The sequence below is a fragment of the Woeseia sp. D3-10 genome (genome assembly GCF_055809415.1).
The window spans coordinates 2130951-2246293 of sequence record NZ_JBVVTW010000007.1; the positions used below are offsets into that span (position 1 = coordinate 2130951).

Genomic DNA, 115343 nt, shown 5'->3' on the forward strand with positions numbered 1-115343 from the left:
AATCAGCGATCGCCTGCGCGGTGCCGGCGAGCATTTGTTGCTGGCCATCGCGCAGCGCTGTTTCCGTTTCGCGGATAAACTGCACGCCGGCCCACGGTAGTACCAGGGTCAGCAAACTGATGAGTAGCAACTGGCGCCGTAGGTTCATCGCAGGTTTTGCCGCCGGTTATTGACTGCCGAGCCAGCGGTAGCCCATGCCGTAGGCTGTTTCGATCGCATCAAAGCCGGGGTCTACAGCAATGAATTTCCGCCGGATACGTTTGATGTGCGAGGTAATCGTGTTGTCATCGAGTACGGCCTGCGCAGCATCCATCAGTTGTTGGCGATTCTTGACGTGCCCCGGGAAACGCGCCAACGCATGCACCATCCAGAACTCAGTCAGTGTCAGACCGACCGGCTCATCGCGCCAGCGCACCGTCATGCGGTCAAGATCAAGTTCGAGGTCGCCGCGCCGCAACAGCGATTGTCCGGAATCCGGCCGTTGCATGGCATCCAGTCTGCGAAACAGCGCGGCAATGCGGGCCATCAGGTGCGGCAGGCTGATGTCTTTTGTGAGGTAGTCGTCGGCGCCGAGCCGAAGCCCGGAAACGGCATCGAATTCACTGTCCCGAGCGGTCAGAAATATGATCGGCAGGTCATCCGACATCTGGCGCAGGCGGCGGCATAACTCGAAGCCGCCTTCGACATCGTCCTGCAGGTTGATATCGATCACGACGAGATCCGGCAAGCGTGCCTCGAAAGCCTGTAAGGCGGGCAGCCGCGCCGCGAATAAATCAACGGTGTATCCCTCGCGCCTGAATCCGGCAGCGTAGTTCTCGCGGATCGCTGCTTCGTCTTCGACGATGGCAATTCTCTTTGACATTCCGTTCTTTCCTGCTGGCTCGCAACGCAAGCGTCGTCACGTAGATACAGAACAGAATAACGTTGTTCGGCGCAAGCGCCTAGTGGCGGTATTGCGGACACCGGTGTGCAGTGAGCGGCATGCTCCGCGTGCGGTGTTGCGCAGTCTAAGCGACACAATTCGCCACATTCTGTCGTTGCATTGCCACGAGTGGGTCATGGCGGCGGCCGGTTGCGCGGTTGAAATGTGTGCAACAACACAAGGAAACCGCGTCATGACTTCCGCACCGAACCTAACTCACAATAACTTTGCCCGGCCAGACTGGCTCCCGATGGTTACCGCGCATCTCCTCCCAACCAGTCTCGGTGGCGTTTGCGTACGCCGCATGATCACGACCTTTATGCTGCTGATGGCACTGTTGCCGCCGTTCGGAGCTGCAGTTGCGGATGAGATCGCGGAACAGCAGAGCGGCAGTTTGTTGTTGCGTATGCAGTCCGGCTACACCACGGCAACGCGACTCAACACGGACGTCCGGATGCAGATAAGTGGAACGGTGGCGCGCGTTCGGGTGACCCAGGTGTTCCGCAATGACGGCAGCGAGTGGGTTGAGGGCGTCTATGTATTCCCGCTGCCGCAAGAAGCTGCAGTCGATAGTCTGCGCATGCGCGCCGGAGACAGAGTCATCGAAGGTGAAATTCGCGAGAAAGAAGCGGCGAAGAAAGAGTACGAAGCGGCCCGCAAGGCTGGAAAACGAGCCAGCCTCGTCGGCCAGCAACGCAGTAACCTGTTCACAACCTCGCTTGCGAACATAGGACCGGGTGAGACGATATCGATCGAGGTCGGCTATCTTGAGACGGTCAAGCTGGACGAGGGCACGTTCAGTCTGCGTTTTCCGATGACATTGACGCCGCGTTACATTCCGGGCCGGCCCGTCGCCGACCGTCAGGGCAATGGCTGGTCGGCGGATACGGACAGTGTGCCGGACGCATCTCTTGTTACTCCGCCCATGGTGAGTCACTCGGATGATCACAAGATTAACCTGCACGTTGAAATTGATGCGGGCATGCCACTCGATCTCATCACGAGTCGTTATCACCCAATTGATGTAAGCAACAGCAACGACCGCTACGTCGTTACCTTCAGCAGTGACAACGAAGTGACTGATCACGATCTGGAATTGTTGTGGCGGCCGGTCAGGACCGCAGTTCCCGAAGCGCTGCTGTTTGCAGAGGCCGTTGGCGACCAGCAGCACTTGCTGCTCATGCTGATGCCGCCTGGAATTCCTGTGCCGGACAACGAATTTCAGGCTCGCGATCTCACGCTGGTTGTTGATACCTCGGGGTCCATGCACGGCACATCAATAGAGCAGGCGCGGCAGTCAGTTTTGCTGGCAATCGATGGTCTGCGCCAGGGCGATTATTTCAACGTCATTCAGTTCAATTCCATCACCGATCCGCTTTTTCCGCGCAGTGTCCCGGCAACCCCGGAGAACTTGCGAACGGCAGTCTCCTGGGTACGCCAGCTGAAGGCAGACGGCGGCACAGAGATGCGGCCAGCGCTGTTGCAGGCATTGGCTGGTCGTAGCGATCACGGGCTGCGCCAGGTTGTGTTCGTGACCGATGGCGCGGTGGGCAACGAAGTCGAGTTGTTCAATCTCATTGATGCGCGGCTCGGCGATACGCGTCTGTTTACCGTGGGTATCGGCTCTGCTCCCAATGGCTGGTTCATGCAGAAAGCAGCAGAAGCCGGCCGCGGCAGTTTTGTTTACATCAGTGCTCTGCACGAAGTGCAGGAGAAGATGGGTCGCCTGTTGCGGCGCCTGCGTGAACCGATGCTGACCGACATCGAGCTGCAATGGCCGGATGGTGTACAGGCAGAGATGTACCCGAGCCGGGTCGCTGACCTCTACGGTGGTGAGCCCGTCGTCGTCAAAGCGAGGCTCGGGTTTTCGCCGCGTGCTGGCGACCAGTTGCTGATCCGCGGCAATGCCGCCGGCGCCGGCTGGTCTGCGTCTGTGCCACTGGCGAAGTCACAGGACAACGCGGGCGTTGCCGCGCTCTGGGCACGTGCGCGTATCGCGGAACTGGCCGGCCAGGAACGGCACCGGCCGGACGATGACAGCATTCGCAGTGGCATCGTCGACACCGCACTGGCCTATGGCCTGGTCAGCAAGTACACGAGTTTGGTCGCCGTCGACAAGACGCCGGTCCGGCCGCAGAGTGCCGGCCTCGAGCAGGAACAGGTGCCGAACCTGATGCCTTACGGTCAGAGCCAGCGGGCGATATTTGGCTTTCCTGCAACAGGCACGATGGCGCCGCTGCTGCGAACGGCCGGCGCATTGTGCCTGCTGCTCGCAACCCTCTTGTTCATGTTGCGAGTTTGTTCCGTTACAGGGCCGGTGAGTGCGACGCCTGTTGCCGCGGACTAGGTCGGGCTGGCTCGTGGCTTGCCTGTTCGGTCTGGGCTTCTGGCAAATCGGCTACGGCGCCTGGATACCCGCTAAAGCCTGGCTGGCGCAGGGTCTGATGCAGCACGCCTGGACGCGGGCGGCGGCCGGCGACTCTGCCGCCCGTCCCTGGCCGTGGGCAGATACCGCGCCGATTGCGCGGTTGTCGGCGCAGCACGGCAACATTGAGCTGATTGTGCTGGCCGGCGGTTCGGGGCGGACACTCGCATTTGCGCCGGGTCATCTCAGTGCGAGTGTTCTGCCCGGCGATACCGGCAACAGCATTATTGCCGGCCACAGAGACACGCACTTTCAGTTTCTGCAAACGGTCAGCTACGGCGACGAATTGCAGGTTGAGCGCAGCGACGGACAGCAGTTGCGCTTCAGTGTTGTTGCCATAGACGTGGTCGATGCTCGGGTGGGCAGCGTCGTGCTCGACACCGATGAGCCCATGCTGACTTTGATTACCTGTTATCCGTTTACAAACAACGATGTCGGTGGTCCGTTGCGTTACGTCGTTACCGCGGCGTTGTTGCCGGCAGAAACTCAACTGACTTCAACAGAGCGGCAACACTGATGGCATCGGTTATCAGGCCTTGCCGAACTTCGGCGATGGCATCAGCGAGTGATAAACGTCGGACGGCAATATTCTCCGTTTGTTCGAATTCGGTCTCGCCCTGTTCGAGTTCTCGCGCGATGAACACGAAGGCCACTTCATCGGTCACAGAATTGCTGGTATGCAGCTTCATGTACTCGCGCCAGTCGGCCGCGGTCAGGCCGGTTTCCTCGCGAAGTTCGCGTTGTGCCGCAAGCAGGGGTGATTCGTCCAACGGGCCGCCGCCCATCGGTAATTCCCAGGAGTATTCGCCGAGCGTGTAGCGGTCCTGGCCGACCAGCCAGGTATCGCCGTTGTTTGCGAGAGGCAATATCGCAATTGCACGGTTCTTGAACTGCACATGACCGTATTCATTGCGACCTCCGCCAGGATTGATGACCTGATCCTCGCGCACGGTAATCCACGGGTTGTCGAAGACGATCCTGCTACTAAGTCGTTTCCAGTTCATTACGCTGCCGCTTCCGTTTCAGCGAGTCGCTTGAAGCGCTCCAGGTCGGCGCACGTGCGGCGACGTATTGATCCTGCCATAAACAATGCCATCAGTTTCATCGTGCCGCGAAAGCGGTATCTCGACCAGACCGTCCAACGGGTTGTTTGCGCATCGATCATCTCGAAACGGTTGACCACCGTCGTCACTCCGTGTCGGGAAGCGTAGGTGCCAGCGAACAAATCCGGCGGGCGTCGCTCGGCTATTGTTTCTGTCAGGACTACCTGTCGGCCGTTCTCATCGTAAGTGAGTGTCGACACCGCGCCAGGTTGACCCGGCTCGCCTGACTCATGCACCAATGCGATCAGGTTGGGTTGCCACTTACTTATGCAGTTCGGATCGTCGAAAATGGACCACACCCGATCCCGCGGGGCGTTGATGACTAATTCCGCTTTTTGTTTCATGGAACGCTCTCGCGGCGAATCGGTCTGTGCATCATAACCCAGCGATTCGTTGGTCTGGTTTGCAGCTGGACGTACGCTGGTACATAGTTGAACTGCTAAAGCCGCCTTGCGCGGCTCGCCCACCGCCGGATCGTGAATGAAACCAGCTCAAGCCCGCCTTACCCAGGGGCCGGTCGGCCAACACTTGGTCGATATGACGGTACCTGTCATTTACGGCATCACTATGATGATGCTGCAAAGCTTTGCCGATGCCTGGTTCATCGGTCAAATCGGTGACCGCGAACTAGCCGCGCTAAGCTTCGGTTTTCCCGTGCTCATGGTCGTGACCAGCGTGGCGATCGGTCTGGGTGCGGGCACCTCGTCAGTAGTTGCTCGTGCAATCGGTGCGCACGACCATGAGCGCGCCAAGCGGCTGGCAACCGACAGCCTGTTGCTGTCCTTCGGTGTTACGGCCGTAATCTGTGCGATCGGTATCTCGACCATCGATCCGCTGTTTACCCTGCTTGGCGCCCCTGCGGACATGCTGCCGCTCATTGGCAGTTACATGCGGATTCTTTACGTAGGCGTGCCGTTCGTCGTTGTAGGCATGGTGGGCATGAGCAGCATGCGCGCAACGGGCGACACCCGCCTGCCCAGCAAGCTCATGGTGATTGCGGCCGTGCTTAATGTTGTGCTGGACCCGATATTGATATTTGGTCTGGGCCCGATTCCGCGCATGGAGCTGGATGGCGCGGCGATGGCGGGATTGCTCGCACGGGCGATCATCTTTATTGGCACGGTGTTCTTCATGCACCAGCGCCTCGATATGCTGACCTTCCGCCTGCCGAAGTTTCCGCAGCTCAAGAGTTCCTGGAAAGACATCCTGCACGTTGGTGTTCCGGCAGCCGCGACAAATGCCATTATTCCCATCGCGCTCGGTGTGATCACCGCCATGCTCGCCAAGTACGGCACTGACGCGGTTGCGGGCTTTGGTGTTGCTACCCGGATCGAATCTCTGACTCTCGTCGTTTACTACGCCATGTCCGCCGTAATTGGCCCGTTTGTCGGGCAGAACATGTCGGTGGGTGAATCGAAACGCATACTGACCGCACTGCGGCTGTGTACGGTTTTCTGCCTGGCGTCGGGACTGGGCATCGCGGTTTTACTGGCGGCCGGCAGCAACGTGATTCCTGCATTGTTCAGCGACAGCAACGAGGTGACGGATGTCGCGACCTTGTTCATGTGGATCGTGCCGATCAGTTACGGCGCTTACGGCATGGTCATGGTGATGAATGCCTCGTTCAATGGAATGGGCAAGCCCATGCCTGCGGTTGCAGTCAGTGTTGCGCGTATGGTCGTAATATACGTGCCGTTGGCATTTATCGGTGACCGCTACTTCGGCATTGCTGGCATATTCGCCGCGTACGCCGCAGCGAATATTGTGATGGGGGCGGTTTCGTATATTTGGGCACGCCGATCCGTGCAGGAGCAATGTGACAAGAATGTCCATCGAGCACCGCCGGTGGTATCGCCGGCAGAGGCTGTGGTAGCTCGCTACGCGACAGCGTCTGATCCGACCCGCCGTTCATAGTAGTAATGCATGCCGATGCCTCGGCTCGCCATGAACAAAGTGAACGCGAGCCACAGGCCGTGATTGCCCAGCGGCTGCAGCAGATACCAACTCGGCAAAAAGACCATTAAAGCCGACGCCAGCATGATGTCGCGCATTTCGCGGGCACGCGTCGCGCCGACGAAAACACCGTCATACAGAAACGACCAGACCGACACGATTGGCGACAGCACCATCCACGGCAGGTAGCGTATGGCGGTTTCCCGTACCTCGGGCAGATCGGTCAGAACACGAATAAACAACGGGCCGGCGAGTAGATAAAGTGCGCTGAACGCCATCGCGGTACCGAGCGACCAGCGCAAGGTCAGCGCAACAGACTGTCGCAGCGCCCGCTTGTTTTTTTCGCCGATAGCTTTTCCGGTCAGTGCTTCAGCCGCATGCGCCAATCCGTCCAGCGCGAACGACAGCAACATCTGCAGGTTCATCAGTATCGCGTTAGCGGCAAGTACCAGGGTTCCCAGTCGCGCGCCCTGCGCTGTGATGAACACGAGCGTTGAGACCAGTGCGATCGTGCGTACAAACAAATGCGCATTGATAGCAAAGAATGCGGTGTAAGCGGCTGCCGTAGTGAGCCGTGCGATGTCCCAGGAACCACCGTGGCGCGCCAGTTCTTTGGCGGCATAGGTAAGGCCGACGGCCAGCCCGGAAAACTCCGCGATCACGGAGGCGAGCGCCACGCCGTCCACCGTCATACCCAGCACGACGACGAACAGCAGATCGAGCAGGATATTCACAGCGTTGGTGACGAGCACGATAACCAGCGGGATTCGCGCATTCTGCAGGCCAATGAACCAGCCGATGAGCGCGTAACTCGCCAATGTGGCCGGGGCGCTCCAGATTCGAATGCCTATATAAGTGCTGGCAAACGGCGCGATGGCCGTGTCCGGTGCGAGCAGTTGTAACGCAAAATATTTGATTGGTTGTTGCAACAGCAGCAACGCCGCGGCGATGAGCAATGCAACGACCAGCGCCTGCCCAAGCGAGTTGCGAACGGCGGCACTGTCGTTAGCGCCGAATGCCTGCGCGGTAATCCCGGTCGTGCCCATGCGCAGGAAGTTGACACCGGTATACAGGAAACTGAATACGGCGCCGCCAATGGCGACGGCGCCAAGGTAGGCGGCATTGTCGAGATGGCCGGTAACGCCTGTGTCGACCATGCCGAGGAGTGGCACGGAGACATTGGAGATGATCAGCGGCGCCGCAATCCGCCACACATCACGGTTTTGCGGCAGCCGCTCCTGTGCTGACAACGGAATGTACTAGCGGGTGTAGCTGGTCAAAACGCGTTGACGCCCGTGAGTTCCTTGCCGACCACGAGTTGATGCACTGATTCGGTGCCTTCGTAAGTAATGACACTTTCGAGGTTCAGCATATGCCGGACCGGACAGAACTCGGCGCTGATGCCGGCGCCGCCCAGCATGTCGCGGGCGTCGCGTGCAATATCGAGTGCTGCACGGCAATTGTTCCATTTGGCCAGTGATACCTGTGTCGGGTTCAGTTCACCCCGATCCTTGATGCGACCAAGTTGCAGTGACAGCAGCTGCGCGGTCGTAATGCGCCGCGACATGTCAGCGAGGCGATGCTGGATCAGCTGATTGTGCGACAGGGGTTTGTCGAACAATACGCGGTCCTGCGTGTACTTGAGCACTTCATCCAGGCAGGCCTGTGCTGCGCCGATGACGCCCCAGGTGATGCCGTAACGCGCCTGAGTCAGGCAGCTCAATGGGCCTTTGAGCCCGACGACACCCGGCAATACGCTCGAATTGGGAACGCGAACGTTGTCGAAGAACAGTGCGCCGGTTACTGAAGCGCGCAGCGAAAATTTGTTCTCGATTTCCTGGGCCGTAAACCCGGGCATGTCCTTTTCGACAATAAAGCCGCGCACGCCTTCGTCGGTCATTGCCCAGACGACAGCCGCATCAGCAACCGTTGCATTGGTGATCCACATTTTGGCGCCGTTCAACAGCCAGTCATCACCATCGCGCTTGGCATGCGTTTTCATGTTGGATGGATCGGAACCGCCGTGCGGTTCGGTCAGACCGAAACAGCCAATGGCCTCGCCGCGCGCCATCGCGGGCAGCCAGCGCTGTTTTTGTTCTTCGGAACCGTAGGCGTCGATCGGGTACATAACGAGACTGCTTTGCACCGACACAAAGCTGCGCAGACCGCTGTCACCCCGTTCCAGCTCCTGGCAAATCAAGCCGTAACTGACGCTGTTCAGTCCCGCGCAGTCGTAGCCTTCGATGGAGCTGCCTAACAGGCCCAGTTCAGCGACCGCAGGGACGAATTCTTTGGGGAAGTAGTGGTGTTCGAACGCATCGCGAATAACCGGCAGTACTTTGTCATCGACAAAGCGTGCTACTGAGTCCTGCACCATTTGCTCTTCTTCTGAGAGTTGCGAGCGAATGTCGAACAGATCGAGAGGGTTCAGCGATTTCCTGTTGCTTCCGGATGATTTCAAAGGCGCGGTACTGGCCACGGTGGCTCCTGATTGGTCTTCTCTGGTGAGCGGGCAATTCTACCCGAATATACCGGTACAGCCAGCGGGATAGCCGGAATCGCCTACAAGGGAATGCCCAGTCGGCGGTACAGACTGGCGAGAGCCCAGAGTGGCGCGATCATGACGAGTTGTATGTCGCGAGACACCGCCCGCAGGCCGCCATGGCCATAATGACCCAGACAGAGACCGGCCACGCCGGTCAGGGTCATCAGCGCCGCGAACGGCCGCTGCCAGTTGTCGGTCGTGCCCAGCCATAGCTGGAACGCCATGACGGCAGCAATGATCGGCAACATGCCGATGGCCAGTGGCACTGAAATAATGAAGTAGTAAACCAGCGAGGCCATCAGGAACACGCTGCCCCAGTTGAGGAGTGGGGAGATCGCGTACAGCGCTTCTGGCACTGGCAGCGCAGACAGCATCGCGACCAGGCCGAGTACGAGCAGCCCGGCGGCCAGCCGGTGGGCGGGTCGGAAGCGGATGTCGCGCTGGTTGCGGGCGTAGCGCTCCAGCCATTGATCGGTATCAGACATGGGTTCAGGTCGTCCGTTGCGGTCGAACATTCTACACCTAAGTCTCTGATTCGCAACGAGCCAAAGGGTTCAGTCGTGGTTCAGCATCAAGGCCGGTACAATGCGATTCTGGCGAGGCATGGCGGGTTTACCGCCGAGCGCTGTTCGCACGGGCACAAAGAGGATTTTTTATGAACTACAAGGAATTTCGAACCGTTTTTCTGGGCGCTGCTGCGTGTACGGTACTGATCGGTTGCCAGACGCTTGATCCCTACACGCAGGAATCAAAGACCAGTCGGGCGACGACGGGTGCCGTCATTGGTGCTGTCGCGGGTGCGGTTGTGGGCCTGGTGTCCGGTGACGATGCTGTTGAGCGTCGCCAGCGAGCGCTGATCGGCGCGGGTGTTGGCGCACTGGCCGGTGGTGCAATTGGCAACTACCAGGATCGACAGGAAGCGAAGTTGAGAGCGGAACTGCAAGGCAGTGGAGTCAGCGTTACCCGCATGGGTGACAACATCACACTCAATATGCCAGGCAATGTTACGTTTGCGACAGACAGTGCGGATCTCAGTCCGGCATTCTTTAACGTTCTGACTTCCGTATCAAAAGTCATGACCGAATTTGATCGCACCGTGGTCGAAGTAGCGGGCCATACGGATAGTACGGGCAGCGATTCTTACAATCAGGGCTTGTCCGAACGGCGTGCCAACTCGGTATCGCGCTACCTGCAAACGCAGGGCATCAACAGCCAGCGTTTGATTACCGTCGGTATGGGTGAAAGCCGACCGGTTGCTGACAACTCCAGCGAATCTGGTCGGCAGAGCAATCGTCGCGTAGAAATAACGATGGTGCCGATTACGGGCTAAACGCACCAGCGACAGGCCGGGTACGGCGGACGATCAAGGTCCGCCGTACTATAAGAAAAAGAACAATGAAGCGGGAATTCAGAAAACAGGATTCGGGGTTGTGGGTCGAGGGCATCGGCACTGTGTGTCGATTGTTGCCTGACGACAAAGACGGTGATCATCATCAGCGTTTGATTCTGGACATGCGCAACGGCACAACGCTGCTGCTGGTGCACAACATCGACATTGCCGAAAGGGTGCCGCTCGGTGTTGGCGACAGAATACGGTTTCGCGGCGTCTATGAGTGGAACGATCTTGGCGGCCTGGTGCATTGGACGCACACCGATCCTCACCAGATCGAAAAAGGCGGCTACATTCGGTATCGCACCCGCGACTATTGCTAGATATTTCTCTCCTGCACCTTGCGAGAGAGCCCCACATTCCCGGTCGTTCAGAATTGTTAGGGTTGCGTATACGGCCCTTACCATTCCTATTCTGGTCGCTCGAGTGCTCGTAGCGCGCCAACTAGTTCATGCATGCGGGTGCACGGGTTTTCATCACCGCGTAGTTCAGCTTGGCTGAGTGCTCGGGTCGCGTTGTTTATCGCTATTTCGAGGTTGCCGACAGTATCTTGATAGATTGTTTTTGAGCTCTTGGAATAGCTGGGGATATGTTCCCTGAGTTTTCGTACAGCCATCTCTCCGCAACTCGCTGTACCCGTGCGCTCAATGGGTGCCTCGGAATACTGGAAGTGCAAAATCAACCAGTACTCGAAGCTTGGGACAGAAGTAATAGCGCAAAAAATCGCGTCATCCCGATTTCTTCGCCGCAATCTCTTTGACCTAATTCTGTCGATTGCGCTCTGATAACTTGGGTGTTCATCTCGATCAAGTACGCAATAAACTGCATCAAAATCGGGGTCTTCACTAAATTTGTCGAGAGCTCGTTGTACTACTGTTTCCGGCGCGGACCCGCCAGATCCGTCTATTACAACGTTCGCCGGATTGAGGCCTATGTCGTTTGCAAGGTCGCGTATATAGGTTGGCTCTGTTTTGGCACCCTCGCAAACGATCAGAACGCGAGGATAGGGTGCTCGATTGGCGCTCTTCCGCCGAAAACTATCCGTTCTCCTTTTTCGAGATAGTCTATTGTGCTTCATTTTAAACTAGCTATCGCTTTCGAATGCTGGAATCGCGCCATAACGACCTTTTAGGTAGTTTCGTTCTCTGTCCTCGCCCTTGCGGGGATGAAAGTCCGTGAATGAGCGCAAGCAAGACCCTTGGAGACGGTCTTTGGTTACGAACCAGACCTGATCCCGTCTGAGCAAAGATTTATTCCCCATGATCGGCGTACTATGGCTAGTAAAGATCAGTTGTGCGAAGTTCCTATTGATGCTTGGGTCGTGGAAGAGGCCGATAACAAACTGCGCGAGCAGCGGGTGCATGCTGGCATCGAGTTCGTCAATAACTAGAATCAGCCCTCTATCCAAGGTATCTAGCAGCGGACCCGCCCATGCAAATAGATTTCGAGTCCCAGCAGACTCCCATTCTATTGGGAAGTTGACAGTCAATTCAGTGCCATGCACTGAATGAGAGAAATATGTATCGCTTTGATCGGCATCAGTATCGTCCAGTTCGCCATCTGCAGGCTCAGAACGAATCGATGCGGGAGGCGATTCTAAAGAATCTTTCGGAGAGGTTACTTGGATTCCGTCGACTGTGACGGACGCTGATTTTAGAAACGTTAGTACCCTTTCTTTCTTGGCTGGATCGTCTCGACATAGTCGAGCTGTATAGCCTTCGTGCAAATTTGCGTTTCCATAGAAAGCTCGTAACGTAACTGCGAACCAGCGCCAAACAACTTGGAGTTGCTTATTGTTGAGCGAGGCTGCAGTTGTAAGAAATAGCGCGTTGTCCCTGGTGCTAGATTGAATCGATTGCTTCTGGCCGCGAAAGTGCGTTCCGAACTTCCACGAATACCGTTCAATATCTTTATTATAATTTCTCTCAAACCAAGTCTGGGATCGCCCCTCCGGTGCGGCGTATAGCCATTCTTCGTAAACTCTCTTGCGGTCTGCCGTAAAACCGTATTGGTAACGGACATTGTCCGCTATGAAAATTGCCTCGAACTCTGACGTCTCATCTGGTGATTCTTTATCCAAATAGAAGGGTATTAGAGGTATGTCGTCGTCGGGATTTGTTCCCAATGCAGAGTTGATGACAAATTCGCTCATGAACCGAATCGCCATTACGAAGTTCGTTTTTCCTGACCCGTTCGGACCAAACATTGCGGCGGACCTTAGGAGGGCAGGTGAGCCTTTTGCATCAGGCTCAAAAACGTTGGTATCTTCCAGCTCCTTTGCGCTGCTCGCCACCAGGGAAAGAACCGCATTCTCTCTAATAGATAGAAAATTCTTGACGCGAAACTCAATTAACATGTCATTCTTGCCAGTTATATTGCTCTGATACGCATTTTAATCGTAATTTCCGCAGAAATACTGCAATAATTCGCAATTATTAACTTTTAGTGAATTTTAGTGTCGTGCGAGAATTCGATCTGGCCGTTCAATCTTGAGAATTGCGCATAATCCAATATGCATTTGGGCTGAAGTGGCGAATCGCTGAACTGCTATATAGCTGCGCTCTCCAATTTTACGACGATACTATTTCTCCCAATAGCAGTTGAACCGCGCAAAATTCGTCATAAAAAAACCCCGGACAGTGCCGGGGTTTCTGGCAATCAACAGGCGGTGCGATCAGGCATCCATTGCCGTGCGCAGCTTCTTGATGGCGTTGTTTTCTATTTGACGAATCCGCTCGGCGGACACGCTGTACTTGTCGGCGAGCTGGTGGAGCGTCTGCTTCTTGTCCGCAAGCCAGCGAGACTCAAGGATGTCGCGACTGCGGTCGTCAAGCTCATCCAGTGCGTCGGTCATGCGACTCGTCGCATCGTCGTGGAAATCGGATTTCTCAACCTGCACGGCTGGATCAGCATCCGGGCTTGGCAAGTACGAGGCGGGCGTGAACATGTGCTCGTCGTCCGCGTCAGGTGCCGGATCGAACAGGGTGTCGCGCGCGCTAAGGCGGCGTTCCATCTCGGTGACCTCGCGCTCGCTCACACCGAGGTCCTGAGCGACAGCTGCTGTTTCGTCAGCCGTCAGCCACGCCAGACTTTTCTTCGCCTTGCGCAGATTGAAAAACAGTTTTCGTTGCGCCTTGGTGGTGGCAACTTTAACGATGCGCCAGTTGCGCAGCACGAACTCGTGAATCTCCGCGCGTATCCAGTGAACTGCAAACGAAACAAGGCGAACCCCGAATTCAGGGTCGAAGCGTTTTACCGCTTTCATGAGCCCAACGTTGCCTTCCTGAATAAGGTCGTTCAGCGGCAGGCCGTAACCGGTATAGCCCTTGGCGATGTGCACCACAAAACGCAGGTGCGCCATGACCAGTTCGCGGGCCGCCTGTAGGTCTTCTTCATCGCGGAATCGACGTGAGAGTGCCTGCTCGTCTTCTTTGCTGAGCACAGGGATTCCGCCGACGGCCTGAATATAGGCATCGAGACTGCCGACCGGGCCGGCCAGAATCTGGTTCGAATCGCGAGTTGCAATTGCCGTTGTCATGGGTAGCTTCACCCTCCTGTTGACGAGGTGCTGATATTAGCACTCTGGGGATTAGAGTGCTAAGAGCTTCGTGAGTTCCGTCACAGAATCGAAAAAATAATTAATAAATTCCGAGGCTTAGGTGGATGGGCGCTGCCCGGACCTGGGTGTCAGTGTGAACTGCTTGCGTGCCATAGCGGCGGCGGCTTGCCCGGTTTGGGCCGCGTCACGGCAACTGACGGCCAGTGAGCGACCTGCCCGCAACTAGCGCGGTTCTATACGTCGCATGTGGCGCGCTGCCGCCAGCCATGAGCCAATCAGACCCAGCAGAACGCCGGTGCCGACGATGGCCATGCTTTCCTGAAATCCCAACGACAAGACTTCGAAACGCCCGTCATAGAGACCGGCGAGACGGGCGACCGGGGCACGCAGTGCGTAGATCCCGTAACCGATCAACGCGAGTGCCAGGGTGCCGCCGAGGAGGCCGTACCAGAAACCCGAGTACAGAAAGGGACGGCGCACGAAGCCGTTGGTGGCGCCGATCAGCTTCGTGACTTCAATTTCGGCGCGTCGGTTCTCGATATCCAGGCGTATGGTGTTGCCGATAATGATGACGATCGCTGCGCCGAGCAGCAATCCGCCTATACCAATAGCGCGCTGTACGATATCCAGAATAGCGAGGAAGCGGCGTACCCAGTCGGAATCGACCTGTACAACATCAGTGAGCGGCAAGTTGGCCAGTTCTTCGTGCAGCAGGACCACCGACGCCTGCGTATTGCTGGGCGCCGGTCTGATGATCAAAGTATGTGGTAGCGGATTGTGCGGCAGATAATCGAGCGCTGACCCAAATCCCGAAGCGATCTTGAATTCGTCGAGCGCGTCGTCCGCCGTTTTCAAAGTCACCGCACCGACGTCGGCACGCTGCGCAATGAGTTTCTCCATTTGCTCTGCATCGGCAATCGATGTTCCGACTTTCAGGTAGACGGAGAAATCCAGCGCATTATCCCAGCCGTCACTTAATGAACGAGCGTTCTTGATAACGAGGTGCATAGACGCTGGTAACGCGAGTGTGATGGCGATAACCAGCACGGTCAGGAAACTCGCGAACGGCTGCCGCGCCAGCCGTCCCAATGAGCCAACCATCGTGCTGGCGTGACGGAGCAGCCAAACAGTCACTGGCCCGGCAGGCTTTGGCGCTGCCTGATCTTTGGCTCTTACCCGAGCCACGGTTCTGCCGCCATAGTGTCAGTGTCGGGTAGCGCGCCGATGTCGTCATCATCCAGCGTCTGGCGAACACCGTTTTCCAGTGCAATCCGCCGGCAGCCGAGCTGGTCGATAAGCGCGAGGTCGTGGCTGGCAATCAGTAGTGTGACGCCAACTTCGTTGAAGCGCCGGAATATCCGCATGACTTCGAGCGAGAGTTCGGGGTCGAGGTTGCCTGTTGGTTCGTCGGCAATCAGCAGCTTGGGTCGGGTGACGATTGCACGCGCGATGCCAACGCGTTGTTGTTCACCGGACGACAGCGTCTCGGGATGCTGACGTTCCTTGTGCAGCAATCCGACCTGATCCAGAGCTGCCCGTACTTTTCGCCCGGCTTCGCGATGCCCAATACCGGCAATAACCAGCGGCAACGCAACATTGTCAAAAACGGGCCGGTCATAAAGCAGTTTGTGATCCTGAAATACCATGCCGATCTGACGACGGTACGCGGGTATGCGGCGCCGCGACACGCGACTGGTGTTCTGGCCATCGACGATCACCTGGCCACTGGTGGGGCGTTCGATCAGTGCAATCAAGCGCAGAAGCGTGCTTTTGCCAGCGCCGGAGTGGCCAGTAACAAATACCATCTCACCGCGTTCAATCGACAGCGTAAGGCCGCGCAATGCTTCCTGACCGCTGCGAAAACGTTTGACGACGTTCTCGATTTGTATCACTCGCTCGCACTCCCGCTGCCTTGCAGTAACGCGTCGGCATAGTCTGCGGCAACGAAGGGTTGCATGTCTTCAGCGGACTCACCAATGCCGATGAAACGTACCGGTATGGACAGCTTGTCAGCAATAGCCAGCAGTATGCCGCCTTTGGCACTGCCGTCGAGTTTGGTGACTGTAATCCCGGTCAGGCCCAGTGCCGCATGGAATTTTTCGGCTTGTGCGAGTGCGTTTTGCCCGAGGCCGGCATCCAGTACGAGCATGATCTCGTGTGGCGCGGCGGGACACTGGCGTTGCAGTACGCGCTTGATCTTGCTGAGCTCGTCCATCAGGCCTTGCTGATTCTGCAGGCGACCTGCGGTGTCAGCCAGCAGAACATCGATCTTCCTTGAGCGGGCAGATTCGTAGGCATCAAATATGACAGCGGCCGGATCGGCGCCGGCTTGTTGTGCGACGACAGGAACCTTATTGCGCTCGCCCCATACCTGGAGCTGTTCAACTGCCGCTGCGCGAAACGTATCGCCCGCCGCAAGCATCACCGAATGGCCGCTGTCCAGGAGGCGACGCGCGAGCTTGCCGATTGTTGTGGTCTTGCCGGCGCCATTGACGCCAACCATCAGGATGACGAAAGGTCCGTCCTGACTGTCGATTTTCAGTGCTTGCTCAACGGGTGTCAGCATATCCAGCAAGGATTGGCGCAATGCCGACATCAAGACATCGATGTCCTTGAGCTCTTTCCGGGCGAGTTGCTTGTGCAGGCCAGCGACGACCCGCGATGCTGTATCGACACCCGCATCGGCCATGACGAGGCGGGTTTCCAGTTCATCAATGACGTCCTCATCGATCTTGCCGCCGGGGACAAGGTTCGCGAGATCATAGGTCAGCCAGCTGTCGCCACGATTTAGTCGCGCACGCAAACGCGCGACGAAACCTGTCTTGCCGGGTTGTTTGGATTTGTCCTTTTTACCGAACACCTGCACCATTTCCGTCTTAGCGAATGAATTTCCGGTTGCGCATCGCCGGCATTACCACCAGCACACGAAGAACAGGCGGGGAGACCATGGCGAAATCGCCACGAGGCGGACGCAAAAGCAGCGCGCAGCAACCCGGGCGGCTGCGTATTGTAGCGGGAAAGTGGCGCCGCCGTCTGTTGCCTGTGGTTGCTGTTGCCGGGCTGCGCCCGACACCTGAACGAGTGCGTGAAACATTGTTCAACTGGTTGGCCCCACGTATCGACGGCGCCCGCTGCCTCGATCTGTGCGCAGGCAGTGGTGCGCTGGGTTTCGAGGCGTTGTCGCGCGGCGCAGCGCTCACGGTTATGGTCGAACGCGCAAAACTTGCCGTTCGTGGTTTGCGTTCGTCGGCTGAACTGCTGGGCGCGAAACCTGGCACAGACCTCCGGATCATTGAGTCGGATGCCCTGCAGTTTCTCAGCAAGTCACCGGCAGAACCGTTTGATCTGGTCTTTCTGGACCCGCCGTTTCAGGACGATTTATTGCCGGAATTGTGTAGACTTCTGCAGCAACGGGCCTGGCTCGCGCGTGATGCGCTGGTGTACGTCGAGCATGATCGCGAAGCACCGCCGGAGTCGTTGCCATCGGACTGGGCAATCAAGAAGCAAAGAAACGCTGGGAACGTGACTTATCTGTTGTTGTCACCCGATCCCGATAAATCCGGGTCAGCACGGCCCTGAACCAACCGCCTTGGAGAACCTCATGTCTGTCAGTGCAATGTATCCGGGAACGTTCGACCCCATCACTCTGGGTCATGAGGATTTGGTCCGCCGCGCGTGTCGTTTGTTTGACCGTGTGGTGGTGGCGGTTGCAGCCAACCCTGGAAAAGAGCCGATGTTCTCGCTGGAAGAACGCGTGACGCTGGCCAAAGAGGCCTTGTCCGAGTTTGCTAATGTCGAAGTGACCGGCTACGAAGGTCTCACGGTGAATTTTGCCCGCGATCATGATCTCGCGGTCATTGTGCGTGGTCTGCGCGCTATCTCGGATTTCGAGTACGAGTTTCAATTGGCCAATATGAACCGGCACCTTACCGACGAAGTGGAAACCGCGTTCCTGACCCCAACCGAGAAATACACCTACATCTCATCCAGTCTCGTGCGGGAAATTGCCAAACTGGGTGGCGATATATCGGAGTTTGTCCCGCCGAACGTCCGCACGGCCATATTGGAGCGTTGCGGGCCGCAAGCTTAAGGCTGCTGGCGATAATTCAACCACGCCGGAGGCAGTCATGAGTTCAGTCAGGTAGCCGGTGATCGTCACGGGCTCCTGCCCGCACCACTATTTCTGGCAGTGCGTGCAATAGTACGTAGCGCGCTGGCCGAGTACCGCTGAGCGCAAAGGCTGTTTGCATCGGCGACACGGCCGCCCCTCACGGTCATAAACCGCCAGTTGTTGTTTGAAGTACCCTGGCTGGCCATCGCCGCCGCTGAAATCACGCAACGTTGTGCCACCCGCTGTCACTGCGCGCGTCAGGACTTCCTTGATTGCCGCCGCGAGATCTTGCATGCGTGCTTTGGAAACCTTTTGCGCCTGCCGGAACGGGTGAATGCCGGACTCGAACAGCGCTTCGCTGGCGTAGATGTTGCCGACCCCTACCACTATCGCCGCATTCATTATGAACGGCTTTACAGCAATGCGCCGGCCGCGCGCACGCTGCCATAAGTAGTTGCCACTAAACTCATCTTCCAGTGGTTCGGGACCCAGTTTCGCCAGCAGGGGATGAATGCTCTCGCCCTCGCTCCAGAGGAGCGAGCCGAACCGGCGCGGGTCGCGAAAACGCAGCGCTTTGTTATTGTTCATCACCATATCGACATGGTCGTGTTTACTGGCTGGCTCGTCGGGCTCGATGATTCGCAAACTGCCTGACATACCGAGGTGCAGTAACAAAGTTCCATTCTGAGTGCGAAACAACAGGTATTTCGCCCGCCGAGCGAGGCTTTCAATGGTGAGTCCGCAGAGCGTTGTTTCCAGTCCATCCGGAATAGGCCAGCGCAAGCGGCGGTCGCGAACGATGAGTTTGCGTACGCTTTGCCCTTCAATGAAAGGCGCAATGCCGCGGCGGCTGGTTTCAACTTCCGGTAACTCTGGCATGCAATGCTCTGTTTCTGTGCTGATGCGCGCTGTTAGACGCTGTTCGGGGAAGAAGGCAGGCGTCGTGGTCGGAAATCCCCTAAACCGGCTTATCCGCGCCTCAAATTCTGTTGACCGCATCCTTGGAGGGTCGCGGCCCATTCGTTATAGTGATCGCTTGTCTGTTCGAGCAGGATTATTGCATGGAATACCTATACGGCGTCCTTGATCTGAGTGTCTGGGGTTACGTTATCGCGATGTTGGTCATGATTCAGATCACGATGATGTCAGTGACTTTGTATCTGCATCGCGATCAGGCGCATCGTTCCCTCGAACTGCATCCGGTATTACGGCACTTTTTCCGGTTCTGGATCTGGTGCACGTCGGGCATGTTGACGCGCGAGTGGGTGGCGGTTCACCGCAAGCACCATGCGTTTTGTGAGAAAGACGGCGACCCGCACAGTCCGCAGGTATTCGGGCTGAAGAAGGTACTGCTGGAGGGTGCTGAGCTTTATCGGATAGAGAAAGACAACCCGGAAACGCTGGAAAAGTTCGGTCGCGGTACCCCGGACGACTGGCTGGAGCGCAATGTCTATCTACGTTTTCCCTTCGGCGGCATCATCCTGCTGATCATCGCCGATCTCGTGCTGTTCGGTGTTCCCGGCATTACGATGATCGCTATCCAGCTCGCCTCGATGCCGTTGTTTGCCGCTGGCATCATCAATGGCCTGGGTCACCACACCGGGTACAGAAATTTCGAATGCGATGACGCGGCAACCAACCTCGTGCCGTGGGGTTTATTCATTGGCGGTGAAGAACTGCACAATAATCATCATGCTTTTCCTACATCAGCCAAGTTTTCCATGCGTCGCTGGGAGTTTGATATTGGCTGGATGTACATCACTCTATTGCGCAGCGTTGGCCTTGCCAAAGTGCGCAAGGTTGCACCACGCCCACTGATCGAAGATCAGCCGGTCGCGCACGCTGATATCGAGAACCTGCGCGCCATCATCGTCAATCGCATGCATGTACTGCGTGACTACAGCCGGCAAGTAACGTTGCCCGTGTTGAAGCGCGAACGTGCGATCGTTGCCGGCAACCGTGCGCTGAAGCGCGCCCGGACTTTGCTGGTTCGTCAGCCGTCATTGCTGGACGAAAGCGCACGCGAGCGCCTGAGTCATTTGTTGTCGGATCATGCGACCTTGCGGACAGTGCATGAATTTCGCGAACGCCTGACGGCGTTGTGGAACGGCGCGAACGTCAATAACGAAAAACTGCTTAGCCAGCTACGTGACTGGTGTGCCGAGGCTGAGGCCAGTGGCATCAAGGCACTCGAAGAATTTGCCGAACGACTGCGTTGCTACCGTCTGCAGCCCGTGAACGCGATGGCTTGAGAATTTGTTGTCGAAACGGTGATCCGGGTAGTGGCATGGTGCCGTTACCGGCGGTTCGTTCTGCTGGCAAATTGAAGACAAAAAAATACCGGCTGCATGGCCGGTATTTTTTTGCGGCGTAGCCCGTCAGAAGATCGGTTTACTTGATCTTCGCTTCTTTATAGATGACGTGCTTACGTGCCTTGGGATCGTACTTGCGGGTCTCCATCTTTTCCGGATGCAGTCGCTTGTTCTTGGTCGTGGTGTAGAAGTGACCGGTACCGGCACTCGACACTAATCTGATTTTATCGCGCATGAAATTATCCTCTGCGGCTAGATGCGCTGGCCGGCGGCGCGCAGGTCAGCCAGAACCTTTTCGATTCCGTGCTTGTCGATAAGACGCAGCCCTTTATGCGATACGCGCAGCCGCACGTAACGTTTTTCGGTCGCCAGCCAGAAGCGCTTGTGCTGCAAATTCGGCAGAAAGCGGCGGCGAGTTCTGTTGTTAGCGTGAGAAACGTTGTTGCCGGTCTGCGGCCGCTTCCCTGTTACCTGGCATACCCTGGACATGACTAAGTCTCTGATTCTGTAAAAAATGCCCGCGAGCAGCGGGCAGTGAGCGCGTCTTTATACCAGCGTCGTGGGCGCCAATCAAGCGTGGCCGGCTGATTCCGAAGCTTTGGCCCGCCTGAAAGGAGCCGGCGCCAGTCGTTAAACCCAGCCTTAGACCAGCCCGCGGCTGGCCAGCGACGTGCATTGACCGTCGCCGACCACGAAATGGTCCAGCAGCCGGATATCGACCAGCTCCAGCGCGCTTTTAAGGCGGCGGGTAATGCGCTCGTCGGCCTGGCTCGGTTCGGCGACGCCCGAGGGGTGATTATGCGCCAGTATGACGGCAGCGGCATTGACGGCAAGGGCTTGCTTGACCACTTCCCGCGGGTAAACGCTGGTGCCGTCGATCGTGCCGCGAAACAGGGCCTCGAAGGCGAGAACCCGGTGCCGGTTATCGAGGAACAGGCAACAAAACAGCTCGTGCGGCAAATCGCGAAGCTTCGCGCTCAAGTAGCGCTCCGTGTCCGCCGGGCTGCGGATGGCAAGACCAACCGGCAGTGATTGCTCGAAATACCGGCGAGCCAGGTCCGGCAAGGCACGAAGCGTGGCGAGACGCGCCCGGCCAACGCCGGCCTGTTCACATAAAATTTGATCACTGGCGGCAAGTACGGCGCGAAGGCTGCCGTGCCGATCGATAAGCTGTTCCGCGAGCGCGGCGGCGGTTGCTGCACTGCTGCCTGAGCGCAGTACGGTAGCCAGCAGTTCACTGTCCGATCGTGTGGCCGGCCCGCGCCGGGTTGACCTGGCAGGCGCTGGCGAATCGGTCACGAGGGAGACCTGTTTCATGGACGCTCCTTGTCCGGGCATGTGCAGTGTTTACCAGGTGCCCAGTGTCGCGATCCCGGCTACCCGCCGACAAGCGCAAAAACCGGGCTGGTCGTGCCGTTTTACTGGCCACGGACCTACCGGGCGAGCTAAGCTCGCGACACCAAACGAAGTGACATGATCATGAAAACACGGAATATTTTGCTTGGCGTTACCGGTGGAATCGCGGCCTACAAGGCTCCTGAACTGGTGCGGCGCTTGCGCGAACGGGGTGCCGAGGTGCAGGTCGTGATGACGCAATCGGCGACTGAATTTGTAACCGAGACGGCGTTGCAGGCAGTTTCCGGGCGACCGGTGCGAAACAACTTGTGGGATCGGGATGCCGAAGCCGCCATGGGGCATATCGAGCTCGCGCGCTGGGCCGACACGATTCTGGTGGCGCCCGCGACGGCCGAGTTCCTGTCACGGCTCGCGACCGGTTCCGGCGCTGATCTCCTTAGTACTATCTGCCTCGCCAGTGAAGCACCTGTTACGGTTGCGCCGGCAATGAACCGGGTCATGTGGGCAAACGCCGCCGTGCAAGCCAATTGCGAAGCACTGGCAGGTCGTGGGGTCCGTTTCATCGGGCCGGACAGTGGCGATCAGGCTTGTGGTGAACACGGCCCTGGTCGCATGAGCGAACCCGAGGCGATTGCCAGTGAAGTTCTCGAGGGCGTCGCTGCGCAAGCGACAGCAGCGCCGGTCGCGGCTGTGTCCCGTCCACAACTACTGGCTGGAAAGAAAGTGATGATCACGGCGGGCCCCACCCGTGAAGCGATCGACCCGGTCAGGTACATCACGAACCGCAGCTCCGGCAAAATGGGCTATGCGCTGGCGCAGGCAGCACTCGACGCGGGCGCGGAAGTTACCTTGATTAGTGGTCCTGTGAATATTGCTCCACCGGCATCGGCAATGGTTGTTGCCGTGGAGTCCGCGCAGCAGTTGTTTGCTGCGACGCATGAACACATTGACGACATCGACATCTTTATTGCGGCGGCCGCCGTTTCTGACTATCGGCCGGACAAGACTTCGGCACATAAGATCAAGAAGTCGCAGGCCGAGATGAGCCTGGAGCTTATCCGTGCGCCAGATACGCTCGCCTCCGTAGCGAGACTGGAAAATGCGCCGTTCACCGTTGGTTTCGCGGCCGAAACTGACCGGGTACGCGACTACGCGCGTGGCAAGTTGCAGAATAAGAAACTCGACATGATCGTAGCCAACAAAGTCGGCGCCGATTGCGGTTTCGATTACGATGACAATACGGTCGATGTCTACTGGCGGGACGGTGAAAAGGCCTACCCCAAGGCGTTGAAGACCGAACTTGCGCATGAGCTGATCGCATTGATTGCTGAGCGATACGATGCGCGTTACAGCATCGAAACTCAGACAGAATTACCGGCCATTTCCGTACCCGACTGAAGGACCCGTTTTGCGCTCTATTGAATTGAAGATCCTCGACGCCCGAGTGGGCGATACGATTCCCTTGCCGCATTACGCGACTGACGGTTCCGCCGGCCTCGACATGCGAGCTGTTATTGACGACGCCCTGACCGTCGAGCCGGGTCAAACCGTGTTGGTTCCGACCGGTCTTGCGATTTACATCAAAGATCCGGGTCTTGCTGCCGTGCTGTTGCCGCGCTCTGGTCTCGGCCATAAGCACGGTCTCGTGCTGGGCAATCTAACCGGGTTAATTGATTCGGATTACCAGGGGCAGGTGTTCATTTCCTGCTGGAATCGCAGCAACGCGGCGTACGAAATTCAGCCGGGCGAACGCATCGCGCAGATGGTTTTCGTGCCCGTAGCACAAGTCAGTTTCGAGGTGGTTGAAGAGTTCGCCGGCAGTGAACGCGGCGAGGGCGGATTTGGTCACTCAGGCACTGGCTGAGCCAGCGCTCAGAAATCAGTTAAGACCTTTCAGTGCCTTGAAGCGATCAATGTCGCTGTCGAAGCGAGCCACAATCGTTTGCTCATCTTCGCGGAACCGTTGCAGGTTGGCTTCGTGGCGTTCGATGGTCTTGCGGGTTTCATTCAGGTCGGCCGCAAGGTCCGGGTCTATCATCGGCGCGTCAGCGTTGACGCTGTACGGTTGAAAGTCGGCCGCTTCTTCTTCCAGTGAGGTCATCCTGCGCTGGAGATTGCGCAGATAGAGTTCAGTTACCCGTGCCTGCGCCTGAAAAAGCTCCACGCGTCGGTCCCGGTGCATTTCGATTTCGTCTATCGACAGGTAAGTGGCCAGCAGGGCCTGGTCGGCGCGACGTTGCAGCTCCCGCTGCATGCGTGCTTCTTCCTGGCGTTGCTCTTCGGCGATTTCTTCGGGCGTTTTCTTGCCCTGCAGTACGCCAACCGTAACGCCGGCGTCATTCAGTACCTGCTTCTCAACTTCGGCGTACTCGGGTGGCACGCTATCGCCATAATGCACAACGCCCTCTTTATCGACCCAGCGATACAGCTTCTGAGGCGTATCGGCCAAGGCGGCGCCACCGGCGAGGGCAAGCAGCAAAAATGTTAGTAAGAAGAGTCGCATAGCGCGAATATCACATAAAATCCGTTGACGAAAGAGGGACTGGTTCGCGTTCTTGGAGCTTAAGTTGTCCGGTTTGGCCTGTAAAGCAACGTTCGCAATCGCTCAGCGCCGATCAGGTCTTGATGCCGTAACGTCGGCGGTAGTCCACGACTGAGTCCAGGTTCTCTCCGTACTCAGTGGATTCTTCGAGGAGCTCAATCACGTCTTCCAGGCTGACAATACTGGCGACCGGTATATTTAACGTCTGTTCAAGTTCCTGCACGGCCGAACGGGAATCACGACCGACTTCCTGACGGTCAAGCGAGATCAGCAGACCGGCAACTTCCGCGCCAGCACCGCTGATGATTCGTTCCGCTTCGCGTACCGCGGTACCGGCGGTGATCACGTCATCAACGATCAACACCTTTCCCGACAGGGGAGCGCCGACGATGCTGCCACCCTCACCATGCCCTTTTTCTTCCTTACGATTGAAGGAGTACGGAACGTCAATATCGTGGTGTTCAGCGAGCGCGGCGGCCGCGAGTGCTGCCAGCGGGATGCCTTTATAGGCCGGGCCAAACAGCATGTCGAACTCAATTTTGGATTCGACAATCGCACTGGCGTAGTAACGACCCAATTTTGCCGCGGCATAGCCGTTGCTAAACAGGCCGACATTAAAGAAGTAGGGACTTTTTCGTCCCGACTTCAAGGTGAATTCGCCGAACCGCAATACACCGAGTTCCAGTGCCAATTCCAGAAATTCGCTTTTGTAAGCTCGCATGATCTTGGTCTGACTTCCAGCTTCTGTATGATGGCATCCCTGATTGCTGCTTAGGGTTAGTCATCGAGAACGGGGCCCCAGAGTATGCCACAGCTACAGTGTTCGCTGTACGAATCGTCTTGTCGATTGCTATAGATAAACTCACGCCCGTCCGGAAAGGAAAATAGTGTTTCGTGTAATTAGTTTGAACGCCAATGGTATTCGCGCCGCCGCTCGCAAAGGCTTCTTTCAGTGGATGCAGGTACAGGATGCGGATGTCGTCTGCATTCAGGAAACCAAAGCGCAACTTCATCAGCTTACTGATGATTGTTTTTCCCCCGCGGGCTATCACTGCTATTACGAAGACGCAGTCAAAAAGGGCTATAGCGGGGTTGCCATCTACACGCGTCACGAACCGAAAAAAGTTATTCGCGGCCTGGGCATCAGTGAGTTCGACGATGAAGGCCGCTACCTTGAGGTCCAGCTCGATGGCCTGTCCGTAGTTTCGTTGTACCTGCCGTCCGGTTCATCCGGCGACATACGCCAGGACGTGAAATTCCGCTTCCTGGATCACTTCCTGCCACATCTGCAAAAAATGAAACGGCGCCGAAGTGAAGTCATCGTGTGCGGCGACTGGAACATTGCGCACAAGAAGATCGACATCAAAAACTGGCGTGGCAATCAGAAGAATTCCGGCTTCTTGCCCGAAGAGCGCGAGTGGATGGATCACTTGTTTGGCAAACACGACTTTGTGGATACGTTTCGGGTCGTTAACGAAGAAGCCGATCAGTACACCTGGTGGTCAAATCGCGGTCGTGCATGGGATAACAATGTTGGTTGGCGCATTGATTATCAGGTCGCAACACCGGGTTTGCGCGACAAGGTAATTGCCACCGACATCTTCAAGGACATCCGCTTCTCGGATCACGCGCCGTTGACGGTTGACTACGACCTGTGACCGGGTGAATCAGCGACGTCCGCGTCGTCGTTGACGCTGTCGAGCATTTTACGCACCCATGGCAACAGCAAGTAGGCGGGCAAACCGAACAGGAAGCTGAGCAGGAAAAAATTGGCGTAGCCGAGCGACTCCGCGCCGAAACCACCCGCCCAGCCGGCAACCGAGCGAGCGAGGACGAACATGGAGGACAACACCGCGTACTCGGTTGCGGCATTTCGTTTGTTGACGATCGACATCAGGAACGCGAGAAAAGCCCCGGTGCCGAGACCCTGAGTAAACGATTCCACAGCGCTGGCGCTGTACATCATGATCTGGTGATTAAGTGGTTGATTGGTTTCGACGCCCGGCAATGGAAAGACTGAGGCGATATAGGCATAGCCCAGATTCGAAACGATTTGGGTCAGACCGAGTATCCACAGCCCTTTGAATACACCGACCCGGTCGGTAAACCAGCCACCGACCAGCCCACCGGCGATCGACAGGACGAGCCCAATCTGTATCGAAACGATGCCGATCTGCCGGGCACTGAATCCAGCATCCACCCAGAAAGGCTTGATCATAAAGCCGATGGTTTGATCGGCAAGCTTGAAGGTCAGAATGAATACGAGGACCGGGAAAAAGTATCGACGAGCCGACATCTCCACGAATGCACCGAATACCGGACCGTCGACCAGTTCGCTGCGGTCGATTCGTACGCCTCGCCGACGGTTATAAACACCGGCCAGGAGTGCGAGGCATATCATGCAGAGCGCGATCGCCGGGACCGCTTTTGCTAGCGCGGTCGCGCCCATAAGGCGCAGCGGCGTGCCGAGTGCGAAGACGATCAATCCCGAGAGCAGCAGCAAAGCAGGTAACAACACGGACGGCTGTTTAAACAATGTGGCCAGTTCATTGTTTGCGGTCACCGCGGATTTCTTTGCCGCTGGCGGTTCCGGCGGTGCCAGACGGCAGGAAACGCCAGCGACGATCAGAATGATCGCGGCCAGAAAATAGACGCCGCTCCAGCCGATCAGCGGCTGTACCCAAAGCAACCCGCCTGCGGTCAGCATACCAACCCGGTACAGGCCGATGCGTAAGCCGTTAGCGAGGCCGAATTCGCGCTTGTTCAGGAATTCGACGGTGTAGCCATCGATGGCAATGTCATTGGTGGCCGACAACAAGGTGAACAAGGCAATGGCGAACCACATCCAGCCGCCGAATTCCGAATAGATTGCCAGCGTGAACATGATTGCTGCCATGCAAAGATCGACGAGCAGCATCCAGGTGCGGTGATGCCGGTAGTGATCCACGGCGGGCGCCCAAAGGAATTTCAGGGTCCACGTCAGACCCAGGAGGCTTAGAAAACCGATATCAGACAGATCGATGCCCTGCATCCGAAAATGCACGGGCAAGACTTCATAGAAGATGCCGAGCGGGAAACCCTCCGCGAAATACAGAACGCCGACCCAGAACATGCGTGACTTCAGTATGGATCGTTCGTTCATGCCGGGGCCAACGCTTCACAATAGTCGAGGATGCGTGAAACCTACGCTATCCTTGCCGCGGCGGCCAGTGGCTGACGATGCCTGCGGGTGGACTGCCGCAGATTGAACGGGACTCTCGCGGACAAGGATGACAATGGCGCAGGAACTGGCAGTAACGGTCGGGCGATTCGATGAGCTTGATGATCCGGGATGCCGGGAGTTTAGTATTGGTGAGGGCGACTGGCCGTTCCGCGGGTTCGTCGTACGCAAGGCCGATGCCGTGCATGCCTATCAGAATTACTGCGCGCACGCCGGTCATCCGCTGAACTTCAAACCCGACAACTTCCTGACCAAGGACCAGTCGTTGATCATCTGTTCATCGCATGGCGCGTTGTTCGATATTGATTCGGGCGTTTGCGTTGCAGGACCGTGTCCCGGCAAAGCGCTGCGCCGAGTCCGCGCCGAAGTGATTGATGGTGAGGTTGTCGTTTACGGACCGGACTCAGCCTGACAGGACTCGCTGATTACTCCGAGTTTTCCAGGATTTCCAAGGGATCTTGCCAGCCGAGTGGCGAATCGCCCGGTTCGCTATCGAGGAAATCCTCCGGGGTCATATCGACGGAACCCGACCAGTCTTCGGGAGCGCGGACCTGTTCGATCAGCAAAGCTGGCCATGCCTCCATATCAACTTCATCGATCGTGCCGTCGAAGTACTGCAACTCGACGGTGGAATCCTGTTCATCTACAGCAACCACTTCAAACAACGTCCCGTTGCTGCGGCGATACCAGTGCCCGATAACGGGGAATACGACGGCCATGGTGTTCATCTCCTGCGTTCGAATCAGATCCTCAGAGTTTCAGCGGCTCCCTTACTCTTAGGTATAGTTGATTCGCACCGCTTAGCAAGCTGCGGTGCAGAAGATGACGGCGGTCAGGTTTGCAGGGCTGTCGTCATTCTTGAGTTTGCGAACTAAATTCGTCGCAACTTCCAGTCAACGATGGCATGGCCTCGCTGCAGTCCTCGTCGTTCGAACTTCGTCGTAGGCCTTTCCAACGGACGATCGCCGCTGTGCCCCCGCCTCTCGACGATTGCAAATTGATGCGCATGGGCAATTTGCTCGTCGATATGTTCGGCGTAACCGGCCCAGTCAGTGGCGATGTGCAGGCTGCCCGCAAGCTCGAGTTTTGTTGCGCACAACGCCAGAAAGTCCGGGTTGACGATGCGTCGCTTGTGATGCCGTTTTTTCGGCCAGGGGTCCGCAAAGTAGAGGTTGATTCGGGCCAGCGATGCGTCAGCTATCTGATTCGCGAGGACTTCAAGTGCGTCGTGTGCAATCAGCCGCAAATTGGAAATCTCGGCAGCTTCAATGTGCAGCAGGCAATGACCAACACCGGGCTCGTGAACTTCAACACCGAGGTAATTGCGGTCAGGGTCGCCAGCGGCCTGCTCAACCAGGGTTTCGCCGTTACCGAATCCGATCTCGAGAACCGTCGGTGCGCTGCGCCCGTAGCAGGACCCGAAATCCAGATATTCATCTGCATAGTCGATACCGAATTGCGGCCAAAGTTCGCGCATGGCGCGGTTCTGTGCGCCGGTCATACGGCCAGTGCGGCGAACAAAACTGCGCACTGTGCGCTGGCGTTGCTTATCGTTCCCGGTGTCTGCCGGCATCAGTTGTTTCCAGGATGTCGTATGGCGGTGTAGTGCTCACACCGATAGAAAAAGTACCGACGCAGACTATGCTCTGCAACCGTACGGTTGAAAACTCGGCATAGTCTGTTTCCGCATGACTCAGGAGCGGGGGCGGCCTTGAACAAAGGCTGCAACGGCACCTGCGAGCAGTGCAGCTCCCAGCCATGGCAGTGTTTCCAGTGCCAGTAATACGGTGCCACAAAGGGCCGCCGTGCCGCCGATCAGCAAGACGAAACGCTGTCGTGCCTGGCTCGCGAGTTGTTTGTCGATCCGGGTAAGGTCATCGGACCTCACTGTCATGCTCAAGCTACCGGTTGCCGCCTGATCAGCCAGGTACTTGACCACGCCCGGCAACTCGCGAAGCGCTTCTCGCAGCTGCGGCAGGTTCTGCCGAATACTGTCGATAACGGCGCGACCGCCGACCTGCTCGTCCATCCAGCGCTTGAGTACCGGATGCGCGGTTTTCCAAAGGTCGAGTTGCGGATACAGCTCGCGGCCCAGTCCTTCAATATTGAACAGGGTCTTCTGCAACAAAATAAGTTGCGGTTGAATTTCCATGTCGAAACGGCGCGCTGTTTCAAACAAGCGAATCAATACTTGCGCAAAGGAGATTTCCGCGAGCGGCTTGTTAAAGATCGGTTCGCACACCGTGCGTACGGCGGATTCCAGTTCGTCCACACGGGTATTGGCGGGTACCCAGCCGGAATCAACGTGCAGCTTCGCAATCTTCAAATAGTCGCGATCAAAAAATGCCAGAAAATTCTCGGCGAGATAATGCTGATCGGTCGGGCTTAGTGTGCCGACGATGCCAAAGTCGATCGCTGCGTACTTTGGATTGGCCGGATCGTCAATCTGCACAAAAATATTGCCGGGATGCATGTCCGCATGGAAAAAATTGTGACGGAACACCTGGGTGAAGAATATCTCCACGCCGTTCTCCGCCAGCTTTTGAATGTCCGTGCCGGACTCACGCAAGGTTTTCATGTCGCTGATGGGTACGCCGTAGATACGTTCCTGCACCAGCACCTGTGTCCGACAGTAGTCCCAGTACACTCCGGGTACGTACAGCAGGTCTGAATGCTCGAAGTTGCGTTTCAGCTGAGCCGCATTGGCCGCTTCACGCATCAGGTCGAGTTCATCGATGATGGTTTTCTCGTATTCGGCCACAATTTCCAGCGGTCGCAAGCGCTTGCTGCCGGGCCAGTAACGATCCGCAAGACCCGCAATCAGGAACAGCACTTCAAGATCGCGATCAATCAGCGCCCGCACGCCGGGACGCAACACTTTAACAACGACTTCGCTGCCATCGTGCAGGGCAGCACTGTGTACCTGAGCTATCGACGCTGCAGCCAGCGGCGTGTCGTCAAAACGCGCGAACACAGACTGCACGGATTCACCGTAAACCTCATCGAGGATGCGTACCGCTTCCTCCGAGGCAAAAGGCGGCACCTGATCTTGCAACTTGGCGAGTTCGTCGGCGATGTCCGGCGGCAGCAGGTCGCGTCGTGTTGACACGGCCTGACCGAATTTCACAAATATCGGACCCAGCTCTTCGAGAGCGAGGCGGAGCCTCTGCCCCAGCGGTCCATCAGCATCCTTGCTGCGCGGGAACAGGTAAAAGAGGTAGCGCAACGGTCGCAGGAAGTGGGTCGTCTTGATGATTTCGTCCAGACCATGACGAACCAAGACGCGTTGTATGCTCAGCATCCGGAGCAGGGTACGCCGACGAAAAATCATTCAGTCGTTATCCCTGGCCGCTTCAAGTCGCGACATGCGTGCCGCGGCCCGTTCGACATCGTCGCGCAGTACCTGAACGGCGTCCCGAAACTCATCAGCCTCAAGTCGACTCGGCACGCTGCGACTTTCTTCCTGCAGGTACTCGCCAATGTTGGCGCGCAGCGTGGAGCGCGCTGCGTGGCCCCAGCGACCGACATTGCGCACGACATCGCCGATGCCGTGCGCGGCCGTATCGCCGACAACGCCGGAAAGTTGTTCTTCAAGATCGGGGCGTGCGTACCGTAGCAGCTCACGAAAGTCATTGGCGACCAACGCGTCGCCGGTCAGTTCGATGCGGCCGTCGCGTATGAGTGCCTCGCCGTCGTCACCCGCCAGTCTGGCGAGCGACAGCAGGGAGCCGGTAATGACGACGTCCGGATCAATATCATCGAGGGTATTGAGGTCCAGGCGGTCGCGATTTGCCGTCAAGCCGACAGCTAACGCCGTGTCCCGTACGCGAACGGCAATCGTCTTGGAATCCAGTCGGGCGCAGAGTTGTTGCGCGGGCGTGACCTGTGCGATCTGCCTGTTCAGCATTGAGATGACGGGGTTAAACAGCGCGAAAAGCGGGTCCATCAGAGGCGCACGCCGGTGTGCAAGGCGACGATGCCGCCTGCCATGTTGGTGTACTTGCAGCGTTCGAAACCGCTGTCCTGCAGCATGCCAAGCAGCGTTTCCTGGTCCGGGTGCATGCGGATGGATTCGGCGAGGTACTGGTAGCTTGCGTCGTCCCCGGCGATCAGCTTGCCGAGCATTGGCAGCACCTTGAAGGAATACGCGTCATAAGCCGGTTGTAGCACGTCGGCCGGCTTTGAGAATTCGAGGATCAGCAATTTGCCGCCGGGCTTCAGTACCCGGAACATGGAAGCGATAGCGCGTTCCTTGCGACTGACATTGCGCAGGCCGAAGGCAATTGTGATGCGGTCGAAGGTGTTGTCCGCAAACGGCAGCTGTTCGGCATCCACCTGGGCAATGGATAAGTTGCCGGCCACGCCGGCGTCAACCAGTCGTCGCCGACCTTCGCGCAGCATGCTGGCATTGATATCGGCCAGCACGACCTGGCCGGACGAACCGACCTGCCGTGAAAAGGCCAACGCCAGGTCCCCGGTGCCACCGGCCAGGTCCAGTACCTTCTGACCGCGCCGCACAGCAGCTTCGGTAATGGTCTGTCGTTTCCACAGGCGGTGCAGCCCGCCCGACATCAGGTCGTTCATGACGTCGTAGCGGCTGGCTACCGAATCAAATACGCCGCGAACACGCCGCGCCTTGTCGGCCAGCGGGACGGTTTGGTAACCGAAATGTGTGTTGTCGTCGCTCATGGGTCCGGGCTGTCTGGCGGGGTGCGGCGAGCATAACCCGCAGCCGTCAGGCGGTCGAGGTAGTCGGCCCATCGCTTGTCCTGCTCGCGACCCAGTTCGTGCAGGTAACGCCACGAAAACAATCCCGAATCGTGGCCATCGTCGAATATCAGGCGCACTGCGTAGCGGCCGACCGGTTCGACTTTCAGGACCTGCACGTCTTCTTTACCAGTTTGCAGTACTTCCTGACCGGGGCCATGGCCTTTCACTTCGGCCGATGGCGAGGAAACCCGCAGGTATTCAAATGGCAGGTCGAATTGCTGGTCGTCGTCGAATCGGACCGTCAGGCAACGCGATCCTGTGCGCAGTCGAATCTCGGTCGGGGTGGGATCCATGCTGGTTGCCTTCTACTCAGAGTATGTAGCGACTCAGATCCTCGTCTTGCGACAGTTCACCAAGGTGGGCGTCCACGTACGCGGCGTCGACCAGCACTTCGGTGCCGCTCTTGTCCGAGGCTTCGAATGAAACCTGCTCAAGCAGCCGTTCCATTACGGTGTGCAAACGCCGTGCGCCGATGTTCTCAGTGGATTCATTGACGTGAAACGCAACCTCCGCCAGCCGGCGGACACCGTCCTCGGTGAAATCAAGTTTCACGTCCTCCGTGGCGATCAGTGCCTTGTACTGCGATGTGAGCGAGGCGTCCGGCTCGGTCAGGATGCGGATAAAGTCTTCGGTCTTCAGTGGCTTCAGTTCAACCCGGATCGGGAAGCGGCCCTGCAACTCCGGAATGAGGTCGGATGGCTTCGAGACATGGAAGGCGCCGGAGGCAATGAACAGGATGTGATCAGTGCGTACCATGCCGTACTTGGTGTTGATGGTTGAGCCTTCGACCAACGGCAGCAGATCCCGCTGCACGCCCTCGCGTGACACATCTGCGCCCATCGTCTCCGAACGGCGCGCGACTTTGTCGATTTCGTCAAGAAACACGATGCCATGCTGCTCGACGGCTTCGACCGCCTGCAGCTTCATCTCTTCCTCGTCGAGCATCTTCGCTGCCTCTTCGTCGGTCAGCAGTTTCATCGCTTCGCGGACTTTCAGCTTGCGGGTCTTGCGCTTGTTGTTCGACAGATTCTGGAACATGCCTTGCAGCTGGCTGGTCATTTCTTCCATGCCAGGTGGGGCCATGATCTCGACGCCTACCGGCGTCACTTGAATATCAATTTCGACTTCTTTGTCGTCGAGCTTGCCCTCGCGCAGCATCTTGCGAAATTTCTGGCGTGTTTCGCTGTTGTCTTTGCGGGGGCTGGTCTCTTCACTGTCTGCGGCGTGCGGGCTGCCGGGCAACAAGGCATCGAGCAGGCGTTCTTCGGCGGAATCCTCGGCGCGGTGGCGGACTTTTTCCATCGCCGATTCGCGCGTTAGTTTAACGGAGATATCGACCAGATCACGGATGATGCTGTCCACTTCCCGGCCAACATAGCCCACTTCCGTGAACTTGGTGGCCTCGACCTTGATGAACGGGGCCCTGGCCAGTTTGGCGAGGCGCCGCGAAATTTCGGTCTTGCCGATGCCGGTTGCACCGATCATCAGGATGTTTTTGGGCGTGATCTCGCTGCGCAGGGGTTCGTCGACCTGCACGCGGCGCCAGCGATTGCGCAGTGCAATCGCGACCGCGCGCTTGGCTTCATCCTGGCCAATGATGTGCTTGTCCAGTTCCTGGACGATCTCTCTTGGGGTCATTTGTGACATGTTATTTCTTGCCGCCAACAGTGGATGGCAGTTCCTCGATGACGATATTTCGGTTGGTGTAGACGCAAATGTTGCCGGCGATGATCAGGGCTTTCTCAACGATTTCGCGGGCACTCATCTCGGTGTTCTCGGCCAGCGCCATGGCAGCGGCCTGGGCAAATGAGCCGCCGGAGCCTATCGCCATCAGGTCATTTTCCGGCTCGATCACGTCACCATTGCCGGAGATGATGAACGATGCCTCCTGATCAGCGACACACAGCAATGCCTCAAGGCGTCGCAAACGGCGATCCGTTCGCCACTCTTTCGCCAGTTCGATGGCCGCGCGGGTCAGGTTGCCGTATTGCTCGAGTTTGGATTCGAACAGCTCGAAGAGCGTGAAGGCATCGGCGGTGCCGCCGGCAAAGCCCGCGATGACGCGCCCGCCGGCAAGGCGTCGAACCTTGCGTGCATTACCTTTCATGATCGTGTTGCCGAGACTGACCTGGCCGTCGCCGGCGATGGCCACGCTGTCGCCACGTCGTACGGAAACGATAGTGGTGCCGCGAAATTGTTCCATGCTACTGGGTTCCTGACTGTTTGCCGGGATCAAAGGGCCGCACAGTATAGACCGCCCGGGCGTCCGGGTGTCCGGCGTTGCCTGCGTGCTTACTTTTTGGTTTTGATCCGGGCCCTTGGATGGGTTTGATCGTATATCTGGGCCAGGTGCTGGAAATCAAGATGGGTGTAGACCTGAGTGGTACTGATATTGGCGTGACCCAATAGTTCCTGTACACCGCGCAGGTCGTGACTGGATTCCAGCAGGTGGGTGGCGAACGAGTGCCGCAGCAAGTGCGGATAGACCCGTGCGTCGATGCCTTGCTTGCGGGCCCAGTGCGCGACGCGCTGCTGCACGGCGCGATGACTCAGCCGGCGGCCTTGCTGGCTTACAAACAGGGCTTTTTGGGAGTCGTCCGCCAGTGCCGGGCGTGCTTTGCGCCAGGCCTCGATCGCCGTCCGGGCTTTGCCACCGACCGGCACAATTCGTTCCTTGCTGCCTTTGCCGGTTACGCGGACTGTGCCGTCGGCGAGGTCGACATCGTGCAGGTCGAGCGAGACCAGTTCTGCCAGTCGCAGGCCTGAAGAATAGAACAGCTCCAGTATGGCCCGGTCGCGTGCCACCAACGGCCCTTCGCCCTCTATCTCCATAAGCCGAGACATGCGGTCGGCGTCGAGATTGCCGGGCAGTCGCTTCTTCGATTTTGGCGCGCTGACGCCGATGACCGGGTTTCGCGACACCAGCTTCTCGCGCAGCAGGTAGCGAAAATAGCTGCGTACGGCGGACAGGCGCCGCTGAATGCTGCGGGACGAGAGGCCCTTGCGGTAACAGCGCGCGCTGAAATTACGGATATGTTCGTCGTCGAGTTGTTCCCAGCGCAGGATGTCCTGTTCGCTACACCAGTTGGCCAGTGTCTCCAGGTCGCGCTGGTAGTTCTTGCAGGTCAGCGGGGAAAGGCGCCGCTCCATAGCAAGATGACGGATAAATTCGTCGATGTGGCAGCGTTGGTCGTCACGCAAAGCGTGCTCCCGTTACAGGGTGACTCAATAGCGGCGCAGTGCTGCCGCCAGCAGATCGCCGAGGCGGGCCAGAAAATCAATGCTCATGCCCGGGTGGAAACGGTCGGCGTCGGCACTGCCGATGGCGAGGAAGCCGGAACTGGATTTCTTGCCCAGCGGCACGAGCGCAACCGAGCCCACTTCGTCGGCTTCGCCAGGGAACAGGAAGTCGCGCTGTGCATCGCGAATCTGGCCACAACGTGGCAAGTCGCTATCAAGAAAAGTCGAGAACGCCTTCATCGGCACATCGTCGCGCTCGATAGGGCGGAAGAAGCGGCTGATGTCGGCTTTCTCGAACAGGTCCGGGTCTGTGAACAGAACCAGCACCGAGTGATCGGCACCGAACGAGGTGCGCAGCGCGGTCTCGACCACCGCAAGGGTCTCTTTAAGACTGTCCGCGGCCAGCAACGTGAGCGCCATTTCGTGAATCTTGGCGGCCAGAATATCGTTGGCGCGCGCAACCTCCACCAGCTCTTTCAACTTCCGTTCAAGTTTCAGGTCTTTCTGGCGCAATACTGATACCTGCCGTTCTACGAGTGACACAGTGCCGCCGGTCACGTGCGGGAGTCTGAGCATGCCGAGCAGAGTGTTATGCCGTTCGAAAAAATCCGGGTGCGCTTCAAGATAATCGTACACCGACTGTTCCGACGCTGCGTCATCAACAAATTCCTGTTTCGTCTGGGTGCTCATCTGGCGCGTTTCCCCTGCTACTTTCTTAATGCCGATGTATACGGCGTCGGTCTCATGTCGCCGAGAGCTTAGCATGATCGGTGACCCGTTCTATTCGCTTCGCATTCACTGCAACAACTCGCAATAGTCTGTCAATGGACTTTTAATTGCGGCGCGGGTAGTTTACATAAACCTGCTAATAACAACTAAACCTGACTCGGGGACTGGCAATGCGGCACATCATGGTCATGAACGCCAAAGGCGGTTGCGGCAAGAGCACCTTGGCAACGAACATAGCGGCTTATTTCGCGAACGAGGGCCTCGCAGTTGCGTTGGCCGATTTTGATCCACAACGCTCCGGTCTGGACTGGATAGAACGTCGTCCGGAAAGCCGGCCGTCGATAGCCGGCGTTGCGGGTTACGAGGACGGGCTCAGGAAGTTGCCGCGCACGGCGGACTTGCTGGTCATCGACGCGCCAGCACGAACACACGACAAAGAACTCAACGATCTCGTTAAGCACGCCGAAACCATCGTCGTGCCGGTACTGCCGTCAACGATTGATATGCAGGCCACTGACCGCTTTATTACCGAGCTGAAAGGGGTCAGCAAGATCGAGAAAAAAGGTGCGAAAATCGGCGTAGTGGCAAACAGAGTGCGTGAAAATACGCTTATCTTCGAAGAACTCGACGAGCATCTGACGACTGCCCGGGTGCCGTACATCACGGCGCTGCGCGAGGCTCAGAATTATGTTCGCGCCTATACACGCGGGCTTGGAATTCACGAGTTGCCGGAATACCTGGCGTGGCCGGACTGGGAACAGTGGGACCCGCTGGTCAAGTGGCTCAAGAGCGTACGCAGCCAGCCCTGAGCCAGAGTAAGCTTCGCCGGTCAGTGGCCGGCGCGTAAACTGGCGCGGATGCCTTCTGTGGCATCCGGGTAATGCGGGCAGATGCGCAGGACGTCGTACATGCGCCGCAAGTCCAGGCGTCGTGACTCCCGCAGGAACGACAGGCGTCGTTCATTCCAGGTTTCGTTGGCCTCAGCCATCGAGACGGATTCGGGTATGTCGAGTCCGGCCAGCGTCGCCACCGTGCTGGCAAACCAGGTGCTGCTGCGATGGTCCCCGTCACCGACGTTGTACACGCCGACGGGCCGCGCAGGGTCGGTAGCCGCCAGTGCGCAATTCACCAGGTCGTCGACGTGAATGCGATTGCCTGGCCCCGCATCTTCTTCCCGCAATAACGGTTCAGCGTGCTGCAGCCGTTCAAGGCCGAGCCGGCCGGGGCCGTAAATCCCAGGTACCCGCAGGACGACCAGTTCCGAACCGTGTTTGTCGCACCAGTTCTGCAGCTCTGCTTCCGCGGCAACCCGGCGCTGCGCGCGCTCGGTCTTGGGCGCGACCGGGTCGGACTCGCTCACTCTATCGCCGCCGACATCGCCGTACACGCCGCTCGTGCTGAAATAAACCAATCGGCGGGGGCTGTTCGACAGCGCGTTCAGAAAATGTTGCAGGCGCGGGTCTCGCTCGTGCTGGGGTGATGGTGGCACCGTGTAGATGACACAGTCCACCTCGGGCAACGGCGCGATGGGCTGATCGAGGTCGGCGCAAATCATGCTGTGCAGCGGCTCGGCGTCCTGCTGGCGCCGGAGGCCAATGGCGCTGACAGTTGGCAAGGTGCTGAGTATGCGGTGGCCGCTGTAGCCAGCGCCGGCGATCAGGTATTGCCACTTGTCCATGCGGCGTCAGTCTTTGGTCGCGTCAGGACCGAGCCACGGAATCGCCGTGTTGCTCAGCGGTGTAACGAGGCCGAGGCCAGCGCGGTAGGCCTCTGCTGCGGCTGTACCTTCGCCCAGCTGGTTTAATAATCGTCCGTACTCCTGGTAGGCCTCCGGGCTCGGCCGCACAGCCAGCGTGGTTTCCAAGTAACTGCGTGCTTTGCCCCACAATTCGTTGCGCAGGCACAGCCGCGCGGCCGCCAACAGCAGGTCAGGGTCCTCGCCGTGCGTTTTGAGCCAGAGTTCCGCGCGCTTGAGCTGACGGGTTGGGTCGCTGGCCTGTGCCATCCCATAGAGGCGAACCAGCGGTCCGCGCCATTCGCGCTTCAAAGCGGCGGCGATCTCTTTTTCGACCTGATCATGCTCCCCACAGCGACTGAGCGCGGCGAAATACGCTTCCTGCAACTGCTCGTTCTTGCGGAACGCACGCGGTATGTCGTTCCACACACTCACAACCGAGTTCGCGTCGGCCGCGGCCCGCAAGGCCTCTACATGTACGCGCACGGTCCACGTCGCCAGCAGTTTCTCATCGAGCCGACCGTGTTTTTTCAGCCGCGGCAGGAGCGCCGCCAGTTGCTTCCAGTCTTCCAGTCGGAAATACAGTTTGCCCATCAGTACCAGGGCATGACTGTGGTTGGGTGAGTTCTCTTCGAGCTGACGCAAAGTGGCGAGCGCCTGCTCGTACTGTTGGCGATCGAGTTGCAGTTCGGCCTGGGTCAGCAATACGGCATTGGTCGCATTGGGTAATTTCTCGTATGCCTCTTTCAGCCAGCCGTCGCGTCGCTCGTCGTTGCCGCGCAAGTGAGCCGCACGTGCCGCTTGCAAGTAGTTGAGCAATGGCGCATCGCTGCCCGGTGCCGAGCGGGCCAGCAGTTTTTCACCACGGGCAAAATTGCCCTCCGCCATTTCGATAACGCCGCGCGTCAGGCGTTGCCCGGCGCGGCCACTGCGGTAACGACCGGCGGCTTCGCCCAGGCGGCGCGGGGCGCGCCACAACTTGCCGAGGAACCACAATGAGAAAATCAACAACGCGATGGCTCCGACCAGTGCCGGTACGGACATCTCGACGAGGTAGCCGCGGAAATGAATGACGATATAGCCGGGGTCTTGCAGCAAAAAGCTGGCGCCGATCGCGGCTAACACGATCGAAACGACAACGAGCAGGCCAAACTTCATTGGTCAGTTCCGGGGCTGTCCGCGGCAGGCGAACGTCGATCGCGGGACTGCATGGAAATGAACTGCCGCAGCAAGGCGAGCGACCCGGAGATGTCCGGCGGATTTGGCCGAAAGGCCGTCCTGCGCAATTCTTTGATCGTATCGAGCGCGCTCCTGACCGGCAGGCTGCCTACATCGTAGTATTCCGTGATCCAGCTACTGGCGTCATCCAGACTCTGCTGGAACAGGGTTTGCTCGCCGCGCAACAATGCGAGGCGCGCGGCCTGTAACTGCAAGGTCAGGTTGCTGCGCAGAAAATACGCGGCGTCCGGTGGCAGCAACGGTGTTGCCGGCTGATCGCTGCGACGTACCGAAATAACGCTGCTCAGGGAGCTCTTGAGTGATGCCCACGCACGTGCGACGCCGGTCAGTGACGGGTCGATGCCCGGACCGTCAAATTCCGGTTGCACAATGTCCGTTTTGAGCGTCAGTGAATCAATCGCGCCTGCCAGACTGGACAGCATCAAAGCAGCACCCTCGGTATCGGCAGTGCCCAGCGCGTCAAGTTGCCGGAGTTCGTCGGCGAGTTCGCGTCGAACGTCGGTAAGGCCCGGGTTGGCGAGCGAGACCAGCCGTTCATCGGCCAGTTGCAGTGCGATCTGCGCGAGAGAAACATTGCCGGCCAGTTGTAGCTGGGCATTGGCGATTTGCAGGTAATACTCGGCCTCAGACATCAGCCAGGTATCGCGCAATCCGCTGGATATGCCTTGCAGTGCAGCCATGGACGATTCGAGGTTGGCCAGTCGCCCGGGCACGGCTTCCAGCGGGCGCAGCCGTTCATTTAATGTGCGTTGCAGGGCGCTGACTTCGTCGTTGCCAGCGCCAAGTGATGACCGCAGTGCCGCGAGCGCTTGTTCGCTTTCACGGAGATTGCTGTTGCTGTCCTGAAGTTCGCGTTCCAGCCGTTCGAGGGTGGCTTGATTGCGGGTCGCCAATGCATCCGGCTCTGGTTCAGTCATGAACTGCCAGGCAACACCCGCCAGTGCGGCGAGGGCAAACAGCAGTGCCAGCACTGCGAGCAGCAGACTGCCACGGGAGCGCTTTCTGACCGGCGCATCTGCGTCTTCAATGCCCGCATCGCTGTCAGCAGCGGCCAGAGTTTCCGGTCCTGTCGCCGCTGTCTCGCCAGCTGCTTCCACTACGGCGGTCTCGTTTGCCGGAACTTGCTGTTCGTCGTCTTTTGGGTCGTTACTCATTCATTTTTTCCGCTTGCTGCTGCCAGTCGGCGATCATCGCGGCCACCATGTCCTCAGCACGAGGACTGGCAGCCAACAGCGTCCTTAGTCCGGGAAGCCGTTCTTCTGCCGCCATTATCACACGATCGCTGGGCGTCACCAGTCGGGCGCTGCTGCCAGTGCCGATGCAGTCGCTTGGCAACAAGTCCAGCAGGTTATCGAGCGAGGCGACACTCATTGCTAGCAGGTAGTGTATGCCACCCTGACGGCAGGCGTTTGTCAGCATTGCCTGCTCCTGCGGGTTGGGGTGGTGCCGGCGGCGTTCATAAACGCAAACGTAGTTAACTGTCGCACCGCGGTCTCGCAGCGTTTGACCGAGCAGGCCGCGGCCGCCGTCGCCGCGCACTATCAGTATGCGCTGACCCCTGACGGCCTGCAGGGGGGCTTCGGCCAGCAGGGCTTCACTGTCAAAACCGTTTGCGGGCAGGATATCGGCGCGCCTCCCGGCGGTCTCGATGGCGTCGGCGGTGGCCTTGCCTATTGCGCCGAGGCGAGCCTGGTCTGGTGCCAGATACAGCCCGTGGTCAACGGCGTTCCGACTGACGAATATGAGGATGTCGGGCGTTTCCAGGCCTGCCATTTCTGAGTCGATGGCCTCGCGGGGCCGGGCGACGATGTCGATGACCGGGATATTGATGGATCGCCCGCCCGCATTCTCGATGCAGGCAATGAGCTCTTCTGACTGATGTCGGGGTCGCGTTTGCAGGACACCGGCACCGGCCAGTGCAGTTTCGTTCACGTTCAGCTGCCGGCCAGCAGGCTGGCCGCACCGTTTGCCAGAAGTACGTCAGCCAGTGCCGTTCCAAGCTCAGCTGCGTCGGCAGCGCGGCCGGAACTCTGCTGCCGCAGCATTTCGCTGCCATCGGCGCGGGCAACCAGTGCTTGCAGCGTGAGCTCGTCTCCGTTAAGTACCGCGTAGCTGGCGACCGGTGAGTGGCAGCTGGCTTCGAGGCGGTGTGCAACGGCCCGTTCAGCCCGGGTGGTGACGGCGGTATCGGGGTCCTCCAGTTGTGCCAGCAGTGTGCGCAGGTCGTCGCGATCAGTGAGGCACTCGATGCCGATGACGCCCTGGCCGGCGGCGGGCAACATGGTAGTCGCGGGTAGAACCTCGCTGATTCGATCAGCGAGCTCCAGTCGTTCGAGACCGGCTGCCGCCAGCACGATCGCGTCGTATTCGCCGGCGTCGAGTTTGCCGATTCGCGTTTGTACGTTGCCGCGCAGCGGTTTGACGGTTACGTCCGGCCGCACTGCCAGAATCTGTGCCTGTCGCCGGAGGCTGGAGCTGCCGACGACCGCGCCTTTGGGCAGCGTTTCGAGAGTTACCGGCTTGCGGCCGAGCAACGCGTCGGCGGGATTGCCGCGCGGCAGGATGGCGGCAATGCAAAAACCCGCCGGCATGACGGCGGGCACGTCTTTCATCGAATGCACCGCGATATCGGCCCGACCTTCCTGCATCGCGACTTCAAGTTCCTTGATAAACAGGCCCTTGCCACCGATCTTCTGCAAACTGCGATCAAGCACCTCGTCGCCGCGCGTGGACAGAGGAACGAGCTCCACCTTGGCAGCTGGTACGGCCCGGCGAATTTCAGCGGCGACATACTCAGCTTGCCAAAGTGCAAGAAGACTCTTGCGGGTTGCGATACGGATGTGCAAAACGAATTAACTCCCTTTGAGACGTCGGCGTACCTCGGCCAGATGACGCCGACTGACCAGCAGAGGTTCCGCGCCATCATTTGTATTGCCGCGTAAGCGGATCTGCGCCTGGCCGTCGGAGACTTTCTCGAGGGCTTCAATGTGTGCCAAGGATACCAGCGCGCTGCGATGAATCCGGACAAAGTGGTCACCGAATTCGCGTTCCAGCAATTTTAGCGAATCGTCGATCAGGTTGTCGCCATTGCTGTGCCGTACCCGCACGTACTTCTGGTCCGCCAGAAAACAGACAATGCTCTCAATCGGGATCAGTTTAAGTTCGTTGCGGACTCGCGCGCACACATGCTGACGCGGCTCCGCGACCGCATCGTTCTGTTGCAACTCCTGCAGTGACTGCCGGTTGATTCTTGCTGCGTGCGCAAGTGCCTTGTACAACCGTTCACGGCGAACGGGCTTCAGTACATAGCCGACGGCGTGCGCATCAAACGCCTGGACTGCGTACTCATCGTAGGCGGTCGTGAAAATCACGGCGGGCGGCGACTTGCTGCTGGAAAGATGCTGCGCGGTCTCGATACCGTTGATGCCAGGCATGCGGATATCGAGCAATACCACGTCCGGCGTCAACGATTGCGATAGCGTCAATGCTTCGTGTCCGTTGGCGGCTTCGCCGACGACTTTGAGATCATCACGCTCTTCAACCAGCATGCGCAACCGTTGCCGCGCCAAAGGTTCGTCGTCGACGATCAGGATATTCATGCATCCTGCTCTTCATGCGGGAACATTAAACGTACCGCGTAGTGCCCGGGAGTTTCCTCGACATCGACCCGCGCGCGACCACCGTAGGCCAACTCGAAGCGCTGGCGTATGTTGCTCAGCGCCATCTGGTGCCCGCTTGAGCGGTTCTGACGATTTGTGCGCGGGTTGCGAATTTCGATTTCCAGCTGACCGTCCAGCCGCCGACCGCTGACAGTGACTTCTCCGCCGTCGGCAAGTTGTTCGATGCCGTGGTAGATCGCGTTCTCTAGCAACGGCTGCAATGTCAGGCTGGGAATAAGTGCGCGCATCGGCAAGCTGGCAATATCCCAGCGAACAGTCAGGCGCTCGCCAAGGCGCAATTGCTCTATGCGCTGATATATACGCGCAACCTCGAACTCGTTCTTCAGTGCAACGCGGTTACTGGTGCTGCCAAGGTTGGCACGCAGCAGATCGGACAAGTCCTCAACCGCCTGTTCGGCTGATTCAGGTGCTGTGCGCACGAGCGAGGAAATGGTGTTCATCGTATTGAAAAGGAAATGCGGCCGGATCAGCGCTTGCAACGCACTGATACGCGCCTGCGCCTCCAGCACGATGCTGCGCCGCCATTCGCTGGAGACATACAGGTAGCGCATGGCCAGCGCGATCACGATGGCGCTGATCGCGAAGTTTCGAAACAGGAAGCCACCATGAGTGTCATCAATGATGACGGCTTCGCCAAAGCGAAGCGTGACTTGCCAGGCGATTTCGGCAAGCAGCAGACACAACCCGACCAGCAGGAAGAAGGCGATAATGAAGCCGTGGGTTTTGCCGGAGCGTTCAACCCAGAGTCGCGCGCGGCACAGTACAGCGCTGCTTAACAAGGCGAGCCACAGCACGTACAGCGACAGTTTCGCGAGTTCAGTAAGGAACGTACCGGTTTCGTTCTGCGATGCCAGTGTCAGAACGATGGCGACCAGTTCCGCGACCAGCAGCACCACGAGCAGTGTACTTGCGGCACAAAAATCCGGCAGGTAGGCCTGCGCGTCCTCGCGTGCGGCTTCGGCTGCAGAGGCCACATTGGTCTCCATCAGTAAAGAAGCGCGCATTGTAGCGCGCCTGTCGTCAGGGGGTTCGTGCCGGGTGCCGCTCTTTGTTGCAGGTTGCTCAGGGCGAGCAGTATTCCTCGACCTTGCTCTGTACGTTTTCGCGTGCTGCCGCGGTTTCCTGTTCGGTCAGGTAGATGCGTTCGCCGTTCTCGTCTTCGCGGTACAGACGACGAGATTGCACGAAGCTTTGCAGGCGTTCTTTGTAGGTTGTGCATTGTTGGGCACGTTCTTCGGCGATGCGGCGCAGTTCTGCCGGCGACGGCTTGTCGTCGGCGGTGCCTGCCGCTTCAGCTTGTTCGCGAGCTTCGCCACGCGCTTCGATCCGGGCTTGCGCCAGGGCGGCGATGCGCGCCGGGTCGGTTGGGCGAGACTGGATATTCAGACGCTCGACGGTGGCATTTTCGGCGGGACGATCACCGTAATGCACGTTGCCTGTTGCGTCCGTCCATTTGTAGATTTCGCCCGCAGCCACGCCTGACGCAAACAGCACGCCGAGCAGGGATACGGAGAACATACGAAGAAAGTCTGCAGACATGGTCTAGTTCCGGGTGTGTAAGTAGGCTACCGCCACCAGTGAGAAGTTAAGCTATTGACTGGGAACGTATTACAGCACGGAGCACTTCACAATGCCGTGACCCGGATCACAGGCCCCGTTGTGAACTATCTGGTAATGAGTGGGCAAATACCTGGCGCAGAGCCGTGACCGGGCGCGGGGTCGGCCAGCGGTATCCGGGCTTGAGGTACTGGGTACACGGGACCGTCGCCCAAAAAAAAAGCGGATCCAAAAGGATCCGCTCAATCTTAACCGGCTGCCCGTGGGGCGAGGCCGATTACATGGCGGGGGAAGCCACACCATGAACATATGGTCATGGGTGACCGTTTGCAACCCCGATTTGTCAGTCCGCGCGGGTGAACTCGGGATAGGCCTCCAGGCCGCATTCGCTGATGTCCACGCCCTCGTATTCGTGCTGTTCGTCCACTCGCAGGCCAACGGCCAGGCGGATCAGGAACCAGACCAGCAGACTCATCAGGAATACCCAGGCGAAAATGGACACAATGCCAAGTAATTGCGGACCCAGCCCGGCGTCGTCGTTATAGATGGGTACCGCGAGCAGACCCCAGATGCCGACCACTCCGTGCACCGAAATTGCACCGACCGGGTCATCGAGACGCAGCTTGTCGAGACCGACGATGGAGACTACAACCAATAGTCCACCCACGGCCCCTATAAGGGTGCTGCCCATAGCGGTTGGCATCAATGGTTCAGCGGTGATTGCGACCAGCCCGGCCAGCGCACCGTTCAGGGCCATCGTCAGGTCAGCTTTGCCGAACCATAGCCTGGCCAGCAGCAAGGCAGCGACCAGACCACCGGCGGCCGCCATGTTGGTATTGACGAAGATGCGGGCGACCGCATTCGCTTCACCGACATCGCTCAGCTTGAGCTCGGAGCCACCGTTGAAGCCAAACCAGCCCATCCACAGAATCAGCATACCGAGAGTCGCCAAAGGCAGGTTACAGCCGGGGATAGCCTTGATCTCACCGTTCTTACCGAACTTGCCTTTGCGTGCGCCCAGCAGAATGACGCCGGCGAGCGCGGCGGCGGCACCGCACATGTGCACGACACCGGAACCGGCAAAGTCCTGGAACCCGGCGGTTTGCAGAAAACCACCGCCCCATTTCCAGAAACCCTGGACCGGGTAGATGAAGCCTGTCAGCACGACGGTGAAGGCGAAAAACGACCACAGTTTCATACGTTCAGCGACAGCGCCTGAAACGATGGACATCGCTGTAGCCACAAACACGACCTGAAAGAAAAAATCCGACAGGTTCGAGTAGTAGGTGTCGCCATTGCTGGCAATCACGTCAGCGGCACTGTTGTCGGCTGTACCGAGCAGGCCCGTGCCGAGCGTGAGGAGGCTGCCAAACATGCCGCCCGCAAAATCGTCGCCGGGGTACATGATCGAGTAACCACACAGCATGTACATGATGCAGGCGATGGAGTAGAGACCAATGTTCTTGGTGAGAATCTCGGCCGTGTTTTTTGCCCGCACGAGGCCGGCTTCGAGCATGGTAAAGCCCGCTGCCATCCACATGACGAGGGCACCCATCACGAGAAAATAAAAAGTATCGAGGGCGTAGCTCAGTTCGGTGACCTGGCCCGCGAGTTGCGTTACGTCTGTCACGTTTGCACTCCTTGGTATTAGTGGTGGGCTTAAACAGCCTCGTTGCCGGTTTCGCCGGTGCGGATGCGTATGGCCTGGGTCAGCTCGCTGACAAAAATCTTGCCGTCACCGATCTTGCCGGTGCGAGCAGCGTTCGCGATTGCTTCCGTGATCTGTTCGACCAGCTCGTCGGCAACGGCGAGCTCGATACGTGCCTTGGGAAGGAAATCGACAACGTACTCGGCGCCGCGATAAAGCTCCGTGTGACCCCGCTGCCGGCCGAAGCCTTTGACTTCGGTCACCGTTATGCCCTGCACGCCGATTTCCGCGACTGCTTCGCGGACGTCGTCGAGCTTGAACGGCTTGATGATCGCCGTAATCATTTTCATTGTTGTCCCTCGCTCAGATAGCTATGGAAGGCGGCCAATGGCCGCCGCCGTTCAGTTGATTTGAAAGGTCTTGCTGATACCGAAGATCAGTGCTTCGTCGGTATCGCTTGTGACAGGGTCGTCGGCGACGATCAGGGCAACGCTGAGGTCAAGCTCAGCCACGCCGAAGCCATAGCCCAGTTCGAGATAGTCGCCGTCAAAATCTTTGTTGAATCCGGCGTACTTGCCATACAGGCCGTTTTTCTCGAGCGTCAGCGCGTAGTAGCCGTAGTCTTGCGTTGGCCCGTCAAAGTTTTCGTACTCACCGATGGCGTACTCGGCCGAGAAAATTCCGTAGCCAAAGCGCAGGTTCACTTCCTGATAGGTGTCGTCGAAGTCGCCCGTGTAGTAATAGCCGGTGAAGCCGACGCCAAACGAGAAGTCTTCGTATTCGCCGTCCCAGCCAAAGTAGCCGTCGATCTCCATGCCGTCGCCGACATCTGCGCCCCAGGTGCCGGCGTAGAAGCCGCCTTCCGTATAGTCGAGGCCGGCCGACGCTGACGAGCTGTGCTGCATCAGTCCGCGGTAGTAGTAGTCGCTGACCCAGCCGGCATTGGCGCTGAGTTCGGCCTGAGCGGTACTTGCCAGCAAGAGAAGTGCTGTCAGCAGGCCTGTGCGGATAGTTCTGTTCATGAAATCTTTCCTTAGTTTGTAAGTGGCGGTGATCGCGTACACCTGCTTGGATAGCAGTAATCGTGCCAAACAAAAAAGGCAGTAAAAACAATTAGATATGAATGCCACAAGCTGGCTTGCGCACTGTATTGGTGCGCTCTCGGATGGCCTGCGAGTCAAAGCGGAGCAGCGAAAGCAGTCGTTAACTATCAATTTGCGACTGGCGTTGCAGCCGTGTCTGCGGTATCAATCGCGCATGACAAGAGAATCCATAGACAGTCTGGCGCGGCGACTTGCCGCTTCGCTTCCGCAGGGTCTGCGCAGCATGCGCGATGACATGGAAGAGAATTTTCGTAGTGTGCTGAAGAGCTCCCTGCAGCGAATGGACCTGGTGACCCGGGAAGAATTCGAGGTGCAGGAAGCCGTGCTCGCCCGTACCCGCGAAAAACTGGAAACGCTGGAAGCGCGCCTTACCGCCTACGAGCAATCAGCCGCTGCACCACCGTCGCCGCGCAAGAAGGCCAAAAAGAAGGTCAGCAAAAAAGCTGGCAGCAAAAAAGCCGCGGAGTGAGTGAAACGCGGTAAGCCAGGGAGTGGCGATCGTGGATGGGCGACAATTTGAATCTGAGCGCGGCGACGCCGACAGCAAAGCCTGTTGCTGATGGGCCTGGCGCTCCTCAATAGTCGCGCTCAACTCGGAGTTGATGCCCCGCGAGTCACGATCGAAGTGTTCTTGTCCGGTGGACTGCCAACGTTCGCCATTGTCGGCATGCCGGAGACCGCGGTTCGCGAAAGCAAAGACCGGGTGCGCGGTGCCATTCTCAGTTCCGGCTATAACTTTCCGCAAGAACGCATCATCGTCAGCCTCGGTCCCGCCGACATGCGCAAAACGGGCGGGCGATTCGACCTGGCCATTGCACTCGGTATTCTCGTGGCGAGCAATCAACTGGACGATGAGCTCATGACCAGCCATGAATTCTTCGGTGAACTGGCGTTGAACGGCGAGTTGCGCGGCGTTCCCGGTGTATTGCCGGCAGCGTTGCGTGCAGCCGATGCCGGACACCGAATAGTGGTGCCCGTTGGCAATGCGGCTGAAGCCGCATTCGCTTCGTCCGAGGTGCTGGGAGCGGCGTCATTGCTGGAAGTGACGGCGCACCTCTCCGGCTCGCGGCCTCTAACGCCTGCGCCACGACGCCCGGCGCAACCGCAGGAGCCGGACGCGCTCGACCTCAAAGACGTGCGCGGTCAGACGCACGCCAAACGGGCGCTTGAAATTGCTGCAGCAGGTGGCCACAACCTGCTATTCGTCGGACCTCCCGGCACGGGCAAAAGCATGTTGGCGAAACGTCTGCCGGGCCTGTTGCCGCCGATGTCAGATGACCAGGCGCTGGCGACTGCGGCGGTGGAGTCGATTCTTGGTGTTGATACCGATGTGCAGCGCTGGTGCCGACGGCCGTTTCGCGCGCCGCACCATACCGCGTCGGCAGCGGCATTGGTCGGCGGTGGCGGCGACCCGCGTCCCGGGGAAGTGTCACGCGCACACAATGGCGTGTTATTCCTCGACGAGCTGCCCGAGTTTCATCGCAACGTGCTTGAAGTGCTGCGCGAGCCACTGGAGTCCGGACACATCACGATCTCCCGCGCTGGCACGCAGGCAGACTTCCCGGCCAACTTCCAGCTGGTCGCAGCCATGAACCCCTGCCCGTGCGGCTACCTCGGTGATCCGCGCGGCAATTGCAATTGCAGTGCGGATCGCGTCCAGAACTACCGCTCGCGAATTTCGGGTCCGTTGCTGGATCGCATCGATATACAAATGAAAGTGCAGCGGCCGCCGGCGTCGTGCATGCGGGCAGACAGTCCGGTGGGTGAATCGACCGCCACGGTGGCGGCTCGCGTCTTCGCAGCCCGTGCAAGGCAGCTGAAACGTTCAGGTGTGTGCAACGCGAATCTCGACGGCGAACGATTGGCGGCAGCCTGCAAACTCACCGACGGTGCCAGCGCGCTGCTCGAGCGCGCGATGGATCAATACGGCTTGTCGCCGCGAGGACATCAGCGCATGCAGAGAGTGGCGCTGACCATCGCTGACCTTGCCGGTGACGATAGCGTGGGCGTGAATGCGATCGCTGAAGCACTCAGCCTGCGCGGCTTGCAGGCCCGGTCAGTCCCGGCTTAGCGCCACGACTCACGCTGCGAATGTCGTTCGCAGTGTTCAGGCTCAGAAACGCCATCTGCGAGTGAAGCTCACGCTGGCGGAACACGATGCTTGCTGTTGAGTTCACCCTGTCTACAGCGTTTCGGCAAAACAACGTGACCTCGCGGAGGTACAGCCGAAGCCGCTGTCAGAAACGACTGCGCCCGCTGGAGTACAATGCCCCACTTTTGCGCTGTCGTGACGCCACAACCCACGACGTCGTGACATCACCGATGTAGGAAGACAGTAACGTGGACAATCTGCGGAATGAATTTAAACAATTTCTGATGGCCTGGTTCGAGGTTCACGTGCCCAGCGTCGCGCAGATTGCGTTCGACCTTTTCGTCGTGCTATGGATCAGCGTCTTCGCTTTAGTTCTGCATTTCTTCCTGCACGGCTTCGTGCACCGCGTGCTGGTCCGGTTTGTTGGCAAACAGGAAGAGACGTGGCAGCGGGAGCTGTTGGCGAACAATCTGTTTCGGCGAATTTCCTTCGGCTTTCAGGGTGCGGTGGTCCAGATTCAGGCCGGCCTGTGGCTGGAAGAATCGTCGTTTCTGTTCCGACTGATTGATACCTTGAGCGTGCAGTGGATATTGCTGTTCGCATTGCTCGCCTTTTTCTCGTTCCTCGATGCTTTGCGCACGGTGATGTACCGTCACGGCGGACCCACGAACTTCCCGATCCGCGGTTTGCTGCAAACCGTAAAATTGATCGCCACTATCCTGATTGGTTTGCTGGCGATCTCGGCATTGATGGGCAAATCACCTTTGATACTGCTGAGTGGCCTGGGTGCTCTGTCCGCGGTCCTGCTGCTGGTATTCAAAGACCCGATACTGGGTCTCGTGGCCGGCATTCAGCTTTCGGCCAACGAGATGCTGTCGGTCGGCGACTGGCTGGAGATGCCGAAATACGGCGCGGACGGCGATGTAGTCGATATCGCTCTGACGACGGTCAAGGTGCGGAACTGGGACAAGACGATCACCACCATTCCTACCTACGCGCTGATTTCCGATTCATTCAAGAACTGGCGAGGTATGTCGGAGGCCGGTGGGCGGCGCATCAAGCGGAGTGTTCTCGTCGAGACCAGTAGCATCGGTTTTCTGAACGAGGACCTGATGCAGCGACTCAGAAAAGCGGACTTGCTTAGTACCTATTTGCAGCAAAAGCTCGAAGCGATTGAGCAAGCTAACGTTGCCAGACAGACGGACATGTCGGTACGTATTAACGGTCGCCGGCTGACGAATGTCGGTACTTTCAGGGGGTACCTGGTTTCCTACTTGAAGGCGCACCCGCGGATTCGACAGGACATGACGTTGCTGGTTCGGCAACTCAACCCGTCCAGCGACGGGTTGCCTATCGAGGTCTACGCCTTCACCAGCACGATCGACTGGAATGAGTACGAAGACATCCAGTCGGATATCTTCGACCACATTTTTGCCGTATTACCAGAATTTGACTTGCGCGCGCACGAGTCCCCCACGGGGCACGACGTACGCGCGCTGGCGACAACCTGGCTTGCCGCAAACCAGGGCGGCAAGCCGGATTAAACGTGTCCGGCTTTACCGCGTTTAGCGCCAGCGCTAGCTGTACTTAATTTGCCAGAGGACCGCCTGCTCCGTTTGCGGGGATGGCCAGCGGCGCGCATTCGCGCGGCGTTCCGCCGGTTGCCGCCACCACCATTCGTGCGTGTCCTGCACCGTGGTTGCCGGTGAGCGGTAACGCAGTCCGGCTGCCAGCGCTGTCGCTGTATCGACGTGCACGGAATTTTCCCGGGAGCCAAACATCAGGGGATTGAATTCAGCATCAGCCAGCATCTTGCGGGTCGGCCAGTGCAGCATTGTCGGCGCTGCCGAGAAGGCGCGCATTGCGTGCATCAGCATTTCGTTGTCCATGAATGACGCGGGTCCGGCGCAATTGAAAATACCGCCCGTGCGATTCTCAGCCAACGTAACGACAAACTCGGCAAGATCTCGCGCGTCGATCCATTGCACTTCATGGTCGGGATCTGGCGGGCAGACCACATCACCACCACGGTAGAGGCGTTCGACCCAGTAGGTAAAGCGATCGGTGGTGTCGCCCGGACCAACGATGTAAGGAGGTCTGACACAGGCGGCTCTGGCGCCGAATTCGCGGCGCACGATTCGGTCACACTCCGCTTTCAGCGGGCCGTAAGTTGAGCCGTCAGGGGCTTTCGCGGTCTGCCATAAAGGACTGTCTGGCATGAAGACGGTTCCTTTGGTTTCGTCGTAGACGGCGCGCGTTGAAATGTAGAGATAAAGATCAGTGCGGTCTTTCAGCAGGCGCACGGAATCCGCAACGTGTTGCGGCACATAACCGGAGTTGTCGACGACGACATCCCAGCGACGTGAACCTTCCAGTGGTTTGAGACCGGCATCGATCGTGACATCGCGATTACCGACAATTTCCTCAACGCGCTCGCCGAACAAGCCGCTGTTGTTGCCGCGATTGAACATCGTGACATTGTGCCCGCGTGCCAGTGCACGTTCGATCTGGTGCGGACCAATGAAACCGGTACCGCCAAGAAACAAAATGTTGAGTGGTTGAGACGGATTGGCAACGTTCTTGCTGCCGCTGGATTGCGCGCCGGCTTTTGTTGCTGCCAACAGCGCCACACCTGCACCTATGAATTCCCGACGATTCGTCATGCCTGCCTCCCGCAAATAAGGATGCTCAACATAGGACAGCTTTGGCGACAATACAATTCGCCTGTACCGACGGCAGGCTCGCTCGACGGCGGGAGCTGCGGTGTGCCCGGATGATAGCCCGGCGATGCGTCCAGGAGCGGGTAGCTGCGTCCGGCACTCGTTGCGGAGGAGCGACAGTGTTCGAGCGAGCATGATGCTGCGGGGAGCACTGCGGCGTCAGCCAGCAATGATAAATGCCCGATGCAGCGGCTGGTTGTCGGAAATGCGGGAGTGGTCGGCCGCTAACTAGCCGTTCTTGCTTTTCCATGCTGAGAATACGGCCGAGGCGATCTGGATATCCTGTACTGCCACGCCGGTCAGATCCGCAATGCTGATCTGTTGATCGTTCTGCCGGCGCAAGTTCGGTTCGTTGATGACATCGCCCAATTCGCGCAACGACTCCGTCGTGATGCGTCCGTCGCGAAAGGCGGTCTGAATTTCGCCGTGATCTGTGCACTGTGCGACTGAATCGACAACCACGATATCGGCATTCGCGACCAGCGCAGTTGCCAGCTCCTGTTTACCCGGAGTATCGGCACCAACCGCGGTGATGTGTGTGCCGGGCGTCACCCAGTCGGCCGCAATGAGCGGTTCCTGCGCAGGCGTGGTGGTGACGATCAGATTCGATGCCCGCACGAGCGCTTCCACCGAATTGCTTATCTCAACGTCGAAACCATCGTGGATGACTGTTGCCGCCAGTGCTTCGGCGCGTTCCCTGTTTCTGTTCCAGATCGTGACACGGCGGCATTGAGTGACGTTCTTAAGCAGCCGCAATTGCAGTTCGGCCTGAACGCCAGCGCCAACGATGCCGATGCCCGTTACTTCGGAGGGTGCCAGGTATTTCGCGGCAATCATGCCGCCCATCGCCGTGCGCATATTCGTCAGGTGGCCTTCGTCCTGCAGAAAAGCCTCGACCATGCCGTCCTTTGCGCACAGGACCAGCATGAGTCCGTCACTGCTCGGCAAGCCGAGCGCGGTGTTACCGTAAAAGCCGGTTGCCACCTTGATGACGAAAAACTCGCCGCCCTGAATGTGCCCGTACTTGATATGGCATTCGCCATCCGGCACGGCCAGGTAGCCAACCGGCGGCACGTCAGCCCGCCCCAGACTGTAATCGACGTAGCCTTGTTCTATGGCCGCGACCGCAGCGTCGATATCCAGATGTGTTTTGATGGCCGCTAGGTCGAGCGTAATCATGACGGTTCACCGCGATCGAGGTGTTGTTCCATGACCGCAATGCCGGTCTCGATGTCACGCCGACCGAAGCCGATACGGAAGTGATTGGCCGGTGTGCTGGTCAGCGCTGATTCGTAAATGCTGCCGGGTAACAACAGCAGACTGCTGTCTTCGATGAGCCGGCGAGTGAATTCTTCCACGCCATCGCCGCCGGTGTACTGCGGAAACCCCATGCACGATGCGTCCGGCTGCCGCCAGACGAAGAGATCCTGATGGCGTGCGAAAAACGCATTCAGGTGCACGAGGTTCGCGTCGATGATTGAACAGTTGCGAGCAAGAATGCGCTCTCGGTTGCGCAGCGCTATCTTTGTCAGCGCTTCGCTGGGCCCGGAGTTGGAAATCGACAAGTAGTGCTTCATGCGTTCCAGCTTCGACAGCAATTCCCGGTCCTGGCAGGCGATCCAGCCGATGCGTAATCCCGGCAGACCGTAGGCCTTCGACATGACGTTGAGGGACAGGCCGCGTTCGTAGACATCGGCCGCGGCGGGCAGGAACTCCGTGCCGCTCGGTCCCAGGCCATTGAATATTTCATCGCTCAGCAAATACATGCCGTGTTTGCGGCAGAGCTCGATCAATGCCGCATACCGATCCGGTGACAGGTTTGCGCCTGTCGGGTTGTGCGGAAAGTTGATGGTCATCAGGCGAGTGTTGGGGCGAATAGCACTGGCGACGCGGTCAATGTCCAACGACCAGTGATCGTCCGGGTCCAGCGGAATCCCGGTTGCCGAGCAGAAACTGACCGGCAGGGTTTCGTGCGACTGGTAATTCGGCGTTACGACGATGGCGTGACTATCTTTGTCCAGCAATACGGAATTGGCCGCGAAGATGCCTTCACTGGCCCCGGCAAAACAGAGGATGTCCGCGGCCGTGCGCTCCTGGTAAGTGCCGGCGATGAGTTCGCGCAGGCCGGGATCACCCCAGGTTTCGGTGTAGCCCAGCCAGAGCTGGTCAAACGCTTCGCGTTCCGCCGGGTTCGCCATCGCCAGCAGTTCGGTCAGTGACATGCTCTCGGCATCCGAGGCCGTCATGTGAATACGCGCTTTGAACTCCCAGCGGGAGAAGTGGGTTTCCAGCCTGAAATCGGGCAGGCCGGTCACTGGGGTTCGCCGGCAAGCAACGTTGCCAGCGCCACTGTGATCTCAGGGAACCTGCGAGAGCATGTAGTCGACGGCGTCATGGATTTCCTGGTCGGAAAGGTCCAGACGACCACCCTTTGGCGGCATGTAGCCGGCACTGCCCTGATAACCGTTGACGGCATGGTCGTGCAGGGTTTCGGTACCCTGTGCGGCCCGCGGAGCCCAGTTGGCCGCATCAGCCAGCGTGGGTGCCCCACCGATACCGCTGCCATGGCAGGCGATGCAGGCGGCGTTATAGACCTGCGGGCCCGACAGTGTGGTCGCTACCGGGTCAGCCTGAGTCGCTTCAGCTACCTGAGGTTCGTCGGCGGGAATGGCCTCACCGGGCATGTACACCTGCCCGAACGGCTGCAGGCGCTCTGAAACTGCCTGCTGATACTCAACGGCCGACGACGTGTAGATTCCCTGGGTCATATCGGACATCTTTTTCGACAGCACGAAAATAGCCAGTGCAAAAAGGGCTAAGCCGCCTAAAACTACGGAATAAATGTCGTAAAACTTCTGGTCGCGGTCCAAGGTACTGCTCCGGGATGAGATTTTTCGCCGCGCATTCCGCGCGCCAACTTCAGGGGTGCGGGATTATATATCAACTGTCGGCGAACAGTCGCCACTTGCGGCTATTCTGTCGCTGATTGACCAGAATTCTCGGCGATATCGAACTCGAAAGTGTGCCAGACATCGTCTGTGGCAAAGGTCAGGGTACGCACCGCGGTGCCGTTCGCAATATTGACCTGGTTAACCTGGCCCTCGAACGCGTCGCGCAGAATGTCGTCGCGAATGCGGATTTTCGCTGGCAGCGGTCCATTGCGCTCCTGGTAGACCATCAGGTAATCACCCGCGACTTCGGCACCGACCAGCCGCAGCCCGATCACCGCATCACCGCTCATAATCTGAAACCGCTCTTCGACATAAAGCGCAACACGGGCTCTCGATTCGAGCTGGCTTAGCGACAACTGCGGGTCGTCGAGCACCGCCGCGACACCAATCTCGGCATCGTGCAGGTGCAGGCGGTGGACGATTTCAAGCATGCCGGTGGTCGCATTGAAGTCGATCGTTGACAGACTGCCCGGCGCCCGGTGTGCTGCGGCTGGCAACAACGCCAGCAGCAGCACAATGAGCACTGCACATTGCTGCAGCGGTCGCAGCATCACTCGACCCGCTCTGGCGTCAGCGGCAGCTTGCGCGCCGAACCGTCATCGCCGCCTTTGGCCTTGCGCAACGTTTGCAACATGTCGGCCATCAGGTCCCGCGTATCGTCTTCGGATTTGTAGAGCTGGATGCGTGATTTTTCCATGCGCCGCGGGTAGTGATTATTCGCGAAATCGGCATCCGCCGTTTCGTGCCGCGGGTCGAGAGCAATAGACGCCATTGGCTGTTCCCGGATCAGCAGCTTGGTTAGTGACTTGTAGTTACGACGCCAAATTTCGGCGGGCAGCATGATGAAGTCTTCGCTGCCGTCCGCGTTCGTTATCTGCAGCGGCAATGGGCTGACCAGACCGCCGATATTCTCGAAATCTATGAAGTAAATGTACTCATTGTCGGTAATGGCACGTTGCAGCGCCGTCCGCTCCCAGTCTTCCAGGCCGTCCAGCAGATCCTGATAGGCATTGCGATCCGCATTGCTGGCAGTGAACTTGTCGTGATCGTTGTAGAAATCGGCAAGTTCCGGGTGACGATCGAGGTAGGTCTCGCGGCCTTCATCCCGATTCCGTGCCTGCGACAACGTTTCCGGGTACTTGCCCGCGTAATCCTCACGATCCTGCGGGAACTCGATGTCCGGGTCACCCGTAGATACGCGGTACTCGCGCACATCGTTAATGGCGATATCGACGTGATCGGTCGAGTAGAACCAGCCGCGCCAGAACCAGTCGAGGTCGATGCCGGAAGCGTCTTCCATCGTGCGGAAAAAATCGGCGGGCGTCGGGCGTTTGAATTTCCAGCGCTGCGAGTATTCCTTGAACGCGAAGTCGAACAGTTTGCGGCCCATGACGGTTTCACGCAGCACGATCAACGCGGCCGTTGGTTTGGAGTAGGCATTCGGCCCGAGCTGCAACACGGAATCCGAATTGGTCATGATTGGCACCTGATCTTCGCTGACCATGTAGTCGGTGATGATGTCGAGCACGCTCTGGTGCGGACGGTATGCGGGATAGTCCTCCTCCCACTCCAGTGCTGCGATGTAATCCAGAAAACTGTTGATGCCCTCGTCCATCCAGGTCCACTGGCGCTCGTCGGAATTGACCGTCATCGGGAAGTAGATGTGGCCAATTTCGTGAATGATGACGCCAATCAGCCCGTACTTGACGCGCCGCGACCAGGTTCTGTCTGGCGCATCGGCTACGGTTTCGCCCTCTACCGCATCGAGCGGATCCGGCCGATAACCGTTGAAGGTGATCATCGGGTATTCCATGCCGCCGCTTTTCCAGGTGTTGACGGACTGCGCGGTCGGGTACGGGTAGGCAAACGAAAAGCGTGTATAGACTTCCATCGTGTGCACGACGGCGTGGGTTGAGTACTTCGACCAGATTGGCTCGGCCTCATTGGGGTAGAACGACATGGCCAGTACTTCCGGGTGCGTGTCGTCGTTCTGGCGGTGAATCATCGCGTCCCAGATGAACTTGCGGGAACTGGCCCAGGCAAAGTCGCGCACGTTCTCGGCTTTGAATACCCAGGTCTTGGTTCCGCTGGCTTTATCCCGCTCATTTTCGAGCGCTTCTTCGGGCGTCACGATGAAGACGGGCTGGTCCGCACTGCGCGCCTCGCGCAAGCGGCTGCGTTGCGCCGAGGTCAATACGTCACCGGGGTTTTGCAGTTCACCGGTCGAGGAAACAATGTGATCGGACGGTACCGTGATCTCGACTTCGTAATCGCCGAACTCCAGTGTGAACTCGCCGCTGCCGAGAAATGCCTTGTGTTGCCAGCCGGCGTAATCGGTGTATGCCGCGAGTCGCGGGAACCATTGAGCGAGGAAATATATATAGGTGTCGTTTTCAGGAAACTGTTCGTAGCCGCCGCGACCACCCAGACGGGCTTCGTTGATGATATTGAATGACCAGGCAACGGAGAATTCGGTGCGCTGACCCGGCCTCAAAACCTGCGGCAGATCTATACGCATCATCGTGTCGACCACGGTGTACGGCAGGTCGCGGCCGCGGCCATCAGCTACTTTCTCAATCTCGAAGCCGTGTTCCACATCTTTATGGATCTGGTGAGCAGCAATCGTGGCGTAGGTGAGAACATCCGGCGTTTCGCGATCTTTCCAGGTCATTCGGCCCGCCGCGTCTGCTGCCGTTTCCGACATGCGGTTCAGCGAGCCGTCGGCGAAACGGTTCTGGTCCAGCTGCAACCAGATGTAACGCAGTGGATTCGGCGAATTGTTGGTGTAAGACACGGTCTGCGAGCCACTGATGCGGCGTTGCGATTCATCGAGCTGCACTTTGATCTTGTGGTCGGCGCGTTGCTGCCAGTACTGCGGCCCGGGTGCGCCAGATGCGGTGCGGTAAACATTGGCGGTCGGCAGGTCGGTATCGAGCTGCCGAAACGCGTCGTAGAAGTCGCCTTTGGTCTGCCTTATGGGGTCGGCGGTTGCATTGGTGACAAGCAAGGCTGTAATCAGTAGCGAAACGATTCTCATACAAAGTCTCACAGTTATTTTTTGCTGATGGGCAATGTATCAAATCCTTGCCGCGCAGACAGACCCCGGAATACACGTATTTGCTCCTGCCGCGGAAAAAATAGCGGTTTCTGCGGATACCAACGGCGCAACACGACGGCAATTGCAATGCCAGAGGGGCAGTGCGAAAGTTGGGTCTTTCGTAAGCCTTCGGGGGAAGCACCATGCTGAGACCATCAGCTGCACTAATTCTGTTAACGATTGTTCTGGCCGCGTGCAGCGGCCAATCTGACGATACGGCGGCACCTGCAGCAGCGGCCGATAGCAAAGCACCTGCGGACCTCGTGTTGCTGAATGGCAAGATAGCCACCGTCGATCCGGCGTTAGGCAATGTGGAAGCACTGGCGGTCAACGGTTATCAGATCACCGCGGTCGGCAGTACTGAGGAAATGTCGGCCTACGTCGGTCCGGAGACCCGTGTTGTTGAACTCGGCGGACGTTTTGTCATGCCAGGGTTCATCGAAGGGCACGGGCATTACATGGGTCTCGGTCGTGCCAAGCAGATACTGGATCTGTCGCGCGTGAAGAACTGGGACGAAGTGGTCAACATGGTTGCCGTCGCGGTCGACAAAGCGAAACCCGGCGAATGGGTATTCGGTCGTGGCTGGCATCAGGATAAATGGGATTCGGTGCCCGCCGATGCTGTTGATGGCGTGCCGTTGAACACAAGTTTAAATGCGGTATCTGCTGACAATCCCGTGCTGCTGGGTCATGCAAGTGGTCACGCGGCGTTTGCTAACGATGCGGCACTTGCGGCCGGCGGCGTTGGCGCTGATACGCCGGACCCGGCAGGCGGCACTATTGTCCGCGACAAAGACGGCAAGGCAACAGGTTTGCTGCGGGAAACCGCTCAACGGCTGATCAATGATGCCGTCAATGTCTATAACAACCGTCTTACGCCGGAAGAGTCCGAACGTATTGACCGTGAACGCGTGATGCTGGCCGGTGACGAAGCGCTGCGGCATGGTGTTACCTCATTCCACGATGCCGGCGCATCGTTTGAAACGATCGACTTTTTCAAGGAGCTGGAAGAAGAGGGTGCACTGCCTGTCCGCTTGTACGTCATGGTGCGCAGCGAGACGAATGAAGAAATGGACGAGCTGCTGCCGTTCTACAAAATGGTAGCGGAGGGCAATGACTTCCTGACGGTGCGTTCGATCAAGCGGCAGATCGATGGCGCGCTGGGTGCACACGGCGCATGGTTGCTTGAACCGTACGTCGATTTGCCCGACACCGCGGGTCTGGTACTGGAACCGGTCGCCGATATCGAAGGCACGGCGCGAGTGGCTGTAAAACACGGTTTCCAGGTTAATACACATGCCATTGGTGATCGCGCGAACCGCGAAACACTGGATATTTACGAACGTGTCTGGGACGAGATGGGTGTTGACGGCAAGCCGCTGCGCTGGCGTATCGAACATGCCCAGCACATCGATCCCGCCGACGTGCCGCGTTTCGCTGAAATGGGTGTCATTGCCGCGATGCAGGGTATACACGGTGCATCTGATGGCCCGTGGATTCCAAGTCGTCTCGGCGAGCCGCGTAGCGGCCTGACGTCCTACCCGTGGCGCACGCTCATTGAGTCGGGCGCTATCATCGGCAACGGTACTGACGTACCTGTCGAACCGATCGATGCGATTGCTTCGTACTACGCCACGGTTTCCCGGATGACGGTCAAGGGCGAACGCTTTCATCCTGAACACGTCATGACCCGGGAAGAAGCACTGAAGAGTTACACGCTGAACAATGCGATCGCTGCGTTTGAAGAGGACGTCAAAGGCTCTTTGACGCCCGGCAAATACGCCGACATTGTTGTGCTTTCGAACGACCTGTTGACGGTAGAGGAAGACAAGATTCCGTCAACGCAGATTATCATGACCTTCGTAGGTGGCGAGCTCAAGTACAACTCGGAAGACTGAGCCGAGTTTCGAAAGTCCTGACGGCGATCATCAGCAAGGTGATCGTCGTCAGGCGACTCCGGCGCTGTCGCAGAACGCCAGCGGGCGTTGCATCATGCCGCCACAACCTCTTTCTATGTCTTCCTGACAGTCGAGAAACCGGATCAGCCGGTGGCCTGAGCAGCGATCTCGGCCTGGCTTGCTGCAACCCTGACCTCAATACCGTTGGTATCCAGCCGGTCTGTGAAATTCAGAATGTGTTCAAGCGTTGACGTGTTGATAGTTAACCCGCGCGGCGCAAGCAACACCCCGTTGCTGGTTAGCAAGTCGTTGACCAGAACCATGCCATCTGCCAGCGATTGCGGAGCGACCGAGATGACCGTCATTTCTTCTTCGTCAACCACCCGTTCTGCCTTACCGCAGGCCGCTACCACGTCAGCGCCCAGCACGTCACTGCGTGCTGTGATCGTTGACAGTGTTTCCTGATCACTCAGATCGCGGGACTCGCAGCTTTCGATAAGGATGGCAGCGCGTACAACCCGGGATTCAACCGCATCGTCGGCTCTGGCGTCGCGCGACAGAGTCTTCAGCACCCGGATGGCGGGCTCGAGCCGCGGAATCTTGCCGACAATGCCAACGATCGATTCGATGCTGCGACTGACGCTGCTGGCTTCGTGCTCGTCGAGCGTGCGCCCGAAGTACAGTTTCTGGCGAAGCTCTTCGGACAGCGAGACTAAACCAAGCTGGGAGAATATCGCGGCAAATTCTGCGGGCCAGACTGCGTTCACGCCAATGCGCCGGGCGATATCGCGAACACGACGGCGAATACGCATTGCGCGACCCATCGCCTCCGGGTTGTCGAGCGCCATGACTTCGATCAGGGCATGTACGGACCCCAGCAACGTGCGTTGCAGTAGTTCTTTTTCGGCGGTCAACAGCCGGTGTTGATCGATAGCGGCTGCGATCGTCGGCTGCAGCATGTTTGGCGGACACGGTTTGGTCAGGAAGCGGAACAGCTGACCTTCGTTTACTGCACGGACAGCGGCCTCCATATCGGAGAACCCGGTGAGCAATATGCGTACCGTATCCGGCCGCAGATCGTGCGCTTTGGCGAGGAATGCCGCGCCGTCCATTCCAGGCATGCGCATGTCGGAAACGACGACAGCAATGTCGGGGTGTTCCTCAAGAACCTTGAGGCCCTCGGCGCCGGAGGTGGCCGTCAGTATCTTGCCGGCTTTCCGTAGATTGATCTTCATTCCCTCAAGAATGTTGATCTCGTCGTCTACACAGAGAATTGTCGGTTTGGTACTCATGGTTGCTCCAATTTCAAACTGATCCTGACTGAATATTTCCGCAGCGGTGGCTGCGGTTCGAAATTTCCGTTCATTGCTCACTCTCCGGCGTACGCAGTGGGATGCTGATAATGAACGTTGTGCCGATACCGGCTTCGCTGTTCACGACTATGCTACCGCCGTGCTTTTCGGTAATTATCGAATGTGCGATCGCCAGACCCTGGCCTGTGCCTTTACCTACTTCCTTGGTGGTGAAGAACGGGTCGAATATGCGTTCGCGGACAGCCGCCGGCATGCCGGTACCGTTGTCGATAATTCTTACCTCGATGCTGCCTTCGTTCAGACAGGTCACGATGCGAATTTGGCCGATCTCGCGATTCAGCGTCTGATTAGCCTTCTCGATAGCGTGCGCAGCATTCACGACGATATTCACGAACACCTGATTCAGCTCGCCCGGGAAGCACAGGGTCGGTGGAAGCTCGGCAAACTCGGTACTTATCTCGGCGGCCGCCACGTACATGCTGCGGCTAACGGTGAGCGTATTCGCGAGCAACGCATTAACGTCGTTGTAGGACGCCTGTTTGTCGTTCGGGTAGGCGAACTCTTTCATCGAACGGACAATTTCGGCGACGCTGTTTACACCATCCAGCGTGCGTTTGAATGAGCCGCCAACAGCTTCATCGAGATATTCCAGATCCGATTCTTCTTCCAGTTCCCTGATGACGTCGTCTACGCTCATGCCAGCGTCATTGGCGACTTTGCGCAGCTGCTCGGTCAGGCCGAGCGTCAGCGCCCGCAGGTCTTCGTACGCTGTCGACAAGAAGTACACGTTGTCACCGATGTACTGCATTGGAGTATTAATCTCGTGTGCAATGCCGGCCGCAAGGCGGCCAACCGCCTCGAGTTTGTGGGTCAGGCGCAGATCGCTTTCCAGCTTCTTGATTTCACGCTCTGCCTGGCGTCGTTCAGTAACGTCCTGATAGCAGGACAGCACATAGCGCAGATTGCCGTGTGAATCGTTCACCCGGCTGCCCGTGAAGTGGGCGATGATTGGCGTGCCGTCGTATTTGAGCATTTCGACGTTGCCGGCCCACTCGCGTTCACCCGATGTTTTCCAGGCAAGAAAATCACGCTTGCGCCGGTCCGGGTCGACAAACAGCGCTCGCAAGTCGGTGGACTTGAGTTGTTCGACGGAGGTAAAGCCGAGCACTTCACACATCCGTGAGTTCACGCTGAGGATGCGGCCGGTCCCGGCCGTCTTCATGACGCCGATCGGAACCTGTTCATACAACTCTTCATAATCAGCGCGCGCGGAAATCAGCGCATCCTGCTGTTTGCTTTGGCTCCGCACTTTGCGTTGCAGGCTCAGGTGCAATCGAAACATGTCCCGCCGGGTAATGGCTGCACTGCAGCCGAGAAAGGCAATGCCAATCAGTAACGCGCCCGACAGTGCGGAAATAACTGCCGAAAAAGCGGTATGCAGGTACAGCGAAACCAGCAACGACGTCAACGCCGAAACGACCGCGGCTTGCGGCCATACTGCAGCTTGGGCGCGGCTCGTGGTTGCGCTGAGCATGACCTGCATTAGCAGGATCAGCGTCGTCGCGAAATGTAACGCGGCGCTGAACGGTGAGATATTGGTGTAGGCGCCGGCGTGCTCGACGCCGCCAACCAGCGAATACAGATTGATTGCCGAATACTGGAGAAGTTGCATCGGGATATAGACGGAAAGTGCCGCGTGCACGACGCTGGTCGTACGCCGTTTGGCCAACAGCGCTGCCGTACCCAGGTAGATGAGGCAAATTGCTTCCAGTGATGCGTTAGTCTTAAGGCTGACGAGCAGCGCTCGGTTCTCAACGCCAATTTGAACCAGCAGCAGCGCCGCGGCTATCAGGATGCTGAGCCAGCAAATAGCCGTCAACGCCATCCAGCGCTTGCCCCAGGACAAGGCGACGCCGCCCGCAATCAGAATAAGGCAGCTCGTGACGATGATGCCGTTGGTGTCTGGCGGTGGCCGGACACCGGCGAACCATGCGGCAATGAGGATCATGGGACCAAGCAGGAACAACACGTTTTGCCTTGGCGTTTCTGCCAGCCTTGCATTGAGCATGCGGGTGGCGTCGCTCATCATGAGGCACCTCCCAACACACTGAGTGGCGGTGCAACCGATGCCGCTGCCAGGTACTCCTCGGCGTCAATCGCGGTCATGGGTTTCGCAAACAAATAACCCTGGCAGTAAACCGGGTCCAGCGGCAGTAGCAGGTCGTGCTGCTCCTGCGTCTCCACGCCTTCGATGATGGATTCCATCTCGAGGAAGTGAATCAGGCTCAGGATATTGCGCACCATGCCGTAGTCTTTTGAATCCCAGGTAATGGCTTGCGTGAATGAGCGATCAATCTTGACGGCGCTGAAGGGCAGCTGGCGTAAATAGCTGAGCGACGAAAAGCCGGTGCCGAAGTCATCCATCATGATGCCAAAGCCAGCATCACGGAGCTGGATCAGCATGTCCCGCGCCTGCGAGATGTTATTGATCAACATTGATTCTGTGATTTCGAGTCGGAACATCGATGGCGACAGCCCGGCCTCGGCGACCAGCGTCGACAGGTCGCGTGCCAATGGGGCATGCAACAGATCGAGTGTCGACAGGTTGACGCTCAGATAGCAGTCGAGGTTACGCAGGTTGTCCCAGTCTTTCGCTTGCCGTATCGCTTCGCGCAAGGCCCACTGGGTCAATTCGGTAATCAGTCCTGTTGATTCGCTCAGCGCAATGAACTTGCCTGGCGGCAACAGGCCTTCAACCGGGTGTTGCCAGCGCACAAGGCACTCAAAGCCTTTGGGCTTGCCACTGTGTGTGTGCACTATCGGTTGATAGTGCAAACGAAACTCGTTGTTTTCCAACGCGGACTTGAAGTCGGATTCGAGCTGAATCAACGTCACCCGGTCGTCACGCGTGTCGCTGGCGAAGACCGACCAGCGCATGTTGTCTGCCTCTGCATCACTCAGCGCGGAGATGGCGTCGTCCATCAGGTTGGCCGCGTAGCCGTAACCATCTTCGGCGGTCGCAATGCCGAGACGCGGCACGATATTGATTTTACCGCGTTCGTGTTCGTACACACCGGCTATGCCGTCGCTGGTGAGTTCGGCTGCAAGCCGAATGGCATCGGCGGAATCACTGCCGGGCATCAGTATCGCCAGTTGGTAATCGTTAACGCGAGCAATGTAGTTGGAGTCCTGCAAGCTGGCCGCAAGTCGCTCCGCAACCTGCGGGAAGATGGTCGGGATTACGCTGTGTCCCAGTGAACGCTCGGCTTTTTCGACGTCTTTCAAGCCCACTACGGCAATGCTCAGAGGGCCTTCTTCGGGTTCCAGGCGAAGCTTCTCGAGTTCAGTTCCGAGGTGTTCGACAAAGGCCTGTCGATTGGGCAGGCCGGTGACGATATCTGACACCGATAGTTGGTGTACCCGGTCCTGTATCTGCTCGCGATTTGCGAGCAGCGTCGAGAATTGCTCATTGAGCGCGACAAAGCGCTTGGTCATTACGTTGAGATCGGCGGTAAGTCCGCGCGGCTTGATGGCCTGCCGATACAGTACCAGCGCAATGGCGTAACTCAGGACAGCAACAATGACGTACAGAGACCAGCGCAGGTCACCCAGTTCCGTAGCCACTGTGCTGTCGTAGCCGAGTTTCCAGGTACCGCCCGGTACCGGGAACGACAAGGAACTCTGGCGTTCCTGGCTACGCATGTCAGCGCGGTAAATGCGGCCGCCGTCGTGTCTTGTTCCTTGCCACGTGAGTTCGAGCGATCGCGCGGTAATGGACGAGTCCGGCAGTTCCGCCAGCAGTTGGTCGGCCGGAATAGCGACACCGGCCCAGCCATCGGGTCGCGGACTGGTCAGCAAAACCAGGTCGCGGCCAGTCGAGGTTGTGAGCGGCGCCAGGACGGTGGGGGCTTGCACGTCGGCGAGTTGTTGTTGCAGGGCGGGGTCGGCATGCAGACGTTCGGAGCTGGAATGCAGTTCGCCGTCAAAATACCAGCTGACAAATTCGCTATCGGCGGGCGACGGAGCGTCGACTGATGAACGTTCAACGCGCTCCAGCCGGTAAGTGATGTCGAGCAGCTTCGCTTGTACGTCCGACGCGATGGCCATCGCATCGGCTTGTGCCTGACGTTGCAGTGTTGCATTCCGCAGCTGATCACCTGCCTGCAACGCGGCAATTCCAGTGATCAATACCAGCAAACCGCCGGCCAGCGGAAGCAGCCATGTCGTTCGACTATTCATCGTGCGTCATTCCCCAGCGGGACCCTGAGTACGACGGTCAGTTCGTTCCGGACCCGGCTGTCCAGCCGCAGATGATCAAACGTACCCATGAGCGTGTAACGGCCGAAAGGCACGCTTAAGCCGACGTACGCCTGGCGAACGTCCACAACACCGCCGACAGAAACGCCGAATTCGCCCAGAGTTGCCGGACTGCCGGTTTCGCCGACATAGACACCGCCGAACCAGCTGCGCTCCGCTGCGACTCTGAAGCGTAAGCCGAACTGGCGTGTGTCGAGGCCGGAGCCGACCGAAGAGATTGCATTGAATGCAAGACTGCTGCCTGTTGGCCGCGCATAACTGAGGCTGGCGCTTACGACATGGCCGATCGTGTCGTCGACGTTTATGTACGTGTCGCTTAAATCCGCAGACCAGGTCTTGTCGATGAGCCAGGTGCCGCCCACCACCAGTTTGCGGGTGGTGAAGTTGCGGCCGTCGATCTGACCAGGCCCCGCAAAGACGCTGCCACTGATCACGGCGGAATCACCGAGTCGCCGGTTCAGGCTGCCTTCCAGCAGAGTCCACCAGGAATCGCCGATGCGGCTGTGTGAGATACCGGCCAATGAGCCTTTCAAGCCAAAGCTGTCGAGTGTGCGACTGGCCGCAAAGCGGCTGCCGTCACTCGAGCCTTCTGCGGCGCTGGCCGATAGCCACAGGTCGTCGGTTTGCGCTAAAGCGGGCAGTAGCGAGAATGCGATGAGAGCAAGGCTGCGCATAGTCATGTCCGTCGCAACGGTCGCAAACGAAACACGGTCAGTTCCATGTCGTTGCCGTCGGCATAAAAAGCTTCATGACTAAGCCGCAGTGCGTACTCGTTGCGGCCGATGGTTACGTTTCGGGTATGTTGCTTGCGCGCGCCTATTTGCCACCAGCCCGCTGGCAGAGGCAACAGGTCTGCACGCCACTGGCTGCGGCCGACAGGCAACAGTTTTTTTACCGCTTCACTGATGTAGAGAATACGGCCGCCGCCATCCAGTACGCCGGTCAGGTCGCCCAGGCCGTCCACAGCGATGCGGGCGTAATCGTTCTCCTGCAGGTCTTCCATGGTGATGCGCTGGAATTCATAGCCATCGGACACTCCGGGGTGGACCCGGAAATTGACCAGCTTGTAGCCGGATGCAGCCGGAAATACCTGGTGCGGCAACTCCGAAGACAGGCCCGATTTGATGAGCCGGATTGCCGGGTGATCGTGGGGAAACGGCAGTACCGTTGAATAGTGGCAACCAACAATAACTTCGGGCGGTTCTTCCAGTTCTTCAGCAAGGCGTGGGCTGACAGCGATGACCTGGAACGACGTACGGTCGATGATCATCTCCAGACCGTCGGTCTGGGTTAGAAAGCTGCGCGCCATGGATTCGGCACGGTGACTGCTGTCGCTGACGAAACGCAGACGCTCGAACAAGCGGCCGACCAGCGTGATGACCACGGCCGACGTAGTGACGACGCCCAGCATCGCAAATGAAAACACAATCATGAACTGCAACTGAGCGCTGCCGCCGGCCGTTACTCCATAGCCGACAAATTCGTGGGAGGTCAGTCCCGGCAATGCGTTCCAGAAGGGCGGAAAGCCGAGTTGATCCAGCTGCAAACGAAGATCAATGCTTTCTCGCAAAGCAGCGAGCCACGCTACCAGAATGGCATAGAAGGTAATTGCGTATTGTGCGCCGAGTCGCGCAACCAGGCCGATTGCAAGAACCGGCAAGGCAAAGAAAAGCGCAAAGCCCGGCGAAGCAAGAGCGCCCAGCTGTGACCAGATAACTGCCAGGCCGGTGATCGCTGCGACGTTGATCGATGAATGCAAAAATATCAGGCCGTTGCGTGAGTCGACATGGTCGAGCAGACGCGACAGGGTCTGATGACCGGCCGCAACGCCAAACGTGGTCCACAAGACCGTTGGCAGGTCGACTTTGAGGATGCCAATAGACCAGGATGCCAGGTAGGCAGCAGCCAGTATGATCAGGATCATGGGCCAGCAGGCGTCGAACAGCAGCCGGCGCTCGGTCATGTCCACGGCCGGTGTTGCCGATGTTCCGGTGGATATTCTCATGGCGCTTTGACTACGTACTGGCCGAACAAAATTTCGTCATTGCCATTGTCGGACAGCACATTGTTCATGTGCCGGGGTGTGCTTGGAATAAGCACGGAGTCCGGCATCAGCAGATCGAGGATACGAATGCCGGCCTGACCATTGCGCAACGCATGGTTGCCATCAATCGTGGGTGTGTCGCCAATCGCGATCAGGCCGTCGATGGTCTGGCTCGACAAGGTGTTGTTCCGCAATGCTGCTGTCACGGGAAGTCGGCCAACCGTCACGATGCCGTAACCATTACCGTAGATTTCGTTGCTATCAACCTGCAGGCCGTTCGCATCGACGATCAACATGCCGACTGCGGCGTTTCGGCCGACTTCATTCTTGTAGACCATGGAACTCGCCATTGCCGCCAGGTGCATGCCAATGCCGCTGCTGTCGACGATACGGTTTTCGGCGATGTTGGCCCGGGAGCTCAGTAAAGTGAGTCCGCTCATGCTGAATCCGGACAGACGATTGCCGCGCAGATCGATGACTGCGTTGGCGGCGGTAACGCCGTTGCGGCCGCCACGAAACTGATTGTCGTGCACGATAATCGTGCTCGCGGATTCGTTGGGCTCAATGCCGAACACGACCCAGAGGCCGCTGCCGCTGTTGTTGGTGAACGTGCTGCTACTAATGCTGACGCTGCCAGTGCTGCCTTCTATGCGTACGCCGTCGGTATTGTCGATGAAGAGACTGTTAGCGATGTTCAGGCGTTCCGCATTGAATGCACTGAGGCCGGTAGCGGCGTTGGTGACCGTAATGTCGCGGATCGAGACGTTGGCTGCGCTGATGCTGATGCCATTGGTACCGGCTGCATCGATAACGAGGTTGGCCAGTTCAATATTCTCACTGACAAGATGCAACAGAACGGACGCATTGTCCTTGTCGTTGATATTGACGATGCGGGTCGGCTCGTCGAGAGCTCCTGAAATGCGTAAGCCATGAGCTACGGCAATCGGTGGCAAACTGAGCTGGAGATCAACCTGCGGTACTCGCAACTCGATAGCGACATGGTGTTGGGCACGCATTGCCATGAACAAGGCGTCGCGCAGTGTGCCCGGACCGCGATCAGCACCGTTGTCGACAACAATGGTTGCGGGCACGACGCCGAACTGGCTCTCGGTCTCACTCGTCTCCAGAAACCGGCCGAGGCCGGCCAACAGGCCGAGCACGCCCAGTATCATTAGCGGCAACCAGGTTGTCTGTTTGCGAGTCATGCACGCTCTTCGCGAACGGCGACAATCAGCTTGTGCCATGACTGCTTGGGTAAGCGTGCGGCCAGCGCCAGATCCAGTGGCAGCGACAGCGCGGTGGCAACGCCGATGGTTGCTACCGCGAGCGGTCTTGGCATTGAGCGCAGGTACGGCAACGCCCACGTCTTGAACGGCATCGGGTCTACCCCGGCGACCGTATCGATGCGAAAGCCGTTGCGCTCGAGTACTGATTGGTAGGCGCTGAAGGGTCTCGCACGAAATATCGGACTGTTGCAGCGTACGTCGTCATCGGACGGTGCCGCTTCAAGCAAAACGAAGCGGCCGCCGGGACGTATCTGATCGGCGATGTTTCTGAACGCCAGATCGAAGCGCTCGTCGTCCATGATGTGCTGCAGCACGGTGACGCTGACGGCGGCGTCAAACTGCTTCCCGGACTTGAACTCGGAAACGTCGGCCGTGCACAAGTCGGCGTTGAGCGCGTTCGCTTTCAGGCGACGGGATGTTTCCGACACCATGGTTGGGCTGAGGTCGATAGCACTGACCCGATTGCCCTGACGGCTTAACATTTCTGTCCAGCGACCGACACCACAACCTATCTCAAGAACATCGGCATCATTGATATCTTGCAACCATGGGCGCAGTGCGCGTCGCTGGCAGATCTCGATAGATCGGTTGTAGAAACGCGGCATGCCGTAGGAGCAAACCGCGGCCAGGCCATCTTCATGTCGTGCAAATCTGACGGCGCGTTTTTCCCAGTAGCTAGCCAGCGTGTCTGCGGCTTCAAACATCTCGATACTCCGTACTTGTGGCTCGTTCTACATCGAACAGTAGGCTGCAGCAGGCTGTCAGCCAGGAATCAATTAACCCTTGCGTCGTCGATTGCGGCATCAGTTTCGTGCTGCGCTCAGCGTTCGCAACTCTCGCGACTGCGTACGGAACAACTCTTCGGGTGTGGTGTCATCAATCGGGTCGTCATCGACAGCCGTCGTCCGACATTCGATAATTGCGGCGATCTTCCTGACATCAGGAACAGCAAAACCTTCGGCGGCCAGTAACGGTAAGGCAGATTCAATCCAGATAAGCGACCGTGTGCGGGATGGCATGTGGCCACCGGCTGCCGATACGGTTTCCAGGCGCCGGGAAAAGCGGCGCTCTATTTCGCAAATCAGGTTACGGGCCGTGTCGTCTATCGGCAGGATTTTCTGCGGTTGTTGCCACGAAATATCCGTGCCGGGCACCGTGACCGTTTCGCTTATGGTGTGTGCCTTGAGTTCAGGATCGCGGGCCATAACAGAGCCTGAGAACGGAATGATGTACGGGTAGAGCCCGACTTCGCAGCCTTGCATGATCCAGTGATAAGCGCGGGTTACTGTGATGTGAATGTCGGCCACGCTGCATCGCGGTGAACTCATAATGAGGTCGAGAAATGGTGTCAGTCCGAGGCGCACGGCTTCCGCCAGATTGGTATCAATGTGCTTGAATATTTGCGCCTTGTTGAACTCGGCGAGGACATTCTGCGAGAAGCTCTCGACGCCGAAGCCCAGAACGCGGAAACCGGCGAGTTTCATGATCGCGAGACGCTCCGGCGTCATGGCATCGATGCGGTTCGTACTGATGAACTTCAGGTGTTCCGGAAAACGACCGCTGGCTTTGCCGGCGATGATGCCTTCGCACAATGGAATGATGCGTTTGTCGTTGGTGAAGACGAAAATGTCGTCCTGCCAGATGATGGTGCGTACGCCAGGTTGAGCGGCAACCACCCGGTCGATCATGGTCAGGCAATCGTCGGCACTCAGGCGGGTGACTTTTGCGACTTTGTCCTGTACTTCATGCAGAAAATTGGTGGAAGAGCAGAATGTGCACGCCATCGGACAGTAGTTGAGAGTGGCAATCCGCACAGAGCGAATTTCGGCCAAACGAGCTTCCCTGGCTGCTTTCTCGGTGAGCGAGTTGATGGAATAGGCCTGCTCAAGCCTTACCCAGTATTCCTCGAAAGGCATGTCTTCGTACGGCGTCCGCATGACCGCATCGCGAAATTCATCGTAGTCAAGGGCATAGCCGTGCAGCTTGTGAACGTTGCCGTCCTGCAATGGAACGGCAGTTGACTCGACGCCGAACAGCGCCAACCCTTTTTGCATGCGTTCCGCGAGTTCGAGCAGTGGCTTCTCGCCTTCGCCGAGTACAACCAGGTCCAGTTGCGCGAGCTGGCTGACGAGACCCGGGGCAAATGTAGCTTCCATGCCGCCGCCAATGAGCAATGCATCAGGCAGCATGGCGCGCGCGATGCTGCAAAGGCTCAGGTCGTACTTCAGCGTCATGCCGGTTGTGGACGAACCGATAATGTCCCAGTCGCGACTGGCCAGCAGTTTGCGAAATTCGGCAGCCGGCGCGCGTTTGCAATTGTTCGGATCGAACACCGTGGCGGCATGACCGTGATCATTCAGGTAGCCGCACAGGCGCCAGACACCCAATGGCGGAGCAAGGAACGTGTACTCGCCGCAATGCGGATCGTACGGACCGATCAACAGAATGTTGATCGGGCGATCTATCGGTGGGCGGGCATCTATGCGCGCCCCCGCTGTTTCGTTCTTCATTCCTGGCTCCAATCCTGGTTTGGCGGTGTTGCTGCCCGGTTTCAGCGACGTCCTGCCGCCGGTGTGTGCCGATACCTGCCGCTGTGCTTGCGGCGCAATCGGGCACCCGGGCGGTTTACGTTAGGTACCGGGTCCTACGCACGCGGAGTAAACGTCGAGTTGCTCGGCGACTGACAGCAAGGACCGCATGTCTATTCGCAGTGCGTCGAACGGTTGCGTTGTTTCGATCCACATGAAGCGGCGTGAAGCATCGAAGCCGCCACCGAGTTCTATGAGGTCCATCCAGGCGGCTCCGGTTTCTACGTCAGCGCCACCCAGCATGGTGGTGATGGTCAGATGGCCAAATGCCGAAACGTCTATCAATGTAAACGGGTCCGCGACGACAAAGCCGGCTCGCGTCGGTGTGTTGTAGACCGTATCCGAGTCGTTAACGGTCAGGCTGACGCCGCTGGCTGCGCCGGCCGTTATGACCATGCGCGAGGCATTGCCAAGATTGGCATCGATAACATTGTCTGGGTTGGTGACGCCGCACAGTACGCATAGCAGTCCACCCGTGTCGCGGTCGACAGTCGCTTGCGGCGACAGGATGGGCTCGTAGCTTTCGCCGACACCGCAAACAACCTGCGTATTGGCGTCGCAAGCGTTGCCTACACCATCCGCGTCAGTATCAGCCTGCCCCGGATTGCTGGTGAGCGGGCAATTGTCCGAACCATCGGCAACGCCATCGTTGTCGTCGTCGCTGTCACAGATATCGCCGCTGCCGTCCGCGTCGTTGTCGTCCTGCCCCGGGTTGGCAATGAACGGGCAGTTGTCCGCGCCGTCGTCGACGGTGTCGTTGTCATCGTCGCTGTCGCAGAGATTGCCCTGACCGTCGAGATCAGAATCCAACTGCAAGGGGTTGACCACCAACGGGCAGTTATCGACGAGATCGACGATCAGGTCATTGTCATCATCGAGATCGCAAGCGTCACCGATGCCGTCACTGTCGGTGTCTTCCTGACCGGCGTTGGCAACCAGCGTGCAGTTGTCGAGGCTGTCTTCGACGCCGTCCAGATCGGTGTCGGTGTTCAAATCGCAGGCGTCGCCCTCACCATCGCCGTCGGCGTCGTCCTGACCGGGGTTGGGGATCAATGGGCAGTTGTCGATGTCGTCATCAACGCCGTCGATGTCGGTGTCCAGGTTCGGGTCGCAGGCATCACCGATGCCATCGCCGTCGGTATCTTCCTGACCGGGATTGGCAATCAGCGGGCAATTGTCGATGAAATCAATGGTCGAGTCGCCGTCATCGTCGTCATCGCAGAGGTCGCCTTCACCGTCGCTGTCGAGGTCGAGCTGGGTAAGGTTGACGATGAGTGGGCAGTTATCAGCGCCATTCAGAAGGCTGTCGCCGTCAATGTCATCGTCGCAGGCGTCGCCGATCAGGTCGCCATCGGTATCTTCCTGGTCGGCGTTGCTGGTCAGCGGGCAGTTATCAACGATGTCGAGATCAAGATCGCCATCGTCATCGTCGTCACACAAATTGCCTTCACCGTCGCCGTCCAGATCGAGCTGCAGCAGGTTGACGACCAGCGGGCAGTTATCAATCAGGTCAGGAACAGTGTCGCCATCATCGTCCAGATCGCAGGCGTCGCCGATTTCGTCATTGTCGGTGTCGGCTTGCGCAGGGTTGCTGATGAGCGGGCAGTTGTCGGTGTCGTCGTCGGCACCATCGCCATCCGTGTCCGTGTTGGCGTCGCAAGCATCGCCGATGCCATCGCCATCCGTGTCCAGCTGTGACGGGTTAGCGTCGACCGGGCAATTGTCGGTGCCGTCAGCGACGGTGTCGTTGTCGTCATCGTTGTCGCAAAGATCGCCCGTGCCGTCAGAGTCATTGTCTTCCTGGCCGGGGTTGGCTACCGCCGGGCAGTTGTCGCTCGTGTCCGCAACGCCGTCCAGGTCACCGTCGAAGTCATTGTCACAAACATCGCCGATGCCGTCGCCATCGCTGTCGGCTTGATCGGCGTTGACCATGATCGGGCAATTATCGAGGCCGTTGGCGGTGCCATCACCGTCCACGTCGTTGTCACAGGCGTCACCTTCGCCGTCGGAATCAAAATCGGTTTGACTGGCATTGGAGTTGAGCGGGCAATTGTCGATGCCGTTGATAATCGTGTCGCCGTCTACATCGGTGTCACAGGTATCGCCAACTCCGTCCGAGTCCAGATCCTCCTGACCGGCGTTGGCGGCCAGCGGGCAGTTGTCGCTGCCGTCGTCGACACCATCGGCGTCAGTATCCGTATTGCTGTCGCAGGCATCGCCAATACCGTCAAGGTCGGTGTCGAGCTGAGTCAGATTGGCAATGAACGGACAGTTGTCGATAACGTCGAGTACGCCGTCACCGTCGTCGTCGAGGTCACAGGCGTCGCCGACGCCGTCCCCGTCGAGGTCAGTCTGACCGCCGTTGCTGATGATCGGGCAGTTATCGCCGAGGTTCGCAACGCCGTCGCCGTCTATATCGAGATCGCACAGGTCGCCAATGTTGTCGAGGTCGAGGTCGAGCTGCAGCGGATCGGCAATCAGCGGGCAAACGTCGATGGAGTTGGCTATGCCATCGCCGTCGCCGTCAGAGTCGCAAGCGTCACCCTGACCGTCGCCGTCTGCATCAGCCTGATCGGCGTTCGCTACAGCGGGGCAGTTGTCGACGTCGTCGTCGATGCCATCGCTGTCGGAATCGGTATTGGCATCGCAGGCATCGCCCAGTCCGTCGGCGTCGGCATCAGCCTGATCGCTGTTGGCGACGATCGGACAGTTGTCGACAGCATCGTCGACGTTATCGCCGTCATCATCGCTGTCACAGGCATTACCGTCGCCGTCATTGTCGGTATCGGTTTGCGCCGCATTGCTGATCATTGGGCAATTGTCGAGCGCGTCGTCAACGCCGTCGCCGTCAGAGTCCATGTTCGGATCGCACGCGTCGCCGATGCCGTCATTGTCGCCATCGAGTTGATCGGGGTTCGCATCGACCGGGCAGTTGTCCGCGTCATCGACCAGTCCGTCGTTGTCGTCGTCTTCGTCACAAGCATTGCCCGGGCCATCACCGTCCGCGTCTGCCTGATCAGGGTTGGGATGTGCCGGGCAGTTGTCGAGAACGTCTACGATGCCGTCGAGGTCGGAGTCCGAATCGCCGTCACACATGTCGCCCACACCGTCGTCATCGCTGTCAGCCTGACTCGGGTTGTTCACGAACGGGCAGTTGTCGCCGTCGTCAGCCCACATGTCACCGTCGCGGTCCGAGTCACAGGCATCGCCGGTGCCGTCGCCATCGGCATCGGCCTGATCGGCATTCGAGTTGACCGGGCAGTTGTCTGCGCCGTTCAGCTCGCCATCGCCGTCTATGTCCGTGTCGCAGGCATCGCCAACCATGTCGGCATCAAGATCAGACTGGTTGTTGTTCGGGATTGCGGGGCAGTTGTCGCTGCCATCGTCAACGCCGTCGTTGTCGCTGTCAGTGTTGGCGTCGCAGGCGTCGCCGACCCCGTCGTTGTCCGTGTCGGTTTGTGATTGGTTAGAGACTACGGGGCAATTGTCGGCCGTATCGTCGATACCGTCGGCATCGTCGTCGGTGTCGCAGGCATCGCCCTGGCCGTCCGCATCAAGGTCGGTTTGGTTGGCGTTGCTCATGACGGGGCAGTTGTCAGTGGCGTCGTCGACACCGTCGCCATCGTCGTCATTGTCACAGGCATCGCCGGTGCCATCCGCGTCCAGGTCTTCCTGGCCGGGATTGACGTTGATCGGGCAAATATCGGCCGAGTTGGCTACGCCGTCATCGTCGATGTCGGAGTCGCAGGCATCGCCCTGGCCGTCGGCGTCGAGATCTTGTTGGTCACTGTTGCTGGTGGCGGGACAGTTGTCCGTGACATCTGCAATGCCGTCGGCATCGGTGTCGAGCACAGCAGGCACGACCGGTTGTTCCGCTGTGGGCGATGAGCCGCCGCCGCAGGCAGCTAAAAACAGGCTGATACCGAGGACAGCCAGAAGCTGACTGGCGGACTTTGCAGGTGAATAAGACATCATCGCTCCAACGGGTTCTTCAGTACGTGTAGCGGCGGTGCCACACGCGCAATTGCTTGTGTTCAGACCCTACAGTGAATGGTCGGAAGCGAACTCTAACGGGGTCTCATTTTTCCAAAAAGCAATACATGTGAAAAAACGCACAAATAAGGGTTACGAATCGGCTATTTGGGAAGTTTCGGCGACCGTCGGCAGCTGCAAAATTTCGGTTTACCATAATGGCAGTGATGACGCGCGGTCAGAAATTACTGTTTAAAAAACAGTGCGTTATGCTCGGTCCTGGCGTTTTACTAGCGGCCGCCAGACCGACCGTTCCGGCTAATTCAGGGGCGATACGGCGCGCCGCGGAACAGCCGCCAAAATGAGTCCTGCTTGGCAGTTACGAGTGTGACGCCGGTCACAAGTCGCGACAGTGGTCACTCAGAATCGAGGGCAGCAGGGTTGCCAGCCGTACCGGATCAGGTTACAGGCGAGGTAGGAACTTGTTCAGCCCGTACCCGGGTTACGGCCGAGTACCGGCTTTGCGTCGTAGTGATCGGAATAAACGCGAAACCCAAACAGGCGAAGGGTGATCCAGTTGAGGTAGCCGATGAAGGTCGGCAGAACCAGCACGACGCTGTAGAGAAAGAACATTGGTATGAACAACAGGCCTCGGGCCATGGTATTGGCAGGCGAGACCAGCACATAAGCGACCAGGGCCACGACTGTGTACTTGAAGTAGCAGGCGGCAAAGAACGCCGGGTGATTGAGCGCGTTGTCGGCAATCAGGTTTAGCGCCAGCAACTCGTCGATGCCGTTGATGGCGCTGTAACTCAGTAGCACAATACTCGACAGCTTCAGCGGCCAGAGCAACATGCCGAGGATTCCGAAATAGATGCCGAACTGGTAGAAACCAACGGCCGAACGTTCCATGGCTCTGGCGATATTGCTGCCCTGCTCAGCAAATATTTTCAGCAAGCTGAACGACCAGCCGACGCGTTGCGAAAACCAGCCGTGCCAGGTGCGTTTGCCATCGGTCTCCAGGACCAGTTGCGGATCGTAAACAATGTCCTTGCCGGCGCCGAGTATGCTCAACGCGTTCTCCAGATCTTCACCGTACACCGACAGTGTATGGTGCTTCATGATCTCGTCGAGAACGGCCCGGTCGTAGACCGCAGCACCGGAGGTAACGGTTTGTGGAGAAAGGCTCGAGCGGCCGAGATCAAATGACAATACGTACTCGATACTCTGCAACTCGGCCAGGTTGCCATCCGGTCGCACAACCACTTTCGGACACATCGCGGCTGCACCGCTTTGCTGGAACGCGTGAATTCTTTCACTCAGGTTATCGGGCAGCGACACGTCCGGGTCGATGATGACGATCGTCCCCACTTCCGCGGGAATTTGCCGGAGCAGCTGCTTCAATGCGCCGGGCTTCTTTACGTTCCGTTCGAGTGCGAGATAGCGCCAGCCGGAAGCGCGCAAGCGGGAGACCGTGCTGTCGGTGGATGCATCGTCAACGATCCAGACGTTGGCGCGATACGCCTGCAGTGATTCCAGAAACGCGTCGAGCTGGTGCTCCATGTTGTGCACGGATACCAGTATGGCGTAGGGGCGCGGTTTGCCTGACGGTGCCGGGGATAGTTGTTGGCGGCGGTTCGTCTGGTGCCTGAGCCACAACCGCGCCGCTATGTCGAAGCCGTCGAGCAGGACGATGGCGCTGACGAGGAGGTAGGCCGGCACGGACAGCCCGGCGTTAACGACCAGCCACACAACGGTCGAGATCCCGGCAATGCCAAGGATGGCCATAAACCAGAAAGACGGCCTGAAAGCGGGTTCTGCCATATTGGGTCTACGCACGGGATAGCCGCTCGCAGCCGACGCCTTGCCGTGTTCGGCTGGCAGACAACCGCGTCATGCAGTCAATTTTTCGCGCGGCCAGTATTCGTCCTGAGACACTCATTGCCGGTTCCATTTCCCTAGAACAGTTCGCCCGGATAACGCATGCGTGTGGCCATCGCGAGCGAGCGGCACAGGAGTACAACCTCCAATGCAGCGCCATCACAGTACACAGCGTGTCAGCCAAACTCCCGCTCGGGATGGATATTCTGTGATCCAGCTAACACTAATCAGTGCGGTGACCGGAGATGGTGTAGGACCTGTTGTTGCCTGACGACTGTTGTCGGCGTGAGATCATGTTGCAGGAAACGGCGGAGGTCGATGCTACACGCGGTCGCCGGAATGCACTTCCCAGGGGCCCGCAAGCATCGCGGCATTCTGCGGTGAGACCTGACCTGCAGGCAGGCAAGTAATGAAGCCACCGCGTTGTTCAAGTTCGGGGTGGTTGTCACAATCCGTTACCCACGAACCACAGCCGAACCCGAAAAACCGCCGCCCTGCCGCTTGTGCGCGTGCGGACAAACTGGCCATGCATGCGGCGTAGGTACGACTATCGCCGTTCAGCCACTGCAAGCGATCCGTGCCGGGCGTTTGTTCGACGATAGCCAGAGTTTCTCCTCCGACTCGCAGGACTTCGACGGGGCTCGTGCGTTCAAGAAACTGGCTGCGCCAATCGTCCGTGCGCTGGTAGTAGTAGCCCGCGGCCCGGCTATGCAGGTTGTGCCGTGCGTGCAGTTCGCCGGCGTCGACATTCGCTGGTGTGACGTCCAGGTAGCGCGGTTGACGGTTGCTGGTCGTGGCTGAAAGCAGGTACGTCGTTGGAATCATCCATGCGCCGGCGCGTCGCATGCCTTTGCCGCTGGCGTTGTCGTCAGTGACATAGCCGAGCAGCAGCTCACAGCCTTGTGCGCCGACGTGCGCCGCCGACTCTTGCATGACTTGCGTGAAGTAGCCGTGGCCGCGCGCCTCCGGCAGGGTCCACGCGCCGGTTATCACGCCAACGTTGACTATCCGGCCGTCGCTATCCCGCAGCTGTCGGTAGACGACACCCGCGCCAGAGACTGGTTGACCATCTTTCATAAGAACGCCGTTGTCCGGCGTCTTGGCAGCGAACGGGCGGGACATGTACCAGTCATAGAGCACAGGAGTCCAACTGCCATTGAAGCTGCGATTCAGCAGGTCTACGTAGTCAGTAACGCAATAGCCTTCAGGGTTCCAGTTCATGCTCAGCATGATCTGTGTACCCGTTCACTGATCTCGCCCATGGATGTCCACCACAGCGTATCGCCGTAGCGCTGCCGTAAGGTTGTGAACAACAGGTCGAGGTAGTTGCAGTAAAGGTCATCAAGGCCGTCAGCCATCGTATGACCGCCGCCTGTCTTGAATATGTGTGCCTTGATCGACAGCAGGCCGCCGTTGTCGATGATGTCGAACGCGCGTTGCGGCGTGGACGTCGCCTGAAAGTTAGCGCTGAAATGCAGCAGCCGGTTGTGCGCGAGTTCCTGCGGAAAGAGTAGTGAGACCCCGCGCAGGCCACTCATGGCTGTTTGTGCATCGGGTGCAATCGGCGTTACAAGATCGCGTCCCGAACTCACGTAGCGAAACGATTCATCGCCCAGGGCCTGGACCAGGGGTTGCGGCAAATTCCACGCGGGTGGCTGGAAGCCGCCGGAATGATTGAGTCCGGCATTCTTAAAGATGTCGAGGCCTTGCCGTAGCAAGCCTGCACATTCCAGTTGATCCTGCTCCTGAAACTCGACCGCGAAGCGTGAGCCGTGGTGCAAATGGTGCAGGCCGTGCATCGCAATCTCGGTGCGTGGCAGAGCATTCAGGTAGTTGACGAATGCCGCATGCCGGTCGACCCGCATCTTTCCCTCCGGATGCAAGGTCGGCCAGATGATGCGTTCGCGCACGATCGGAATACGGGTGAGAAGGGATGGCCGCCGCACCAGCCCACGCGGTCGCCAGTCGGGTGTGACGAACAGCGTAACCTTGAGTTGCGGGTGTCGATGCAGCATCGTCTCCACCCGCCCCAGCGCACCGTCACCAAGATCGCCACCGGTTTCGTAGTCGTCTTGCGATGTCGCCGGGTGCACGTCGTCGATGCTGAAACAGACAGCGGCGGTCTTGCCGGGCGGCAGCCAGTCAGGCGGTGAGAAATGCGGGTTCATGCAAATCAGAATACCCATGTCGCCCTGACAGGCCAAAGAATTCAGCGCGTTACTGGGAGGCGCGTCACTCTCACGTGGCGCGGGCAGCGCGGTAATTCGCTTGCTTTCGATCAGGCAAAGCGCCGCTACATGTATTAGAATCCCGGCTCGATTTGCTCCGGCGAGTACTGTCTCTTCAGGCTCGCCCGCCGAGCAACACCGTCCCAAGGCGCCCGTAGCTCAGCTGGATAGAGTACTGCCCTCCGAAGGCAGGGGTCACAAGTTCGAATCTTGTCGGGCGCGCCATTTTTTGCATATTCGGTTGGTCAACCGGATGCGCCCGTCTTGACGCAGCACTATTCGAACTTGTGTCGCCCAACGGGCGACGGGTTCGACAGATCGGCGCAGTCAATCCTCTCGGGCGCGCCATTTTCACCGCCATCGCGTTGTCACGCTCTCGATGCAGCACCAGTCGCACTTAGGCCGCAGCAAGAGGCTGTGTCGCGTCGTCAATGCGGCATGACATTCTTCAGGCGCGATTTGTAGTGAACGTCGAACCTGCTTCATGCTTTTCAGCTTGGCGATATGAGCTACGTTTATTGCTGCAGCAACTTTGCACACGATACGAGTTCGCCAGACGAGTCGACGGCAGTCTTCAAGGTGACTTCATCTACATCATGCAATGCTTTGTTGTTGTGTGCGATTGCGTGCGTCGAAATGCGCAAACGGACGCGCATTCATTCCATACTGCCCGAAAAATTTTTGCGCGCATCTCGCGGCCGCAATTTTCCCGTCGAGCGCACAATTCAAAATAAGAGGCGCGGTCTTGTCTTGGCAATCTGCAGGCAGTTTTTTGTGCCGCCTCAATCCGCAGTCATATTTGCACAATGCTTAATCGCAAAAGACCCTAAAAAAAAACGGAAAAAAATCAATCATGGTCGATAAACACCAAAGTCCGCACACAGCGTGGCTGAATGATGACAAATTGGTTTCGCCAAAAACTGCTGCATCGTCGCCGGAAATTTTTCTGTAAGTGGTTTCAAGTTGCAGCAACGTGATACAACTACCACTAGAAACATAATAGTTTTCGTCAGACTTGTGACATATAGTAAAAAAAAGTGGGGGGATACGATGGAGTACAAACCAAGAGTGGGGAACGCTTACGGGCGTTGCGCGTTGTCTGTTGCCATAGCGATGTCACTGGCATACGGCGCGAGCCCGGCGGCCGCACAGGAAAATGAAGAAGAGCCCATAGAGGAAGTTGTTGTTACCGGTTCGCGAATTCAGCGTGCCGCCTATGACAACCTCCAGCCCGGAGTGGCGGTCGACTCGGAATTTCTCGATGAACGCGGCTTCGGAAACGTAGCGGACGCAATTAATGAAGTGCCAGCCTTTGGTTTGCCCCTCAGTAATTCGGGTCGTCAGGACTCTCAGTCCATCGGACAAAATTTCGCGAATGCCTTCGGCCTTGGCACGCAGCGCACGCTGACGTTGGTCAACGGTCGCCGGGTTGTTTCTCAGGCAACGCCGGGACTGGGTGGAGTCGCTGCTCCCGGGTCAGGGCTGCAGGTCGATCTGAATATGATTCCTACGATCATGATCGATCGGGTGGAAACCATTTTCGTCGGCGGTGCCCCCATTTACGGCACTGACGCCATCGCCGGTGCAGTCAACCTTATATATAAGAATGATTTCGAAGGGATCTCGTTCGACGTACAGACGCAGCAGGACCAGCGCAATACTGCCGGAAGTACGCGATTCCGGGGCTTGTGGGGTGCGAATAGCTCCGACGGCAAGGGCAACGTAATGCTGGGGCTGGAGTTCGCACGTACCGAGGCCACGCTGGTTACGGACAACGACCTTGCCAGCCGGGGCACGGCCCACTGTGAAAACGCCGCAGGCGGTCTGTCAGCCGTAGGTCTTCCTTTGCTGGTGCCGGACGACGGCATTCCGGACACCGTCATTTGCGATGATGCTTTTGGTGTCTGGCAGGTGCCAACGTCGGGCATGCCATTGGCAAGCCTGGGACTCGTCTGGCCGAACGGTGATAATTCGCTTCGGGATGCGCAAGGCAATCCGCTCATGTTCGGTGCCGACGGCAGTTTGATCACCTGGGAGCAAGCCAACCTGGGTACGCCGCGTGGCGCCTTCTTCAGTGTGGGTTCTGATGCGATCAACAACCCGCTGTTCGTCGGACTGAGTGAAACAAACAACCTGATCGCCCCGCTGGATCGCTACATTATTAATGCGACCGGTCATCGGGAGGTTTTGGACGGCGTCAATCTGTACGCGGAAGCACTTTTCGCGCGTACTGAATCCGCCAATGAAAGTCCCGACGCGAGCTTTGGTACGGTCGTGTTTGGTCCGGGCATAGGCGGTGTGGCACAGCTCAATATCGCCGAGAACCCGTACATCACAACCGCATTCCGTGATGTGCTCGTGCAAAACGGCGTGTACGACCCGGGCCTGGCAGACGATCAGTACGTCGGGATCAGCCGGTCCAACATGGATATCGGCTCCGATTCGCCGGATTTTCGTGAGCAGAATGTCTACCGCTTCGTGGTCGGACTCGACGGTACGTTCCCGCTCTTTGACCGCGAGTGGACTTGGGATACGTCTTTGAACTTTGGCGAGACCAATGCAACCGTTCGCCAAACGGATATCAACGGCAGGCGCCTTGCTCTGGCGATCGATTCGGTTCGCGATCCGGGAACCGGCAACATTGTTTGCCGTTCGCAACTCGAGCCGCCGCCGCAGCAATTCCCGCCCACGTTCCTGGAGCCACCGTCGACGGACATTACCAATTGCGTTCCGTTCAACCCGATCGGCATACAAGAACTTACCGACGAGCAGCGCGCTTACCTGCAGCAGCAGGACTACCAGTCGACCACCATCACGCAGGAAACCTTCGAGTTCAACGTGGCCGGTGATCTGGTCGACTTGCCGGCCGGCCCAATGGCGTTCGCTGGTGGTTACATTCGTCGCCAGGAAGACTCTGCGTTTCGGGCTGACCGGGCCAGTACTGTTGGCTTCGATCCGCTCACGCCGGTCCAGTCAGTGGCGGGTGGTTACACCACTGATGAGTTCTACACCGAGACATTGATACCTTTGGTTGAGCAGGGCAGTCGTTTTGACATACCGCTCATTGCCTCGCTGCAACTGGAAGCGGCCATTCGCTGGGTGGACAACTCGCTGGCGGGCAAGGACACGACATGGACAGTGGGTGCGCGGCTGCGACCAGACCTTCCCGGTCTGGAAGACTCGCTGACCATCCGCGGTAACGTCACGACGTCAATTCGTGCGCCTTCGGTGCAGGAACTGTTCCTGCCGCGATCGGAATTCAATGCGTTCGCGGACGATCCTTGCGATGACGAGTTCAGCACGGGCGGGCCGAATCCGGCCGTCAGGCAGGCCAACTGTGCGGCAGAAGTTGCGGCGCGGCAGGCGAACGGAGAGCTCGATCCGACCTTCCAGCTTGAAGGCTTTGTATCGCTCGCGGCCAATCGTGCTTTCCCGCAGTTCACTGGCGGTAATCAGAACCTCAAGAGCGAGGAAGCGGAGAGCTGGACCGCCGGTATCGTATTCTCACCGGATTTCGTGCCTGGCCTGACGGTATCGGCCGACTGGACCGATATTACGATCAATAACGAGATTGCTCGGCTGTCGGCAACGCAGATCATGAACGCTTGCTATGACAGCGTGGGCTTTCCCGCTTTGAACGAATGTACGCTGTTCGAGCGCGACTTTGACTTCCAGGTTGTCGCTCCGCAAACCGGTTTCCTCAACGCTGCATCACGCAACTTTGCCGGGTTGATCGCGAACTTTAACTACGATCTGAGCGATACGTGGGTCGCGGACAAGGTGCCTGGTGACATCGAAGTATTCGGCAGCATGTTCCATGTCGCCAAACACGAGCGAAACGTGACCGGCAGCAGTACGGAGATCCTGGCAGGCGAGCGCGGCTTCGAAGAGTGGCGTTCTCAGTTCAACATGCGCTGGACCAAGGATCGTCTCGGCGCGTTATGGCAGGCTCGCTTCATCGGCGCTTTCAAGGCAGATGCACAGGCGCCAGCGGAGCGATTCTCGCCCGGCCAGAACGGTGCCGACTCGAGCTGGATTCACAATGCGACGTTGACCTACCGGATCAACGAAGCCATTGGGGTCCGCTTGGTCGTCGACAATGTTTTCGACAATCGCGACAGCGCGGAACGTAGGGCTCAGACCCTGGGTGGTACGTCGACGCTTCCGTTCAGTCCTCTGGACGTGATCGGACGGCGTTTTGCTTTGAGCATTAACGGCGAGTTCTAGGCTGTTGATTTAACCGGGCATCCGCGGCGGTGATTATTTGCCGCCGCGGAAACCGATTCATGAGCAGAGTATTGCAATGCATCAACAGATAGCACGTATCGGACTCTGGTTTGCCGGGAGCCTTCTGGCTCTTGCTGTAGTGGCCGGCTGCTCGGGCGGCGCCGGAAACCCGGCAGAGCCGGACACGGAAGGCTCGCCGTTGCGAGCCCGACTGGTCACCACGGAGCAGTACCAGAATTCTCTGGCGTATATATTCGGGCCGAGCGTTGATGTTCGGGTTCAATTCGCACCGCCGCAACGCACGGAAGGTCTGGTTGCCAATGGCGCGGCCAACGCCGGCCTTAGCGAAACACAGGTCGAACAGTTCCAGCGCGCCGCCTCGGGCGTGGCGGAGCAAGTGGTGGACACTGATCACCGGGAGTATCTGTTGCCTTGCCAGCCGGCAGATGCGAAGAGCGCGGATAATGCCTGCGCATCGGCATTCCTTTCAAAGGTCGGGCGCCTGCTCTACCGGCGTGCCCTGAATGACGAAGAATTAGAGCGCTACGTGGACGTTGCCGGAACCGCGGCGGATCGTCTGGAGGATTTCTACGAAGGCGCCGCCATGGCGCTGGAAGGCATGTTGATCAATGCCGAGGTGCTCTTCGTCGTGGAGCGTGCTGAACCGGACCCCCAGAATCCGGAAAAAATGCGTCTCGACGCTCACTCTTTTGCATCACGGCTGAGCTACTTCCTCTGGAACGCCAGCCCGGATGACGAGTTGTTGACGATGGCCGAGACCGGTCAGCTCGACACTTACGAAGGTCGCACACAGGCCGTGGACCGGCTTCTGGCCAGTTCGCGCCTGGAAGACGGAATGCGGGCCTTTTTCGCCGACATGCTGCAGTTCCAGGGCGGCTCGCTGTCCAAGGACCCGACTATCTATCCGCAGTTTACGTCGGTGACGGCGGCGGCGGCGCGCGAGCAGACCTTGCGGACCATGGTTGATTTCCTGATCGAGCGTGAAAACGACTACCGCGATCTGTTCACGAGTCGCACTACCTTTATCACGCCGGCGCTTGCGCCGCTCTACGATGTCGCGGCTCCCCCCGGCTGGACCTCTTACACGTTTCCGGAGGACAGCCCGCGGGTAGGACTGTTATCGCAAATCAGCTTCCTCGCGCAGCACTCGCATCCCGGGCGAAGTTCGCCGACGTTGCGCGGTATCGGTTTGCGCGAGGTGTTCTTTTGCCAGGAAGTACCCGCACCGCCGCCCGGCGTGAATTTTGCGGAGGTGATTAATCCCGCGAAAGGTTATCCGACGCAGCGGGACCGGGTTGCAGTCCATGTTGAGAATCCATCCTGCGCCGGATGTCACAAGATTATGGACCCACCCGGGCTCGCCCTCGAAAACTTTGACGGCTCGGGTCGCTTCCGGCTGACGGAAAACGACGTGGAGATCGACCCCAGTGGCCAGCTCGACGGCATTGAGTTTCAGGATGTCAGCGGCCTCTACCAGGCGGTTCGTAACAACGAGGCTTTACCGACCTGCTTCGCGAATCGCCTGTACAGCTACGGCTCCGGCGGTCCGATGGAGAATCGCAGTCTGTTGGACTTCCTGGTCGAGGAATTCTCGGAAGATGGTTATCGTGTCCCCGAATTGTTGCGGACTATTGCGACCAGCAATTCCTTTTCCCGCGTGCATTTGACCAAGGAAAAAGAGAGCACGGTTGCGCAGGAAAGTCTGAGGCAGCAGCATGGTGCTCTGCCCCAGCTTGCACTAAATTGAAGAGGGCGCGGGCACCAAGCGCAAAGGCGCCGAAGACCCGCTGGCAGTTGCATGAGTTTTTGTGGGGCGAGTTTTGCCTGCGCAGGTTTTTTAGACGTTCCCGGCGCTCGTGCCGCACGGTTAATCCGTTGTTCGCAGCGGCTGGAATCAACGTACCGGAATATTAGGGAGGACGGCTGTGAAGAAACACACGAGACGTCGAGTATTAAAAGGCTTACTGAACGGCTCGGCGGTAACCGTCGCGCTGCCATTCCTGGACGTGTTCCTGAACGGCAACGGCACGGCTCTGGCCTCGAATCGGCCCATGCCGGTGCGGTTTGGTACCTGGGGCTACGGCCTCGGAATTAACCCGAGTGTGTTTGTGCCCAAGAAGCTCGGTCCGGGCTACGATTTGCCGCCGGAAATTGCGTCCTGGGAAAAGGTCAGTCAGCACATCAACCTGATCAGCAATACCCGGGCGTTCACGGATACAAACTCCAACCTCTGTCATTACACGGGCTGGGTTATCTCGAGAACAGGCACGTCGCCGAAGAATACGAGCGACATTCCCGGAGAGACCATCGATGTCACCGTGGCGAATGAAATTGGCGGCACGACCCGCTTTCGCTCACTGACGGCGACCGCTGGCGGCGACCTCGACAGTACCTACAGCTACCAGAACGCCACCACGCCCAATCCGCCGGAGTGGTCTCCGCTGAATTTCTATACGCGGCTTTTTGGGCCGGCATTCAACGACCCCAATGCAGAGACGTTCACGCCGGACCCGCGGGTGATGGTTCGAAAGAGCGTGCTGTCCGGTGTGATGGAAGACTCGAGCAAGCTTGCGAAGACACTCGGTGCAGAAGACCGGGCTCGTCTGGATCAGTACTTTACCGGTCTGCGCCAGTTGGAGCGCCAGTTCGCGCAACGCCTGGTCAAGCCCGAGCCGATCGCGAGCTGCAAACCGCCGGGTCAGGCTCCCGATGATGCACCGATGGATAAAGAAGCAGAGTCTGTTGCCCTAAGGCACCGCTTGATGACCGATCTTATGGTCATGGCGGTCGCATGCGACCAGACGCGCGTCTTCAATATGGCGTACGCACTGGCTGCCTCACCCATCATCAAACCGGGCTATCCGAAACCGCACCACACCACGACGCACGAGGAGCCTGTGGATCCGGCGCTGGGTTACCAGCCAACCCATTCCTGGTTCTTGCGGCGAGCCATGGAGGCCTGGGCGGAATACGTGGAAGCGTTCGCGAGCATCAGGGAAGGCGATGGCACGCTGTTGGACAATGTGCTCATCTACGGCACCACCGATCACGGCTATGCCAGAACGCATACGCTGGACAACATGCCGGTATTCACGGCCGGCCGTGCAGGCGGCCAGCTGAAAACGGGTCTGCATATTGATCTCAATGATACGGCGGGTACCCGGGTCGGTTACACGGCGCTGCGCGCCATGGGCATCGATAAGCCGAGCTGGGGCACGCTGGGCAATGAAGCGTCTGACGTGGTCAGCGAGATACTGGTCTAGGTTAAGCCGCCGTACCTGCGCGGCTCCTGGCGGGCTTTCCCTGTGCATGGGGAAGTCTACAGATTACTTTGGGTAGAGAGTGTCATCGACTATGAGGCGAGGGATTGATCGGATAGATCTGGTGCGTGTGCTGGGTGTCTTCACAACCGTGCTGTGCATGAACGTGTCGGTTGCCGCAGCGGAGGACCTGGCTTCTCTGTTGTACTGGCAGTCGCAGGACGGGGCCGTGTGGGAAGACCACTTCGACGAGCCCATGCCGCCAGGCTTTCAGGTCGTCTCTACGGAGCTCGACGGTCCGGTATTTGCCGATTCCGAGGGCCGGACATTCTACAAATGGCCTCAGCGGGATTTGCGCAACGGCGGCACCGGTGACCGGAAGGACGGTGGTCTGTCCAACTGCAGCGATACGGTTCTGCGGGAATCCGCCGGGCTGATGAGCCCCTATCCGCCGGGTCTGATTCTGCCCGAGCTGGACCGCCGCCCAAGTTGTACGGAGGCCTGGCCGCCGGTACTCGCCACCGAGGGTGCTGAGCCTGTCGGCAAGTGGGCCCTCCTTACACGGGACGACGGCACGCAGCAGTGGACTCACGATGGCTATCCGCTCTACCGATCCGCGCTGGATCGGCAGAAAGGTGATGTACTCGGCGGGCTCAAACTGGATATCGGGGGTGACGCGCCGGTGGTGAGGATGCCTGTAGGGCCCCGGCCCGCGATTCCTCCCGGGTTTCAGGTGCTGCAAACCACGACCGGGCACTTACTGATCAACAATAACGGCGACTCCCTCTACGTATGGGAGGGTGATGAGCCCAATAAATCGAATTGCTTCGACGAATGCGCGGAAACCTGGATAGCCGTGCAGGCGCCGGCGACGGCTTCGCCGCTGGGCGGCTGGTCTGTCATTGAGCGTTCACCGGGAAAGAACCAGTGGACCTACCGCGGTCAGCCGATCTATACCTACGCGCCTGATCCCCATGATCGCAGCCTTCGTGGCAGCGACGTCGAAGGCTGGAGCAACGTCTACACGCAGCGCGCTCTGCCGCCACCGGCGACATTCACCGTGCAGGATTCGCGCATCGGCCAGGTTTTGGCGGACCAGAATGGCAAGACTATCTATACCTACAGCTGTTCGGACGATGCCATGGATCAGCTTGCCTGTGACCACCCGGATAGCCCCCAGGTGTATCGCATGGCCCTTTGTGGCGCAGGCGATCCGGAGCGCTGTCTGCAAACCTTTCAATATGTCACCGCTTCAGAAGGTGCACAGAGTGCGAGCCATCTGTGGAGTGTCATGCATATAGATCCCATGACAGGTCGCCGTGCCGCACCGGAGCAGGCGGAAGCGCTTGCTGTCTGGGCCTATCGCGGTCGTCCGGTCTACACTTTCAGTGAGGACGAGTCGCCGGGAGACGCCAATGCCGATTCTTGGGGCGAGTTCAATGGTCGTCGCAACGGATTCAAGGCATTCTGGCTACGGGATGATTTTCGCGACAACATGTTTAGTCGATGACGGAGTCGGGCAAGTTGCCTGAACCGAGAGGTGAAGTATGCAAAACAGAGCACTAGCATCTGCTGTTGAGAGGCAGCAACCGCCACTTTTCTTTGCCTTGGCTGGAGCCTTGCTGGCGTTCTCCGGACTGACGGGGACAGCGATTGGCGCAGAGTCACCCCCGGACGGCCGGGTCGGCTACGTATTGACGGATCGTCACTGGGAGCTGTTCGAAACCGAGGACGGAGCCGCCGAGTGCCCTCAGGGTTTCAACCTGGGGCCGCGCGAGCAGTACAGTGCGGAGTTCCCTGATTCGGACGGTGTCAAACGCACGGTGGCTGAAACCCGGTTGCTGCGTGAAGGCCGGCAATGGCACCCGACCATTGTCGAGACAGACCCGTTTCCGTTCCTCGCGGCACAGGGCAACAAGGTCGACGGCCTCAACCTCGACGGTGTTGTCGGTGACGACGATTTCCAGTCCGTGGATGGCCAGACTACCGGCATTGATAACCAGCTTTACCGGGTCATCGGCTGTATTGCGCATTACCGGGCAGGCGGCATTATCCGGCATTTCGAGAACAAGTTCGCGCAGCAGTACAACGACAATCGCTGGATCGTCGAGCTGACCCATGTAGATGATCTGGCCAATGACAATGAAGTGACCGTCAGTATCTACCGCGGCATCGATGATCTGCTTACTGACGCCAGCGGTGAAGCCTTCATTGCCGGTGCAACGCAACGGATCGATACCCGTTGGGGCAAGCAATACATGGCGCAGACTACAGGCCAGATCGCCGACGGGGTGTTAACGACGGAGCCTATCGATACTGTCAAGATTCCGTGGTCCAGTACCTTTGATACCAGCGGCTATCAGATGTTTCGCGGTCTGCGGCTGAAGCTCGACCTGAGCGCCGAGGGCGCTGAAGGTATGCTCGCTGGCTACACGGATGTTGAAAAGTTCAACCATCAGTTGAACACCACCTGGTCCACGCACCATCAAAGTTATGGCCAGCTGTCGTCCTTGTCGCAATACCACGCGCTCCGGCACTTTGCCGATGGCTACCCTGACCCGGAAACCGGTGCTAACACCGCCATATCGTCTGCCGTAAAGGTCAAGATGACGCGGGTTATCATTTTGCATGAGGACGACGCGTACAAGAACGTTGCCGCTCGCGCAGAAACGGCCAATTGAAACACCATCGACACGACGCGATGACCAATACTCTGACTCGCCGCCGCCTTAGCAAACGCGGTGTCGGAGGTTGCGGTACCTGCGACTTGCTGGGTGGTGTGCAGGCAAACGCCATGGGTCGTTGCAACTCCTGGAGCACGAGCGGCGACTGATGTTTGAGAGCCGATGAGGTCCGCCGTGAAACTGTCCTGCTCCTTTGTGCTCCTGTTCTCCCTGAACGCATTCGGCGCTGAGGCTGCCCTGATCGAACGGGGCAGGTACATAGCCACCGCGGCCAATTGCCAAACCTGTCATACGCGAGCAGGCGACGACGCTTTCGCGGGCGGTTTGGCGTTTACGACAGACTTCGGGACGATCTACTCGACGAACATTACGCCCGACGCCGAGACGGGCATTGGCGGCTGGTCGGAGGACGACTTCGAGCAAGCCTTGCGACAAGGTGTGCGCCCCAACGGGGAGCATCTCTATCCAGCCTTTCCCTACACCGCATTCACTGGCATGAGCGATGACGATGTCGCGGCACTGTACGCCTATTTGATGACTGTCCCGCCGGTGAATGCAACGCCGCCGGACAACGAACTGCGGTTTCCCTATAGCCAGCGCTGGGCGCTGGCGCCGTGGAAGTGGCGGTATTTCGACGAGGGCCGCTTTGAACCGGACGAGTCAGAATCGGCAGAGTGGAATCGTGGCGCCTATTTGGTGGAAGCCGTTGCTCATTGTGGCGCGTGCCACTCGCCCCGCGGCGCGCTGGGGGCAGAAGACAAGGATCTCGCGTACAGCGGCGGTATCTACAAGGACCGCGTCAGCGCGCGGGATGACCGACTGATCGGCTGGTCAGCCCCGAACCTGACGGCGGCAGCGACAGGCTTGCAACACTGGACAGAAGATGAGCTGAGTGACTATTTACTATTCGGCTACAGCGAGCGCGCCGGCGTGTTCGGTCCGATGAACAAGGTCATCATGAACAGCACGCGGCACCTGACGGAAGCGGACACGCGTGCGATGGCGGTATTTCTGCTGGGTCTTCCCGCCGTCGAACGCGGCGACACACCCAGCGCCAGCGAGGAAACCCTGCGTGTCGGCGAGCTGCAATACGATATCAACTGCGGCACCTGTCACCTTCCAAACGGGCCTCGGCTCGCGAGACACCGGCCCGCCGCTGATGGGCAGTCCGGTGACACTGGCGGCGGAACCGGAAGCGCTTATTAACATTACCCTCCACGGTGCCGAGTACCCCGAGACCCCGCCATCCAAAGTGTGGGAGGAGAAGCGCCATTGGGACAGAATGGAGGCCTTTGGTCAGAAGCTGAGCGACAAGAACGCGGCGGCGCTGCTGACTTACATCCGCAGCGCCTGGGGCAATGCGGCCAGCGAGGTAACGCCAGAGCAGGTCGCGGCACAACGCTAGTCGCGGCGTCCGGTCGGGCAGCGAATTTCTGACCGGCTTTGGAATAAACTTTTACGATGTCTGTGATCCAGCCGATCGGCGCCTAACCCCGGTGCCGAAGGACTGAGGTGACATCAGACACAATAGGGAGAGGCAATGATGAATAGTCTCACTAGCGGTATTTTGACTTTGGTGGTTTCGCTGCTTGCCGTGCAGGTCGTCCTTGGCGAAGAGGGCGTCGAATCGCCCGACGTTATCGCGCACCCGGGTGCGGTTGCACTTTCAGAGACGAAGCCGGGTGAATGGTCTTACAAGGCGTTTCCAAGCCTCAGGCCGCTGTACGTTAATGAGAACGACAGCGACGGAAAATCCTCGTGCGATGACAGCTGCGCCTCGGCCTGGCCACCGCTCAGGGCCGATGAAGAAGGTGCCGAGGTTGGCGACTGGAAAGTGATCGTGCGCGATAACGGTGAACTGCAGTGGGCCTACAAAGGGCAACCGGTGCACCAGCGATTCCACGATTCGGTTACCAACCCCCGGGGCGATGGCCTCGATGGCTTCCACCTTCTCAAGCCTTGATCCCTGATCGAACCGGGATCAATGGCGCGAGGTCTTCCTCACGTCAGCTTGCCACTCCGTGGCGACTGCCTGAATAATATTGCCCGCGGACACCGTCCCTGACTCTCTCAACCTATTGGAACCTGTTATGCAATTACCCAAGGTCTTTTCCGCCCTCTCTGTCATCGCGTTGCTGGCTTCGGCGCCTGCAAGTGCCCAGTCCGACGATTCAGCGCGTCTCGCGTATGAAAAGGAACTGGCGGCCGAGCGCCCCATCGAAGGGATAGGCAGCATCTGGCTGGAGGAGCTGACCTGGCTGGAAGTGCGCGATGCGCTTGCGGCAGGCATGACCACCATCATTATTCCGACCGGCGGTATCGAGCAAAACGGACCTTACCTTGCACTTGGCAAGCACAACTATGTCCTCGAGGAATCCTGCGAGGCTATAGCACGCAAGCTCGGCGACGCCCTCTGCGCGCCAATCCTGAAACTCGTGCCCGAGGGTGATATCGACGAGCCCTCCGGACATATGCTCTACCCCGGTACGATCAGCATGCGGCAGGAGACCTACCAGGCAATCCTTACGGATATCGCAGAGAGTCTGGAAACCCACGGCTTCATGGACATCGTCTTCATTGGTGATAGCGGCGGTAATCAGAACGGGATGGAAGCCGTTGCCAAAGAGATGAATGCGCAATGGAAAGAAGCCCGCGCGCATTTCGTGCCCGAGTATTACAAGTCCTACTTCGATGGCTTCGATCTGCTTAAAGATGAATTCGGCGTCGAGCAGACCACAAACGAGGGCATCCACGATGACATCGTCATAACTTCACTGATGCTTACTGGCGATCCCGAAACGGTGCGCTATCGCCAGCGCCTTGCTGCCGGTAAGGCATCAATCAATGGTGTCTCAATCGCGGACCTTCCGGCCATCCGGAGCATAGGCAATGCAGTGCTCAAGTACCGCGCTGAAGAAACCGCGGTTGCCATCAAGCTCGCGAGGGCAAGAAAATGATGGGCGTTAATCGAATATTAGTTCGACAGGTTGGCTAGGAGCGAGAGAGGTATCCGACTTATTCTCCCGGTCGTCAGGACCTGCGGCAGGCGCGCGTCCACCGGTACGGCGCTCCAGTTTCGCTCCGACGGACGGATGGCGTAGCTGGCGTGGCTACTACGCGCTTGGGTAATTCATAGCCTGTACAAATCTGACACTTTTCTTGGGGCGCGCCCCAAAGGGTAATGCTGATGCGACCGGAATCAATCCTCTCAGCTGCCACCTTTATTGAGTTGAAAAAAGTGCCTTAGCGGCATTGCGCTGCAGTTGTGACTGCCGTCACAGGCGTGGCCGAAAGTTCGGGTAGCATATTCGTTCTTGCCGGCCTTACGTCCTGTCGAGGGTGTAGCTCACATGCGATTAATCAAGTCTGTGGTGCCCGCTTTTCTGTTCAGTGTCCTGCTATGTCAAACGTCGTTGGGCTTCGCGCAATCGACCCAGCGCCAGGAAATCGATGCGGCCTTTCGGGAGGCCAAGTCGGCGCTCGATAAGTGGCGTGGCGGCCCGGCTATCGAGCACATTTTTGCCACGCACCTGAGCATACTCGAGGCCGACCCCAGCTACGCGCCGTCTTACGTAGAACTTGCGCGCATCGTTTTGAAGACCTCTGCGAAAGGGGCTTATGGACCGCACCATGAGTTCACGCAGGATGGCATGGCGGTTGTGCGCCAGAACCTCGACGAGGCTCTCACTCTGGATCCGAAACTTGCCGACGCCTGGGTGCTGTACGGCTATGCGGCGGCCAATGACGGGCAGCCCAATCTTGCTCTTGCGATGTTCGACAAGGCCGAAGAGCTTGGCACAGACAGTTTTTGGTTGCCTTTGAATCGTGCGCAGACGCTGGAAATTCTGCGACAACCCATGAAGGCACTGCAGATTTACTCGGATATACATCCGCGACTTGAACCCGGTACCAACGAATACCAGTCAGCGGCAGCCGGCTACCGGCGTACAGTCCCTGACGACATTGCCAGGTTCGAATTTCAACAATCGCTGACTGTTGCGGACCCGGATGTTGCCAGTCATTTCTACGGCCATGCAAAAGACCTGCTGGGCAAAGGCGCTTACGTTGCTGCTCAGGAGGCAGCGTTGCAGGCAGTCAGCACACGGGCCTACCGGCAGACCCTCGGACTGCTGGCGTTGACGATGTATTGCAATGCGACGATCGCGTTGCAGGAGGATCGCCCGAACGATGCAACCGTGGCGTTACTCACCGCGTCGTATACCGGCGTTCCCCTTTCCGAGCTGATGCTGGCGGCCATGTCGATACCGGGCGGTGATATCGCTGTGCCGCTGATCATCAGTTCGGCACAAGGCCCCGAGGATTTCGAAATCGACGGCGATTCCTGGCTGACCTTCGCTCTGAATACCGGCAATAACACCGCCGCTCTGCAGATGGTCGAGGCTGGCATTGGCACGCAAGTCTCGGCCGCCGCGGTCAATTTCCCGCTGCATCGGGCCGTAAGCTATGGAATGCATGATGTAGTTGCCGCCTTGATTAAGCGTGGCGCCGACGTCAACGCTGTCGATCGGGACGGCGCAAAGCCGCTGAACCTCGCGATCTTGCAGAACGACCAGCGCAGCATCAAGATGCTGCGCGATGCGGGTGGCTCTGCGAATCCGGAGACCTGGACGGCGCTCGTTGAACAGGTTGGTGGGGGAGATCCCGCTGCCATCGACAGCGCAGTAGCCTTCCTGCAATTGAAAGAACCTGGCAACGTGCCTGTGCGCCTGGCGCTTGAGCAAGCGCTGATTATAAATCCACTGCCCGTCATCAATGCGGCGAACAAGATCGGCCTGCACGACAGCTTATGCGCGCATTCCGCCGAACCGAATGCCGATGCGGCTGGCAATTCGCTGCAGCGCCGTTTTGCGGCGGTGGATTCGCTGCGTAAAAACACAGGACATTCCAGTGTGGATTACGCACCCGTCTATATGTGCTACGTCAAACTGCTTGAGGCGCAGACCAGCGAGCCCCCGTTGCGGGTGCCGAGCCGGATTCAGCCGGTTGATTTCAATACCTGGGTAGCGCACTTGCAGCAAATGCTGGACAAGGTGGGTAGCGCTGACCGGGTTCCGGGCGCAGCAAGGCAGATCGCCAGTCTCTTGTTACGAACGCAACCGAAGCACTACCAGAGTCGTTTGCTGTCGGCCCGGGTGGACTGGATGATCTTCAGTCGCAGGCAAATGACAGCGAACGAAGTGCAGTGGGCGATGTTGGCCGCGCAGCTCGACAGCTTGCTGGGTGACCACCCGCACGACGAAGCAGCGCTGCAGCTCTACCGTTCAGTGCTGACCAGGCAAGACCGACCGATGCTGGCTGCATTGCTGCACTAGTCACATTGCATGCGGCGTTAGCATTTGCACAGAGGGTTTGACGAATCGAGCCGGGCACTTCTGAGGACGCGCATTCTGGGTGACTAATGCTGCGCTGACAATTGCGACCGCGTATCCACGGTCCTTGTCCATGCTTACCACGAAACGACAGAAGCCAGGGCGGAAGGAGAACTGGCTGTTCTTCTCCTTCCTTTGTTCCTGGTTCCTGAGTTGAACAATGACTTAACCGGCTTTGCCTGCAGTACCGCCCGGTAGGCCTCCAGGCTGGCCATCAGCGGGTTGCCGGCGAGCGGGTATTCCCGCTGAATATTTTTGGCGCAGCCGGTAAGGCGGTTCACGTAACTCGCGCAGTTATCCCTGACAAACGGGTTTCTCAGGTCGGTCTTCAGCAAGGAGGGGTCGGTTTTCCTGCAGACGTCGCCAGGCTTCAGGCTGGCGAGTCCACCGGTACTCTCGAGACCGGCCAGAAGAAGTAGTGAGCTGTTGTTGGCGATGCGCATGTAGTCACGGTATCTCTCGATTTCTACCGGTTGAGACTGATTTGGTTCCCGCATTCTCCGGCCCAGCTGTTAATCTTCATGTGTCCGGCGTAGGCGCTTTTCGGGGCGTCCGGCATCGCGGTGCACTGTTTAAACCCGTATCGGCGTCGATCTTCGGCGTCGTAGGTGTCGAAGGCCCAGTTCGTATGTGCCCGGATATTGGCGATCTCGTCCCAGTTGAAACGAAAGGGGGCAACCGGGAGCTGCGGCGCGCCCGCCGGCCCGGTGCTGCGCAAAGAAGGTATTGCAGCAACCGCTCCGGAAGTTGCCTTGGCGATCGCTGTTGATCTTCAGCCTGTGCGTCTGACGTGCAAGCTTGCACGTTCGATCTCAATGGACTGCAAAGACTGCAGCAGAACATGGGTCCGCGAAAATTCGACGACGCATAAAAAATGTTGCGTAAACCGAGACGACCGTGATAATAATTCCACAATACGATTGAATGACGCACCGTCACCCGATGATCAGCCAGCAAAGAAATTTCACAGTGAACTTGTCAGCCATTCGATGGCTGCTGCTTACTGTGCTTGTCTGGTCACAGTTTGCTTTTGCTGCGCATCAATTTGAACATTCGACAGACAATGTATTCGACAATTGCGCCATATGTGCGCAGTTTGATCGCGACGACGACGTCACATTCGATACCGAACACTGTGTCGATTTGTTACTTAGTCCCCAGTCGGCTGTTCTGAATTATTCACCAGCCGAATTCGCGGCCGAACGTTTTACCCTCTACCAGTCTCGCGCTCCCTGATTCCTGAAACTACCGATTAACGGCGTTTGACGTCGTTGCAGGGCCGCAATCCGTCTGCGGCTCGTGTCCGTGTTCGTTTCAGGAGTCGATCCATGCATTCTCGCTCAATCTCTGCGCGCGGCCGTTTGGTCGCCGTCGCATCGGCATTGCTGATGCTTTCCATTCCCGTTCAAGCTCAAACCCGGTCCGGTCCGGATTCTGATTCACTCGAGGAAATCGTCGTGACGGCAACGCGGCGTGAAACCCCGCTGCTTGAAATCGCCGCCTCGGTGACGGTCCAAAGCGCTGCCGAACTGAGGGCCAAGGGGTTCGGCTACGGGACCGATGAGTTTCGCGGGGTGCCTGGTGTTTTTCTTCCGCCGCGGTGAGGGCGACGGCGAAGAATTCCCGTTTATTTCCATCAGGGGGGTCACCGGCAATCATGGCAATGACACCTTCCTGGCATTGGTAGATGGCGTACCTTTCGTCGGTCCGGACGAGGAGGTCTTGCTCACGGAAGTGCCTTACGCCGTCGTCGACAGTATCGAGATTGTGCGTGGCCCGGTATCAGCCTTGTACGGTCGAGGCGGCATTGCCGGTGCCGTGAACTATCGAACGCGCCCCTTGAGCGATGACCGTACGGAGCTTTCGCTGAGTGCGGGTACAGAAGGCTTTTTCCGTGCAGAAGGCCAGCTCGAACGCGGCTTTGACAACGGTGCGGGCATCCTGCTCAGCGCGGCCCACGAGGACTTCGATGGCTGGCGGGAAAACAGTCAAAGGCAACTCTCAAGCGTATTCCTCAAGGGTTTCTATCCGCTCGACGAGCGTAGCACCGTAACAGGCTGGCTGACTTACTTCGACCGCGAGGCTGAAGTGCCGAGCGTCATTCCGACCCTGGCCGATGGCACGCCGGTGTCCGTATCTGGCGGGGACGAATCGTTTCTCGGCTACCTGCCGACACGGAATAACCGGACCGGCACGATCGCGGCTGCCCGTTACACGTTCACGGCAAGCGAAACGCTGGAGTTTCAGTTCACGGGTCAGGCGCGGCGCTTTGACTCCGATGTACGGTTGAATTTCTACGACTACTTCGAATTTGATCCGGCCAACAACGTAATGGGTGTGAATGGCTTTGCCTCTGACAACGATGCTTCGGTCTATTTCGGTGAGGCAACGGTGAATTGGGCGGCAGGGCGGCATACCCTAGTTGCCGGAATCAGTGCGGAACGTGCGGAACTTGACGAGGCAGATCGCTGGAGCGGCGATATAGACCCGTTTTTCAGCGGCGCCTGCAGTTTTCGCTTCTACGCTATCCTGATCGACTACTCGACCGGAGAGGTCCTGAATGACTCGCCGGGAAACGCCTGCTTTGCCCGTGACGAACTACGCACAGCGGCAAATACCAGCAACGAGTTCTACGGTGTTTTCGTTCAGGATGAAATCGCGCTGACGGATCGCGTGAATCTGACGGTCGGTCTTCGCTATGACGAATTCGACCGGCAAGTGGACTTCGCCGTTGTCGGCACGCAGCCCGTCGATCAGAGAGCGACCGGCAACGCCAACGCATTATCACCGAAAATGTCGCTCAGCTATCACTACGGTGCCGGACTTCTGTACGGCAGTTTCGGGCGCGGTTTCAATTCCAACTTCGGCCCGGTATTTCAGTGGGAGCCGGACCGGTATGCCCGCGAAGAAGAGCCCACCACCATCGACAGCTACGAGCTTGGCTGGAAAGGGCAGGTCGCGGATGGCCGCTTTGAGTGGGAAACGGCCGTGTTCTATCTGGAGCAAAAAGACCGGCGAATTTTTGTACCGAACCCCGACGTTGCCGGGCCACCGACTCTTGCAACCACCGGGCAATCGTATTCCAGTCGCGGACTTGAGGCCTCGATTCGCATGCGGCCGTCAGAGCGGACCAAGGCGACCGTCAACTACACCTACCTTGATCCGCAGTGGGACGATCTGGTCATTGCAGGCAGCTTCGGCGCACCTGATCAGGACTACTCCGGAGTTGTTCCGCAGGGCGTTCCGGAGCACATGTTCTATGCCGAGCTCGAGCACCGCTTTGCGGACTGGCTGACGGGCCGGATTACCTACGAGTGGTACGACGACTATTACGTGGACCTGTCCAACAGCGTATCTAACGGCGGCTACGATCTGTTGGGGGTTTCCGCCTCCATCACGGTTCCGGGCAACGACGCGATCGCGCTCGATCTCGCCGTGACCAATGCGCTCGACGAAGACTATTACTTTTACTTCGCCGGTTCCCGAACGATGGCAACCAACGTGTCACCCGGTGTTCCCAGGATGGCCAGGGCGACACTGCGCTGGCGTTTTTGAGGATCTGCTAACCAGAGGAGGAAAGGCACCATGACGACGGAATATGCACTTGAAGCGCAAGGGCTCGGCAAGCGGTTCGCGGATAATCAGGCCCTCGCCGATCTCAATCTCGCCATTTCTCATGGTGAGGTGGTTTGCCTGCTCGGAGCCAACGGAGCAGGCAAGACAACGACCATCAATCTGTTCCTGGGTTTTCTTCGCCCGGACTCGGGGAGAGCGCTGGTGGAAGGTATTGACGTTGCATCGGCACCCGTTGAAGCCCGGCGCCGCCTGGCATATTTGCCGGAATCGGTGGCCCTCTATCCGAAGCTCACGGGTATAGAGAATCTGACGTTTTTTGATCGTCTGGCGGGCGGCAAGCGCAAGCATGACGAACTGCGCTTATTGCTGCGCGAGGCGGGTCTGCCGGACGCAGCGACCGAGCGGCGTGCTTCAACCTACTCAAAAGGTATGCGGCAAAAGGTTGGCATTGCCATTGCGATGGCCCGTAACTCAAAAGCCTTGTTGCTGGACGAGCCCCTGTCAGGGTTGGACCCGTCCGCTGCTAGCAGTCTATGTGACCTTGTTCGCCGTCTACGTGATGATGGCAGCGCGGTATTGATGGCGACGCATGACATTTTTCGGGCCAAAGAAATAGGTAATCGCATCGGCATCATGATGCATGGTCGACTCGTGAACCTGCTGGATGCGGCCGCACTCGATGCCAAGGAAATTGAAACGATTTATCTGAAGCATCTGCATGACGCGGATGATGCGGTCAGGGAACGAGCAGCATGAATAGCGCCATCTCTGCAAAAGACCTCGTGTTGCTCGGCCGGGAGCCAGTCGTTCGCGGACTTTTCATTGTTACGATTGCGTTGTTTATCGTTTGTCTCCTGACCGGGATGCAACGTGAGCGAGTATTCGACAAAGAGAAAGCCGCGGCTTTGGCAACGGACAGTTCAGTCTGGCTAAACCAGGGGGATCGAAACCCGCACTCGGCCGCGCATTTTTCCCGGTACGCGTTTCGTCCCGCATCGCCGTTGGCTATCCTCGATCCAGGGACCAGTGACTTCGCCGGTCTGGCGATCTGGATGGAAGCGCACTATCAGGATCCAGCGGTGTTCCGGCGTGCCGAAGATGGGGGTGATCTCAGTCGTTACGCTCAGCTAACCCCGGCGTTTCTGATCGTCACGGTTGCTCCGCTGATCGTTTTCCTGATGCTGTTCGGTAGTGTAGCCGGCGAGAGGGAGGACGGAACCCTGCGCCAGTTGCTGGCGACCGGCGTCAGTACCAAAGCGTTCTTCCTCGGTAAGTTATTCGCCGGTCTGCGCCTGACACTGTTGGCCTACTCGGCTGTTTTCCTTCCCTTTGCAATTCTGTCGCTGTTCTTGAGCCCGGCGACTCTGGGCGTTGACGCTTTGGTGCGGCTTGCGGCGTTGTACCTCACTTATGCTGCCTATCTGACTGCAATCGTAGCGGTGGGCATTGGCATGTCAGCCTTGTTTCGTACGCGACAGGCTGCGTTTCTCGCGTTGACCTGCGCCTGGGCATTGATGACGACCATCGTGCCGCGCTTTGGCTCGGACCTTGGTGTGAGCCTCCACCCTCAGCCGGACGCACGTGAAGCCGCAGCGCGTCTGAGCGCGGCTTCCGGCATTTACTTCGGCGACCCCGAACTGCGGAAACGCGTCGAGCAAGAGGTTCTGGAGCAGTACGACAAGTCGTCAGTCGACGAGTTGCCGATCAATTACAGCGCTTACACCCTGCAAACCAGCGAAGAGTTATCCGAGCCGGAATTCGACCGGTTCTACGCGGACCTTGACGCGCGTTATGCAGATCAGGAGTCGGTAACGCGTTGGTTGTCGCTTGTATCCCCCGCACTGACAGCCGCAACGTTGTCGCGCGGAATTGTCGGTACCGATCGTATACACCAGCGTGATTTTGCGCGCGCGGCTGAAAGCCATCGGCGCGACATGATCCGGCTGCTGAACGAGGACTACATGTACAACGCGAGCTCGGTCGGTGCGGCTTACACAGCGGATGAGACTTTGTGGGCGCAGTTCGAAGAGTTCGATTATCAACTGCCTTCATTTGCTGCTGTTGCCGGCACTTATTGGATCGATTTTCTCCTGCTGCTTGTCTGGCCAGTCTTCGTGATCTGGGCAGCTTATCTTCTGGTCAGTCGTGCCGTTCGCGGTGAGGTACCCACAGCATGATTCGCGCCATACTTGTACACGAACGCTTGAACTTCCTGACACGCGGTCCCGCGCTGGTTGCATTTCTACTGATTGTCGTCGCATTCGCTTATGCCGGCTGGAGTGGTGGCCAGTGGCGAGATGCACAGCTTGCCAGTGTGCAGTCGTTCGAGGCGGAGAAACTGGCAGCACTCTCGGAGTGGAGAGCTGAACTCGTTGCCGTCGAAGCGGGAGAGACCGGGGTACCGCCAAGTGCTGCGAATCCGATGGCGATATCGTTCCCGGCGGTACTGCCGCCAGCCTCACTTGCCGATTTCGCAACAGGTAATGCCGATCTGCACCCGTCGAGTGCCGAAATCTCACCCGGTCGAAACTTGTCGAGCGTTTTCGGGCGTTATCAGTTCGACAATCCCACAACACTTGCTTCCAGTTCGTTCGATCTGGCGCTGGTCGTTGTGTTGCTTATCCCCATAGTCATGATCGCGGTGTCTTTTGACATCCTGGCAACAGAGCGACAACGGGGATCGTTGGCGATGGTGCTGGTGTCGCCGGTGAAGCTGACGCACCTGGCCTGGACCCGACTCGCTTTTCGTAACGGCCTGATCTGGCTACTGGCTATTGGCGTTATGTTGTTGGTTGCCGTACTCAACGATGCGGGCGGCGATCGCTACCCACGTTTCATTCTCTGGACAGCTGCCAGTTTGCTCTACGGGATTGCCTGGTTCGCCATCATTGCCTTTTGTGTTGCGCGGTTCAGGTCCGCGATGGCAACAGCCGGTTCTCTGGTTGGCTTGTGGTTGTTATTTACTTTAGCCCTTCCAGCCACCTTCGCTACTTTGGCGGAGGCTCTGTACCCGATGCCATCGAGACTGGCTTTTCTTTCCGAGATTCGTGAGGCGCAAAGCGAAACCAGCAAAAGACTCGCACAATTGACGGAGGGCTATCTGCTTGACCACCCTGACTTGTCGGTCGGCGATGACAGCCTGCCGTCCTTCTACCGTGCCGGGTATCTGTCGAATGAAGCGGCACGCGATTCGACGCAACCTATCGTCGAGTCTTACGAGCGTGCTCGTGCCGGGCGTGAAGCAACCATTCGGTGGGTGCAGTACTTGTCGCCGTCAATCATTGCTCAGCGTTTGCTCATGCAAAGCGCAGGCGCGGATGTCGACAGACAGCATCGATTTCAGGCTCAGGTGCAGTCAGCGCTTGTCGATCTGGCGGATGCTGTTGGTCCGTCGGTTGTTTCACGCAACCGGCTGCCTCTCGCGGAATTTGATCGACTGGAGCCGTTCGAATTTTCCGACGTATCGCCTCGGCATATCGCCGGCAACGCGATGGTACCGGTATCGTTCCTGCTCTTGTTGAGCTTGGTCATCGGAGTCGCGGCGCATCGGCGATTCGCAAGAGACCGCTTGCGTGAGTAAGACAGCAACCGCTTTCGTGGGCTTAGCCGGAGCGCGCTCCGAGCTTGGTACAGGATTCAGGCGTTGGGTTCGGGCTTTAAGGGGCGCTGCATTGACGGCGTTTCCGGCCTGCATTCCGTTGACCGATCTGTTTGCCCAGGAAGTGTTCTCACCGCCGGCGACGCCGGCACAGTATGCGGCGTTGCGGACCAGCGAGCCGATTGTCGTCGACGGCAATCTCGATGAAGCGATCTGGCAGTACGCCAGCGCTATCGATGAATTCATCCAGAAAGAGCCCGTGCAGGGTGCGGCAACCTCGTACCGGACCGAGGTGCGGGTGGCCTTTGATGACAATGCGCTTTATGTCGCCGCCATTTGCTACCAGCCGCGAACCGCGCTCCGGGTGCAAAACCTGGATCGTGATTTTGCCGACGACGAGAACGATCTCTTTGGCATTGCTATCGATGGGTTTCTTGACCAGCGCAGTGCCGTAACGTTCCAGACGACGCCTTACGGCAACCAGCGTGACGCAGAAGTAATCGACGACAGGGACGTCAATACAGACTGGAACGTGCGTTGGGACGTTCGCACCCGAATTGAAGATGATCACTGGGTTGCCGAGATGGCCATTCCCTGGCGAAACCTGCGCTATCCGGACGGCGCCGAACGCCTCGGTGTCATCTTCGCCCGGAACATCCGTCATTTAAACGAACAGGCAACGGCGCCATCGGTCCCGCGGGTATTCAGTGTCTATCGCATGGCTTACCAGGGCGAGCTTGCCGGTATCGTTACGCCGCCACCGTCAACCAACGTTCAGATCAACCCCTATGCGCTGGTAGAAAAAATCGACACTGGTACGTCCGCCACCAACGAGGAGTTTGGCGGTGAACTCAAATGGGCAATCTCACCGAATACAGTCCTCGATCTCACCGTCAATACTGATTTCGCACAGGCTGAGGTTGACCGGCAAGTCGTTAACCTTGAGCGATTCAGTGTCTTCTTTCCCGAGCGCCGCCAGTTCTTCCTGGAAAATGCCAACCTCTTTAATGCCAGTGTGACCAACTGGATTCGCCCATTCTTCAGTCGTCGTATAGGCCTGGATGAGTCGGGCCGGCCAATTCCCATTGACGGCGGCGTGCGCCTGACACGGCGCTCCGCCACGCAGGAAATGGGCTTGCTTGCGATGACTCAGGAAGGCGCGGATGACAGACCGGCATCCCGCTTCGGCGTTGCCCGCTATTCACGAAACTTTGCCGGACAAAGTCGATTGGGTGGGATGCTGACCTGGCGTCAAGACAGCGAACTGAACACAGGTGCGGAATTCACGCCGGCCAACGACAACTTCACCTACACGGTTGACGGGCTCTGGCGGCCGAATCAGAAGATCGGCGTGCACGCCATGGCTTCGGCGTCCCGAGACGACGCCAAGGGCAATGGGGTGGGCAGTCAGTTATGGGCCTACTACAAGAACAACTGGCTCTATGCCGGCCTGCTCGAGTACTTCAACAAGGACTATGAGCCGGGCATGGGCCTGGAGATTCTCGATTCGAACTTCGTTTTGCACAGCCCGGCGGTCAATCTCGACCTGCGCTCCGAGCGGCTGCCGGATTTCGTGCGAAGTTTCACGCCCGGGTTCGAGGCCTATGTTTATCAAAGCGCCGATGACGGCGACCTGATGTTTGCCTACGCGCCGATTCGACCAGTGGAATTCAGTTTCCAGAACGGTGCGCAGATCGGCCTGATCGTGGAACCGAACTGGCAGCGACTGGAGGAGCCGTTTTATCCCGCCGGCATCGAAGTGGCTGCCGGCGACTACGACTACACGCGCTACCGGGTGGAGATGGCCTCAGATCAATCCGCCAAAGTATCGGGGAGCCTGGAAGTCGAAACCGGTGACTATTTCAACGGCGAACTCACCAGCTACCTGGTATCCGCACGCTACGCGCCGCTGCCACAAATCGAATTGTCGACCGACTTCGAAATCAATCGCATTCGAAATCTGGGCGCAGGGCACAGCGAAACGACAGAGGCGGTCGGTCTGAGCCTGCGGCTCGCACTCAGCCCGCAGCTCCAGTTCAGTACCTACTACCAGCACAACAGCGTCGACGACCGGTCCATTTGGAACGCGCGGCTCGCCTGGGAATACCGGCCTTTGTCGTACTTCTACCTGGTCTATAACCGGGGCGACGACGAGCAACTGACACCTGGCTCGGGCAGTGAGCAGATCATCGCGAAATTTTCGTATTTGTTTGAAATTTGAAGCGACAGTCGTCGCCCGGAAATTTCGTCACAACTTAAGACGTACATTTACTTGGCGAGCCGTACTCAAAAGATGAGTTCGGTGTGGAGCAGACCACAAACGAGGGCATCCACGATGACATCGTCATAACTTCACTGATGCTTACTGGCGATCCCGAAACGGTGCGCTATCGCCAGCGTCTTGCTGCCGGTAAGGCATCAATCAATGGCGTCTCAATCGCGGACCTTCCGGCCATCCGGAGCATAGGCAATGCAGTGCTCAAGTACCGCGCTGAAGAAACCGCGGTTGCCATCGAGCTCGCGAGGGAAACGAATTAGCGGGTCAAGCGAATTAGGGGTTGAACCGGACTAATTTAGTCGAAGAAACGTTCCGCAAAGGTGTTACAACTTTGAGGTAGGTCTATTCGTGAACACTGTTGCGACAACTGGCAAATCGGTAGTGCAGCAACAAGTTTATCGCAGACTGTTACAAGACCTCATTGGCAAGGAATTACGAACGAGAATTCGTAGAAGCATCAATGTTTGCGGCGCAATTGGATACGACCGTGACAAAGAGCGGACCAACGCGATGTTGTGCACGTGTTGTGCCGAAGAGACCGGTGGCCGCACACAGCGAACTAGCCGGACAGCCAGTCCGACTCGATGGAAGAACTGATGCGTCGGGTCTTCTTGTTATCCGCGAGCAAGAATACTGTTGCAAGGTTTTGAAAGCAGCCTCATCGGGACAGGATATCCGGTAGCGATCCGGACCAGCTGGCCTCGATTCGCATACCAATTACAAGGGCGCGGCCTGCGCTTATTCCAAACGATGGGTTACGAATGTACTGGACATTTGGCTGGATGCGAATCCAGTCCGACAGCATTGCGCTATAGGTGACCTCAATGCTCGATTCGTGCCGTGCGGAGGCACCGCTGAATTCGAGCCAGGGCGTGCCGGCGTGCGCGCGCGTGAGCGCTAGTCCGAGGCTGTCTTCGGGGCACCTTTTGAAAACGTTTGATACCAACACACCAGCTCCAGAATAATTGTCGAGCGTATTCATGTCGGCGTTGGCGACACCGTAACGGAGGAACAGATCTATCTGTGGCTCGTCGTTGCCACCGCCTGTCAGGGTAGCGTCAGAAAATACATACAAGCCCCGGTTATCAGCGCTCGACCGATTGTCGCCGTTAGCCGCCAGCAGGTGTTCGAATCGGGCTGAGTATTGCCATCCGCCAATGCCGCCGCGCAGCCTGTCGTCGAATCTATAATTGACTTCCAGTGCATGCAGAAGTCCGTCCGCACTGCCGAGTCGGACCGTGGTTTCATCCGGCCTATTCGGGTTTCCCGGAACACCGTCAAGCAACGCATAACGAACTGTTGTTGACTCACTGATGTCCCAATGCAGCCGTGCTGCGAGTGAGGTGACCGGGAAGATCGATGGCCCGTTCTGGCCGGACTGGGAGAACTCCGCGCCGATACCGTGGGAGCTGTTTAGGAACATTCTTGAGCTGTCAATTACGTCGAACTCGGAGTTCAGGTCGTACAGGCCAACTCGCAGGCTCACTGCCGGTGAAAGGTGTGTTTCATACCAGAACTCGTACAAGCGTAGCGCCTGTTCCGTGTCGATGTTCGACAGGACCTGAAAGTCGCCCACGTACCGGTCCGAAAAGTAGTGTCATCGTTCCACAGGAGGTAGGTGAACAACGTGCCGGGCATTCCCGTCACGACTTTCTCCAAGTCCAGAGTGATCGCGAGATCGACGTTCTGCAGTAAATCGGTCGTATACGCGGCTTAAATGATGGGCTCGCCGGCGGCAAACGGGCGTTCTGCGGTATTCAGCAAAAGAATGGAAAGGTGCGCAAGCCGAGCCGGCCCCGAGGGCGGAAAAGTTGTCAGCATTTTCCGAAGTTTTCCCCGTTTGTATCGAGGAATGGTATTATACAATCCGAAAAAACCATCAAGGAAAAAGCACTATGCCTGGACTCAATAACATCCTCCTTTGGTTATCGACGCCGAATCACTTGCTCGTGGAAATCGCGATCGCCCAAGGTTTCCGAGGCTTCGTGTTGGATATCGAGCACGGAGTCTTCGACGTTTCCCGACTCGATACCTTCGTCGCCTATTGCCGTGCTGCAGATGTTTCTTTGTTCGCTAAGGTTGCAGCGCCTCGTGTCGAGGCTATTCAGCAGATGCTTGACCGCGGTTGCCACGGAATCATAATTCCCCACGTGGGTGGGCTTGATGATGCAGCCAGACTCGCGCGTGCCGTGAAATATCCACCAGTCGGCACGCGAAGTTTTGACGGTGGCCGTACCTCTGGTTTTATGGCGCCTGACGGAGCATATTTTGACCAGTGCAACGCGACCGTGATGTCGATCCCGATGATCGAAACCGCGGCCAGCCTCGATGCGGTGGAAGATATTGCGCGCCTGCCGGCCGTCGATGCATTGTTCGTCGGACCTTACGATCTGTCGTTGGACTCCGGTCGTGGGCCCTATCGCAAGAGCGAAGAGGACGAAGCGGCACTGGGACGTATTGCCCGCGCTGCGCGGGATGCTGGCAAGGAGTGGTGGATGCCAGCGTGGACGCCAGTCGAGCGTCACATTGCCAGCTCGCTCGGAGCAAGCCATCTCGTGGTCGCTGAAGAGCTAGGATTGTTCCAGGACGGCTTGGTGAGCTTACAGAGGGAGCTTGTTGTCGACGGCAAGTAGCGCGCCTCCGATGGTCGCGGTTACTTGCCGGCAGAAATGAGGGCGGACTTCGGCCTCGTAAGTGCATGGTATCCCAGCTCGCTCAGACTGCAGCCAACGCCTGAGTTCTTTCGTCCACTCCAGGGCAGGCAGGGTGCGAGGTAATCGCATCGGTTTGCAAACCAGGTTCCAACCTCGAGCCGTGCGCCAAGTTGTCGAGCGGAATCGAGATCAAAGGTCCAGATCGACGCGGTTAGACCGAAGTCAGACGCATTGATCCTCGCTATTGCGTCTTCGTCACCAGCAACCGACGACACAGTCACCACCGGCCCAAATACCTCTTCGCGCAACAGGCGGCAGTGCGTTGGCAAGTCACTAACCACGGCTGGCGGCAGATAGCTGGCCGGCAGTGACATGGCGATTTCTTCGCCAGGCGATACGACGTTGGCACCTCCGTGGCGTGCTTCTTCCAGCAATGTTCGGATTCGGTTGGCCGCAATGTCGCTAACAACAGGGCCGAGCGTGGTGGAATCATCGAAAGGGTTCCCAAGCCGAAGCATGGCCGCCTCGCGCTCCAGCGCATTCAGGAACTCGCGGTACAGCGGCTTGGCCACGAAAATGCGTTCTATTGCGCAACAGGATTGACCCGCATTGAAGAATGCACCCTCAGCCAGAGCCGCAGCAGCAGCGGACGGATCCGCGTCATCACGAACATACGCAGCGTCCATGCCCCCAAGTTCGAGTGTAATTCCTTTCAGTGTCTGCCCGGCGATACCAGCGATCATCCGGCCGACATCTACCGAGCCGGTAAAGACCACATGTTGGATACGACTGTCTGCGACCAGTGCTTGCGTATCAGAGTTCCTGCAATGCAGGTAGCCGAGCGCACCGTCGGGAACGCCCGCACTGTGAAACGCACGGCAAAAGTTTTCTGCCACCAGTGCCGTTTGCGGAGCGTGTTTCATGATAACGGAGTTGCCCGCGACGAGAGCAGGGAGGACGCTGTTCACCGTTGTGAGGTATGGATAATTCCAGGGAGCGATAACAAGCACAACACCACAAGGTTCGCGGCAAATCTGCACGCGATCACTGTTTCGCCAGTCTCTCTCCTGTACGGCAAGGGTTTCGGGCGCAATATCGAGCAGGTATTCCGCACGTTCCAGTACGCCGTAAAATTCGCCCGCCGTTTGTGCGAGAGGACGACCCATGCTCCACGTGAGTTCCTCGCATGCGGTGTCGGGAGTGTCACAAAGCAGCTTGATTGCACGGCGACAGATCGCAATTCGCTCTGTCAGCGGGCGTCGCGCCCATTCACGTCCCGTTGCCGCTGCTGCATCAAGTGCAGCAGAAATTTCCATTTCGCTGGCATAGGGTCGGGTTGCATAACCGCGGCAGTTTACCGGCGATACGATTTCAAACTCGGCGGCGCGTTCCGTTTGAGTGGCCCCAGCGTATTTTTCGTCAAATGATTTCCGCATAACGCTCGAGCTCCCAATTCGTCACCTGCGATGAAAACTGTCGATGCTCCCACTCCCTTGACAAAACGAAATGGTCGACGAACGCATCGCCGAACAACATGCGCGCGTGTTTGGAGCCTGCAAGACGGGATGCGCTGATTCTCAAATCGTCAGGTAACGCCGCGTAATCCGGCAAGTCCTGTTCGTAGGCGTTGCCCTGGATCGGCGGGGTTGGCGACAAATTTCCTTCGATGCCGAACATGCCGGTCGACAAGGCGGCCCCAAGTGCGAGGTACGGGTTGGCGTCTGCTCCCGGAACCCGGTACTCGACCCGCAGGCTGTTCCCGGTCCGACCGACCACACGTAACGCGCAGGTACGGTTATCTTTGCCCCAGGTCGCGAAGGTCGGTGCCCACGTACCCGGCACGAGCCGTTTGTAGGAGTTTATCGTCGGAGCAACCAATGGCATCACATCCGGCATGAGCTGTTGTTGCCCGGCAATGAACGACAGCATCGTGGGACCGGGTATCGCGCTGTCGCTAGGGTCACCAAATACGGGATCTCCCTCTCGATCGCGGAGCGACATATGAATATGTCCGCCCTGGCCCTGGTGCCTTGTTGACCACTTCGCCATGAAGCAGGCCGTTAGCCCGTGTTCGCGAGCGAACTGCTTGACGGCGAGTTTGAAGAGCATAGCCCGATCTGCGCTGACTAACGCATCGCCGGGCGGCAGTGCCGCTTCCCAAATTCCCGGACCGTTCTCTGTGTGCAGGCTGTCAAGCGTTATGCCATACCTGCGGCAACTGGCCCGCAGTTGCTCGAACAGCGCCAAATGCTCCAGAGACTTGAGGCCCGAATAGCCAAAGTTTCCGTCATAAAGTGTCTCTAGACGTTGGAAGCCTTTGTCGTGAAGTGTTCGGTTAGTCTCACGAAACAGCGTGAACTCATACTCGAACCCACACAGCGCAGTGAAACCGGCACTTTCCAGTCGTTCGACAGACCGTCGTAGCAGTGAACGGGGGCACAGGAGTTCGTAATCGCCGGAAAACTCACATAGCGCGAGCAGTGATCGTGCACCATCCTTGTCGGATATTTCGAGAACCGCATCGTCGATAATGCGAAGAGAGGCATCGGGAAAACCGTGTTGCCACCCGACCTGCGGGGCGCGATCGCCATTTTCATATAGCCGGTCGGCCACATCCCAACCGAGAGTGCAGTCGCAGATGGAGAGACCGTCCCGGAATCCTTCAAGAAAGCGGGATCCGTTGACAATTTTTCCGCGCAGTACTCCGTCGACATCGGTGACACCGATACGCACACCGGCATCAGGGTTACCGTTGACGAACTGACTGATCTCGTCGAATGACAGATATCCTGACTCGTTCATTGGCTCCGCAAACCTTTGTTATTGTGCTATGATTAAGGCAAGTGTGGTATTTATATCACCAATAGTACCGAAAGTCGCGATATCGGGCGAGAGCCGATTAATTTAAGGCGGCTTGACCTAGGTACAACACTCGGATCCAATCTGCCCGGAAATTTCGGGGTAACATGCCGCGTATGCACACCAACGACCTTCATCTTGAACTGAGTCAACAGATAATTGAGCTTTGTAAGCGTGAAGCGTTTCCGTCCGGTAAGCGCTTGACCGAACGCGGTTTGGCAGAGGCCCTCGGCGTATCCCGGTCGCCGGTGCGTGGCGCACTTAAATACCTGGCTTCCCGCAACGTCGTTGCTGCGAAACCTGGAAGTGGCTACATATTGAAGCGCTCCGGCATGCAGCTTGATACGCAAAAGGCCAAATTGCCAATTGCCGGTGTGGAGAACCTCTACCTGCAGTTGCTGCAAGACCGGTTCGCGGGAGGGCTACCCGACCAGCTCAGCGAGGCTGACCTGTTGCGGCGTTACGAAGTTTCGCGTGGCACTTTGCAGAAGGTACTGAACAGGCTGTCAGGGGAAGGGTTTGCGCACAGGAGCCGCGGCCACGGTTGGGTCTTCCACGAGGTTCTGAATACGGTTGAACGCTACCGTGCTAGCTATGAAGTTCGTCTCGCAATAGAGCCGGCGGCAATTCGATCCAAGAATTTCCGCCCCGATGCCGAACGACTGGCGCGATTGAAGCAATTACATGTCAAACCACCGGGCGGCGGTAGCCGGCGACGACATTCCGGAATTCAGCTGTTCGAGCATGATGCTGAACTACATGAGACCATCGCTGGGTTTTCCAATAACCAGTTCTTTCTGGAGATAGTTCGCCACCACAACCAGCTCCGTCGCATTGTTGAGTACGAGTCTTTTGCTGTGGATGAGCGAACCCAAGAGTCCAGCGATGAACACATCCAGATCATTGAAGCGCTTGAGCGTGACGATCGCGTTTGGGCGGCAACTCTGATGGAGCGACACTTGTTGCTAGCGCGTGATTCGATCGCTGTGTTTCCTGCGCAGAAAAAATCGAGCAAGGCACGCCGTTCCCGGTAGTCCTGTCGTCGCGTCGAGCACTTTGCGTGACGTACTTCTTCCCGAGCTTTTTACTTTCACCCGTTAATTGAGCAGCCGGTCTTGCCTCCCTGTGCGCCGGCACAATGGCCGCGTGCTTGCGTTTGCGATCATTTGGTATTATAAATACTGAAAAGACCACATTGAAATCGGGGAAAATAGCTATGTCTGCAGTCGATCCGGAACGCTGGAGCAGCAAGGATCTGAAGCATCACCTGCATCCTTTTTCCGATGGCAAGGAGCTTGCCGAACTCGGCGTGCGGACGATTACCCGTGCTAAAGGCATCTATTACTGGGATGGCGATGGCAATCGTGTACTTGATGGCATGTCAGGCCTGTGGTGTGTAAACGTGGGCTATGGACGGCAGGAGCTCGTCGATGCCGCCAGCCGGCAAATGAGTGAGCTGGCCTACTACAACACCTTTTTTCGGACGACAACGCCACCGGCGACCCAGCTTGCGGAGACAATCAGCGAGCTTACGCCTGGCGACCTAAATCACGTCTTTTTTACCAATTCAGGATCCGAGGCGGTAGATACGGTCGTCAAACTGGTGCGGTTCTACGGCAACCTGACCGGCCAAACCACGAAAAAGCTGATCGTCTCCAGAGATTATTCATATCACGGTGTCACCATGGCCGCGGCCAGCTTGTCCGGATTGACGGACATGCATCCGCAGTCAGATCTGCCGTTGCCTGGAATCGCGTCGCACATCGGGGGTTGTTACCCGTACCGTTTAGGTACAGGGATGTCCACCGATGAATACGGTTTGAAGGCGGCTGCGTTGCTCGAGGATCGCATCCTCGAACTCGGGCCCGAAAGGGTCGGTGCATTCATCGGGGAGCCGGTCTACGGCGCGGGTGGCGTAATGGTGCCGCCGGCAACCTATTGGCCGGAGATTAACCGCATTTGCAAGAAGTATGACGTACTGCTGATCGCCGATGAAGTGATTTGCGGCTTTGGGCGAACTGGCAACTGGTTCGGTTCGGATACATTCGGCATCAAGCCCGACATGGTCACCTTCGCCAAAGGTTTGTCATCAGGTTATTTACCGGTGGCAGGCCTCGCGGTCAGTGACCGTATTGCACGATTGCTGCTGGAGTCGGGCGGCGAATGGGTACACGGTTTTACCTATTCAGGACATCCAACCAGTTGTGCAGTGGCGCTCGAAAACCTGCGGATCCTCCGAAGCGAGCGCCTGGTAGAACGAGTCGGGACGGATATTGGTCCGTACTTCCAGCGCAGCCTTGCCAGCCTGATAGACCATCCGTTGGTCGGCGAGGTGCGCGGTATCGGTCTGCTAGCTGCCGTCGAGATGGTTCGCGATAAGGAAACACGTGAACCCTTTGACCCGGCACTGGGTGTGGCTCGTCGCTGCCGGGAATACGCACTTAGCCGCGGACTCGTAATCCGTGCGGTTCGCGACAGCAACGTCGCCGCGCCGCCATTCGTCATCACGCGAGCAGAGGTTGACGAACTGACTGATATCTGGCGTGCAGCTCTCGACGATACCTTAGCCGACTTGGTCGATCACGTTGCTTGATAAGCGTCATGTCGAATTCGGGACGCACAATAAAACGAAGAACGATTAGCACATACAACTTCAATTTACGCACCATGACATTCAGTACCGGATGTCTGCACAGGGGGTTCGAAGTATGAAGACGACAGGAATACATCATGCGATTGTGATAATTAGTGCATTCGTCGCAGTGACACAGGTCGCTGCTCAACAGCTCGACAACGAGCGACAGGATAATAGTGATGAGCCCCAACTAGAGGAGATAGTCGTACTCGGAAATGCTTCACGATTACCGGACTCGCTCGCCTCTTTCGCGGGTTCTGTAAGTCGGATCAGTTCGGAAGAAATTCGCAATGTATCGGCAATTACTAACGACATTTCGCAGATCTTGGCACTGCAGGTGCCGGGAATTGGAATTTCGGTTCGGGGGTCCGCATCAAATTTCGATCAGTCCATTCGAGGTCGAGTGCCGTCGATCCTTATTGACGGCGTGCCGGTAGGTACTCCTTTGCGTGACGGCCGTCACGACGTGCGCTCGCTTTCTCCACAAAGCATTCAGTCAATTGAAGTGATCCGTGGGTCGAGCGCATTGTACGGAAATGGCGGAGGCGGAGGCGTCATAAACTACATCACCAAGCGTGACTTCAACGAAGAGATTGCCTGGCAAACAGAAGTAGGAACAGAACTGTCCTTGACATCCGTTGACGAGAGTTTGGCGCCGTTTTTTCATCAGACTGGCAGTGGCAGAATCGGCGCAATGTCGTTCAACGCCGACTTCTATACAGAACGAACTGATTCATTTTTCGACGCAGGTGGTAGCCGCATCCGCCCCAACCCGAACGGAGAGGGTGGCCTTGCTGAATCGGATATTCACAGTGCATTCCTGCGCCTAGGTTACACCTCCGGTTCGCAATCACTTGATGGTAGCGTCCTTTTCTACAATCAGGAGCAGGACTCAAAGTTCAATATTCTCGTCCCAGGCGACCCCAGCAATGAAATCCCCGTATCGGTTGAGGAAGGTCCGAAACTGCCAGGACAGGGCAATTCGTCAAACCAGAACCTGATGTTGAATCTCATCTACACGAATGACGATGTGCTCGGTGGTTCTATGCGGGCCCAAACGTATTATCAGGACTACGAGAATGTGTTCGAGTATGACTGTTGTTATTTTCCCGGCGGAGGACAGACGCGAGTCATCTCCGAAAAGAACGGCATCCGCCTCGATTTTAGGACGCCGCTTACCTTTCTAGATGCGGATGATGCCAACGTACTTTGGGGCGTGGATGTCCTTAATGACGAAACCGGCCAGAATCTGACTGATGGTCGAACGTGGGCGCCACTAGTGAAGCAGTCGAGTGTCGCAGGTTTTCTTCAGGCGTCTTTCTCAATCTCGGATGCATTCAGTGTCAATGCCGGTTTTCGTTACGAGGCCATTGATATCTCCTATCCGGGGTTTGTAGGGATATTCAGTGGTGTGGACGTGCCGCCGGGTGAAAGCGACTACACTGCGGATACTTTTAACATCGGGCTTACCTACGCGCTTAGTGACAAGATTAACGGTTTCGCAGCATTCTCACAGGGCTTCTCAGTTGCCGAAGTCGGTCGTGTATTGCGACAGGCGAACGAGTTTACAGATTTTTCGACCGCGAGCCTCGAGGCTTCAATTGTAGACAACTACGAGATTGGCCTGCGCTACGAAGGTGATTCTGTGTCGATGACGGTGGCTACATTCTTCGCAGAATCCAATCTTGGTACAGCAATTACCAATGACCTACGCATCGTGCGCCAGCCGGAAGAAATATACGGCGTGGAAATTGCCGCTCATGGTCAACTTGGACCCGATTGGGATTTCGGCACTACCTTTACCTGGACGGGAGGTCGCAGGGATTCAAACGGCGATGGTTCTGTAGATCGCGACCTTGGTTCGAACCGCGTGAATCCGCCGAAGTTGACGGGCTACCTAAACCATATCCTAAATGACACGTGGAGCTTGCGTCTGCAAGTGACTCACTCGGCGGGCAGGAACCTTTTCGAGGAGCGACTTGCATTTGCCGAATCGCCAGTAGAACCCTTTACACTTGTCGACGGATCGGCCAGTGCCAAACTCGGGAATCGAGGACGTTTAACGCTGGGAGTTTCCAATCTTACAAATGAAGACTATTTTACTGCCGCCTCGTATTATTTTTACGATGCGAGCGTGTTCTCAAAGGGCAAAGGTCTTGGGGCGCGGATCGCCTACTCGATCTCCTACTGAGCCAGTGGGCGAGCGGGACCTTTATGGTGTCCCGTTCGCTGCTCCTTCTTGACTTACTCGCGCATGCAGGTGGAAGCCATAAGTGCTTTGAGCTGTCGAAAGCACTCCTGATGCGCCTGGGTAGTGCAAGCGGAATCATGTCGATTTGTCGCGCAAATCTCACGGCGGCAGTCTACAGGGCGGGTGGTTCCGCCGGTGCTATGCCAGCGCTAGCGTACAGACCATGAAACCGTGAGGCACGGACAGGTCATTGCGTCGCGCTGATATTCCGCGCAACGTGCGACTCGGCCTAACGAAAACCTGAGATGCGGGATGCTTGTGAACTAGGCAACATGCCGATGCTGGCGCGCCGTGTCAGGTATAGATGCCGGCTACGGTCAATGATTTGGGCTGGACGAGGTTGGCTCATGCTCTGGCCCCGCGAGAAGCACCGGCAAAGGATGG

General features: G+C 58.1%; 102 protein-coding genes and 1 tRNA gene (1 of these 103 only partly in view). 40 read left to right on the plus strand and 63 right to left on the minus strand.

Annotation, left to right across the window (positions count from 1 at the left end):
- Nucleotides 1-148 carry the 5' end (the start) of an ATP-binding protein gene (locus tag AC0L8N_RS09985; protein ID WP_473667496.1) on the minus strand. 1874 nt of this gene lie to the left of the window's left edge, so only the first 148 of its 2022 coding nucleotides appear in the window; the start codon lies at nucleotides 146-148; its stop codon lies off the left edge, out of view.
- Between the two features lie 18 nt (nucleotides 149-166).
- A complete protein-coding gene (pdsR, locus tag AC0L8N_RS09990; protein WP_473667497.1) occupies nucleotides 167-862 on the minus strand; it encodes a proteobacterial dedicated sortase system response regulator in 696 nt (231 codons plus the stop codon).
- Between the two features lie 253 nt (nucleotides 863-1115).
- On the opposite strand from pdsR, the gene AC0L8N_RS09995 reads away from it, so the two are divergent.
- Complete coding sequence (locus tag AC0L8N_RS09995) at nucleotides 1116-3269, plus strand: marine proteobacterial sortase target protein (protein ID WP_473667498.1); 2154 nt, start codon at nucleotides 1116-1118, stop codon at nucleotides 3267-3269.
- 13 nt (nucleotides 3270-3282) lie between these two features.
- Entirely contained in the window at nucleotides 3283-3864 is a 582-nt protein-coding gene (locus AC0L8N_RS10000) for a class GN sortase (protein ID WP_473667499.1), read from the plus strand.
- Here AC0L8N_RS10000 and AC0L8N_RS10005 read toward each other — a convergent pair.
- Complete coding sequence (locus AC0L8N_RS10005; RefSeq protein WP_473667500.1) at nucleotides 3806-4351, minus strand: NUDIX domain-containing protein; 546 nt, start codon at nucleotides 4349-4351, stop codon at nucleotides 3806-3808. The genes AC0L8N_RS10000 and AC0L8N_RS10005 overlap by 59 nt on opposite strands.
- Entirely contained in the window at nucleotides 4351-4794 is a 444-nt protein-coding gene (locus AC0L8N_RS10010; protein WP_473667501.1) for an SRPBCC family protein, read from the minus strand. Before AC0L8N_RS10010 ends, AC0L8N_RS10005 begins: the two co-directional genes overlap by 1 nt.
- 136 nt (nucleotides 4795-4930) lie before the next feature.
- Here AC0L8N_RS10010 and AC0L8N_RS10015 point away from each other — a divergent pair, with 136 nt between their 5' ends.
- Nucleotides 4931-6364 (plus strand): MATE family efflux transporter, encoded by a 1434-nt coding sequence (locus tag AC0L8N_RS10015; protein ID WP_473667502.1) that lies wholly within the window; start codon nucleotides 4931-4933, stop codon nucleotides 6362-6364.
- Here AC0L8N_RS10015 and AC0L8N_RS10020 read toward each other — a convergent pair.
- From AC0L8N_RS10020 to AC0L8N_RS10030, 3 genes are all read right to left on the minus strand, one after another.
- Nucleotides 6328-7653, minus strand: coding sequence for an MATE family efflux transporter (locus AC0L8N_RS10020; protein WP_473667503.1), 1326 nt, complete (start codon nucleotides 7651-7653; stop codon nucleotides 6328-6330). The genes AC0L8N_RS10015 and AC0L8N_RS10020 overlap by 37 nt on opposite strands.
- Nucleotides 7654-7679: 26 nt before the next feature.
- A complete protein-coding gene (locus AC0L8N_RS10025) occupies nucleotides 7680-8882 on the minus strand; it encodes an acyl-CoA dehydrogenase family protein (RefSeq protein ID WP_473667504.1) in 1203 nt (400 codons plus the stop codon).
- Nucleotides 8883-8965: 83 nt separating this feature from the next.
- Complete coding sequence (locus tag AC0L8N_RS10030) at nucleotides 8966-9433, minus strand: DUF962 domain-containing protein (protein ID WP_473667505.1); 468 nt, start codon at nucleotides 9431-9433, stop codon at nucleotides 8966-8968.
- Between the two features lie 170 nt (nucleotides 9434-9603).
- On the opposite strand from AC0L8N_RS10030, the gene AC0L8N_RS10035 reads away from it, so the two are divergent.
- Both AC0L8N_RS10035 and AC0L8N_RS10040 read left to right on the plus strand, forming a co-directional pair.
- Entirely contained in the window at nucleotides 9604-10278 is a 675-nt protein-coding gene (locus tag AC0L8N_RS10035) for a YiaD family glycine zipper/OmpA-like lipoprotein (RefSeq protein ID WP_473667506.1), read from the plus strand.
- 65 nt (nucleotides 10279-10343) lie between these two features.
- A complete protein-coding gene (locus AC0L8N_RS10040; protein WP_473667507.1) occupies nucleotides 10344-10661 on the plus strand; it encodes a DUF3465 domain-containing protein in 318 nt (105 codons plus the stop codon).
- 86 nt (nucleotides 10662-10747) lie between these two features.
- Here AC0L8N_RS10040 and AC0L8N_RS10045 read toward each other — a convergent pair whose 3' ends face one another.
- From AC0L8N_RS10045 to ftsY, 6 genes are all read right to left on the minus strand, one after another.
- Nucleotides 10748-11416, minus strand: coding sequence for an RloB family protein (locus AC0L8N_RS10045; RefSeq protein ID WP_473667508.1), 669 nt, complete (start codon nucleotides 11414-11416; stop codon nucleotides 10748-10750).
- A 6-nt stretch (nucleotides 11417-11422) separates the two neighbouring features.
- Nucleotides 11423-12694: an AAA family ATPase gene (locus AC0L8N_RS10050; protein ID WP_473667509.1), complete on the minus strand. Its 1272-nt coding sequence runs from the start codon at nucleotides 12692-12694 to the stop codon at nucleotides 11423-11425.
- Nucleotides 12695-13012: 318 nt separating this feature from the next.
- The gene (rpoH, locus tag AC0L8N_RS10055; RefSeq protein ID WP_473667510.1) at nucleotides 13013-13876 is read right to left on the minus strand and encodes an RNA polymerase sigma factor RpoH; all 864 of its coding nucleotides are present in this window, start codon (nucleotides 13874-13876) and stop codon (nucleotides 13013-13015) included.
- Nucleotides 13877-14119: 243 nt separating this feature from the next.
- The gene (gene ftsX / locus AC0L8N_RS10060; protein ID WP_473667511.1) at nucleotides 14120-15082 is read right to left on the minus strand and encodes a permease-like cell division protein FtsX; all 963 of its coding nucleotides are present in this window, start codon (nucleotides 15080-15082) and stop codon (nucleotides 14120-14122) included.
- On the minus strand, nucleotides 15070-15789 hold the full coding sequence (gene ftsE / locus AC0L8N_RS10065; RefSeq protein ID WP_473667512.1) for a cell division ATP-binding protein FtsE: 720 nt from the start codon (nucleotides 15787-15789) through the stop codon (nucleotides 15070-15072). Before ftsE ends, ftsX begins: the two co-directional genes overlap by 13 nt.
- Nucleotides 15786-16757 (minus strand): signal recognition particle-docking protein FtsY, encoded by a 972-nt coding sequence (ftsY, locus tag AC0L8N_RS10070; protein WP_473667513.1) that lies wholly within the window; start codon nucleotides 16755-16757, stop codon nucleotides 15786-15788. Before ftsY ends, ftsE begins: the two co-directional genes overlap by 4 nt.
- Nucleotides 16758-16843: 86 nt before the next feature.
- On the opposite strand from ftsY, the gene rsmD reads away from it, so the two are divergent.
- The gene (rsmD, locus tag AC0L8N_RS10075; protein WP_473667514.1) at nucleotides 16844-17476 is read left to right on the plus strand and encodes a 16S rRNA (guanine(966)-N(2))-methyltransferase RsmD; all 633 of its coding nucleotides are present in this window, start codon (nucleotides 16844-16846) and stop codon (nucleotides 17474-17476) included.
- Between the two features lie 22 nt (nucleotides 17477-17498).
- Nucleotides 17499-17987 (plus strand): pantetheine-phosphate adenylyltransferase, encoded by a 489-nt coding sequence (coaD, locus tag AC0L8N_RS10080; RefSeq protein WP_473667515.1) that lies wholly within the window; start codon nucleotides 17499-17501, stop codon nucleotides 17985-17987.
- Nucleotides 17988-18074: 87 nt separating this feature from the next.
- Here coaD and mutM read toward each other — a convergent pair whose 3' ends face one another.
- Nucleotides 18075-18887 carry a bifunctional DNA-formamidopyrimidine glycosylase/DNA-(apurinic or apyrimidinic site) lyase gene (gene mutM / locus AC0L8N_RS10085; protein WP_473667517.1) on the minus strand — a complete coding sequence of 271 codons (813 nt, stop codon included), beginning with the start codon at nucleotides 18885-18887 and terminating at the stop codon, nucleotides 18075-18077.
- Between the two features lie 182 nt (nucleotides 18888-19069).
- Between mutM and AC0L8N_RS10090 the strand changes: the two genes are divergently transcribed.
- Complete coding sequence (locus AC0L8N_RS10090) at nucleotides 19070-20260, plus strand: DesA family fatty acid desaturase (RefSeq protein WP_473667518.1); 1191 nt, start codon at nucleotides 19070-19072, stop codon at nucleotides 20258-20260.
- A 139-nt stretch (nucleotides 20261-20399) separates the two neighbouring features.
- On the opposite strand, the gene rpmG is transcribed toward AC0L8N_RS10090, so the two are convergent.
- The 3 genes from rpmG to radC form a co-directional block, all read right to left on the minus strand.
- Nucleotides 20400-20555, minus strand: a complete 156-nt coding sequence (rpmG, locus tag AC0L8N_RS10095; RefSeq protein WP_473667519.1) for a 50S ribosomal protein L33 — start codon at nucleotides 20553-20555, stop codon at nucleotides 20400-20402.
- Nucleotides 20556-20572: 17 nt separating this feature from the next.
- Nucleotides 20573-20809: a 50S ribosomal protein L28 gene (gene rpmB / locus AC0L8N_RS10100; protein ID WP_473667520.1), complete on the minus strand. Its 237-nt coding sequence runs from the start codon at nucleotides 20807-20809 to the stop codon at nucleotides 20573-20575.
- Between the two features lie 153 nt (nucleotides 20810-20962).
- Nucleotides 20963-21637, minus strand: a complete 675-nt coding sequence (gene radC, locus AC0L8N_RS10105; protein ID WP_473667521.1) for a RadC family protein — start codon at nucleotides 21635-21637, stop codon at nucleotides 20963-20965.
- A 162-nt stretch (nucleotides 21638-21799) separates the two neighbouring features.
- Between radC and coaBC the strand changes: the two genes are divergently transcribed.
- Both coaBC and dut read left to right on the plus strand, forming a co-directional pair.
- Nucleotides 21800-23074: a bifunctional phosphopantothenoylcysteine decarboxylase/phosphopantothenate--cysteine ligase CoaBC gene (gene coaBC, locus AC0L8N_RS10110; RefSeq protein WP_473667522.1), complete on the plus strand. Its 1275-nt coding sequence runs from the start codon at nucleotides 21800-21802 to the stop codon at nucleotides 23072-23074.
- 10 nt (nucleotides 23075-23084) lie between these two features.
- A complete protein-coding gene (gene dut, locus AC0L8N_RS10115; protein WP_473667523.1) occupies nucleotides 23085-23540 on the plus strand; it encodes a dUTP diphosphatase in 456 nt (151 codons plus the stop codon).
- A 15-nt stretch (nucleotides 23541-23555) separates the two neighbouring features.
- Here the strand turns inward: dut and AC0L8N_RS10120 are convergent, their stop codons facing one another.
- Both AC0L8N_RS10120 and pyrE read right to left on the minus strand, forming a co-directional pair.
- Nucleotides 23556-24179, minus strand: coding sequence for a DUF4124 domain-containing protein (locus AC0L8N_RS10120; protein WP_473667524.1), 624 nt, complete (start codon nucleotides 24177-24179; stop codon nucleotides 23556-23558).
- Nucleotides 24180-24291: 112 nt separating this feature from the next.
- The gene (gene pyrE / locus AC0L8N_RS10125) at nucleotides 24292-24939 is read right to left on the minus strand and encodes an orotate phosphoribosyltransferase (RefSeq protein ID WP_473667525.1); all 648 of its coding nucleotides are present in this window, start codon (nucleotides 24937-24939) and stop codon (nucleotides 24292-24294) included.
- 166 nt (nucleotides 24940-25105) lie between these two features.
- On the opposite strand from pyrE, the gene AC0L8N_RS10130 reads away from it, so the two are divergent.
- Nucleotides 25106-25876 (plus strand): exodeoxyribonuclease III, encoded by a 771-nt coding sequence (locus AC0L8N_RS10130; protein WP_473667526.1) that lies wholly within the window; start codon nucleotides 25106-25108, stop codon nucleotides 25874-25876.
- On the opposite strand, the gene AC0L8N_RS10135 is transcribed toward AC0L8N_RS10130, so the two are convergent.
- A complete protein-coding gene (locus tag AC0L8N_RS10135; RefSeq protein WP_473667527.1) occupies nucleotides 25864-27360 on the minus strand; it encodes an MFS transporter in 1497 nt (498 codons plus the stop codon). The genes AC0L8N_RS10130 and AC0L8N_RS10135 overlap by 13 nt on opposite strands.
- A gap of 133 nt (nucleotides 27361-27493) precedes the next feature.
- On the opposite strand from AC0L8N_RS10135, the gene AC0L8N_RS10140 reads away from it, so the two are divergent.
- A complete protein-coding gene (locus AC0L8N_RS10140; protein ID WP_473667528.1) occupies nucleotides 27494-27850 on the plus strand; it encodes a Rieske (2Fe-2S) protein in 357 nt (118 codons plus the stop codon).
- 13 nt (nucleotides 27851-27863) lie between these two features.
- Here AC0L8N_RS10140 and AC0L8N_RS10145 read toward each other — a convergent pair whose 3' ends face one another.
- From AC0L8N_RS10145 to AC0L8N_RS10190, 10 genes are all read right to left on the minus strand, one after another.
- Nucleotides 27864-28157, minus strand: coding sequence for a DUF6763 family protein (locus AC0L8N_RS10145; protein WP_473667529.1), 294 nt, complete (start codon nucleotides 28155-28157; stop codon nucleotides 27864-27866).
- 152 nt (nucleotides 28158-28309) lie between these two features.
- The gene (gene trmB, locus AC0L8N_RS10150; protein WP_473667530.1) at nucleotides 28310-29011 is read right to left on the minus strand and encodes a tRNA (guanosine(46)-N7)-methyltransferase TrmB; all 702 of its coding nucleotides are present in this window, start codon (nucleotides 29009-29011) and stop codon (nucleotides 28310-28312) included.
- Nucleotides 29012-29131: 120 nt separating this feature from the next.
- Complete coding sequence (gene ubiB, locus AC0L8N_RS10155; protein ID WP_473667531.1) at nucleotides 29132-30769, minus strand: ubiquinone biosynthesis regulatory protein kinase UbiB; 1638 nt, start codon at nucleotides 30767-30769, stop codon at nucleotides 29132-29134.
- Nucleotides 30770-31384 carry a ubiquinone biosynthesis accessory factor UbiJ gene (locus AC0L8N_RS10160; protein ID WP_473667532.1) on the minus strand — a complete coding sequence of 205 codons (615 nt, stop codon included), beginning with the start codon at nucleotides 31382-31384 and terminating at the stop codon, nucleotides 30770-30772. It abuts the gene before it with no gap.
- Nucleotides 31384-32127, minus strand: a complete 744-nt coding sequence (ubiE, locus tag AC0L8N_RS10165; protein WP_473667533.1) for a bifunctional demethylmenaquinone methyltransferase/2-methoxy-6-polyprenyl-1,4-benzoquinol methylase UbiE — start codon at nucleotides 32125-32127, stop codon at nucleotides 31384-31386. Before ubiE ends, AC0L8N_RS10160 begins: the two co-directional genes overlap by 1 nt.
- On the minus strand, nucleotides 32124-32501 hold the full coding sequence (locus AC0L8N_RS10170; protein WP_473667534.1) for a gamma-butyrobetaine hydroxylase family protein: 378 nt from the start codon (nucleotides 32499-32501) through the stop codon (nucleotides 32124-32126). The genes ubiE and AC0L8N_RS10170 overlap by 4 nt, the downstream gene beginning before the upstream one ends.
- Nucleotides 32502-32517: 16 nt before the next feature.
- Nucleotides 32518-33855, minus strand: coding sequence for an ATP-dependent protease ATPase subunit HslU (hslU, locus tag AC0L8N_RS10175; protein WP_473667535.1), 1338 nt, complete (start codon nucleotides 33853-33855; stop codon nucleotides 32518-32520).
- A 1-nt stretch (nucleotide 33856) separates the two neighbouring features.
- The gene (gene hslV, locus AC0L8N_RS10180; RefSeq protein ID WP_473667536.1) at nucleotides 33857-34411 is read right to left on the minus strand and encodes an ATP-dependent protease subunit HslV; all 555 of its coding nucleotides are present in this window, start codon (nucleotides 34409-34411) and stop codon (nucleotides 33857-33859) included.
- A gap of 89 nt (nucleotides 34412-34500) precedes the next feature.
- Nucleotides 34501-35409 (minus strand): tyrosine recombinase XerC, encoded by a 909-nt coding sequence (gene xerC, locus AC0L8N_RS10185; protein WP_473667537.1) that lies wholly within the window; start codon nucleotides 35407-35409, stop codon nucleotides 34501-34503.
- Between the two features lie 24 nt (nucleotides 35410-35433).
- The gene (locus AC0L8N_RS10190) at nucleotides 35434-36138 is read right to left on the minus strand and encodes a DUF484 family protein (RefSeq protein WP_473667539.1); all 705 of its coding nucleotides are present in this window, start codon (nucleotides 36136-36138) and stop codon (nucleotides 35434-35436) included.
- A gap of 209 nt (nucleotides 36139-36347) precedes the next feature.
- On the opposite strand from AC0L8N_RS10190, the gene AC0L8N_RS10195 reads away from it, so the two are divergent.
- The gene (locus tag AC0L8N_RS10195; RefSeq protein ID WP_473667540.1) at nucleotides 36348-36986 is read left to right on the plus strand and encodes a nucleotide-binding protein; all 639 of its coding nucleotides are present in this window, start codon (nucleotides 36348-36350) and stop codon (nucleotides 36984-36986) included.
- A gap of 20 nt (nucleotides 36987-37006) precedes the next feature.
- Here the strand turns inward: AC0L8N_RS10195 and AC0L8N_RS10200 are convergent, their stop codons facing one another.
- From AC0L8N_RS10200 to AC0L8N_RS10250, 11 genes are all read right to left on the minus strand, one after another.
- Entirely contained in the window at nucleotides 37007-37855 is an 849-nt protein-coding gene (locus tag AC0L8N_RS10200; protein WP_473667541.1) for an NAD-dependent epimerase/dehydratase family protein, read from the minus strand.
- A gap of 6 nt (nucleotides 37856-37861) precedes the next feature.
- Nucleotides 37862-39070: a heme biosynthesis HemY N-terminal domain-containing protein gene (locus AC0L8N_RS10205; protein WP_473667542.1), complete on the minus strand. Its 1209-nt coding sequence runs from the start codon at nucleotides 39068-39070 to the stop codon at nucleotides 37862-37864.
- The gene (locus tag AC0L8N_RS10210; RefSeq protein ID WP_473667543.1) at nucleotides 39067-40305 is read right to left on the minus strand and encodes a uroporphyrinogen-III C-methyltransferase; all 1239 of its coding nucleotides are present in this window, start codon (nucleotides 40303-40305) and stop codon (nucleotides 39067-39069) included. Before AC0L8N_RS10210 ends, AC0L8N_RS10205 begins: the two co-directional genes overlap by 4 nt.
- Nucleotides 40298-41083, minus strand: a complete 786-nt coding sequence (locus tag AC0L8N_RS10215; RefSeq protein ID WP_473667544.1) for a uroporphyrinogen-III synthase — start codon at nucleotides 41081-41083, stop codon at nucleotides 40298-40300. Before AC0L8N_RS10215 ends, AC0L8N_RS10210 begins: the two co-directional genes overlap by 8 nt.
- Before the next feature lie 2 nt (nucleotides 41084-41085).
- Nucleotides 41086-41997 (minus strand): hydroxymethylbilane synthase, encoded by a 912-nt coding sequence (hemC, locus tag AC0L8N_RS10220; RefSeq protein ID WP_473667545.1) that lies wholly within the window; start codon nucleotides 41995-41997, stop codon nucleotides 41086-41088.
- Nucleotides 41998-42003: 6 nt separating this feature from the next.
- Entirely contained in the window at nucleotides 42004-42750 is a 747-nt protein-coding gene (locus AC0L8N_RS10225; protein ID WP_473667546.1) for a LytR/AlgR family response regulator transcription factor, read from the minus strand.
- Nucleotides 42747-43835 (minus strand): sensor histidine kinase, encoded by a 1089-nt coding sequence (locus AC0L8N_RS10230; RefSeq protein ID WP_473667547.1) that lies wholly within the window; start codon nucleotides 43833-43835, stop codon nucleotides 42747-42749. The genes AC0L8N_RS10225 and AC0L8N_RS10230 overlap by 4 nt, the downstream gene beginning before the upstream one ends.
- 58 nt (nucleotides 43836-43893) lie before the next feature.
- Nucleotides 43894-44370, minus strand: a complete 477-nt coding sequence (locus tag AC0L8N_RS10235) for a DUF4124 domain-containing protein (protein ID WP_473667548.1) — start codon at nucleotides 44368-44370, stop codon at nucleotides 43894-43896.
- A 361-nt stretch (nucleotides 44371-44731) separates the two neighbouring features.
- Nucleotides 44732-45943, minus strand: coding sequence for an ammonium transporter (locus AC0L8N_RS10240; RefSeq protein WP_473670117.1), 1212 nt, complete (start codon nucleotides 45941-45943; stop codon nucleotides 44732-44734).
- Nucleotides 45944-46047: 104 nt separating this feature from the next.
- The gene (locus AC0L8N_RS10245) at nucleotides 46048-46386 is read right to left on the minus strand and encodes a P-II family nitrogen regulator (protein WP_068611909.1); all 339 of its coding nucleotides are present in this window, start codon (nucleotides 46384-46386) and stop codon (nucleotides 46048-46050) included.
- 51 nt (nucleotides 46387-46437) lie between these two features.
- Complete coding sequence (locus AC0L8N_RS10250; RefSeq protein WP_473667549.1) at nucleotides 46438-47058, minus strand: TorF family putative porin; 621 nt, start codon at nucleotides 47056-47058, stop codon at nucleotides 46438-46440.
- A gap of 97 nt (nucleotides 47059-47155) precedes the next feature.
- Between AC0L8N_RS10250 and AC0L8N_RS10255 the strand changes: the two genes are divergently transcribed.
- The 3 genes from AC0L8N_RS10255 to AC0L8N_RS10265 all read left to right on the plus strand — a co-directional run bounded on the left by AC0L8N_RS10255 (nucleotide 47156) and on the right by AC0L8N_RS10265 (nucleotide 50775).
- Nucleotides 47156-47608, plus strand: coding sequence for an accessory factor UbiK family protein (locus AC0L8N_RS10255; RefSeq protein WP_473667550.1), 453 nt, complete (start codon nucleotides 47156-47158; stop codon nucleotides 47606-47608).
- Nucleotides 47609-47698: 90 nt separating this feature from the next.
- A complete protein-coding gene (locus tag AC0L8N_RS10260) occupies nucleotides 47699-49210 on the plus strand; it encodes a YifB family Mg chelatase-like AAA ATPase (RefSeq protein WP_473667551.1) in 1512 nt (503 codons plus the stop codon).
- 269 nt (nucleotides 49211-49479) lie between these two features.
- Nucleotides 49480-50775 carry a mechanosensitive ion channel family protein gene (locus tag AC0L8N_RS10265; protein ID WP_473667552.1) on the plus strand — a complete coding sequence of 432 codons (1296 nt, stop codon included), beginning with the start codon at nucleotides 49480-49482 and terminating at the stop codon, nucleotides 50773-50775.
- A gap of 33 nt (nucleotides 50776-50808) precedes the next feature.
- Here AC0L8N_RS10265 and AC0L8N_RS10270 read toward each other — a convergent pair whose 3' ends face one another.
- From AC0L8N_RS10270 to AC0L8N_RS10295, 6 genes are all read right to left on the minus strand, one after another.
- Nucleotides 50809-51894: an NAD-dependent epimerase/dehydratase family protein gene (locus AC0L8N_RS10270; RefSeq protein WP_473667553.1), complete on the minus strand. Its 1086-nt coding sequence runs from the start codon at nucleotides 51892-51894 to the stop codon at nucleotides 50809-50811.
- A gap of 285 nt (nucleotides 51895-52179) precedes the next feature.
- Nucleotides 52180-53130, minus strand: a complete 951-nt coding sequence (locus AC0L8N_RS10275) for a Rossmann-fold NAD(P)-binding domain-containing protein (RefSeq protein WP_473667554.1) — start codon at nucleotides 53128-53130, stop codon at nucleotides 52180-52182.
- On the minus strand, nucleotides 53127-54266 hold the full coding sequence (locus tag AC0L8N_RS10280) for an aminotransferase class I/II-fold pyridoxal phosphate-dependent enzyme (protein ID WP_473667555.1): 1140 nt from the start codon (nucleotides 54264-54266) through the stop codon (nucleotides 53127-53129). Before AC0L8N_RS10280 ends, AC0L8N_RS10275 begins: the two co-directional genes overlap by 4 nt.
- A gap of 42 nt (nucleotides 54267-54308) precedes the next feature.
- Nucleotides 54309-54821, minus strand: a complete 513-nt coding sequence (locus tag AC0L8N_RS10285) for a c-type cytochrome (protein WP_473667556.1) — start codon at nucleotides 54819-54821, stop codon at nucleotides 54309-54311.
- 101 nt (nucleotides 54822-54922) lie between these two features.
- Nucleotides 54923-55453 (minus strand): DUF6702 family protein, encoded by a 531-nt coding sequence (locus AC0L8N_RS10290; protein WP_473670119.1) that lies wholly within the window; start codon nucleotides 55451-55453, stop codon nucleotides 54923-54925.
- Complete coding sequence (locus AC0L8N_RS10295; RefSeq protein WP_473667557.1) at nucleotides 55453-57939, minus strand: M1 family metallopeptidase; 2487 nt, start codon at nucleotides 57937-57939, stop codon at nucleotides 55453-55455. The genes AC0L8N_RS10290 and AC0L8N_RS10295 overlap by 1 nt, the downstream gene beginning before the upstream one ends.
- Nucleotides 57940-58142: 203 nt before the next feature.
- Here AC0L8N_RS10295 and AC0L8N_RS10300 point away from each other — a divergent pair, with 203 nt between their 5' ends.
- Nucleotides 58143-59897, plus strand: a complete 1755-nt coding sequence (locus tag AC0L8N_RS10300; RefSeq protein WP_473667558.1) for an amidohydrolase — start codon at nucleotides 58143-58145, stop codon at nucleotides 59895-59897.
- A gap of 143 nt (nucleotides 59898-60040) precedes the next feature.
- On the opposite strand, the gene AC0L8N_RS10305 is transcribed toward AC0L8N_RS10300, so the two are convergent.
- The 12 genes from AC0L8N_RS10305 to AC0L8N_RS10360 all read right to left on the minus strand — a co-directional run bounded on the left by AC0L8N_RS10305 (nucleotide 60041) and on the right by AC0L8N_RS10360 (nucleotide 79484).
- The gene (locus AC0L8N_RS10305) at nucleotides 60041-61189 is read right to left on the minus strand and encodes a response regulator (protein WP_473667559.1); all 1149 of its coding nucleotides are present in this window, start codon (nucleotides 61187-61189) and stop codon (nucleotides 60041-60043) included.
- Between the two features lie 70 nt (nucleotides 61190-61259).
- Nucleotides 61260-63296: a two-component system sensor histidine kinase NtrB gene (locus AC0L8N_RS10310; RefSeq protein WP_473667560.1), complete on the minus strand. Its 2037-nt coding sequence runs from the start codon at nucleotides 63294-63296 to the stop codon at nucleotides 61260-61262.
- Nucleotides 63296-65449 (minus strand): putative bifunctional diguanylate cyclase/phosphodiesterase, encoded by a 2154-nt coding sequence (locus AC0L8N_RS10315; RefSeq protein WP_473667561.1) that lies wholly within the window; start codon nucleotides 65447-65449, stop codon nucleotides 63296-63298. Before AC0L8N_RS10315 ends, AC0L8N_RS10310 begins: the two co-directional genes overlap by 1 nt.
- Nucleotides 65446-66201, minus strand: a complete 756-nt coding sequence (locus AC0L8N_RS10320) for a hypothetical protein (RefSeq protein WP_473667562.1) — start codon at nucleotides 66199-66201, stop codon at nucleotides 65446-65448. The genes AC0L8N_RS10315 and AC0L8N_RS10320 overlap by 4 nt, the downstream gene beginning before the upstream one ends.
- Before the next feature lie 2 nt (nucleotides 66202-66203).
- A complete protein-coding gene (locus AC0L8N_RS10325; RefSeq protein ID WP_473667563.1) occupies nucleotides 66204-67532 on the minus strand; it encodes a hypothetical protein in 1329 nt (442 codons plus the stop codon).
- Nucleotides 67529-68776 carry a right-handed parallel beta-helix repeat-containing protein gene (locus AC0L8N_RS10330; RefSeq protein ID WP_473667564.1) on the minus strand — a complete coding sequence of 416 codons (1248 nt, stop codon included), beginning with the start codon at nucleotides 68774-68776 and terminating at the stop codon, nucleotides 67529-67531. Before AC0L8N_RS10330 ends, AC0L8N_RS10325 begins: the two co-directional genes overlap by 4 nt.
- On the minus strand, nucleotides 68773-69561 hold the full coding sequence (locus tag AC0L8N_RS10335; RefSeq protein ID WP_473667565.1) for a class I SAM-dependent methyltransferase: 789 nt from the start codon (nucleotides 69559-69561) through the stop codon (nucleotides 68773-68775). The genes AC0L8N_RS10330 and AC0L8N_RS10335 overlap by 4 nt, the downstream gene beginning before the upstream one ends.
- 99 nt (nucleotides 69562-69660) lie before the next feature.
- Nucleotides 69661-71367: a B12-binding domain-containing radical SAM protein gene (locus AC0L8N_RS10340; RefSeq protein WP_473667566.1), complete on the minus strand. Its 1707-nt coding sequence runs from the start codon at nucleotides 71365-71367 to the stop codon at nucleotides 69661-69663.
- A 120-nt stretch (nucleotides 71368-71487) separates the two neighbouring features.
- Nucleotides 71488-75417, minus strand: coding sequence for a thrombospondin type 3 repeat-containing protein (locus tag AC0L8N_RS10345; protein WP_473667567.1), 3930 nt, complete (start codon nucleotides 75415-75417; stop codon nucleotides 71488-71490).
- 486 nt (nucleotides 75418-75903) lie between these two features.
- Complete coding sequence (locus tag AC0L8N_RS10350; RefSeq protein WP_473667568.1) at nucleotides 75904-77241, minus strand: glycosyltransferase family 2 protein; 1338 nt, start codon at nucleotides 77239-77241, stop codon at nucleotides 75904-75906.
- Between the two features lie 378 nt (nucleotides 77242-77619).
- Nucleotides 77620-78528, minus strand: a complete 909-nt coding sequence (locus AC0L8N_RS10355) for a GNAT family N-acetyltransferase (protein ID WP_473667569.1) — start codon at nucleotides 78526-78528, stop codon at nucleotides 77620-77622.
- Entirely contained in the window at nucleotides 78522-79484 is a 963-nt protein-coding gene (locus AC0L8N_RS10360) for a DUF2334 domain-containing protein (protein WP_473667570.1), read from the minus strand. Before AC0L8N_RS10360 ends, AC0L8N_RS10355 begins: the two co-directional genes overlap by 7 nt.
- A gap of 190 nt (nucleotides 79485-79674) precedes the next feature.
- On the opposite strand from AC0L8N_RS10360, the gene AC0L8N_RS10365 reads away from it, so the two are divergent.
- From AC0L8N_RS10365 to AC0L8N_RS10420, 12 genes are all read left to right on the plus strand, one after another.
- Nucleotides 79675-79751: transfer RNA gene (locus tag AC0L8N_RS10365), tRNA-Arg, on the plus strand.
- A gap of 825 nt (nucleotides 79752-80576) precedes the next feature.
- A complete protein-coding gene (locus AC0L8N_RS10370) occupies nucleotides 80577-83753 on the plus strand; it encodes a TonB-dependent receptor (RefSeq protein WP_473667571.1) in 3177 nt (1058 codons plus the stop codon).
- A gap of 76 nt (nucleotides 83754-83829) precedes the next feature.
- Nucleotides 83830-85521 carry a DUF1592 domain-containing protein gene (locus tag AC0L8N_RS10375; RefSeq protein ID WP_473667572.1) on the plus strand — a complete coding sequence of 564 codons (1692 nt, stop codon included), beginning with the start codon at nucleotides 83830-83832 and terminating at the stop codon, nucleotides 85519-85521.
- A gap of 178 nt (nucleotides 85522-85699) precedes the next feature.
- Nucleotides 85700-87037, plus strand: a complete 1338-nt coding sequence (locus tag AC0L8N_RS10380; protein ID WP_473667573.1) for a DUF1552 domain-containing protein — start codon at nucleotides 85700-85702, stop codon at nucleotides 87035-87037.
- Nucleotides 87038-87128: 91 nt separating this feature from the next.
- Entirely contained in the window at nucleotides 87129-88544 is a 1416-nt protein-coding gene (locus AC0L8N_RS10385; RefSeq protein WP_473667574.1) for a hypothetical protein, read from the plus strand.
- Nucleotides 88545-88581: 37 nt separating this feature from the next.
- Nucleotides 88582-89715, plus strand: a complete 1134-nt coding sequence (locus AC0L8N_RS10390) for a hypothetical protein (RefSeq protein ID WP_473667575.1) — start codon at nucleotides 88582-88584, stop codon at nucleotides 89713-89715.
- Nucleotides 89716-89735: 20 nt separating this feature from the next.
- The gene (locus AC0L8N_RS10395) at nucleotides 89736-89867 is read left to right on the plus strand and encodes a hypothetical protein (protein ID WP_473667576.1); all 132 of its coding nucleotides are present in this window, start codon (nucleotides 89736-89738) and stop codon (nucleotides 89865-89867) included.
- Nucleotides 89868-89892: 25 nt separating this feature from the next.
- On the plus strand, nucleotides 89893-90924 hold the full coding sequence (locus tag AC0L8N_RS10400) for a c-type cytochrome (protein WP_473667577.1): 1032 nt from the start codon (nucleotides 89893-89895) through the stop codon (nucleotides 90922-90924).
- Nucleotides 90925-91000: 76 nt separating this feature from the next.
- Nucleotides 91001-91123, plus strand: coding sequence for a hypothetical protein (locus tag AC0L8N_RS10405; RefSeq protein WP_473667578.1), 123 nt, complete (start codon nucleotides 91001-91003; stop codon nucleotides 91121-91123).
- A gap of 138 nt (nucleotides 91124-91261) precedes the next feature.
- Nucleotides 91262-91681: a COG4315 family predicted lipoprotein gene (locus AC0L8N_RS10410; protein WP_473667579.1), complete on the plus strand. Its 420-nt coding sequence runs from the start codon at nucleotides 91262-91264 to the stop codon at nucleotides 91679-91681.
- A 127-nt stretch (nucleotides 91682-91808) separates the two neighbouring features.
- Entirely contained in the window at nucleotides 91809-92675 is an 867-nt protein-coding gene (locus tag AC0L8N_RS10415) for a creatininase family protein (protein ID WP_473667580.1), read from the plus strand.
- Between the two features lie 393 nt (nucleotides 92676-93068).
- Nucleotides 93069-95051, plus strand: coding sequence for an ankyrin repeat domain-containing protein (locus AC0L8N_RS10420; RefSeq protein ID WP_473667581.1), 1983 nt, complete (start codon nucleotides 93069-93071; stop codon nucleotides 95049-95051).
- Nucleotides 95052-95185: 134 nt separating this feature from the next.
- Here AC0L8N_RS10420 and AC0L8N_RS10425 read toward each other — a convergent pair whose 3' ends face one another.
- The gene (locus AC0L8N_RS10425) at nucleotides 95186-95605 is read right to left on the minus strand and encodes a hypothetical protein (protein ID WP_473667582.1); all 420 of its coding nucleotides are present in this window, start codon (nucleotides 95603-95605) and stop codon (nucleotides 95186-95188) included.
- Nucleotides 95606-96436: 831 nt separating this feature from the next.
- Here AC0L8N_RS10425 and AC0L8N_RS10430 point away from each other — a divergent pair.
- The 7 genes from AC0L8N_RS10430 to AC0L8N_RS10460 all read left to right on the plus strand — a co-directional run bounded on the left by AC0L8N_RS10430 (nucleotide 96437) and on the right by AC0L8N_RS10460 (nucleotide 104820).
- A complete protein-coding gene (locus AC0L8N_RS10430) occupies nucleotides 96437-96712 on the plus strand; it encodes a hypothetical protein (RefSeq protein WP_473667583.1) in 276 nt (91 codons plus the stop codon).
- Nucleotides 96669-98663 carry a TonB-dependent receptor gene (locus AC0L8N_RS10435; protein WP_473667584.1) on the plus strand — a complete coding sequence of 665 codons (1995 nt, stop codon included), beginning with the start codon at nucleotides 96669-96671 and terminating at the stop codon, nucleotides 98661-98663. Before AC0L8N_RS10430 ends, AC0L8N_RS10435 begins: the two co-directional genes overlap by 44 nt.
- Nucleotides 98664-98693: 30 nt before the next feature.
- The gene (locus AC0L8N_RS10440; protein WP_473667585.1) at nucleotides 98694-99440 is read left to right on the plus strand and encodes an ABC transporter ATP-binding protein; all 747 of its coding nucleotides are present in this window, start codon (nucleotides 98694-98696) and stop codon (nucleotides 99438-99440) included.
- A complete protein-coding gene (locus AC0L8N_RS10445) occupies nucleotides 99437-100861 on the plus strand; it encodes a DUF3526 domain-containing protein (protein WP_473667586.1) in 1425 nt (474 codons plus the stop codon). Before AC0L8N_RS10440 ends, AC0L8N_RS10445 begins: the two co-directional genes overlap by 4 nt.
- Nucleotides 100858-102264, plus strand: coding sequence for a DUF3526 domain-containing protein (locus AC0L8N_RS10450; RefSeq protein WP_473667587.1), 1407 nt, complete (start codon nucleotides 100858-100860; stop codon nucleotides 102262-102264). The genes AC0L8N_RS10445 and AC0L8N_RS10450 overlap by 4 nt, the downstream gene beginning before the upstream one ends.
- A complete protein-coding gene (locus AC0L8N_RS10455; RefSeq protein WP_473667588.1) occupies nucleotides 102257-104503 on the plus strand; it encodes a carbohydrate binding family 9 domain-containing protein in 2247 nt (748 codons plus the stop codon). Before AC0L8N_RS10450 ends, AC0L8N_RS10455 begins: the two co-directional genes overlap by 8 nt.
- An 83-nt stretch (nucleotides 104504-104586) precedes the next feature.
- Nucleotides 104587-104820 (plus strand): hypothetical protein, encoded by a 234-nt coding sequence (locus AC0L8N_RS10460; RefSeq protein ID WP_473667589.1) that lies wholly within the window; start codon nucleotides 104587-104589, stop codon nucleotides 104818-104820.
- Nucleotides 104821-105218: 398 nt separating this feature from the next.
- Here the strand turns inward: AC0L8N_RS10460 and AC0L8N_RS10465 are convergent, their stop codons facing one another.
- Nucleotides 105219-106136, minus strand: a complete 918-nt coding sequence (locus tag AC0L8N_RS10465) for a carbohydrate porin (RefSeq protein WP_473667590.1) — start codon at nucleotides 106134-106136, stop codon at nucleotides 105219-105221.
- Between the two features lie 319 nt (nucleotides 106137-106455).
- Between AC0L8N_RS10465 and AC0L8N_RS10470 the strand changes: the two genes are divergently transcribed.
- The gene (locus AC0L8N_RS10470; RefSeq protein ID WP_473667592.1) at nucleotides 106456-107193 is read left to right on the plus strand and encodes an HpcH/HpaI aldolase family protein; all 738 of its coding nucleotides are present in this window, start codon (nucleotides 106456-106458) and stop codon (nucleotides 107191-107193) included.
- Between the two features lie 20 nt (nucleotides 107194-107213).
- Here AC0L8N_RS10470 and AC0L8N_RS10475 read toward each other — a convergent pair whose 3' ends face one another.
- Both AC0L8N_RS10475 and AC0L8N_RS10480 read right to left on the minus strand, forming a co-directional pair.
- A complete protein-coding gene (locus AC0L8N_RS10475; protein ID WP_473667593.1) occupies nucleotides 107214-108650 on the minus strand; it encodes an aldehyde dehydrogenase family protein in 1437 nt (478 codons plus the stop codon).
- The gene (locus tag AC0L8N_RS10480; RefSeq protein WP_473667594.1) at nucleotides 108634-110016 is read right to left on the minus strand and encodes a glutamine synthetase family protein; all 1383 of its coding nucleotides are present in this window, start codon (nucleotides 110014-110016) and stop codon (nucleotides 108634-108636) included. Before AC0L8N_RS10480 ends, AC0L8N_RS10475 begins: the two co-directional genes overlap by 17 nt.
- 164 nt (nucleotides 110017-110180) lie before the next feature.
- Here AC0L8N_RS10480 and AC0L8N_RS10485 point away from each other — a divergent pair, with 164 nt between their 5' ends.
- The 3 genes from AC0L8N_RS10485 (at nucleotide 110181) to AC0L8N_RS10495 (ending at nucleotide 114899) form a co-directional block, all read left to right on the plus strand.
- Complete coding sequence (locus tag AC0L8N_RS10485; RefSeq protein WP_473667595.1) at nucleotides 110181-111107, plus strand: GntR family transcriptional regulator; 927 nt, start codon at nucleotides 110181-110183, stop codon at nucleotides 111105-111107.
- 182 nt (nucleotides 111108-111289) lie between these two features.
- Entirely contained in the window at nucleotides 111290-112666 is a 1377-nt protein-coding gene (locus AC0L8N_RS10490; RefSeq protein ID WP_473667596.1) for an aspartate aminotransferase family protein, read from the plus strand.
- A 115-nt stretch (nucleotides 112667-112781) separates the two neighbouring features.
- The gene (locus AC0L8N_RS10495) at nucleotides 112782-114899 is read left to right on the plus strand and encodes a TonB-dependent receptor (RefSeq protein ID WP_473667597.1); all 2118 of its coding nucleotides are present in this window, start codon (nucleotides 112782-112784) and stop codon (nucleotides 114897-114899) included.
- Nucleotides 114900-115343: the final 444 nt, after the last annotated feature.

What these genes read in the sequence shown, in the direction of transcription:
- pdsR (WP_473667497.1), bottom strand. Translation starts at nt 862, where the DNA reads ATGTCAAAGAGAATTGCCATCGTCGAAGACGAAGCAGCGATCCGCGAG.
- AC0L8N_RS09995 (WP_473667498.1), top strand. Translation starts at nt 1,116, where the DNA reads ATGACTTCCGCACCGAACCTAACTCACAATAACTTTGCCCGGCCAGAC.
- AC0L8N_RS10005 (WP_473667500.1), bottom strand. Translation starts at nt 4,351, where the DNA reads ATGAACTGGAAACGACTTAGTAGCAGGATCGTCTTCGACAACCCGTGG.
- AC0L8N_RS10010 (WP_473667501.1), bottom strand. Translation starts at nt 4,794, where the DNA reads ATGAAACAAAAAGCGGAATTAGTCATCAACGCCCCGCGGGATCGGGTG.
- AC0L8N_RS10015 (WP_473667502.1), top strand. Translation starts at nt 4,931, where the DNA reads ATGAAACCAGCTCAAGCCCGCCTTACCCAGGGGCCGGTCGGCCAACAC.
- AC0L8N_RS10030 (WP_473667505.1), bottom strand. Translation starts at nt 9,433, where the DNA reads ATGTCTGATACCGATCAATGGCTGGAGCGCTACGCCCGCAACCAGCGC.
- AC0L8N_RS10035 (WP_473667506.1), top strand. Translation starts at nt 9,604, where the DNA reads ATGAACTACAAGGAATTTCGAACCGTTTTTCTGGGCGCTGCTGCGTGT.
- AC0L8N_RS10040 (WP_473667507.1), top strand. Translation starts at nt 10,344, where the DNA reads ATGAAGCGGGAATTCAGAAAACAGGATTCGGGGTTGTGGGTCGAGGGC.
- AC0L8N_RS10045 (WP_473667508.1), bottom strand. Translation starts at nt 11,416, where the DNA reads ATGAAGCACAATAGACTATCTCGAAAAAGGAGAACGGATAGTTTTCGG.
- AC0L8N_RS10050 (WP_473667509.1), bottom strand. Translation starts at nt 12,694, where the DNA reads ATGTTAATTGAGTTTCGCGTCAAGAATTTTCTATCTATTAGAGAGAAT.
- rpoH (WP_473667510.1), bottom strand. Translation starts at nt 13,876, where the DNA reads ATGACAACGGCAATTGCAACTCGCGATTCGAACCAGATTCTGGCCGGC.
- rsmD (WP_473667514.1), top strand. Translation starts at nt 16,844, where the DNA reads ATGGCGAAATCGCCACGAGGCGGACGCAAAAGCAGCGCGCAGCAACCC.
- coaD (WP_473667515.1), top strand. Translation starts at nt 17,499, where the DNA reads ATGTCTGTCAGTGCAATGTATCCGGGAACGTTCGACCCCATCACTCTG.
- mutM (WP_473667517.1), bottom strand. Translation starts at nt 18,887, where the DNA reads ATGCCAGAGTTACCGGAAGTTGAAACCAGCCGCCGCGGCATTGCGCCT.
- AC0L8N_RS10090 (WP_473667518.1), top strand. Translation starts at nt 19,070, where the DNA reads ATGGAATACCTATACGGCGTCCTTGATCTGAGTGTCTGGGGTTACGTT.
- rpmG (WP_473667519.1), bottom strand. Translation starts at nt 20,555, where the DNA reads ATGCGCGATAAAATCAGATTAGTGTCGAGTGCCGGTACCGGTCACTTC.
- rpmB (WP_473667520.1), bottom strand. Translation starts at nt 20,809, where the DNA reads ATGTCCAGGGTATGCCAGGTAACAGGGAAGCGGCCGCAGACCGGCAAC.
- radC (WP_473667521.1), bottom strand. Translation starts at nt 21,637, where the DNA reads ATGAAACAGGTCTCCCTCGTGACCGATTCGCCAGCGCCTGCCAGGTCA.
- coaBC (WP_473667522.1), top strand. Translation starts at nt 21,800, where the DNA reads ATGAAAACACGGAATATTTTGCTTGGCGTTACCGGTGGAATCGCGGCC.
- AC0L8N_RS10120 (WP_473667524.1), bottom strand. Translation starts at nt 24,179, where the DNA reads ATGCGACTCTTCTTACTAACATTTTTGCTGCTTGCCCTCGCCGGTGGC.
- pyrE (WP_473667525.1), bottom strand. Translation starts at nt 24,939, where the DNA reads ATGCGAGCTTACAAAAGCGAATTTCTGGAATTGGCACTGGAACTCGGT.
- AC0L8N_RS10135 (WP_473667527.1), bottom strand. Translation starts at nt 27,360, where the DNA reads ATGAACGAACGATCCATACTGAAGTCACGCATGTTCTGGGTCGGCGTT.
- AC0L8N_RS10140 (WP_473667528.1), top strand. Translation starts at nt 27,494, where the DNA reads ATGGCGCAGGAACTGGCAGTAACGGTCGGGCGATTCGATGAGCTTGAT.
- AC0L8N_RS10145 (WP_473667529.1), bottom strand. Translation starts at nt 28,157, where the DNA reads ATGGCCGTCGTATTCCCCGTTATCGGGCACTGGTATCGCCGCAGCAAC.
- trmB (WP_473667530.1), bottom strand. Translation starts at nt 29,011, where the DNA reads ATGCCGGCAGACACCGGGAACGATAAGCAACGCCAGCGCACAGTGCGC.
- ubiB (WP_473667531.1), bottom strand. Translation starts at nt 30,769, where the DNA reads ATGATTTTTCGTCGGCGTACCCTGCTCCGGATGCTGAGCATACAACGC.
- AC0L8N_RS10160 (WP_473667532.1), bottom strand. Translation starts at nt 31,384, where the DNA reads ATGGACCCGCTTTTCGCGCTGTTTAACCCCGTCATCTCAATGCTGAAC.
- ubiE (WP_473667533.1), bottom strand. Translation starts at nt 32,127, where the DNA reads ATGAGCGACGACAACACACATTTCGGTTACCAAACCGTCCCGCTGGCC.
- AC0L8N_RS10170 (WP_473667534.1), bottom strand. Translation starts at nt 32,501, where the DNA reads ATGGATCCCACCCCGACCGAGATTCGACTGCGCACAGGATCGCGTTGC.
- hslU (WP_473667535.1), bottom strand. Translation starts at nt 33,855, where the DNA reads ATGTCACAAATGACCCCAAGAGAGATCGTCCAGGAACTGGACAAGCAC.
- hslV (WP_473667536.1), bottom strand. Translation starts at nt 34,411, where the DNA reads ATGGAACAATTTCGCGGCACCACTATCGTTTCCGTACGACGTGGCGAC.
- AC0L8N_RS10190 (WP_473667539.1), bottom strand. Translation starts at nt 36,138, where the DNA reads ATGAGCACCCAGACGAAACAGGAATTTGTTGATGACGCAGCGTCGGAA.
- AC0L8N_RS10195 (WP_473667540.1), top strand. Translation starts at nt 36,348, where the DNA reads ATGCGGCACATCATGGTCATGAACGCCAAAGGCGGTTGCGGCAAGAGC.
- AC0L8N_RS10200 (WP_473667541.1), bottom strand. Translation starts at nt 37,855, where the DNA reads ATGGACAAGTGGCAATACCTGATCGCCGGCGCTGGCTACAGCGGCCAC.
- AC0L8N_RS10205 (WP_473667542.1), bottom strand. Translation starts at nt 39,070, where the DNA reads ATGAAGTTTGGCCTGCTCGTTGTCGTTTCGATCGTGTTAGCCGCGATC.
- AC0L8N_RS10210 (WP_473667543.1), bottom strand. Translation starts at nt 40,305, where the DNA reads ATGAGTAACGACCCAAAAGACGACGAACAGCAAGTTCCGGCAAACGAG.
- AC0L8N_RS10225 (WP_473667546.1), bottom strand. Translation starts at nt 42,750, where the DNA reads ATGAATATCCTGATCGTCGACGACGAACCTTTGGCGCGGCAACGGTTG.
- AC0L8N_RS10230 (WP_473667547.1), bottom strand. Translation starts at nt 43,835, where the DNA reads ATGCGCGCTTCTTTACTGATGGAGACCAATGTGGCCTCTGCAGCCGAA.
- AC0L8N_RS10235 (WP_473667548.1), bottom strand. Translation starts at nt 44,370, where the DNA reads ATGTCTGCAGACTTTCTTCGTATGTTCTCCGTATCCCTGCTCGGCGTG.
- AC0L8N_RS10240 (WP_473670117.1), bottom strand. Translation starts at nt 45,943, where the DNA reads ATGGGTGCCCTCGTCATGTGGATGGCAGCGGGCTTTACCATGCTCGAA.
- AC0L8N_RS10245 (WP_068611909.1), bottom strand. Translation starts at nt 46,386, where the DNA reads ATGAAAATGATTACGGCGATCATCAAGCCGTTCAAGCTCGACGACGTC.
- AC0L8N_RS10250 (WP_473667549.1), bottom strand. Translation starts at nt 47,058, where the DNA reads ATGAACAGAACTATCCGCACAGGCCTGCTGACAGCACTTCTCTTGCTG.
- AC0L8N_RS10255 (WP_473667550.1), top strand. Translation starts at nt 47,156, where the DNA reads ATGAATGCCACAAGCTGGCTTGCGCACTGTATTGGTGCGCTCTCGGAT.
- AC0L8N_RS10260 (WP_473667551.1), top strand. Translation starts at nt 47,699, where the DNA reads ATGGGCCTGGCGCTCCTCAATAGTCGCGCTCAACTCGGAGTTGATGCC.
- AC0L8N_RS10270 (WP_473667553.1), bottom strand. Translation starts at nt 51,894, where the DNA reads ATGACGAATCGTCGGGAATTCATAGGTGCAGGTGTGGCGCTGTTGGCA.
- AC0L8N_RS10275 (WP_473667554.1), bottom strand. Translation starts at nt 53,130, where the DNA reads ATGATTACGCTCGACCTAGCGGCCATCAAAACACATCTGGATATCGAC.
- AC0L8N_RS10290 (WP_473670119.1), bottom strand. Translation starts at nt 55,453, where the DNA reads ATGCTGCGACCGCTGCAGCAATGTGCAGTGCTCATTGTGCTGCTGCTG.
- AC0L8N_RS10295 (WP_473667557.1), bottom strand. Translation starts at nt 57,939, where the DNA reads ATGAGAATCGTTTCGCTACTGATTACAGCCTTGCTTGTCACCAATGCA.
- AC0L8N_RS10300 (WP_473667558.1), top strand. Translation starts at nt 58,143, where the DNA reads ATGCTGAGACCATCAGCTGCACTAATTCTGTTAACGATTGTTCTGGCC.
- AC0L8N_RS10305 (WP_473667559.1), bottom strand. Translation starts at nt 61,189, where the DNA reads ATGAGTACCAAACCGACAATTCTCTGTGTAGACGACGAGATCAACATT.
- AC0L8N_RS10310 (WP_473667560.1), bottom strand. Translation starts at nt 63,296, where the DNA reads ATGAGCGACGCCACCCGCATGCTCAATGCAAGGCTGGCAGAAACGCCA.
- AC0L8N_RS10315 (WP_473667561.1), bottom strand. Translation starts at nt 65,449, where the DNA reads ATGAATAGTCGAACGACATGGCTGCTTCCGCTGGCCGGCGGTTTGCTG.
- AC0L8N_RS10320 (WP_473667562.1), bottom strand. Translation starts at nt 66,201, where the DNA reads ATGCGCAGCCTTGCTCTCATCGCATTCTCGCTACTGCCCGCTTTAGCG.
- AC0L8N_RS10325 (WP_473667563.1), bottom strand. Translation starts at nt 67,532, where the DNA reads ATGAGAATATCCACCGGAACATCGGCAACACCGGCCGTGGACATGACC.
- AC0L8N_RS10330 (WP_473667564.1), bottom strand. Translation starts at nt 68,776, where the DNA reads ATGACTCGCAAACAGACAACCTGGTTGCCGCTAATGATACTGGGCGTG.
- AC0L8N_RS10335 (WP_473667565.1), bottom strand. Translation starts at nt 69,561, where the DNA reads ATGTTTGAAGCCGCAGACACGCTGGCTAGCTACTGGGAAAAACGCGCC.
- AC0L8N_RS10340 (WP_473667566.1), bottom strand. Translation starts at nt 71,367, where the DNA reads ATGAAGAACGAAACAGCGGGGGCGCGCATAGATGCCCGCCCACCGATA.
- AC0L8N_RS10345 (WP_473667567.1), bottom strand. Translation starts at nt 75,417, where the DNA reads ATGTCTTATTCACCTGCAAAGTCCGCCAGTCAGCTTCTGGCTGTCCTC.
- AC0L8N_RS10350 (WP_473667568.1), bottom strand. Translation starts at nt 77,241, where the DNA reads ATGGCAGAACCCGCTTTCAGGCCGTCTTTCTGGTTTATGGCCATCCTT.
- AC0L8N_RS10355 (WP_473667569.1), bottom strand. Translation starts at nt 78,528, where the DNA reads ATGCTGAGCATGAACTGGAACCCTGAAGGCTATTGCGTTACTGACTAC.
- AC0L8N_RS10360 (WP_473667570.1), bottom strand. Translation starts at nt 79,484, where the DNA reads ATGGGTATTCTGATTTGCATGAACCCGCATTTCTCACCGCCTGACTGG.
- AC0L8N_RS10370 (WP_473667571.1), top strand. Translation starts at nt 80,577, where the DNA reads ATGGAGTACAAACCAAGAGTGGGGAACGCTTACGGGCGTTGCGCGTTG.
- AC0L8N_RS10375 (WP_473667572.1), top strand. Translation starts at nt 83,830, where the DNA reads ATGCATCAACAGATAGCACGTATCGGACTCTGGTTTGCCGGGAGCCTT.
- AC0L8N_RS10385 (WP_473667574.1), top strand. Translation starts at nt 87,129, where the DNA reads ATGAGGCGAGGGATTGATCGGATAGATCTGGTGCGTGTGCTGGGTGTC.
- AC0L8N_RS10390 (WP_473667575.1), top strand. Translation starts at nt 88,582, where the DNA reads ATGCAAAACAGAGCACTAGCATCTGCTGTTGAGAGGCAGCAACCGCCA.
- AC0L8N_RS10395 (WP_473667576.1), top strand. Translation starts at nt 89,736, where the DNA reads ATGACCAATACTCTGACTCGCCGCCGCCTTAGCAAACGCGGTGTCGGA.
- AC0L8N_RS10405 (WP_473667578.1), top strand. Translation starts at nt 91,001, where the DNA reads ATGGAGGCCTTTGGTCAGAAGCTGAGCGACAAGAACGCGGCGGCGCTG.
- AC0L8N_RS10410 (WP_473667579.1), top strand. Translation starts at nt 91,262, where the DNA reads ATGAATAGTCTCACTAGCGGTATTTTGACTTTGGTGGTTTCGCTGCTT.
- AC0L8N_RS10415 (WP_473667580.1), top strand. Translation starts at nt 91,809, where the DNA reads ATGCAATTACCCAAGGTCTTTTCCGCCCTCTCTGTCATCGCGTTGCTG.
- AC0L8N_RS10420 (WP_473667581.1), top strand. Translation starts at nt 93,069, where the DNA reads ATGCGATTAATCAAGTCTGTGGTGCCCGCTTTTCTGTTCAGTGTCCTG.
- AC0L8N_RS10425 (WP_473667582.1), bottom strand. Translation starts at nt 95,605, where the DNA reads ATGCGGGAACCAAATCAGTCTCAACCGGTAGAAATCGAGAGATACCGT.
- AC0L8N_RS10430 (WP_473667583.1), top strand. Translation starts at nt 96,437, where the DNA reads ATGCATTCTCGCTCAATCTCTGCGCGCGGCCGTTTGGTCGCCGTCGCA.
- AC0L8N_RS10435 (WP_473667584.1), top strand. Translation starts at nt 96,669, where the DNA reads ATGAGTTTCGCGGGGTGCCTGGTGTTTTTCTTCCGCCGCGGTGAGGGC.
- AC0L8N_RS10440 (WP_473667585.1), top strand. Translation starts at nt 98,694, where the DNA reads ATGACGACGGAATATGCACTTGAAGCGCAAGGGCTCGGCAAGCGGTTC.
- AC0L8N_RS10445 (WP_473667586.1), top strand. Translation starts at nt 99,437, where the DNA reads ATGAATAGCGCCATCTCTGCAAAAGACCTCGTGTTGCTCGGCCGGGAG.
- AC0L8N_RS10450 (WP_473667587.1), top strand. Translation starts at nt 100,858, where the DNA reads ATGATTCGCGCCATACTTGTACACGAACGCTTGAACTTCCTGACACGC.
- AC0L8N_RS10470 (WP_473667592.1), top strand. Translation starts at nt 106,456, where the DNA reads ATGCCTGGACTCAATAACATCCTCCTTTGGTTATCGACGCCGAATCAC.
- AC0L8N_RS10475 (WP_473667593.1), bottom strand. Translation starts at nt 108,650, where the DNA reads ATGCGGAAATCATTTGACGAAAAATACGCTGGGGCCACTCAAACGGAA.
- AC0L8N_RS10480 (WP_473667594.1), bottom strand. Translation starts at nt 110,016, where the DNA reads ATGAACGAGTCAGGATATCTGTCATTCGACGAGATCAGTCAGTTCGTC.
- AC0L8N_RS10485 (WP_473667595.1), top strand. Translation starts at nt 110,181, where the DNA reads ATGCCGCGTATGCACACCAACGACCTTCATCTTGAACTGAGTCAACAG.
- AC0L8N_RS10490 (WP_473667596.1), top strand. Translation starts at nt 111,290, where the DNA reads ATGTCTGCAGTCGATCCGGAACGCTGGAGCAGCAAGGATCTGAAGCAT.
- AC0L8N_RS10495 (WP_473667597.1), top strand. Translation starts at nt 112,782, where the DNA reads ATGAAGACGACAGGAATACATCATGCGATTGTGATAATTAGTGCATTC.